This window comes from Marivirga tractuosa DSM 4126, from assembly GCF_000183425.1.
Taxonomy (GTDB): Bacteria; Bacteroidota; Bacteroidia; order Cytophagales; family Cyclobacteriaceae; genus Marivirga; species Marivirga tractuosa.
The window spans coordinates 922740-1038082 of the sequence record NC_014759.1; the positions used below are offsets into that span (position 1 = coordinate 922740).

The following is a 115343-nucleotide window of genomic DNA, read 5'->3' on the forward strand; positions in this document are numbered from 1 at the left end:
TAGATGAAGAATTGATAAATAAAAATTTCTACGAAGAAGAGCCAATTGTAGCTGATCAACAAAGATTTGAAGAGGTTAAAAATAAAGTAGAGGCAGGGTTAGTGGAACGCCCTTCAGGAACTGAATTACGAACCTACAGATTAGCTGTGGCTACTACCGGTGAATACACCCAATTTCACGGAGGAACAGTTGAGGATGCCATGTCGGCTATTGTAACCACCATGAACAGGGTAAATGGAATATATGAAAGAGATATAGCCGTTACCATGGTTTTGGTAGACAATAATGATCAATTAATTTATACTGATGCTTCTACTGATCCATTCACAAATGATGATGCTGGTTCTTTTATTGATGAAGTTCAAGCAGACATCACCAGTATAATTGGCAGTGCAAATTTTGATATCGGCCATGGATTTTCAACTGGTGCGGGTGGTCTGGCTTCCTTAGGTTCTGTTTGTGTTGACAGCAGAAAAGCAAGTGGAGTAACAGGACGTTCAAATCCAGTAGGAGATCCTTATGATGTAGACTATGTAGCTCATGAAATAGGCCATCAATTTGGCGCTCCTCATACTTTTAATGGAGTGGTAGGTTCTTGTGCGGGTAATAATAGAAGTGCTAGTTCTGCCTATGAACCTGGAAGTGGCACAACTATTATGGCTTATGCTGGCATTTGTGGTAGTGACAATATTCAAGAAAACAGTGATGCTTACTTTCATGCTGCCAGCTTAGATTATATGACCGCTTTTTCTCAACAAAATGACGGGAATAGCTGTGCGCAAATAAGTAGCACAGGAAATAACTTACCTATTGTTGAAGCGGGTCAAGGAGGATTTACTATCCCAATAAACACACCATTTCAGCTAAATGGAAGTGCAACTGACCCCGATGGTGATGGATTAAGTTATACATGGGAACAATTTGATCTTGGACCAGCAGGAAATCCAAACACTCCGGAAGAGAATGCTCCAATATTCAGATCATTTGAACCTACAGCCGATAGCTTCAGAATATTCCCTCAATTATCTGATATTTTGAATGGAACCCAGTCTAAAGGAGAAATACTACCCTCCTACGCTCGTGATTTAAATTTTAGATTAACCGTTCGAGATGATCAGCCGATAGGTGCTGTAGATTATGACGACCTTAGTTTAAGTGTAACAGATCAAGCAGGCCCTTTTGTAGTAGAAGAATTTACGGGTGATTATGTTGGCTACTCTTCAGCAACAGTAACTTGGCAGGTGAACGGCACTGATCTTGCACCAATCAATACCAATTTTGTGGATATTTATGTTTCCACTGACGGAGGAAATAGCTTTACAGAAAAAGTGGTAGAACAAACACCTAATGATGGATCGCAAGTTATAACAATGCCTAATGTCAATACATCGACAGCCAAAATCAAAGTAATGGCATCAAACAATGTTTTCTTTAACATCAGTACAGGTTCATTTTCAATTACCGAAACCACCGAACCTACTTTTACAATTAGCTTGAATAATGATTCTGAAAGCTATTGTCCATCAGAAGAGCTTGTATTTACCTTACAAAGTGAGTCCATTTTAGATTTTAATGAGTCAATTGAACTTAGTTTTGATCAAATAGCTGGTTTAAACGGCACTTTTGATAATTCAACAATTAGCCCTGGGGAATCTACCAAATTGAGATTCAGCAATGCAAATGGAATTTCGGGAGAATTTATGTTAGTATTGAACGCTAGCGCTGGTAGCACCGCTAGGTCAATCGAATTACCATTTACAATAACGAACAACCCAATTACTCCAACCATTACTTATCCTACAAATCAGCAATCTGATTTACCACTGAGACCAACATTTACTTGGGAGGATAACAATATCGAATCAGCATACTCTGTAGAGATAGCAACAGATCCAGATTTCTTAAATATTGTTTCTGCAGGGACCACATCTGAAAAAGAATATACTGTTCAAGAACAACTGCAAGGCAACACTATTCATTACATGAGAATTAAAACTACTAATAATTGTGGTGAAAGTAACTATGCTAGTGTTTCTTTCACAACCGCAGCTATTACCTGCAGAGCAATTTCCTCTACTGATTTGCCAAAGCCAATTGCAAGCAGCTCTCCAAATACCGTCCAATCGTCTCTTAATATTTGCTTAAGTGGGATAGTTGAAGAAATAAAAGTAACGAATGTCATTGGAACGCATTCTTATATAAGTGACTTAACCCTCACTTTAGTTAGTCCAAAAGGCACTGAAGTAGTTCTAATGGCGAATGAATGTGGTAGTGAAGATGACTTCAATTTGTCATTTAGTGATGATGCCGAAAGTTCCAATTTAATCTGTCCTCCGAATGATGGAGGAATTTTTCAACCACAATCTCCATTAAGTGCATTAATTGGAGAAGCAATTCAAGGCGAATGGATTTTGAAAATCGAAGATGCCGCAAGTGAAGATGGCGGAGAATTATTAAACTGGGATCTTGAGTTATGCATAGGTAATTTTCAAGATTTCGGAATAGACCAACCTACAGGATTAACTGCAGAAGAAAATGAAGATGATGGAAGTGTATTAATTGAATGGACAGATAATGCCGATAATGAAACAGGATATACTATCGAAAGATCAGATGATGACAGTTCAAATTTCATTGAGTTGGAAAGTGTGGGAGCTGGAGTATCATCCTATGTCGATAATGCCGTTAAACCTGAAAGTATTTACTTTTACAGAGTAAAACCATTTAATGACAATTGTGAAGGTGGTTATTCTGAAGCCGTGACAATTGAAACACTTCCTGGTGTACCAGAAACCCCTACCAGCTTAGTGGTGACGATTGAAAACGACTACACTGCAAAATTAAGCTGGATCGATAATGCTACAAATGAGACTGCCTATTTTGTTGAAAGGTCAGTGGGCACAGAAGCCTTTGAGAGAATTGCGGAATTAAATCCTGACACCAAGGCATTTGAAGAAGTTGTAGAAATAGGCCAATATACATATAGAGTCCAAGCTTCTAATGATAGAGGGGATTCAGAATACTCGAACGAAGTAACTATTGACGATACGGTTTTAAGTATGAATGATGAACTGCTGAAAAAAGTAATGATATTCCCTAATCCAGCAAAAGATGTTATTTATATCAAGAATGAAAGTACATTGTTATTCAACAAGGTTCAAATCAGAAATTCACTAGGTCAGTTGATCAAAAACGAAACAATTATAGACCAAAATCAACAAATTGAAATACCAGTGCATAACTTAGCAAAAGGATTGTACTTGATTCATATTAATGCCAAGGAAGGAGAAATAGTGAAGCAAATCATAATTGAGTAATATCATTCTAAATCAATTAAAAAGGGTTGTATAAAGTGAAATACAACCCTTTTTAGATAGTATAGTAAAAATATCAACCAATGGTCTCCACAACCAAATTGTGGTTGGTATAAATACAAATATCAGCTGCTATGTGTAAACTTTCCCTTACAATATCTTCAGCAGATAATTTATCACCTGCATGCTTTTTCAAAGCAGTTGCAGCAGATTGTGCATACATGCTCCCAGAACCAATAGTGGCAATTTGATTGTCGGGCTCCAATACATCTCCAGTACCAGAAATGATTAAAACTTCATCTTTGTCAGCCACAATCATCATAGCTTCTAGCTTTCGTAAATAGCGGTCTGTCCTCCACTCTTTCGCTAGTTCAATAGCCGAACGCTTCATATTGCCTCCAAAAGCATTCAGTTTTTCATCGAACTTTTCTAGTAAGTTGAAAGCATCAGCTGTTGAACCAGCAAAACCAGTAACGATTTTACCATCCTGAAGCTTTCTGATTTTTTTTACATTGCTTTTGGCAACAGTATTCCCCATGGTAGCTTGTCCATCTGCCCCAATGGCTACTTGACCTTTGTGTACAACCGCACATACGGTAGTTGATCTTATTTTTGACATATTAAAACTTCTTTATCTAAAATTGAATTTATTTTGAGGGAGATATTTAAAGAGATGTGACAATGATTTCTAAAATTATTAGACTCAAATTTATTTACCTTCTTTATTCTCTAATTTGATAATAGAAAATAAAGCATATATACCTGCTGCTAAAAAACTTAAGGCTGTAATAATTGCAAAAATTGATACAATATCCATTATCACTTTATTTGGTTAATTTTCTTAAATATACGGCTTACCAACCATATTGTTAATATAATCAATACGCATATAAAAGAAAATCCTACTATGGAGATAATGATTTCTTCCAAAGCAGGATTTCCTTTTAAATATAGTGCAAAGCTCCCAACAGATATAGTGATTAAAAGCGTTATAGATAAACCTAATGACTGCCTCAATAAAGCTATTTCTTCCTATAGCTTCTGCGGGATCATTATACTTTAAATCAATATTCTCACTGGGTCTTCCAACAATCCTTTTAAGGTTTGTAAGAATGCAGAACCCACTGCTCCATCTACCACTCTATGATCGCAAGAAAGCGTTACTTTCATCACATTTCCAGGCACCAATTCACCATCTTTCACCACAGCAGTTTGTTTGATCCCTCCCACTGCCAAAATACAAGCATCAGGTGGATTAATAATTGCTGTAAATTCTTCTACTCCAAACATTCCTAAATTGGAAACAGTAAAGGTATTGCCTTCCCAATCTTTTGGCTCTAATTCTTTACTTTTCGCCTTTTTAGCAAAATCTTTTGCTTCAGTTGCTATATGCGATAATGATTTATTATCAGCAAAGCGGATAACAGGCACTAATAGACCTTCCTCTACTGCCACTGCCATTCCCACATGAACGTGATTATTTCTTCTTATTTTATCGCCCATCCATGAGCTGTTCACCTTTGGATGCTGACGTAGTGAAGCGGCCACTGCTTTAATCACCATGTCATTGAAAGATATCTTAATTGGACTCACCTCATTAATGCTCTTTCTTGCTTCCATGGCTTTATCCATATTGATTTCCATGGTCACGTAGAAGTGCGGAGCGGTAAACTTACTTTCAGAAAGTCTTTTGGCAACCGCTTTTCTCATCTGAGAGACTTTCACCTCTTCATAGCTTTCTTCTCCCACAACTTGTGGAATACTCATAGCCTGTTCTGAAGACTCTTGTTTTGCAGCTTCCGTAGATTTCTGCTTAGGAGTGAAGTTTTCAACATCTGATTTAATGATTCTGCCATTACCACCAGAGCCTTCTACTTCTGATAAATCAATCCCTTTATCCTTAGCGATTTTCTTAGCCAATGGGCTGGCAAAAATTCTGCCTTTACCTTCACCACTCTTCTCTTTATTTGCAGCATCAACAGGTGGGGTTGGCTTAGGACTACCTGAATCAGATTTGCTTTCAGATGATTTTTTATCTTCAGACTTCTCTTTCTTTTCTTCTTTAGCTTCATTTTTGCTTTCTCCACCACCTGAAGATTTTTGCTCATGAGCTTTTAACAATTTTTTATAATCAGCACCTTCTTCACCGATTACGGCAATGACTCCGTCAATTGGAGCCGCATCACCTTCTTTTATTCCGATGTATAGCAAAGTACCATCTTCATAAGCTTCCAATTCCATGGTTGCCTTATCAGTTTCCACCTCAGCTAAAATATCACCGGCTTCTACTTTATCACCTTCCTTCTTTAACCATGAGGCAATCACTCCCTCTTCCATGGTATCACTCATTTTCGGCATAGTGATTAGGCTTGCATTCACATCCGAAGCGTCAATTTCTTCTTCACTTCCCTGTTCTGATTTCTTATCTTCTTTTTCAGAACTGCTTTCTTCAGCTTTCGCAGAGCTTCCACCATTTTCGACTTCTTTTAACAAACCGTCAATATCTTCTCCTTTTTCACCTATGATGGCAATTACACCATCAACTGGCACTGCATCCCCTTCTTTTATTCCGATGTGTAAAATTACTCCGTCTTCATAAGACTCTAATTCCATTGTGGCTTTATCGGTTTCAACCTCAGCCAATATATCTCCTGATGATACTTCATCGCCCTCTTTTACCAACCATGAGGCAATTACACCTTCTTCCATGGTGTCACTCATTTTGGGCATTTTTATTACTTCAGCCATATATGTCGATTTCTATTAAACTTGTCAAAAATAATGGGAATTCAACCTTAATTCAAATTAATTGAAGTAAAGTATTAAGAATACTCTAAAACTTTCCTAATGTTTTAAATTTAGGCAAAATATAAAAAGCCCGCACCATTTAAGGAACGGGCTAAACTATAAAATTAAAATCTTTTATTCAGAAGCTTCTGTATCAGCTTTTTCATTATATGCTTTATTTAAACCTTCAATTACCTCATTAGTAATTTCCAATCCTTCATTAGCATATAAAACATCACTTCCTCTAGAATAAGTTAAAACCAGTTGAAGATTGTTCTGATTACCATATTCATTCAAATAATCGCTGATCGTTTTATATAATTCGTTATTCAACTCTGCCTCTTTCTGACGCAATTTTCTTGATAAATCTTCCTGGTATACTCTTAAATTCTGTTGCTTTTTCATCAGATTCTCTTCCAATGCTTTTCCTTGCGCCACAGTCAAATTTTGAGCCGTTCTTTGAAAATCACTGATTTCATTTTGCAAACCTTGTGCTCTATTTTGATATTCTTTTTCATATTTCTGAGAAAGTTCGCCTAACTCCGCTTCTATGTCCTTCATAAAATCATAGTTGGCTAATAATGAATCAGAATGAACATATGCGATGGCTACATTTTGATATATTTTATCATCTTTTTGTTCAGTTGATGTATTCTCATCTTCTTTTCCCCCGCCACTAAATTTGTCTACAAATAAATAGGCAACCGCTACAATTAAAATGATATTAAGTATTAATGATAAGTTCTTCACGTGTATTAAGTTTAAAATTAGGTTTTACAAACGCCTGCAAAGTTAATCAAACAAATTAAAGTGCAAAGCTTTAAAAAAACAGAATCAACCTAATTTATCATCTTTATGCTTATCCTCCTTTTCAGTTTCTTTATATTCATATAAGAATTGATGATCAGGATTAGTGAAATTATAATGTTCTCCATCATCCTCAAACTCTTCCTCTTCCCAATCTTTCTCAAAATACAATTTCAATTCAGCTTGTCCTGCAAATTCATTTTTCATCCATAAAGCAACCAAAAGGCCGCTTAATAAGCCCATCAAATGAGATTCCCATGAAATATGACCGTCCTGAGGTAGTACCCCATAAAACATCCCGCCATATAACAATAACACTACAAATGATAAGGCCAAAGAAGATTGATTTTTTCGTAGAAGTCCGCTAAACAATATAAATGAGGCGATGCCATATATCACACCGCTAGCACCAATATGATAAGCTTCTCGTGCTATTATCCATACGAAAACACCAGTTATTATATATATGTAGAGCAACGCCTTCAAGGCAATTTTATCATAAAAGAAAAAGAGAATGATTATCAGAAGCATCAGGGAAAAGCTATTGGAGAGCAAATGCAAAAAATCACCATGAATAAATGGCGAAGTAAATATCCCTATAGTTCCCAATAAATGTCTCGGCATAATGCCAAAATGAGCAAAATTAGTAGCAAAGCCCCATTCAGCAGCTTTTACAAGCCAAAGGATTAAGATAATGTAGCTACCAAAAACTACACTTTGCCGAAAAAGTGATTTTTCTTTAGACATACATTAAATATACGAAATTCCTAAAAAAAGATCGAGCTTTTTTAGAAGTAGATATCTTGGGCAAGGCGATATGTATTGGCATGAGCCTCAATAATGTGCGCTATTTTCTCAGAATAACCTCCACCCATACTGGCAACCACCGGAATCTCATTTAAATGGCAATGCTCAAAAACAATCTTATCTCTTTCCTTGCAACCATTTATTGTCATTCCCAGCCGACCCAGCTTATCTGTTGCTAAAACATCAACTCCAGATTGAAAAAAGATAAAATCGGGCTGTTCATCATCAATCAGTTTAGGGAGATTTTCTCTCAAAACTGTCAGATATGTTTTATCATCTGTTTTATCTTCCATTTCAATATCTAAATCAGAGCGTTCTTTATGCATGGGGTAATTCCCTTTTCCATGCATACTAAATGTAAAAACATCAGGATTATCACGAAAAATCTCAGCTGTTCCGTTTCCTTGATGCACATCCAAGTCAACAACCAATATTTTACTGACTTTGGCATTTTTCAACAAGTACTGAGCTGCAATCGCAATATCATTCAACAAACAAAATCCCTCTCCACGGTCGGTAAAGGCATGATGTGTTCCACCAGCAATATTCATAGCCACTCCATATTCTAAAGCAAAATTAGCAGCATCAATTGTACCTTGATTAATGATTCTTTCCCGCTCAATCAATGCAGCAGATAATGGGAATCCAGTCCTCCTCTCCTCTTTTCTACTTAAAGTTAAATTCTTAAGTTTCTGCCAATATTCGTTCGTATGCACCGCTAAAATGTCTTCTTCTGACAAAAGATTGGGAGAAAAGAAACTACTTTCCGTTACAGTTCCTTCATAAATTAACTGCTCTGGCAGTAACTCGTATTTTATCATTGGAAAGCGATGATTTTCAGGAAGTGGGTGAGCGTATTCTTTTCTGTAGGCGATTTTGAGCATAAAAAAAGTGTTATTCCTAAAATAACACTGGAATTAAAAGCTTGTTATAAAATAATTGAAAGTTTAATTCTCATCATATTCCTCCTCATCAGAAACAAATGAGTATAAGGTATCATCAAGTTTCAGATTATCCTCATTGAAGTCATGGACAAACTTGTTCATCACCATATCATCGACCTCTTCTACATTCAACCCAATATCTAATCCTATTCCATATTCACCGCCATTGTCCATATCTACATGTTCCTGAACTTTCACTAACTCCTCATCTTCAATATCATCGATCATCTCAGCTATGTAAAGTCCGATCTCCTCCTCCACGTTATCCAAAGTCCTTAAATCACCGTTTTCATCCTCTTGAAATTTAATAGGCTTGAAATTAGGGAATTTTTGTGCGGCTTTATGTTCTGCCAATTCGTACACTTCACTGGCATGATGTAAACGTAGTGTATAAATCACTGCGTCATAAATTACTTCCTTCCCTTCGTACATTCCGGTAAAGCGAAAATGCTTATACTCATCATTATTATCATCGGTATCAACCAAGACAAAATCATTTTTCTGTTGAGCAATTTTCTGCTTCAATTTATCGATTTCTGCGGCATCGAAGCCTGGGTTTTGAGCACTCATAATTTACTGGTTTGCATTAAGAGAAATAAATTACAATATTTTTTCAGAAAACGCAATATTAAAATTTTTATTCATCTTTTTTACTTACACTTTCAAAAACACTATTCACAATTGCTAGGATTATTCCAAACAAAAGCGCCCACCAGAAACCATCTACATAAAAGCCATCTACAACATAATCTGCAAGCATTATCATTAGTGCATTGATAACTAGAAGAAAAAACCCCAAAGTAAAGACCGTAACTGGAATAGTCAGTATTATTAATAAGGGCTTGAGTGTAGCACTGAACAAAGCTAAAAATAATGAAACTACAAGTGCATCAAAAAAACCTTCAACATGAGCTCCAGGCAGTATATAAGATGAAACTATTACCGCTAATGAGGATAAAAGTAATTTGATTAAGAAATTCATCGGCAAAAATTTAACTTAAAAATATCTTTCCTTCAACACCTTTTGATGATGCTTCCAATGACCAGCGATGATATACCATAAGCTTGAAATTGAAATTGCATGACCATCAGCTTCCCCTTCTTTTTTGAGAATCTTCTCAGGCATTGACTGGAATAAAGATAAGTGACTTTTTCTTAAATGATAAAATTCTTCCGCCATTTTTGCTTTATCCTGACGGGAATATTCTGAGGCTGCAGCATAATCGTTTTCAGAAAAACCTGGAAGAGCAGCACTTTCTCCCCTAGCCAGAGAAAGCGCTCGAAAAGCCATGATACGCTCAGTATCAATGCAATGTTGCATTACCTGAGCCACGCTCCATTTTCCTTTTTCATATCTATTGTTCCATTTTTCCTCTGGAATATTATTAATTAAGACTGATATTTCGCTGATTTGATGTTTGAGTTCTTCTTCAAGATCGCCTTTTACTAAATCAACATATCCTTGATAAAAAGGAGCGTGTACTAAGTTCATATAATTTTATTTATTCATTAATAGCATCCATTTTTTTGGCTACCTCTTCTGCTTCTGCCATTTTCTGATCTGCCTTTTTTCGATCAATAGTGCTCAACTTATGATATTCTGCAAGTAGTTTCTTGTATTGATCGTTTAACTTTTCTTTTTCCGATTTCTTCTTAAATAATCCAAACATAATTTTTGTTTTGTTTTGAAAGTTGAAAACTACCTCTTTCTTAATTTGTTCGAATTACTTTCAATCCATCTATCATAAAACTAACCAAATCTTGCTTTCTTTCCGGCATTTCTTCCACAGGAAATTTAATACTGAGCTTGATGAAATCCGTACTTTGTAGATGTTCTTTGATTTCATCCGCACTAATCTCTTTTAGAAGTACGTAATTATTGGCCTTGTAATCGTATTCCCATGGAGAATTATTCACGCAAAAGTAAATTCTATCTGATTTTCTAAATTTTTTAATCAAATCCAATCCGTAATCTGTAGCATAGTTTCCCTGTAAATGAAAAGTAGAAGAAATAAAATTGCCCCAATAAAACATGGTACGAAATGCCAGCATATTATCTTTAGTGAAAAAGGCGGGGAAATCAAGCATCATATAGGGCAAGCGCTTATAATTTTCACCTTTGGATATTTTCCCATGAATTAGATTTAATTCTTTTGGCAATTTACCTGTGAAAGGCTCCAGTTCTTTGCGGATTTCCCCTTGCATTTCTTCTAGAAAATCCCATACTTTTTCCATCATCCTATATTTAATCAACAGGATCGTGGGGTCAGAAGCTAAATCTAATTCTTGTGTAGTGAATTTTGACATAAATAAAAAGGGTAGATTTTTCAAACTACCCTGTAAAATGTTAGGTCTAATTTCTAAACCTGATCAGGCTTTTGAATAATTTTCAACACCACTTCATGCTGATCATTATCATTATCGGTTAACTTGACTCTAACCATAGGATTATCAGCCTTAATATTATCTTCCACTCCTATTATCTTAAACTGACTCAACTTCCCTTCAATTTCAGGAGCTAATTCTTTAATAGCCTTTGCAAATTCTACTTCAAGCTGACTAGGATTATATTGCTTTGTGATCATAGTTCTTTCTTTTGTTCTTAAATCTAACAATTTAATTAGAAAATCAATACTAGTAAGCTAATTACCATCGTATGAGCGCTGACCCCCAAGTAAATCCACTGCCAAAAGCAGCCAAGCAAACCAAATCACCATCTTTGACTTTTCCTTCATGCCATGCCTCACTTAAGGCTATGGGAATAGACGCAGCTGTAGTATTTCCATATTTTTGTATATTATTGTAGACCTTATCATCAGAAAGCCCCATTTTGGATTGAATGAATTTAGAGATACGAAGATTAGCCTGATGAGGCACCAACATATCAATATCCGAAGGTTTCAAATTATTGGCTTCTAATGCTTCATTTATGACTTCCTGAAAGCGCACCACTGCGTGTTTAAAAACCATGTTTCCATTCATATATACTTTGTAACCTGAAGTATCCAAAATCTGCTCTGGTTGCCTTTCTTCTCTTGGTCGGCTACTACCAGGATCTTTCACATATAATTCTTCAGCATAAGTTCCCTCGGCATGCAAATGAGTGGATAAAACCCCTTGTTCATCAGTTGCACTCATAATAGCAACTCCTACTCCATCACCAAAAATAACGGCTGTGGATCTGCCTCTATCGGACATATCAATAGCTGTCGATTGTATTTCGCCACCCACAACCATAATATTTTTATACATTCCTGTTTTAATAAATTGGTCTGCTACGGACAAACTATACACAAAACCTGAACATGCATTTCGGATATCTAAACATCCAATTGTCCCCATTCCCATTTCTCGTTGGAGCAAAACACTTGAACCTGGAAAGAAATAGTCTGGCGTAATACTGGCAAAAATGATAAAATCAATATCCTCATTTTTCATTTTAGCATTTTCTAACGCCATATCAGCCGCTTTTTTAGCCATCTTAGCTAAAGACTCTTCAATTTCAGGATCAAAAAATCGCCTCTCTTTTATACCAGTCCTTTCAGTAATCCACTCATCAGTTGTATCAATCCACTTGGCTATGTCATTATTGGTCACTACTGTTTGAGGGACAGCATGTCCTAGACCTACTATTTTTGAATTTTTCATCTTTAATTTACACTATTATGGTTTCCAGTCACATTTGAAATACCAGTTGTTTTCAAAATGTGTCCCAATATAGAGTAATCTCAGAATCTAATCAAAAATAGTAGTCATGCAGAGTATTTTATATTCCTTCTTATTTCTCAGCTCAACTATTCTTCAAACCAGGTTTTATAAAGCGTGTAATTCTTGGCAGTTCTTTCGAAGATTTCTGCGAAATCACCTTCTATTTTCTTCACTTTCTTTGCCGGTACTCCAGCGTAAATATAACCAGACTCCACTACCGTATTTTCCAAGACCACTGCACCTGCAGCTACCATAGCTCCTGATTGAACAACTGCATTATCCATCACAATTGCTCCCATCCCTACTAATGCAGAATCCTCAATGGTACAACCATGAACAATGGCTTTATGACCTATCGATACTTTATTACCAATAGTAGTAGAAGCCTTCTGATAAGTGCAATGAATTACTGCACCATCTTGAATATTAGTTTTATCACCAATACTAATGCTATTCACATCTCCTCTTACCACCGCACTCCACCAAATACTGCATTCTTCACCGATTGTGACATCACCCACAATCACAGCATTATCAGCTATATAAGTATCTTTTCCTATCTGAGGTGTTTTCCCTTTGCAACCTTTAATTATTCCCATAATATTTTGTTTAAAAAATTATATATGTATCGACATTTTATAATATAGTATATTTTTAAATGCTTATTTTAAACTTTCTAAAAGTTCAATCGTTATTCGAGTAAATCAATAAAACCACTAATCTATGAAAATTTTAAAAACAACAAGCGCATTGGCCTTTGCCATTATTTTGGCAGTTGCATGTACATCCAATCCGAAAAGCGATGAAGCCAAAGTGAGCGAAGCTGAAGAAGTTACTGAAGCTCAAGGAATGGAAATAAATGTATCATCTGATGAAGCTGAAATGGAATTTGTGGGTACAAAACCTACAGGAAGACATTATGGTAATATTGCTCTTTCAGACGGTTCTATCAAAGTTAAAGACGGGAAAATTACTGGTGGAAAATTTGTTTTTGATTTAAACCAGATTACTATAACCGATTTAAAAGATGATCAAGAAAATCACAAAAAATTAGTTGGCCATTTGCAGTCAGACGATTTCTTTGATGCTAAAAATCATCCTAAAGTTACTTTTGAATTAGTATCTGTAAAAGCATTAAAAACCACCAAATCAGCAGACTCTTATGATTCCTATCAAGACGATATGGAGCAGCCTGCTGAAGATGAAAAAATCATGGAATTACCAAAATATGAGCTTGAAGGTGCTACTCATGAAGTAACAGGTAATTTAACAATGCGAGGTAAAACCTTAGCCATAACAGTTCCTGCAAAAATTGAAGTTGCAGATAATGGCGTTAAAGCATTTACTAATTTCAGCATTGATAGAACTAAATGGGGATTAATGTATGGTGATGAATCAAAAGCTGTAGATAAAGCAAAAGACAAATTCATTTACAATACGGTCGGCATCGGTTTTAACATTGATGCAAAGGCAAAAAACATGTAATCCAGTCGATAATAAAGTTAAACTGAAGGTTGCTAAAATTTTTTAGCAACCTTTTTTTATGCAATTTTGCCCGAAATTAAGTTTTATTGAAATCAACTAAAATTAAAATATCACAGCCCTCGTATTGGGATGCATTATTGAAATGGAGCAATCAATTTGAAAATATTGCTATTTTCTATCCACAGCAAATAGAGCAATATCCTTTTGGAGCATTTCCAAAATGCATTGCTGTTGGGAACAAGAAGCTTAAGCTCAATCCACCCTATTTTCAATCTCTTAAATCTCATTTAAAAGAAAATCCAACCCAAAAGCTATTTGGATATTTAGGGTATGATTTGAAAAACGAACTTGAAAAATTAGAAAGTAAAAATGCCTCCGTTATCAGTTGGGAACCCATGAACTTCTTTGTTCCAGATTGCATCATTTCATGTGAAGAAAACCAGCTTTCCATCCAGAGTGCAGATTTAAAATATTTTCTGAATCAAATAGAAAAAGTGCTTACAGAAAGCAAAAGAGAACATGAAGTGAAATCAAATATTAAGAGTTTAAAAAGCTGGACAAGTAAATCAGAATATATTAATACAGTAAAAAAGCTTAGAAACCACATTGAGGAAGGAGATATTTATGAAATTAATTACTGCATCAATTTTTCAGCTGTTGCAGATCAATTAAATCCTATAAAAGTTTTTGAACAGTTATGCGAAAACTCCCCCGCCCCCTTTGCTTCCTTCTTAAAAATGGATAATAAATACATCATTTCAGCATCTCCAGAACGTTTCATCAAACTAAAAGACAATAAAATTATAAGTCAGCCTATCAAAGGGACTGCTAGCAGAGGCAAAACGGAAGCAGAAGATAAAGAAAATAAAAAGCAACTATCTGAAAGCGAAAAAGAACGTGCTGAAAACATGATGATTGTTGATTTAGTGAGAAACGATCTAGCTAAATCCTCAAGAAGTGGAAGTGTGAAAGTGGAAGAGATATTCGGCATCTACAGCTTTCAGCAAGTACATCAAATGATAAGTACTATCTCAGCTCATAAAAGAAAGGAAACTCATCCTATTGACGTTATAAAAAATGCATTTCCTATGGGGAGTATGACGGGTGCACCAAAAATCCGTGCTATGAAACTTATTGAGCGCTATGAGAACAGTAAAAGGAATGTGTTTTCCGGAAGCATAGGCTATTTCAATGGTGAAAACGAATTTGATTTTAATGTCCTTATCCGCAGTATTTATTTTGATAAAGAATCCAAAAATCTAAACTATCAGGTTGGAAGTGCCATTACTTATGATTCGGATGCTGAGGCTGAATATGAAGAGTGCCTCTTAAAAGCCAAAGCAATTGAAAAAACGCTAGGTTTCATCTAATATAGTAATACTCAAATTTCCCAGTGAAAAACCACTGCCATAATGTCATTTTCCAGAATTATTGGCTACCTTTGCCTGTTAATAATTAATACAATACCAAGCACTTTATAAATACCAAATATGAGTGAATTGATCAAAGATTTGGACATCATTGCTGAAGAAACCAAAACGGAAGAATCTTGCGCTGTTCAGGTTTCAAAAGAAGAAAATACTGGCAAAAGCCGAAAATTGTATATAGAAAGCTACGGCTGTCAAATGAATTTCTCTGATAGCGAAATCGTCACTTCCATCATGAAAGAAAATGGTTTTGATACCACCAATGATTTCAATAATGCCGATGTCATTTTCCTAAACACCTGCTCTATTAGAGAAAAAGCAGAGCTGACTGTCCGAAAAAGATTGACAGACTTCAATAAAGTAAAAGCCCGCAAGCCTGAAATGCAAATTGGTGTCTTAGGATGCATGGCCGAACGCTTGAAAACCAAACTTTTAGAAGAAGAGAAAATAGTTGACATTGTGGCTGGACCTGATTCCTACCGTGATTTACCGAATTTGGTAAAAACTGTAGACGATGGTGAAAAGGCAGTAAATACTTTCTTAAGCAGGGAAGAAACTTATGCTGATATCAGCCCAGTAAGGTTAAATTCCAATGGCGTAACGGCATTTATTTCCATCATGCGTGGATGTGATAATATGTGTTCTTTCTGTGTAGTGCCATTCACCAGAGGACGAGAAAGAAGCCGTGATCCTTTTTCAATCGTACAAGAAGCTCAGGATTTATTCGACAAGGGCTACAGAGAAGTAACGCTTCTAGGTCAAAATGTAGACTCTTATAAATGGTCTGAGGAAATTAATAATAAAGCTAGATTAGAGAAAATTGAGAAAAAGGAAGAAGTTGAAGTTATCAATTTCGCCAATTTAATTGAAATGGTAGCCAATGTTTCACCTGATTTAAGAGTAAGATTCTCAACCTCTCACCCGAAAGATATTACAGATGAAGTATTGCATACTATGAAAAAGTATGAAAATATCTGTAAATACATTCACCTGCCAGCACAAAGCGGTAATTCACGTATTCTAAAAATGATGAACCGAACTTACGACAGAGATTGGTACATCAATAGAGTGGATGCTATCCGTAATATATTAGGAGAAGAATGCGGTATTTCATCCGATATGATAGCTGGTTTCTGTTCTGAAACTGAAGAAGAACATCAAGATACTTTGACCTTGATGGATTATGTGAAATATGATTTCTCCTATATGTTCTTTTATTCTGAAAGACCTGGGACTTTAGCTGAAAAACGATATGAAGACGATATTCCGTTGGAAACGAAGAAGAAAAGGCTTCAGGAAATTATCAATAAGCAAAGAGAGTATTCTCTCGAAAGAAATCAATTGGATTTAAATAAAGTTCATAAGGTATTGGTCGAGGGTACTTCCAAGAGATCTGAAGAGCAATTGCAAGGAAGAAACACAGCCAACAAGGTGGTGATATTCCCGAAAGAAAATTATAAAAAAGGCGATTATGTTGACGTATTTGTAGAAGAGTGTACAGGTGCAACATTAATTGGTAAAGCGGTCTAAATATTTTTTGCTTTGGATATACAAACTATAAAAAATAGATTTGGCATAATCGGAAATTCCGATCATTTAAACTTTGCCATCAAAGTAGCCATGCAGGTTGCCCCTACCGACATGACCGTCCTTATAACGGGTGAAAGTGGTGTAGGTAAAGAATCATTCTCTAAAATCATTCACCAACTTAGCGCCAGAAAACATGGCCAGTTTATAGCTGTAAACTGCGGTGCTATTCCAGAAGGCACTATTGACTCAGAACTTTTCGGACATGAAAAAGGATCGTTTACCGGTGCCTACGATGCCAGAAAAGGCTATTTTGAAGTAACAGATGGAGGAACAATCTTTTTGGATGAAATAGGTGAAATGCCACTTCCTACACAGTCGCGATTGTTGAGGGTGTTGGAAAATGGAGAATTCATCAGAGTTGGTTCTTCTAAAGTGATGAAAACCGATGTTCGTGTAGTTGCTGCTACCAATGTTAACTTGATCCAGGCAGTGGAGAAAGGGAAATTCAGAGAGGATTTATACTACCGATTAAATACCGTCCCCATTTTTGTTCCACCTTTAAGGGATAGAGGGCAAGACATCGAATTGCTCTTTAGAAAATTTACATCGGATTTTGCTGAAAAACATCATGTCAACCCAATAAAGCTTACAGAAGGTGCTAAGCAAGCTTTAATGGCCTATCGTTACCCTGGAAACATTCGCCAGTTAAAAAATTTAGCTGAACAAATTTCTCTATTAGAAATGGAGCGTGAAGTTGACAAAGATATTCTACTAAAATATCTCCCTCAGGAAGGTAATATGATGCCTGCAATTTACAAAAGCCAGGATAACACTGGCGGTGGAGATAAAAGCAATTTTTCAGAAAGAGATATATTGTATAAAATTCTTTTTGACATGCGAAATGATGTGGAAGAGCTGAAAAAGTTAGTTCACAACGTGTTGAAGAATGAAAACTACGGAGAAGAAATCATTAAGGATAATGAAGACTTGTTTGAAGTTAAGCAAAATGAATTCAAAGAAAATGCAGATGGAATTAGAACGCCCTATTTACTAGACAGCCGAAAAGAAGAGGAAGATGATGCTAATGAGAGCTTCAATATAGAGGATTACCAAGATGCCGATCATGAAATAGAGGAAGAATCTTTATCCTTGGAAAAGAAAGAAAAAGAAATGATTGAACGGGCTCTTTCCAAAAATCAGAATAAAAGAAAATATGCGGCACGGGATTTGGGTATTTCAGAGCGTACATTATATAGAAAAATCAAACAGTATGACCTTTAAAAGTATTTTAAGCTTTTTATTCTTAGCAATATTCACCAGTTCTTGTGGCGTTTACAGCTTTACGGGAGCTTCTATTTCTCCTGATATAAAAACCATGTCCATCCAATATTTTTACAATGATTCAGGAAATGGTCCACCCAATTTACAACAAACTTTCACGGAAGAAATTAGAGATTACTATCAACAAAATACTAGTTTGGAGTTAGTTGACAATAACGGTGATCTGCAGTTGGAAGGCTCCATTACTGGCTATAGAGTGCAACCTATTGCTGTTACAGCTTCTGGGAATCCAAATTTAGCAGATGCCGCTGGTGCGCAAAGATTGACCATAACGGTAAAGGTTAGTTATGTAAATACAAAGGATGAAGTTTTCAATTTTGACAATAAATCTTTTTCATTTTATGCAGATTTTGACGCTACATCCAATACCTTAACCGCAGTAGAAGACCAATTGATAGAAACCATTACAGATCAGATTATTTTAGATATATTTAATGCATCAGTAGCAAATTGGTAAAATTTTGTAACTTTAATTCTTTAAATTAGAACCAAGTGGACAAACAAAGGCTTACAACCCTTATTAATCAACCAGATAAACTAGAAGAGACAGACTTCAGAGATTTAAAAAATCTGAAGAACGACCACCCCTATTTTCAAGCTTTATCGACTTTAATTACGATTGGGTCTAAAAAATATAAGCCAGAAAGTGAAAAAAAGCATTTACAATCAGCTGCTATTTATGCTTTAGACAGAAAGCACCTTAAGGAAATATTATCAAGGGATTATGATTCGAACACTACCGCTGAAGTGGTGGAAAAAAATCCTCAACAGACAAATGAAACTACAGTAGCCAAAAATAAAGTAGTTTCTGAACATCCCGAGACCTATAGAAAGCCAGAAAGAGAAACGAAACCTAAAAGGGATTCCAAAATAGAGAGCACCCCACTTGCAGACTCAACTCATTTGCCAGACTCCTTTTTTGAAGATTTGTTTAAGGAAATGGAGGCCTTAAAAGCTGAAAAGGAAAATTATCAGAAAACTTTAGAAAAATTCGAGGCAAATAAATCGGAAGACGTAAAACCGAAAACCAGAGCTAAAACAGCAAGAAAAACAACTGCAAGAACTGCAAGTAGAAAAACCACTACTGCGAAACCATCCGCAGCTAAGAAAACCGCCACAAAACCTAAAACCACAACTGCTAAAAAGACTAGCACAACAAAAAAAGCAAGCACGGCTAAAACTACAGCTAAAAAAACAGCTACTGCAAAGCCTAAAGAAAGCACTAAAAAAACTTCAAGTACTAAGGCTAAGAAAACAACAAAAACTGCAGAAAAGAAGCCAAGAAAAGATGAACATGATATAATTGAAGAAATAACTTCAAGAAAAGAATTAAAAATCAGTGATGCTCACAAAAAGGAACAATTAAATATCATCAACAACTTTATTGAGAAAGAGCCTGTTCTTACAAAAAGAATAAACCCTGATAATCAGTCGAATAAGCAAGAAGCTGAAGATCTTTCGGCTAGCAGCACCAATCTTTCTGACGATGTAGTTTCTGAAACTTTGGCAAAATTGATGATAAAACAAGGAAGAAAGCAAAAAGCCATTGATATTTACAAGAAATTAATTTGGAAATTTCCACAAAAAAAGACGTACTTTGTCGAAATTATAGATGAGTTAAAAAAAGAATCATAAATACATGTTAACATTATTAATTACTTTAATCATTTTAGTTGCCATTTTGTTGGTGTTGGTAGTATTAGCTCAAAATTCTAAAGGCGGTGGTTTATCCAGCCAATTTGGAGGTTCTGGAGCTAGTCAGGTGGTGGGCGTAAAAAGAACAGGCGATATCTTGGAGAAAATCACTTGGGTATTGGCGATTAGTCTAGTGGTATTAAGCTTAGCTTCTTCTTTTGTAATCAAAACTACAACTGTTGATACAGGCTTTACTAGTCCTAACATTGAAAAAGCTCAAGACGAAACTTTACTTCCTGGAATGGAAAGTGGCGGTGAAGAAGGCTTATTGCCTCCAGCTGAGGAAGAAGGAAATACAGAAGGTGCAAGCCAAGATGGTGGAAATCAGGAATTGATTGAAGGACTTCAAGACTCTGAAGAAGGCAATTCAGAAGAATAAACTTTAAGTATAGAAATTATATTAGAAGGGAATCCGAAAGGCTTCCCTTTTTTTGTTTATAATTATTTGAATTCAAGTATTATTATGAATAAAATGATATAAAATTTAACTTTTCACTTAAATAAATTTTGAAAATAAAAATATACTACTAACTTTATAATAATAATTTAAACTAAACCTTAAAGTTATGACCAAAATATTACCTATCCTTTTATTTATTTTAATAATATTTTCTTCATGTGAAGAAGAACCTGATCCATGTAATACGCAATCTTCAAATTTTAGGACAGAGATTGCAACTACTGATACTCACTTAAATAACACATTGTACTTTAGTTCTCCAGAGCAAATGCAAACCACTATTGCTAATCTTAAAAACATGAATCGTGAAGAAAGACGGAAATGGGAGAAAAAAAATAATTTTACTTCCTATAAGACAGTGCTAGAAGATATCTATTCAAAAATTGCAAAACTAGATGAAGACTCCTACGAAGATGAGATTGAATTTTATGATATCATAGAAAATAACAGTGATGTACTTGAAATAAGAGATGAAGCAATCGTAGAAAAAATAGAGAATGAAACGTACCAGTTAATAAGCAATAGATTAGGTATATTTCAGAATTCAACTCTCATTAACAAAGTCGAACATAACTTGCACAACATATATTCAATTGAACATTATATAAAGAATTCCAATTTCAAAGAATTACTTCCAGTTAAATCTAATGAAATCAAACCAAATATTTCAAATAGAAATTCAAGACCAACTTTTTTAACGGACACGTATACAAATGATAATTCAGGTTGTAAGAGCGATAGACGATTAATTGCAAAAGTACAATATTTTTACCAAAACGCAAGCTGGGTTGTTCGTAAAACGTGTGCTAGTGGATACTCTTATGATGTTATTTATAACATTGATGCTCCACAGTTATTGCACAGTGTTAAGGCGGAAAGAAAAAGGTTTTGTACATGGTCAACAGTTGATAGATTTTATGAAACAGACATTCAGATTATTGAACATGAATATACAGTTTATACTTTTAATAATAATGAGAATATGAAGTTCGGAGAAGCCTTATCTAGGGTACAGCAGCCAGACATAGGTTTAAATTATAGCACGGGTCCTTCAACAATTGTTCTTACGGATGCATATGGGCCTACAGGTAATTATAACGATGTTGTATTATTAAGAGGCGAAATGAATTTAAGAGATGCAATTGTTAATGAACCTTCGGTAGGATCAAATTTTACACAAAACTATATTGGTTTTGAAAAAGTACAATTTAAAGCTTCTAGTACTGGAATAGGAAATAACTTTGTCGAAATATCACTCTAACATGAAAATTATTGCAATAACAGTACTTCTAGCGGTAGGCTTCAACTACCAATATTTATTTTCTCAAAACCAAAGTGAAAATAAAGACAACTACTCTAATTTTCAAAATTACATTGATTTTAATATGAAATTAGTTGATTTTGAAAATAGTCTTTATGTCAGTGATTTTAAAACCACTGAGTTTCAAATAGAAAATGGTTTTCATTATCATATAAATAAACTCATTGATGTTTCTTTTGGTATCAATGGAGGCGTTATTTTAGGAATTCCATACGAAAATCGATTGCAAGCTTACTTTAATAGTGGTAATGTTTCGGGTTTAGACACCTTTCTTAAATATTACGATGAAATCGATTACCTAGATCAAACCTTGGCTAAAACCAGATTTTATATTGGGCTGCACCCTCAAATTGGCTTTAATATTGCTGATAAATGGAAGCTTAAACTTGGAACTGAAATACGATATTTCTTTAAACCTTTTTTTGAAGAGAGGTCATATTTTGGAAACACCTATAGAGAGGATGGAGTAGATTACATCTTATTGGGAAATGTAGGACTAAATTATATTTTAAATGAGAATATTTCGATAGGTATTAATTATGATAGAGGAATTTCATACTTACGCAGAATACTAATAATAGATTCGGATGGGAATGAACCCTATACAAGTTCTGTTACCTACCATAGTTTAGGATTAAACATTTCATATTCATTTTAATCTGTTATGTAAAAGCAAAAAAAGGAAATCCAACTAATTTCCTTTTTTTTGCATCCTTTTTGATATGAATCTATGATTACATCAGTAATTCATTTTCACCATATATTTTAATCTGTCATCTTTTAGCAATCATAAAGTCACCTAAATACTTCACTTTTTCACCTCAAAATCTAAACACTTCATCACTTTACCCCCTTTTCCCCAATTCAATCACCTCCAACTTCTCTACTTTACCATTATTAATCTCAAATCGCATCATCGTCCTGATTTTATGAAAGCCTTGATTACCTGCAGCACCCGGATTTAGATAGAGTAAATTATGAGGCTTTTTATCGGGCATAGCTCTTAAAATATGAGAATGTCCGCAAATAAAAACATCAGGCTTTTCGGATTCAATTAATTTCCTGACTCTAGGATTGTAAGAAGGCGGCTTCCCTCCTATGTGAGTCATGAATATTTTCACTCTTTCTCTCTCAATAAATAAATCTTCTGGATAAGTCCTTTGAAATTCAGGAGTATCAATATTTCCATAAACTACCAAAGTCGGTGCAATCTGATTTAGCTTCTCCAGTATCTGACCTGCTTCCCCCACATCACCTGCATGCCATATTTCATCGCAGTCTTTGAAATAGTTTGGGATTGTGTCATCCCAATAGCTGTGTGTATCAGATATTAAGCCTATTTTCATTTTTGGAGGTTGTATTGTGGTAGATTAAGAAGCGAACGGATATTTTAATCAGAGATTAAAATGGATAGAACCCTTTCTTCAAAGGGATGACGCACGGAATTTAATGAGTAGGTTAAGATATTTATTACCATTCAAACTACAATCAGTGCGTCACCCCAGCGTAACCAGTCCCGCACTGAAAGTCGGGAGGCAGGGGCCTTACCTATTGAAACTAAGTTTCAATAACTCCTACAAATCCAGCCCATCCAAATAAGATTTTATAATATCACCCAGTTCAGAGAAATCTGCTTCAAAACTCTCTTTACTTCTTAATTTTCCTTTCACACTTACATAGAACTTAATTTTAGGCTCCGTACCAGAAGGTCTGGCAGAAATCTTACTTCCATCTTCCAAAAAGAATTGAAGCACATTAGAAGAAGGAAAATCCAATCGGCTCTTCTTACCACTTTCCATATCCAAAATAGTGGATTTCTGATAATCTCTTACTTCCACTACTTTGGTTCCTGCTAATTTTTTTGGAGGTTCTTCTCTAAACCTAGTCATCATGGCTTTTATTTCTTCGCTACCTGATTTTCCTTTTTTAGTAATGGAAACCAAATCTTCACGATAAAAACCAAATTTCAAATACATCTCAATCAAGTATTCATAAAGCGTTTTCCCTTGAGATTTCACATAAGCCGTCATTTCAGCAATCATGGCCACGGAAGCTATTGCATCTTTATCGCGCACATAATCGCTTATCATGTAGCCGTAGCTTTCTTCTCCACCACCAATAAAAGTTTTCTTTCCTTCAAGCTCACGGATAACTGCTGCTATATTTTTGAAACCTGTTAAAGTATCATAACTCTCCACTTGGTATGCATCCGCTATATTTTTGAAAAGTTCTGTGGTTACAATAGTCTTTACTATGTATTGATTGCCATCCAACTTTCCTAACTCACTCCATCTGCTCAATAAATAATAGATTAATAATGAACCTGTTTGATTTCCATTGAGTAGCTCGAACTCATTTCTTGCATTTTTAATGGCAATCCCTACACGGTCAGCATCTGGGTCAGTAGCCATAACAATATCTGCATCAACTTCTTTCCCTTTAGCCAAAGCCATCGACATCGCTTCTTTTTCCTCTGGATTAGGATAAACTACAGTTGGAAAATTACCGTTTGGTTCAGCTTGATCTTCAACAATATGCACATTCTTAAAACCATACATCTCTAAAGCCTTAGGCACCAATGTGATACCTGTTCCATGAATAGAGGAGAAAACAATATTAATGGATTTATCAGCTTCAGTTGCATCAGGAAAAAGCGATATTTTCTTCACCTCGTCCAAATAAGCTTCATCTATATCTTCACCTATACTTTCAATTAATGTCTCTTTTCCTTCAAAATGTACTTCATCAATAGATGTTATGGACTGCACTTCATTCATCACATTCAAATCATGTGGAGCAACCATTTGTGCACCATCTGTCCAATAAGCTTTGTATCCATTATATTCTTTAGGGTTATGCGATGCTGTTAAAACCACTCCACTTTTACAGCCCAAATGACGAATGGCGAAAGATAATTCTGGTGTTGGACGCAAGCTATCAAAAAAGAATACTTTTATATTATTGGCAGTAAAAACATCAGCTACCACTCTAGCAAATTCTTCAGCATTATTTCGACAATCATGTGCAATAGCAACAGAAACCCCCTGCTCTTTAAAGGTTTTGTTCAAATAATTGCTCAAGCCTTGAGTAGCCATTCCTAAAGTATATTTGTTCATTCGGTTACTCCCAACACCCATAATTCCACGTAAACCACCCGTTCCAAATTCCAAGTCCTTATAAAATGATTCCTCAAATTCTTCTTTATTATTCTCCTGCAGTTCTTTAATCTGCTGTTTGGTAGCTTCATCTACTGATTTACTTTCTAACCATTGTTGGGCTTTTTCCTGACTTGTCATATTGGTCCTATATTTTAATGATTTAAGATCTAATTTTCAAAAGCTTAGTGCTTCAATATATGATTCTGTAATGTATTATAAGGCTTAAATTACAGAATAATCAATTAGCAAAAAATAAATACTATTCGAAAAATCCTGAAAAAGAAAAAACCATAGAAAATGATTCCTATGGTTTTAAATTTTTTCAATAAGTTTTTATAGAGCAAGTGTACTTTTGTGCTGATTCGGTCTAAGCGGACGCTTGAACCAGTTGGAGCACACAGCTTCTATAGCGCAAGTGTCCGCTTGTGCTTAGTTTGCAAACAGACGAAAGTTGGGGCACGCGTGACACGAGTGCCTAGTGAAGTTCAAACACTTAGGCTTTTGAAATCAAATAATTAATTTACAAATTCCCTCTCAACTCCTGCTCTCTCTCAATAGCCTCAAATAAAGCTTTAAAGTTTCCTTTACCGAAAGATTTAGCTCCTTTTCTCTGAATGATTTCATAAAAAACAGTTGGTCTATCCTGAACAGGCTTTGTAAAAATCTGAAGTAAATAACCTTCATCATCTCGATCCACCAAAATATTATTCTCCCGGATTGGTTCAATATCCTCTTCTATTTCACCTACTCTTTCCCATAAACTCTCATAATAGGTATCAGGAACTCTTAAAAATTCTACTCCTCTTCTGCGCATTTCAGATACTGTATCTACAATATCATCAGTAGCAATGGCAATATGCTGAACACCAGCCCCTTTATAGAAATCTATATATTCTTCAATTTGAGATTTCTTTTTACCTTCTGCCGGCTCATTGATTGGGAACTTAATAAAACCATTTCCATTAGAAACTACCTTGGACATTAATGCGGTATAATCCGTAGCGATGTCTTTATCATCAAAGGTTATTAATAGATTGAAGCCCATTACATCTCGGTAGAAATCAACCCAAGTATTCATTTCACCCCATCCAACATTGCCTACACAATGGTCAACATATTTCAAACCAATAGGTTTCACTGGCAATTCACTTGTTTTTTCTACGAAGCCTGGCAAGAAAACACCCTTATAATCATGTCTATTCACAAAAGTATGAATGGTGTCTCCATAAGTATGAATAGAAGCTACCGTTACCTCACCATGTTCATCTTTAATGGTTTTTGGTGGAGTATGGGATTTCGCTCCTCTTTTAGTAGTTTCATTATAAGACAATTCAGCATCATCCACCCAAAGCGCTAATACTTTTACGCCATCTCCATGCAAATTCACATGTTTAGACACTTCCGTATCAGGTGCTAAAGAAGAGGTCAAAACCAAACGGATTTTCCCTTGCTGCAACATATACGAAGCCCTGTCTTTGATGCCTGTTTCTGGTCCGGCATAGGCTTTCAACTCAAATCCAAAAGCTGTTTGGTAATACATAGCTGATTGCTTTGCATTTCCAACATAAAATTCGATGTAATCGGTGCCATTAATAGGCAAAAAATCCTGTTCCATAGTAGTTTAAATCGATTGCATTATTATTTCCAGTTCAAAATTATGTTTTTTAGGCGGTATTTGAAATATTTCTCAAACTATTCCTAAATAGTCTCCCGTTTACTTGGAAGTTATTGGCAATCTAAAGAATTTTACGTTCTGAAAATAACAGCACTTAAGCATGATAGATATTAAAAAGTTAGACGAGGATTTGACAGCACTAGTAAAAGCAAAAATTGCTTTAAGTAAACTAACATACGCTGATAAAGACTACGATAAAATTGAAGAGGAGCTCCATGATATGGAAGACGACTTTCAAGAAAATTACGGAGAATATTTAGAAGAAGCATTGGCAGATGTTCACGATGAATTTTGTCCTGACAATGATGTCTTGCTTCCGATAGCCTACTTGGCTGATGAGTATGTTGTCAAAGAAGACACAATAGATGTAGCCCCAGGACAAGGAGTTTTAGTTGAAGCAGATGATTTTGCAAGCTCAAAGGTAACTTTGGCTTTAGCTCCACAGCCTACTAGAATTGTCCTTCAAGCTGGAAATGATCATAAAGAAGTGGTTTGGAGAGCTGAATAAAAAAAGTTTTTTGGATTATGATATTCAGGTCACATGCGACACCCGTGTGCAGGCCAGCCATATAATTTTATTGAAATAAAAATATCTTAAGAAATCCTTTTCTACTGCAGAGAAGGATTTTTTTATACAAGCTAACAGACTTTTTTCGAAAGTTAGGTAAGGCTGGAAGTCTGGCTCAAAGCTGGCGCGCGCATATCGCTTGTGCCGTTATGAATTTCATAACCTGTCAAATCTTCAACCTTTAATTAAAATCCTTCCTTAACCAATTCATCATTTACCCAAATCAAATATCGCAAATGGTCAATTAATCAAATCAACATTTTCTTTTATTAATTATTTCCATTTACCAATCATCCCTCTATATTTGCAGCGTTTCAAAAAATAAATAAAACTTATGAGCAATATTATCTGGATTGTCCCGATTCTCGGGATTGTGGGACTGATTGTTATGGCTATAAAATCCGCATGGGTTTCTAAGCAAGATGCTGGAGATGAAAGGATGACGGAATTAGCCGGCTATATAGCCAAGGGCGCAATGGCTTTTTTAAGAGCTGAGTGGAAAGTGATGTTCTACTTTGTAATAATCGCTGGTATTTTACTGGCTTATTCCGGAACGCTAGTGGAAACTTCTTCCCCTGTCATTGCAATTTCATTTATAATAGGTGCAGTATTCTCTGCATTTGCGGGATATGTGGGTATGAATATTGCAACAAAAGCAAATGTGAGAACCACACAAGCTGCCAAAACCAGTTTAGCAAAAGCCTTGAGGGTTTCTTTTTCTGGCGGTACTGTAATGGGATTAGGTGTTGCAGGTCTTGCCGTTTTCGGAATGGGTATATTGTTTATTTTCTTCTATAACATGTATGTGATCCAAACAGGTGGCGATGTTAACGGTCTGGAAATGGAAAAAGCATTAGAAGTATTGGCTGGTTTCTCATTGGGAGCTGAGTCCATTGCCCTTTTTGCCCGTGTTGGTGGTGGTATATATACCAAAGCTGCTGATGTTGGAGCTGATTTAGTTGGAAAGGTGGAAGCTGGAATTCCAGAAGATGATCCAAGAAACCCTGCGACTATCGCAGATAATGTTGGAGATAACGTAGGTGATGTTGCGGGTATGGGTGCTGATTTATTTGGTTCATATGTTGCAACCATCTTGGCTTCTATGGTTTTAGGTAGAGAAATTATCTCTGAAGACCAATTTGGTGGTATCGCTCCTATCTTACTTCCAATGATTATTGCAGGTTTAGGTTTAGTGTTTTCTATAATCGGAACTTTATTTGTAAGAATCTCAAAAGAGACTGATAGTGTTCAAAAAGCTCTTAACTGGGGAAACTGGTCTTCCATCATTTTGACAGTAGTAGCTTCATTCTTCTTAGTAGAATATATGCTTCCTGAAACTATGATCATCAGAGATTTCTCATTTACAAGTATGGATGTTTTCTGGGCAATCTTTACTGGTTTGATAGTTGGGGCCTTAATGAGTATCATTACTGAATACTATACTGCCATGGGCAGAAAGCCTGTTTTATCCATTGTAAAACAATCTAGCACAGGAGCTGCAACAAATATCATTGGCGGATTAGCGGTAGGTATGCAATCTACTGTAATGCCAATATTGGTATTAGCAGTAGGTATTGTGGTTTCATATGAATTTGCTGGACTTTATGGTGTTGCGATCGCTGCAGCAGGTATGATGGCAACTACTGCTATGCAATTAGCAATTGATGCATTCGGACCAATTGCTGATAATGCAGGTGGTATTGCTGAAATGAGTGGATTACCAGAAGAAGTAAGAGACAGAACAGATAATTTAGATGCAGTAGGAAACACAACTGCTGCAACAGGTAAAGGATTTGCCATTGCTTCAGCTGCATTAACTGCATTAGCACTTTTTGCCGCTTTCGTTGGTATTTCTGGTATTGACTCAATCGATATTTATAAAGCACCAGTTTTAGCTGCCTTATTTGTAGGTGGCATGATTCCATTTATCTTCTCTTCACTAGCTATTGCAGCTGTTGGTAGAGCCGCTATGGACATGGTTCAGGAAGTAAGAAGACAATTCAAAGAAATGCCTGGCATTATGGAAGGCACTACTAAGCCTGAATATGAAAAATGTGTGGATATTTCTACTAAAGCTTCTATCAGAGAAATGATTTTACCTGGTGCGATTGCATTGATCACTCCATTGTTAGTAGGATTTGGCTTGAAAGGTGTTTTCGCTGATACTTCATCAGCTGAAATCTTAGGTGGTTTATTAGCTGGTGTTACGGTTTCAGGTGTTTTGATGGGTATTTTCCAAAACAATGCCGGTGGTGCTTGGGATAACGCTAAGAAGTCATTTGAAAAAGGTGTAGAAATAAATGGAAAGATGGAGTATAAAGGTTCTGAAGCGCATAAAGCTTCCGTAACTGGAGATACTGTCGGGGATCCATTTAAGGATACTTCAGGCCCGTCAATGAATATCTTGATTAAATTAATGTCTATTGTAGCATTAGTTATTGCTCCTCATATTTCTGTTAAAGATCACAACACTGCAGAAGTGAAGAAAGAATCAAAAGAAATAGTGGTTGAAAAAAGTGAAGTAATCAAAGCTGAGAAATAAGCTTAATTTTAGATATTTTAGGAAAGGTTAGTCAAAATTTTGACTAACCTTTTTATTTTTATAAGGTCTTGAAATATTTGAACACCAATTCACACAGCTTTTATTGTATTTACAGCAAATCATTTATATTTTGCTGATACTTTTTAGAAGTAATACAAATTCAAATCCAATGGCAGAAAAAAATTCTCAAGAAAATAGAAGTAGACAAAAGAAGTCATTCTCCCTTAAGAAATATATTCGTGTAGATTTTAAAACCCTTCAAGGAAGAATCACCATTGGATTCTTATTAATGGGTGCTTTTGCTATTATCATGCTGATTAGCAGCAATTACTCATGGAACAAACAAATAAACAAAGGAAAAGACTTAATTGCCCTCAATAAAAATAGTAGTAGGCTTGCTGCTGAAATCCAGCAATTGGTTGACTTAACTACCATTCTTTCTTTTAGATATATCAGCACCGAAGATGAATTTTTCAAAAACGACATAGAAAATCGCTGGTTTAATGACATTTATCCAAAAGTAGATGAATTAGATAGTTTGGTTAGAGAATTTGGAGATCAAGATGTGATTGCATTTACGGAAGAACTCAATGCTCATTTACCCAATATTAAAAGCAAGCAAAAAGAAGCCATTTCTGAACTAAGCTATGAAAGCTTAAATAGTGAAGAAGTCATTGATGATATTATGCATTTGACATTTCTTACAAATAACATCAAAGATGAGCTAGCACGAGCAGAAGAGCAATCAATTAAAAGCATTGAAGAAGCCGAAAATAATATCCCAATAATTCTTACAATTGAATTTATTATTGCCTTTATTATAAGTACGATTATTGCACTTTATATTATACGATCTGTATTGTTGAGGATTAAATATCTGAAAGTTAACATTCGAGAATTAGCTCATGGTAACTTACCAGAAGAAATGAAAGAATCAGAAGATGAATTGAATTCTATCATTAGAGCTATTAATGAATTAACCACTAACCTAAAAGGCATCACAAGATTTGCAGATGAGGTTGGAAAAGGAGATTTCAGTACAGATATTACCGTTTTTGATAATCAAGGGCACTTGGGAGAATCTTTAGCTGAAATGCGCAATAAACTTCAAAATGTAGCGGAGCAAGATAAAAGAAGAGTATGGTTTAATGAAGGTGTCGCTAAGTTTGGCGACATACTCCGTAAAAATGATGATAATATTGAGGATTTGTCTGCTAAACTTATTTCTGAGTTGGTTGAATATACAGAATCTATTCAAGGATCACTATTTATAGTTAACAAAGAAGATGAGCAAAATATAAAAATAGTACTAAAAGGAGCTTATGCTTATCACAGACAAAAATTCCTTCAAAAAGAAATAAATCCTGGACAAGGACTGGTAGGACAATGCTATTTAGAAAAAGAATTCATCTACTTATCTGAAATCCCAGAGGACTATGTTTCTATTCGTTCAGGCTTAGGCGAAGCAAATCCTACATACATTTTAATCAGCCCAATGAAATTGAATGAGGAAGTATTCGGAATTATTGAACTAGCCTCGTTTCAACCTTATGAAGAATATCATAAAGAATTTATTGAAAAAGTAGGGGAAAGCATAGCTTCTACTATCCAAGGACTACAAGTTTCAATGGAAACCAAAAAGCTCTTGGAAGAATCCCAAATGAAAGCAGAGCAACTGCAAGCGCAAGAAGAAGAAATGCGTCAAAATGCGGAAGAATTAGAAGCCACACAAGAGGAAATGGAAAGACAAAGCCGCGAAATGGGGGCTTTCAACCAAGCAGTGAGTATATCCACTATGGTGGCTGAGTTTGATAAAGAAGGTAAAATTTTAGAAATCAACAGCCAATTAGAACTACAAACTGGTTGGGATAATGAAGATTTAATTAATTTGGATAGAAAAAAACTATTCTTAGATGAGGATGATGTAGATTGGAATCAGACTTGGGTTAATATTACGGATAATATGTCGATGAGTAAATCAGCTAAATTGATTAACAAAAAGGGTCAAGAAATGCCAGTTATTGCTCATTGTATGCCTGTTTCTGATGAAAATGGGAATCCAGTGAAAATTGCATGCATATTTATTAGGAAAGAGAATTTTTAAGAACATAATAAATTTAAGTCTGTTATAGAATTTCTAAACCTTCAGACTTGAAAGAATTTGCACAACTTATAACATCTCTCGACCAAAGCAATAAAACCAATGACAAGGTTAATGCTTTAAAAAATTATTTTTTATCAGCCAACGATCAAGATAAAATCTGGACCTTGGCTCTATTCACTCATCGTAAACCAAAAAGAACGGTCAATACTAATTTACTTAAAGACTGGGTCACCGAGTGGACAGGTATTCCTGAATGGCTTTTTCAGGAATCCTATCAAGTAGTGGGGGATTTAGCTGAAACTATTTCACTTTTGGTAGCTTCCACTGATGAAGGCTATAAGGAAGTTGACAATCTTCTCTCCTACTATATAAAGACTTTAATTAGCCTTAGAGATAAAAGTATAGAAGAGAAAAAAAAGCGACTTCAAAGTATCTATAAAGAATTAGATCCACAAGAAAGATTCGTTTTTACTAAAATTATGACAGGTGGATGGCGAGTGGGTGTCTCACAAAACCTTATTACCAAAGCTTTAAGTGAAGCATTTGACATAGATAAATCGATAATTGCACATCGATTAATGGGCAATTGGTCACCAGAGAATTTCACTTTTCAAGAACTGATTCTGGAAGAAAGTAAAAATGACTTAGCTTCACGCCCTTACCCTTTTTATTTAGCTCATCCAATAGAAACTCAGGAAATCCAAGAGGAGCTAAATCCTGCAGAGTGGCAAGCGGAATGGAAATGGGATGGAATCCGGGGGCAAATCATTAAAAGAAATGATGAAGTCTTCATCTGGAGCAGAGGAGAAGAATTAGTGACGGAAAAATTCCCTGAACTTGTCGAAATGGCCGAAAAACTACCCAATGGAGCAGTTCTGGATGGTGAAATTACAGCTTATCGTAATGGAGAGCCATTATCCTTTGGCGTACTGCAAACTAGAATTGGAAGGAAAAACATTACCAAAAACCTAATAAAAAAAGCTCCTGTAGTTTTCATCTGCTATGATATAATTGAACATAAAGGAAAAGACATAAGGACTAAGGCCTTATCATATAGAACCCAACTTTTAAATCAGCTTCTATTAGAAATAGATCATCCAATTCTCTTAGCTTCACAAAGCATTGAATTTTCTGACTGGGTAGAATTAATTGAAATTCGAAAAAAATCCAGAAGCCTGAAAACAGAAGGCCTAATGCTCAAGAAAAAAAACTCCATTTATGAAGCGGGTAGAAAAAGAGGAAGTTGGTGGAAATGGAAAATTGCCCCGCTAACGATTGATGGCGTTATGATTTACGCCCAAAAAGGACACGGGAGAAGGGCTGATTTGTATTCTGATTACACACTGGCGGTATGGAATGAGGATGAATTAATACCCTTTGCAAAAGCCTATTCAGGTCTGACAGATGCTGAAATGAAAAAAGTGGATGCGTTCGTTAAGAAAAATACAAAAGAGAAATTTGGTCCTGTTAGAACTGTAAAACCCGAACTAGTATTTGAAATCGCATTTGAAGGTATTCAAGTCTCTAATCGGCATAAATCAGGTATCGCTCTTCGCTTTCCACGAATAAAAAGATGGCGTCAAGACAAACCGATTTCGGAAGCCAATAAATTAACCGATCTGCAACATCTCTTGGAAAAATATGGATAAGCGAATAAAGGCAGGAATAAACTGGTTCCAAAATAAAAATTGGGAGCCATTTCCATTTCAAATTGAGACATGGGAAAGTATAGTTGCAGGCCATTCTGGTCTACTGAATGCGCCTACCGGTAGCGGGAAAACTTATGCCCTTTGGGTTGGCTATTTGATTTCCAAACTCGATGAAAAACCTACAAAGGGTTTAAAGTTCATATGGATATTACCCTTGAGAGCTTTATCTAAAGATATTCAATTGGCAATGCAAGAGGCTGCTCAAGATTTTGGCTTTGATTGGAAAATTGAAATTAGAACAGGAGATACTTCCATCAAAGACCGTCAAAGACAAAAGAAAACACCACCTGACTGCTTAATCACAACACCGGAAAGTTTACACTTGCTGCTAAGTCAAAAAAATTCGACAGAGTATTTTAAAAACCTGGAAGCAATAGTGGTCGATGAATGGCATGAATTGCTTGGTAGCAAAAGAGGAGTTCAGGTGGAGTTAGCACTCTCCTCTTTCAAGAAATTAAGCAAGAATAAATTAAAAATATGGGGCATTTCAGCTACCATTGGAAATTTGTCTGAAGCCCAAAAAGTACTTCTGGGTCAAAATGATAAAGAAGGTAAGTTTATCAGTGCCAACTTGGATAAAGAAATCAAAATTGAATCTATTTTACCAGATGAAGTAGAAAAATATCCTTGGGCTGGGCATTTGGGAATAAAGCTCATTGATAAGGTCTTACCTATCATCCATAAAAACAAAACAACTTTAATCTTTACCAATACTCGCTCACAAACAGAAATTTGGTATCAGCAATTGTTAAATAAAGACCCTGAATTAGCAGGAGCAATTGCCATGCATCATGGGTCATTAAACAATCAAATTAGAGTCTGGGTGGAAGAAGCACTTCATAGCGGACAAATTAAAGTGGTGGTTTGCACATCGAGTTTGGACTTAGGAGTTGATTTTCGTCCCGTGGATACCATTATTCAAGTAGGTGGCCCCAAAGGTGTAGCGCGTTTTGCGCAAAGAGCTGGAAGAAGTGGACACCGACCTGGCGAAATAAGTAAAATATATTTTCTACCCACACATTCTTTGGAGTTAATTGAAGGTGCAGCCTTGCGAACTGCCATTAAAAACAAGGAATTTGAAGCCAGAATTCCTATTCAAATGGCTTTGGATGTACTTTTACAATTTATGATAACGCTAGCTGTAGGTGATGGATTCGATCCTGAAAAACTCTACTTGGAAATCAAAACTACTTTTTGTTATCAAAATTTGAACAAAAAAGATTGGAATTGGCTTTTAAACTTTCTTAAAACGGGAGGTGAAAGCTTATCGGCCTATGATGAATACCAAAAAACCATTACCGAAAATGGTTTAATAAAAGTAGTCAATAAAAGAATGGCAATGCGGCACCGGCTTTCTATTGGCACCATTGTAGGTGATCAAGTATTGAATGTTAAATATGTGAAAGGTGGACATCTTGGAACCATTGAAGAATATTTCATCAGCAAATTGAAACCAGGCGATGTGTTTTGGTTTAGCGGAAAGCCATTAGAATACATTCGCTTAAAAGATATGACCGTTCAAGTCAGAAAAAGCAAAAGAACAACTGGTCAAATCCCGCAGTGGATGGGTGGAAGAATGCCCTTATCGTCTCAATTATCATACTATATCAAACAAAAATTAGAAAAAATTAGAAAGAATGAGTTGGATGAGATTGAACTTCTAAAAATTCACCCGTTGATCAAAAGACAAATGGAGCTTTCGACCGTACCTAAAGCAAATGAACTATTGATCGAATCTACCATTTCAAAAGAAGGTTTTCACATTTTCATATTTCCTTTTGAAGGTCGCTTTATCCATGAAGTATTAGCAGGTTTAATTGCTTATAGAATAAGCGTATCGCAACCCATCACCTTTTCAATAGCCATTAATGATTATGGCTTAGAATTGCTAACAGATGAACAATTTGATTTCGAAGAAATGCTTTCTCTTGATCTCTTCTCAATGGAAAATATAAAAGAAGATGTTCTATTAGGTATTAATGAAACTGAAATGGCAAAACGAAAATTTCGAGACATCGCTTCCATTTCAGGATTGATTTTCAGGGGATTTCCTGGGAAAAACATTAAAGAGAAGCATATTCAAGCTTCCTCATCTATACTATTTGATGTTTTTACAGAGTATGAACCCAAGAATTTATTACTTCTTCAGGCTCACAGAGAGGTCATCGAGCAACAATTGGAACAAGAACGACTAATGAAATCCATGCAAAAAATCAATCAACAAAAAATCATATATATCAAAACAAGTAAACCCACTCCCTTTGCGTTCCCTATTATGGTGGATAGGCTAAGGGAAAAATTTTCAACCGAAACTATAGAAGAAAGAGTGGCAAAAATGCAACTACAATTAGAAAATATATAAAATTATTTTACATTTGACATTAAAACATTTTATAAAGGATGAGAAAAATAAGTTTATTAGTATTATTTATCGGAATTAGTTTTGGCGCCTTTGCCCAGTCAGATGTAACAGGTAAATGGAAAACGATTGATGACGAAACCGGAAAGGAAAAAAGCATAGTAGAGATTTTCGAAAAAGACGGAAAGGTTTACGGGAAAATAACCAAGCTTTTTAGGGGACCAGATGAAGAGCAAGATCCAATTTGTGATGTTTGCCCTGGCGATAGAAAAAATGAAAAAATCATCGGAATGGAAATTATTAGAGGAATGGAATGGGATGCAGGAGATGAGGAATATGATGATGGAACTATAATGGACCCTAAAGATGGGAAAGTTTATGATTGTGTTTTATGGAGAGACGGAGAAGAATTGAAAGTAAGGGGCTATGTTGCCTTTTTCTACAGAACCCAAACTTGGAAAAAAGTAAATTAATCAATTGGAAATTGAACTAGCAGGAGAGAATTTACTGCTTTCAGAGCATAAAATTATTTATTGGTCACGACAGCAAACAGCTTTTATTGCTGATTTACATTTCGGAAAAACTACTCATTTCAGAAAATCTGGAATTGCCGTTCCTATGGCTATTGTGACAGCTGAAATTGACAGAATCGAAAATATTATCTCAAAATTTCGCCCAAAAAGAGTATTCTTCTTGGGCGATTTATTTCATAGTGACATAAATAATGAATGGACTATATTCAATGATTTCTTGGCACAGCATCCAACAATAGAATTTGTCCTAATTAAAGGAAATCACGACATATTAAACGAATCAGTTTATAAACTCAGTCATCTTAAAATTGAGGAAGAACCTTATCCCTTCTCTCCGTTTATCTTAACTCATCATCCTTTGAAAAAAGAGGTGCTAAAAGAAGGACAAGTAAATTTTTGCGGACATATTCATCCAGGCATCAGTATAAAAGGAAAAGGAAAATCCTATTTAACACTCCCTTGCTTCTATTTGCAGGAAACTCAAATGACTTTACCAGCCTTTGGAAGCTTTACTGGATTGGCAAAGATAAAGCCTAAAAAGGGCTGCAAGGCTTTTGCTATTTTAACTGAATCAGTAACAATAGTGGAATAATGTAGAAAGTACTTTTCCATCAATTGAACAGTCCCGTGTAAGAAAACAAAGCCTTTTGCATTCGAATATTTATAAAAATTTACTTATAATTATAATAAATTTGCTCAGAGGGGTTACCAAACACCTCTGAGCAGTATTAACAAATGAAATTAACGGACAGTCAAATCATACAACGCATCAAATTAGGTGATGAATCTGCTTTGGATTATCTCTATGAGCAACACTATAAAATGATGTTGAGAATGATTCTGAGAAATAACGGTACAGAGCAAGAGGCTTTGGATGTTTTTCAAGATGCTTTGATTGTCTTTTGGCAAAAAGCCATGGATGTTAATTTTGAACTTACTTCAAAAATCAGCACTTATCTCTATAGTGTTTGTAAAAACCTATGGAGAAAGGAATTAGATAGAAAAAGGAAATTTGAAGATAGTGACAAAGAAGAAAGCGAATACAACCAATTAGAAAATCAGGAGATGATTAAAATCATCCATGATTGCATCAGTGAATTGGGCGATTCATGTAAGCAAATTTTAAGTTATCATTATTTTGACGGTCTTTCGATGGATCAGATTGCTAAAAAAATGGGGCTAGCAAATAGCGATACCGCTAAAACGAAAAGATATAAATGTAAAAAAAGGCTGGATGATTTGATCCGTTCAAGGTACAAAGCCAGCGACTTTTTAGACTAACAATTATGAGTGAAACCAATTATTTTCGCTTAATAGAAGCATATTTTGAGGGGAACATCTCCCCCGCTGAAAAAGCTATGCTTGATGCCAAAATCAAATCAGACCCTTTAGTTAAGGCCGAATTTGATTTGCAGCAAAATATTGTAAAAGGTATTTCCAATGCCAGAAAATTAGAGTTAAAATCTAGGTTGGCTTCCATTGATCTCCCTGCAAACACAGGATTATTTGCTGGTAGTGGTGTCAAATGGCTAGCTGGCACAATTGCAGGTGTTACAATTTTCGGAAGTGTATTATATTGGTCTTTGACTTCGTTTGACAATAAAATCAAACCCATTGATCTTAAAGCATATCAAGAAATTGCATTCAACAATTATTCTACAGCTGATTTCCCAGATTTAGCTGAAGATAGATCCATGGCAAGTAAAGCAGAAGTTTTCTCCACCAAAGTTCAAAAAACTACTACTGTTCAAGAAGATAAGAACAAGCAATTAGCGAAAGAAGAAACAAATACTACTGCTAAAGTTCAACCTCAAGCTTTGATGTCATATGAAGATGATCAACTTTTCACAAATCATAGTGAAGGGGAAGAATTGGCAAATATTGAGAGTCGAGAAGTAGCACTCAATCGGGCTGACAAAACTGAAATAGAATTTCATAAGGCTTTGGACGATACTGATAATTTTCATTATCAATACTATAATTCGAAGCTGTATCTATACGGTAACTTTAAGAAAACGCCATACCAAATTATTGAATTAAATGACAAGGGTAAAAAGCAATTATTTTTAAGTCATAATAATGAGGTGTATGTCATAAAAGACAATACTACAGAGGTAACAGAATTACGAAAGATTCAAGATGAAATGCTGAAAATGGAAATTCAGCTCATTGTGCAAGAATAATCTCATACTTTTTAATAATTAATAGAAAAGCTTTTCATGAAAATGGGAAGCTTTTTTTGGTTTTTTACGGATTTAATAAGCTAAGCATAAATAAATTCTTATTTTTGAGCTTTCAAATATGAGCAAAGAGAAAAAATATAGAAAGAAGAAGAAGTTAGGGCATTACCCCTTTATCAGTGTCATATTAAGCATGACATTAGCGCTTTTTATATTAGGTTTATTTGCACTGTTAATTTCCACCACAACTTCTTTAACCAAAGTCATTCAACAAAATGTTGAAATGCAGGTTTATCTCAAATCCAACCTTTCTGAACCTCAGCAATTGAGGGTGAGCAAATCACTAGCATCAAGGAATTATGTGCTCAATGAAGAGAATATCGAACCAATCCGTTTTATATCTAAAAAAGAGGCAGCAGAAAAATTTATAGAAGAGACTGGTGAAGATTTCATGCAGTTTTTAGGTGATAATCCCCTGAAAGATGCATACATAGTAAAAATTTCTCCTGAGTATCATTCGTCTGAAAAAATGGCAACTGTACAAAAAGATATTGAAAATATTAATGGCGTTTTTGAGGTCATTTATACTGATAATATGGTTCAAAGCATAAACGAAAATATTACTAAAATCAGCCTTGTCTTATTAAGTATCTCAGTCTTACTTTTTATTGTAATAGGAATTCTAATTAACAATACCATTAAATTAGCATTATTTTCGCAAAGATTCTTGATAAGAAGCATGCAATTAGTTGGAGCTACTAACGGGTTTATCAGAAAACCATTTATCTACCGTTCCATTTGGCATGGAATAATTTCTGCTTTAATAGCAGGCGGATTACTATTTGCCTTATTAACGTATGGAAGCCAAAAACTTGAAGGCTTGGCTGAATTACAAAATCATGAAATGTTGTTAATTATTTTAGGTGGACTTTTAATTACAGGGATCATTATTGCAAGTTTTAGCACCTATAGAGCAATACAGAAGTATATGTCAATGTCGTTAGATGAACTATACTGAATTATATCAGAAATAACTTTGTAAGGAATTGACTTAAACATGTCATAATCTTTACTGAAACATAAAATATCGTTTAAATAAATTTTTGATACCATATAAATAGCTTTATGTCAGAAAAAAAGAAATTAGCATTTGGAAAAAGCAATTATATCTTGATGATTGCTGGAGTTTTAACCCTTATCATTGGTTTTATTATTATGACTTTAGATACTGAGCAGTATGGCTTTGGATTTTTAGGATTGACATTAGGACCTATTATCGTTTTCATAGGTTTCATCATTGAAATATTTGCTATCCTAAAGAAGCCTAAGCACTAAAAAATGGGATTATTAGAAGCTATTATCCTTGGTATTATACAAGGACTATCAGAATTTTTACCTGTAAGTAGTAGTGGACATCTTGAAATTGGTGCTGTCTTATTAAATGCACATACTGCCGAAAGTTTATTGTTTTCCGTGCTGGTGCATGCCGCTACTGCGCTATCCACTATTATTGTTTTTCGTAAAGATATAGCCAATATTTTCAAAGGCATTTTTACCTTCCAATGGAATGAATCTTATGATTTTACAGTAAAAATTGTGCTGTCAATGATTCCCATTGCGATCATCGGAATATTCTTTGAAGAACAAGTAGAAAGTTTTTTTACAGGGAATTTAATTCTAGTTGGCAGCATGTTGCTTGTAACTGCTATTTTATTAGCATTTACCCAAGTAGTAAGAAATAAACAAGGTGGACCTGTAAAATATTGGCAAGCCATTATCATAGGGATAGCTCAATCCATTGCCATTCTGCCAGGCATATCTCGATCAGGAGCTACCATTGCAACCGCACTGCTAATAGGAGTAAATAAAGAAAAAGCTGCTAGATTCTCCTTCTTAATGGTATTAATACCAATCTTAGGTGCTTCTCTGTTAAAACTATTGGATTATTTGGAAAAGCCAGCAGTAGCCCATCAAACCGGTGGATTCGTTCTTTTCATGGGCTTCTTAATGGCATTTTTAGCAGGCCTATTTGCTTGCAAGGCCATGATCAAAATAGTTAAAGAAGGTAAACTTATTTATTTCGCAATCTATTGCGCTATCGTAGGTAGTATCGCAATTATAAGTCAGTTAATATGAGTGAAAACATAAATAGCTATAATGAAGGAAAAGTCCTATTGATTGACAAACCACTTAACTGGACTTCCTTTGATGTAGTAAAGAAACTAAAATTCACTTTAAAAGTAAAGAAGATTGGTCATGCTGGTACTCTCGATCCCTTAGCTACAGGCTTATTAATTTTATGTACAGGGAAAATGACCAAGTCAATAGAAAAATACCAGGCACAGGAAAAGGAATACACAGGAGAATTTACCTTGGGTTACACCACTCCTTCATATGATTTGGAAACAGAGCCTGAATTCCAAAAAGAGACTAGTCATCTAACATTAGAAGATTTAAAATCTAACACCGCCTATTTTACAGGAGAAATAGAACAAACTCCACCTATATTTTCAGCTGTCAAAACAGGTGGGAAAAGGGCATATTCCTTGGCCAGAGAAGGTAAAGAGGTTAAATTAAAATCAAGAGTCGTAACTATTAGCGAATTTGAAATCACTGATTTCAAAGAAAACAAAGTTTCTTTCAGAGTGCGTTGCTCAAAAGGGACATATATTCGGAGTTTAGCGCATGATTTTGGAGAAAAGCTAGGTGTCGGAGCCTACTTATCAGCATTAAGAAGAACAAAAATAGGTGATTTTTCCGTTGAAGATGCTGACAACTTAAATGAATTTGTGAAAAATAATAAAGTCGACACAAATGATCGTCCATGACGGATATGAAAATTTAGAAGGCATTAAAAATGCAGTGGTGACCATTGGAACTTTCGATGGTATTCATCTTGGGCATCAGGAAATAATCAGTAGGATAATAGAATTAGCCAAATCAGTGGAAGGGGAGACAGCCTTAGTCACTTTCTGGCCTCATCCTCGCTATGTATTAGGTAATAATCAAGATGATTTGAAATTACTAACCACTTTCGATGAAAAAGCAGCAATTCTTGACCAATTAGGCTTAGATCATATCGTGAGAGTACATTTCACCAAAGAGTTTTCTCAGTGGACTTCAGAGCAATTCATTCAGCGGATTATTATTTCAGCTTTACACACCAAAAGATTAGTAATTGGTTATGATCACCGTTTCGGGAAGGATAGAGAGGGTGGTTTCGAGCATTTAAAAAAACATTCTAATAGATATGGTTTTGAAGTTGAAGAGATTCCAAAGCAAACTATTGATGACGTAGGAATCAGTTCTACTAAAATTAGAAATGCAATTGAGGATGGCAAAGTAGAATTAGCTCATGATTTTTTAGGTAGATATTATGAAATCAATGGCGAAATAGTTGGCGGTGATAAAATTGGCAAAACACTAGGTTTTGCGACAGCCAATATTCAGGTTGAGGAACCCTATAAATTAGTTCCTGCTGATGGAGTTTATGCAGTTACAGCCGAGCTAAAAGGACAGCAATATAAAGCAATGCTAAATATTGGCTATAGACCCACTGTGGATGGTAAAACCAAGAAGATTGAAGCCAATATCTTTGATTTTAATGATGATATTTATGGCGAAAAAATTAAAATCAACTTTATCAAAAGATTAAGAGAAGAAATAAAATTTGATTCTAAAGCAGCATTAAGCAAACAGTTACAAAAAGATAAAGAAAAAGCTATACAAATACTGAATCAACATCTTAAGAATCATTCAAAATAGTTAACTTTAAATAAGATTATATTTTATAAGCTTAGTATTAAACATAAAAATATGATTAATAAAGTAGTAAAAAATGCTAGTGAGGCAGTCAAAGACATACCGGATAATGCAGTCTTAATGTTAGGCGGATTTGGATTATGCGGAATCCCTGAAAACAGCATACAAGCACTTTTGGATACCAAAGTAAAAGGTCTGACTTGTATTTCAAATAATGCAGGAGTAGATGATTTTGGAATAGGGTTAATGCTCAAAACCCATCAGGTAAAAAAAATGATTTCATCCTACGTTGGTGAAAATGCGGAGTTCGAAAGGCAATTATTATCAGGTGAATTAGATGTAGAACTCATTCCGCAAGGTACTTTGGCAGAAAGAGTAAGAGCTGGAGGAGCAGGAATCCCTGCGTTTTATACACCTGCAGGTTTTGGAACTGAAGTTGCAGAAGGAAAAGAAACTCGTGAGTTTGATGGAAAAATGTATTTATTGGAAAAGGGGCTGGTTGCAGATTTTTCTTTAGTAAAGGCTTGGAAAGGTGATACAGCAGGGAATTTGATATTCAAAGGCACTGCACGAAATTTCAATCCTATGATGGCAGCTGCTGGAAAAATCACTATTGCAGAGGTTGAAGAGTTAGTTCCAGCTGGCCAACTTAATCCAAACGAAATTCATACTCCCGGCATCTACGTTCAGCGTATTTTTGAAGGAAAAAATTATGAAAAAAGAATTGAACAAAGAACTGTAAGATCTTAATATATGGCACTTGATAAAATTGGAATAGCAAAAAGAATAGCTCAGGAAGTTCAAGATGGAATGTATATCAATTTAGGTATTGGAATCCCTACCCTTGTGGCGAATTATATTCCTGATGCACTAGATGTTGTCTTACAATCCGAAAATGGTCTCCTTGGAATTGGACAATTCCCAACTGAAGATGAGGTAGATGCCGATCTGATCAATGCAGGAAAACAAACAATTACTATGAGAGATGGTTCAGTATTGTTTGACTCATCAGAAAGTTTTGCCATGATTAGAGGCGGACACGTTGATTTAACCATTTTAGGAGCAATGGAAGTATCTGAAAACGGTGATATAGCCAATTGGAAAATTCCAGGCAAAATGGTTAAAGGAATGGGAGGCGCAATGGATTTAGTGGCGTCTGCTAAAAATATTATTGTAGCCATGCAGCACACTAGCAGAAGTGGTGATTCTAAACTATTAAAAGAATGTAGTTTACCCATCACTGGCTTGCAATGTGTAAAAAAAATAGTAACCAACTTGGCTGTCTTGGAAGTGCAAGAAGGTGGTGGCTTTAGATTATTGGAAAGAGCGCCTGGAGTATCAGTGGAGGAAATAAAAGATGCAACTGCGGGGAAATTAATAGTTGAAGGTGACGTTCCAGAAATGAAAATTAGTTAGTTATGAAAAAAATGAAGCAAATCAATATCGTACTAATTGCAGGAATTTTAATATTTAATTCCTGCAAGGACAAAAATGATAACTTCGTATTCCCATCAATTGAAGAGGACGTTGAATTAGGTGCTCAGGTAGCAGAAGAAATCGAAAATGACCCAGATCAATTTCCTATTTTAGACGAAGCAGAATATTCAGAAGCTTACGCCTATCTGAATAATTTACTTGATTATATATTAACTTCAGGTGAAGTACAATACAAAGATGAATTTGTATGGGATATTCATATCATTGAAAATGACTCCGTTTTGAATGCTTTTGCGACACCAGGAGGATATTTGTATGTTTATACTGGCTTGATCAAATACTTGGATCAGGAAGATGATTTAATGGGCGTGTTAGGCCATGAAGTAGCTCATTCTGATTTAAGACACACCACGAGAAATATTCAAAGACAATACGGTATAAATATTTTACTACAATTGATCACAGGAGAAGACCCAAGTCAACTTGAGCAAATTGCAGGTCAAATTGCTGGCACTGCTGCAGGTTTAAGTTTCTCAAGAGAATTTGAAGAAGAAGCTGATGAAAGATCAGTTGAATATTTAGCCAATACACCTTATGCTTGTAATGGTGCCTATTCATTTTTCCAAAAATTATTGGATGAAGGTCAAGCTGGTGGTACTCCAGCCTTCTTAAGTACACATCCTGATCCTGAAGACCGAGTTGAAGATATTAATACAAAAGCAGAGGAAATCGATTGTGACACCACTCCTCTTGCACCAGCAACTTATGAGGATTTCAAGAATATGTTACCTCAATAATTTATAGATAAACAAATAACTGATTGAAATAGTAAGAATGAAAAAATCGAACATAAATTTCGAAATTGATTTAGACAAAGATAACGTACCTGAAAAAATTCAATGGAGTGCTACTGATGCAGGTGAAGAATTAACAGAAACAAAAAGTATAAGCATCTCGCTTTGGGATCATGTACAGAAAAACTCAATGAGAATTGACTTATGGACTAATGAAATGCCAGTAGATGAGATGAAGAGGTTTTACATAGATTGCTTGGGCGGTATGGCACAGAGTGTCCTAAATTCTACAGGAGATGAGTTCATGGCAGAAGAAATGAATCTGCTCTGTGAAAAATTGGTGAAGCATCTAGAAAAAGAGATGAGAGAACAAAAATAATTAGAAGGTGGCTGAGGTCACCTTTTTTATTTTAATACATGATCAGCTAATATCTTCTGCACTTCATAAATATCTACCGACTTATTAAATTCTTTCTCGATAGTTGGATCTTGCTGTCCTTTCATCCAGATTTTCAGGCTAGCTTTTGGATCAAAAGAAATTTGGGATTCTATACTAAAACAACCAATTTGAGGATATGGTAACGATAAAGTAGTCACTTTTTTACCTTCCGCACTTTGTTTGCTTTCTACAATCAACCTTTTATTGGTAAAAATAAAGGTGTCGTCATTGAGCTTGAAACCCACTTCTACTTCTTCATTATCGAGAAAAAAATGACCATAGTCTTCTTTGATCTTGGAGTTCTCCAAAACACCAGAATTATTTAAGAAATTTGAAAAAAAATTCATAGAAGTAAAATTTAAAATATGACACCAAACTCCACCTTAAACTGATGATAATTAAGAAATTTCTCACCATTCTGAATGCGATCTTCTTCTATTAAATAGTTAGAGACCTGATATCTTACCTTATTGAATAATGTAATTCTATTTAAGAAACGGTAATTCAACCCAAGCGATGCACTTAAGCCTATATTATTTACGCTCTCCCAATCATTTTCAAAATCAGCAAGCATAGAATGACTGTCCTCACTTTCGGATGCAGGGCCACGCCTAATAGAATAATTGTAAGTACCTTTCCATAAGCGACTTAAAACAAAGCTTGCATTCACAAAAGGCTGCACCTTTCTATTGTTCAATGTAAAACCTATTCCAATTGGTAAATCAATCTGATTAAATTGATATTTCAAATCATAATTATATAACCAGTAAGCATTAGCTATCCTTGAATTATTGTAAGCGTATTGATTGTTAAACGAAAAATGAGGTGAAAATATTAGATAAGATTTACTTGACTTTTGAAAACGAAAATAAAAATCAGCACCAAACATTAAATTCTGGTCACTTAATCCTTTTACTTCACTACTTTTATACAACAATAGTCTTTGTGAAGATAATGTTGTAAAGCCGCCAAAATATAATCCTAAATTATATTCTATTTCAAATTGCGACTCATCTCTAAGAAGTGCGTAACCGCTTCCCGTACATTCATGATACCTTTTTAAAAGGGATATTAAACTTTTATAATTCATTTTTGAATCCATGATTTCATCATATAAAAGATAACAATCAGAAAAAAGGACGCTTAAAATTGCTAGATATTCTTTATTATGTTTTAATACCAAACTTCCCTTGTCATTTCTAATCTCAGAATCTGTATCTTTTAATTGATATAATTTGTTACCCTTTTCGATATAAAAAACCGAATTGAACTGATAAAGACTTGCCTCTCCGATTAATAGTACCTCTAAAAATTTAAAAATGGAATCCCTGCCTTGATTAGGAATCAGCTTCTTGTGGTGGAGTCTCCCTATTTCATCTTTATAAGCCACTATCTGATTCATCCGATATAATTTCTCAGGAGTATTTTTGTCAGGTTTAAAGTACAAGCCTTGTTCAATATGTATAACTTCAGAAGTCGGACGAACAAAACCAATTAAAGTGTCTTGCGATTCTGTCACTAGATATTCATTTAAATCTTTTTCTTGGGGATATAAAGGTAGTACGTAACCAATTGACAGAAATAAAAGCAAGAAATAATATCTCATAAAGGAGCTAATAATGTTTTCGTTTTTATTTAGAATGTAACTTAGAAAATTTCAATACCATAAAACAACTATTCATACTCTATTTTAAATAACCATAGTTGCGTCTCCTGTTCAGCATTAAAATTATCATCCGATATGAAAATTAAGCTTTTGCTACCATCAGGGAAATCTGGACCGAATGTCATCCCTTCAATATTGTCAATTCTCTGATTAAAAGCAGAAAAGTCCAGTATCAAGCTCTTTTCTACTGAAGTATACTCTTGTCCAATTAAAGAATTAATTTTCTGTATGTCAGTAGCATTTGTTATATCAACTTCAAATAATTTCACAAAGTTACCTACCCCTGTTGTATAAGATCTTTCCAATACCCACAACCTATTTTCATCTATATACATAATTTCAGGTACTGAATTTATAAAAAAACCTGTTTCAGGATTAGGTTTAGTCTTTAAAGAACTAATCTGATAAGCATATTGATCAAGAACAACACCATTTTTGATGTCTTGCCTCACTAACCTAATCGGATATGTATCACCACCAAACCCTGGCACTTCCCCGTCTTCCTTCAATGGCAATTCATTGGCATACCAAATAATGCTATCATTTTCAAAACTTAAACTTTCAAATCCACCGTTTTCTCGAACTCCTTTCTTGCTACTAAACCTAAAAAGATCGGGTACTGTAATGGTATTTATCACCTCTCCCCTTCTATTAATTTCCCAAATGTAGGGATGTAACCATTCGTTCGTCCTTCCTCCTTCACTAGTATAAAAGTATGAATCGCTAGAAGCCCTAAATCGAATAGACTCAGGATCAAGTTCATTTGTTTCGAATAAATCACCCTCTTCGTTTTTCAATAGAATAGTTTTATTGAATTTATGACTTTTGAAGCTGTCCTGACTTATTATTATCTCCATTTCATAAAACCTTGCCGGGGAATACTCAGAGCGGTCATCTGATATCACCACGAACGTATTATTAGATATATAATCAATAGAGGATAGTCCACCTACAATGGTGCTGTCTACCATCCTATTACACTTAACAGTTGTTTTATCTAGAAATTTGATTGAAACCTTGTCCTCTGATTTATTTGAATCAGTTTCTTTACATGAACTCAATGCTACTACCAGAAATAAATAATAAGAAAAGTACTTAAACATAAAATTGAATGACAAGAAAAAAGTTTATGTAAAATTAATATAAAATAAATGGCTGTAAGCTTTTAAATGCACTTTTTAAGTCCAACTCCCAATATTAATACTTATATCTTCAAAATTAAACTTGCAAAGTCATAGGTATTGTCAAAAAAGAAGTAACTTTGTGAAAATTAAAATTATTATAATGAATAAAGGAACAGTAAAATTCTTTAATGATTCAAAAGGATTTGGATTTATTATTGACGAAAGCACACAACAAGATTATTTCGTACATGTATCAGGTCTAATTGACGACATTAGAGAAAATGATGAAGTTGTTTACGAACTTCAAGACGGAAAAAAAGGTTTAAATGCAGTGAATGTGAAATTAGCTTAATTGATAAATATACATTTTAAGATCATTTAATTGAATGAAGGTTTCTCAGGTTTGAGAAACCTTTTTTTATGTCTAATAATTGAGTAGTTTGAAATAATCAGCTTCTTGCATAAACATAGATTACAATTATTAGTTAAAAATCAATAAAAAACACTACATATGAACTGGAACGATGTAATCAAATTTGCTAATAACGGGAGCCCTGAACCACCAAAAAGAGTTAAAAAAACCGATCTTGAATGGAAATCAATTTTATCGCCAGAAGAATATCGGGTTACTAGGAAGAAAGGTACTGAGAGTGCATTCAGCGGTGAGTACTGTGAAGCGCATGAAGCAGGACTATATGCCTGTAGATGCTGTGAGACTACATTATTTGATTCTACTCTAAAATTCGAATCCAATTCGGGTTGGCCAAGTTTCACCGAGCCATTCGAAAACAATGTGATTAAATATGAAAAGGATGTCAGTTTTGGAATGATCCGAGTGGAAGTTCTATGTAATGTCTGCGATGCCCATCTTGGGCATGTATTTCCAGATGGCCCAAAACCAACTGGATTACGCTATTGTATTAATTCAGCATCTATAAAATTAATGAATGCTTAACGGATCAGATTCACAAAAGACGTTCCTAAATTATCAGCTATAATCTTTTTATATTTAACGCTTTCTTTAAAAGAAGGCGTTAAAAATTCTGCCCATACAGCATCCCAATCACTGCCTTTTGGAAAAATAAACCCCAATTGATCTTCTAATTCATTCAAAGGTACTGGATGTCGAGTTACATCCATTCGCTTTCGTACAGCATCAAAATATTCTGTAAAATCAATTAATGTGAAATAGTTTGAGTTACTCCTTAAATTAGCATTAACCTCAGTCCCAGAATTTACATACTCAATTTCAATAGTTGGGAAATACTGATCAGAAATCTTTTTTAAGTATTTTTCGTGGGTTGAACCCTTGATGATTACGGCCTTATAATTTTCAAAATTGGAAGACATTTTTGATAAATCCTTTATAACTGGAGCGTCTCCATTTGAAAGTAATACAGACGGATTATTCATATAGGCAGGACTGAAATCTAAATATGCTTTTCGTTCTTTTGTAATACTGGTATTGCATACCCCCATTACATTTTCACCGTTCTTCACAGTATTAATGAATTCTGTAAAAACAGGCACTTTTCTCACAAAACTAAAATCTAATTGAACGCTATATTTATCTTTTACATATGATTTAAACTCCTTCATTATATCAATACAAACACCTTGCATTTCTCCATTCTCCTCAAAAACAAGACCTGGTGTTTGATAATATATACAAGTAACTTCACCCTTACCTACCCTTTTAATTTCGGACCAGCTTTTGCCATTTATTTGACTAAATGAGATTGATGAATATAAAATAAGAAGAACAGTAATAAAAAAGGTATATGGTTTCATGCTATTTAAGGTTATTAAAACTCTAAATATAATTAAACCTTTGACTAATATCAAAATTTAATTTATGCATGACGTATCCCCATCAAATCCAATTCGGGGATGTACTGCAAATTTTCATCTTTGATTGAGTCTGGTACAAAAACAAACTTCTTATCAAAAACCTGATCTAGAATATAATAACTAACCCAATATTCATTGTTAAGTTGAAATAATTCGGGCTGAATGGGTTCTATTCTTGCATAGCTCTGTTCCTCCACCTTTTCAATCATGTGACGCAAAACGGATGTCTCCTTTTCTTCACTCCCTATTCTTCCGTAACCTCTTGAAGTTATCATTACAGTTTCCAACTCTATTAAATTTTTATTGATTAGATACACATCCCATTGTGTTTCTCCTGCTTTTTCAGATTGAGTTATTACCAATTCTACACCGGTCACTGGTGAAAAATCAATATCCTTTTTCATATTTCTTCCAATAATTTCATTTCAAACAAATCTGCTATATGCTGTTTCAATTTAATGCTAACCTCCTGCATATCTAGCTTTTCACCTAATTCCGCTTCCATTGAGGTGACAGCCTTATCATCAATTCCACATGGAATAATATTCTTAAAATAATTTAAATCAGTATTCACATTAAATGCAAAACCATGCATGGTTACCCATCTGCTTGACTTCACTCCCAAAGCACATATTTTTCTAGGATTTTGTGCATCTTCTTCATAATCAATCCACACTCCTGTTAAGCCTTTAATTCTTCCCGATTCAATTCCATAATCCATCAAAGTAAGGATTACAGCCTCTTCTAGTAATCTTAAATATTTATGGATATCCGTAAAGAAATTATCTAAATCAATAATAGGGTAACCTACGATTTGTCCAGGTCCATGATAAGTAATATCTCCTCCCCGATTAATTTTATAATAAGTTGCCTGTTTTTCTTTCAATCCATTTTCATCAAGCAGTAGATTGTCTTCAGATCCACTTTTACCTAATGTATAAACATGTGGATGCTCCAAAAAAATAAGGTAATTCGGTGTTATCTTTTGATCTTTCTCCTCAATTTTCCTATTAGCCGTCTTAATTTCGATCGTTTTAAAGAATAATTCTTCCTGATAATCCCAAGCTTCCTTGTAATCCATCAAGCCTAAAGAAAGGAATTGAGTCTCTTTATTTATTCTATAGTTCACGACTTCTCTGCTAATTTATTTTTTAAATAATCAATATTTTCAACAGGAAATGGATCAACTTGGTTTTCTTCAGCTAAATAAAAACTGATCCAGTCTACTAAATGAATAAAATAGTATAATTGTTGCGTAAAGCTCTTGCCCTTTGCTTTTAACTCAATAATTTCTGCATGTTGCAAAATAATTGACTTACTAGCTTCCATCCTTTTCTGATTTTGGGGGTGATCAAAATCAGACCTCAATAAAATAGCTTTGCTTCTCGAAATATGATCCTCAGGAAACCTCCAACCAACTATTTCATTATGATTCAACTCAGGAAATACATGCGTATGAGATAGTTGCTTACTGTTTTCTGCTAATTGTTGCTGAAATCTTAAAACAGCTGGATAGAACTTTTGATCAGCATAAAGCAATGCATAGAAACTATGAATATTCTTGGCTAGTGTTTTAGCTTCAATTTGAATCTCTTCTTGAAATTCCATTAAGAGCTTACTACTATGTCCTATTTCTTCTTTAATATCAATACCTGGACATAGGCCAAGTTTTTGCAGCAACATTAAAATAGCAACAGAAGGATAAGCTAGACCCGCACGAGGACATTCTGCTTTTCCTGAAAAATTAAACTGAGGGAAATTTTCTTTATCTGATATTGCCTTTAATTTCCCACCAGTTGTGACCGAAAATATATGATCAGTCTGCTTTTTGGCTATTTCTAAAACTGTTAAAGTTTCTTCTGTATTTCCACTGTAAGAGCAAGCAATAAATAAGGTTTTCTCATTTACCCAAAGTGGCAAATTATAACCTTGAATCAAGGTTATTGGAATTTTACAGTAATCTTCCAGAATACTTTTCACAAGGTGAGCGCCAATACCTGAGCCTCCCATTCCGCTTATGGCAACATGGTGGATTTGATCTTTTGGAAAGTCAGTAGCGTTAATTTGTTTTGTTAAATCCAACGCTTCTTTCAATTGCTCAGGAAAAGTTTTTATTAAATTTATCACAGTGAGGTTTAAATTCATTTTATTAATTTACAAATATACTATCAGATTGATACCAAAAGAATGAATACAAAAAAAATAGGCGACAAAGGCGAACATTTAGCCAATAAAATTATAGAATCTAAAGGCTATGAAATTTTGGAACGAAATTATCGATTTAAAAGATGTGAAATTGACATTATTGCTTTACATAATAACTTGTTAATTTTTATTGAAGTTAAATCATTACATTCTTTTACTCATGGTTACCCTGAAGAACGAGTAAATCAGGCAAAAATAGCTAAAATAATGGAAGCTGCCGAAAACTATATCTATTCAATTAACTGGCAAAAAGATATTCGTTTTGATATTCTCAGTATCAATTTGAATGAACCCGAAAAACACCTTCATATTGAAGATGCATTTTATTAGTCTAGGGCAACCAAAAATCAAAAATTATCTTATTCATACAATTGAAATGACCTTTAGGGCACTTCTGATAACCAATTTTTGAACAAGGTCTGCAGTTAACTTTTGTATTCTCCAGAATTGTAAATTTGGTTTTGTAAGGATACATCCCAAACATTGGAATTGTATTACCCCAAATGCAAAATATATTCTTTTTGAAAGCAGCTGCAATATGCATCAAACCTGTGTCATGAGTAAAAACATAAGTAGCGTTTTTCACTAATGAAGCAGATTGATTCAAGTTAAATTTTCCGCAAGCATTGAATATTTTAGCCTTTTTACCCATTTCAGATAGCTTTTCTTCATATGGAGCAGAATTTTCTGTCTGCTGAAAAAACTTTTCTACCTTCTCTCCCATTTCAGTATCTTCTGGCCCTCCTACTAAAACAATCGGTTTATTGATCTTGTCACACAGCTCAACCATTCTTTTGAAAGGTAGCTTCTTAGTATTGTGCTGAGCACCAATCACATAAGCCACATATTCTTTTTGATGAGTCTCCGGTAACCAATCGTTTTCTACTTCATCCTTTTCAGGAATAAAATAATCAAGTCCAAACTGATCTTTCTTCACACCTAATGCTGAAGCAGCAGCCATGTAACGATCCACTATATGCTGATTAGGCAACTTATTAACTTTCATGTTTACCATCAGCCACTTTTCCCAGTTCAATTTATCAAATGAATTTGAAGGTACATTCAATCTTAATTTGATGATCTTAGTGCGTAAATTATTGTGAAGATCAACTATGTAGTCAAAATTTTCAACTTTCAAAGCAGAAACCAACTCGTTTAAGCTATCATCCAACTTATGGACTTTATCCACGTAAGGATTGTTTTCAACTATATTAGCATAGGCCTTTTTTGTACCGTAATGCACTTCAACATCAGAAAGTTGTAATTTAATTGCCCTGATTACTGGAGTAGTCAAAACAATATCTCCAATTGAGGAAAATCTTAAGATGAGGACTTTTTTAACTTTTTTCAAATTCTATATTTTTGATAATGCTGACTTCTTACGGTCTTCAAAATATTGTGATATTTCATCTAAGCTTTTGGCGTTAAGTGTTTCTTGAGCAGTTAGTCCTGCTTTTCGGCCAATGCAGAGGCCATAATACATGTCGTGATAGCCAATTGTTTCGTGGGCATCAGGATTTATTGAAATTTGCACTCCTTGATCGAGCGCATACCTTACATATCTCCAGTCTAAATCCAACCGCCAAGGGTGAGCATTAATTTCGATCACCACACCGTATTCTGCACAAGCATCTATTACAGCTTTATGATTTATAGGATAGCCTTTTCTCTGTAACAATAACCTGCCAGTGGGATGTCCTAAAATGGTAGTAAATGGATTGGCAATTGCATTTAGCAATCGATTGGTGGCTGTTTTTTCATCCATATTTAATGGAGAATGAATGGATGACACCACAAAATCAAAGCTTTCCATTACCTCATTGGCATAATCTAATGAACCATCATTCAAAATATCAGATTCAATTCCTTTGAAGATTTTAAAAGGCGCTAATTTTTCATTTAGTACATCTATTTCCTCATGCTGCTTTTTAATCCTGAATTCCTGCAATCCATTAGCATAAGAAGCTGTTTTACTATGATCACTTATTCCTAAATATTCATAGCCCAAATCCTTACAATACTGAGCCATTTCCTCCAAAGAATTTTTACCATCACTGTAAGTACTATGATTATGTAAAATTCCTTTTAAATCATCCATTTCAAGCAGTTTTGGAATTGCATTTTCCTTAGCCCAATCTAGTTCCCATAAGCCTTCCCTAAGCTCAGGCACTATATAGGGAAAGCCAGCTGCTTCATAAATTTCTTCCTCAGAACCAAATTGCTTTTGCTTTAAGATATGACTAAATGACTCGTCTTTTCGTAATTCAGCATTAAGATGATTAGGATGTGCAGTAGTCTTAAACAATTCATTAACAAATTGTTCCGTTGAGGTGAAGATGATGTTGATCTCAGCCTTCAAGGCTTTATAATTGAATTTCAAACTAAGGGGGCCAGAATTTTTCTTATCGAGTACAAAACCTTCATTTTTGGATATGTACTGAATGATTTTTGCTTTATTTTCAGTTGCAACCAATATTTCTACTGGTTTTATAACTTCCAGTTTTCTCCTGGTATCAGAAGTTATAGAGACTTTATTTACTCCGTCTATAGATCTTAAATCCTTAATAATCTTATCAGCTAATTTTTCTGCCTCTCTATAATGAATAAAGCCTCGCATACTCAATTTAAACTCAACTGCTTCTTGCAGTTTAACTTGCGTTTTATCGCCAAATCCCTTCAATGCCGCTATTTTATTTTCTTTGCAGGCAATTAGTAGATCTTCCAAACTTTCAATTCCTAACTTTTCCCAGATGAGTTTAATTTTCTTTGGACCGAAACCGCTCAACTGCATCATTTCCAAAATTCCTTCAGGTGTTTTGGCGCTTAAATCATCAAAAAACTCGAATGAACCTTGCTCATTTATTTGATAAATAGACTGAGCCAAACTTTTCCCTACTCCCTCAATTTCTTGAAGTTCATTTAGATCCATTACAGCCAAGCTTTGATTATATCTTTCAAGACTGTTAACTGCGCTCTGATAAGATTTTACTTTAAAATCATTCTCACCATGCAACTCCATAAGCTTGGCAGTGCTCTTTAAAATTCTTATTATTTGTTTATTTTCCAAAGCTTCTTGATTTTTCGTAAAATTAAAGGATATATTGAGAAGGATAATGGATTGATTATGTATTTTTTTTGTTTAACAATTGAGTTGAACTTATGTTATACGTACACTAGTGAAAATAAAACGATCTTGACGAATTTTTTTTTGAAGAGCAATAAGCATTTAAGAAATAAGATTAAAAGAACCATAAAAACTGTTACAACCAATATGAACTTGAAATTTCTCTTAAGCTTTTTAATACTTTTAGTGACCTGGCCAGCTCTAGCACAAATTTCACAACCATTAAGGTATGAAATTGAAATTGATAATTCTTATGACGAGTACAATATCGTTTCGGCAGAAGAAAATGGACTTTTTCTATTTAAAGAATTGCAAGAAAAATCAACCTTTAAAGAACTACATTGGCAGATTATAAGACTGGATACCTCTTTACAAGAAACTAGCAGAAGGGAAGTCATAATTGATAGTAAATTTACATTTAAAGGCTACAGTTATGCAGACGATCAGTTAGTGTTGCTTTTCCAAGAAGGTTACGAATTTGCAAAAGACTTGTTATTCATTACGTTTTCAATAAGAGGAAATTCTTTCCAATCTTATTTGTATGAGAATTTAGTTCCTATTCAGTTAACTGAATTTGAAGCCAAAAATGATGCAGTCATCTTTGGTGGTAATGTCAATATGCGAACAGTTGTTATGGTGTATAACTTCACTGCTAGAAAAGGAGTGGTTCTGCCTGGTTTTTACAATGACAGAAGTAGTTTATTACAAATTTCCACTGATACTAAAGACGATTACTTCAGGGTAATAACTTCTGATAGAATGCCTAATAAGAGGTTTGGAATTTCAGTGAGAGCCTATAGCACTATGGGCGAACAAATTTTCACCGACCAACTGATTGCAAAAGAAGATCTAAGTTTGACTGATGGTAGGATCGTAAATAGTAGCGAAGGAGGTAATTTACTAGCTGGCACTTATTCGGCTAATAAAAGAATAGAGACATCAAGAGGGATTTTCGTAGCGGATTTCAATAAAGTAAGTCAAAACCAAATCAACTATTACAATTATGGTGAGCTGGAAAATTTTTTCAATTACATGAGGGAAAGAAAAAAAGAAAGAATACTTAAAAGAATTGCCAGAAAAAAAGTAAAAGGAAGAAAACTCAGGTTTAGCTACCGCTTATTTGTGCAAGACATTATCAAGCAGAACAATGAAAATATATTGATTGGTGAAGCTTATTACCCTACTTATACCAATCGACAAAGAGGCTTCGATCCATACACTATGAGTGCCTCTTATTCCCATGGTGGAAGTTCAGTGCAAGCTTTTGACGGGTATAAATATACTCATGCGGTTATCATGGCTTTTGATAATAATGGAAAACTACTGTGGGACAACAGCTTCGAAATCAACGATCTTAAAAGTTTCAATTTAGAAGAACATGTTCATTTAGCCTTTTTAGAAAATGAAATTGTGATGTTGTATTTATATAATCAACACTTAAAAATAAAGGTCATTAAAAACAATGAAATTGTAGAGGGAAAATACACGGAAGAATTAAGACTAATGTATGAAAATGATGAAATAAGAGCTAATGATGAGGATTTAGAAGGTTTAGAACATTGGTATGGAAATAATTTTTATGCACATGGAGTAAATAGGGTCAAAAATCTAAGGGATGCAAATATTAAATTGAACAGAAAAGTATTTTTTATCAATAAAATCGTGGTCAAATAAATAGCTAGTTTACTATCTTTGCCCCAGCGCCATGGAAAAACGTTTAATTTTAGATACCGACCTCTTGCAAATTACCATTAACAGGTTAGTGGAAGAATTGATTGAAAACCACAAAGATTTTCAAAACACGGTTTTAATTGGGCTGCAACCTAGGGGAGTTTTCTTAGCACAAAGAATACAAAAAAGATTAAACGAGCGCTTAAATAAAGAACTTCCTCTCGGATTGTTAGACACCACCTTCTACCGTGATGATTTCAGGAGAAGAGACACTCCGATTAAAGCAAATGCCACCGATATCCCCTTCATAATTGAAGACAAAAAAGTTATTTTGATTGATGATGTGCTATTCACTGGTAGAACAGTAAGAGCCGCTCTAGATGCAATGATTGCATTCGGAAGACCCAAACTAGTTGAACTTCTAACCTTCATCGATCGGAAATACACGAGAGATTTACCTATTCAACCCGATTATGTTGGACAAAGAGTGAATACCATAAAAACTCAGCGAGTACTTGTAGAATGGACAGACCAAGGTGCTGAAAATGATAAAATCTGGTTAGTGACAAAAGAAGAATAATGACAAATTTAAGTGTAAATCATTTATTGGGTATCAAAGACTTAACAGAAGAAGATATTCAATTGATTTTTCAAACTGCCGACCACTTCAAAGAAGTTATTAATAGACCCATTAAAAAAGTCCCATCGCTAAGAGATATAACCATAGCCAATATATTCTTTGAAAATTCAACTAGAACAAAATTATCGTTCGAATTGGCTGAAAAAAGACTATCGGCAGATGTCGTAAATTTCTCTTCTTCTAATAGCTCTGTTAAAAAAGGAGAAACTTTATTAGATACAGTCAACAATATTCTTTCCATGAAAGTGGATATGGTAGTCATGCGACATTCAAGCCCAGGAGCTGCGCATTTCCTTTCAAGACACATTAATGCGAATATAGTAAACGCAGGCGATGGCACTCATGAACATCCAACTCAGGCTCTTTTAGATACTTACTCCATAAGAGAGCAAATTCAGGAAATCAAAGGAAAAAAAGTTGCAATCATCGGGGACATCTTACACTCAAGAGTCGCATTATCAAATATTTACGCCTTAAAAAAGCTGGGTGCCGAGGTTATGGTTTGCGGTCCAGCAACCCTATTACCAAAGTATATTTCAGATTTAGGAGTCAAAACTAGCTGGGATGTGAAAGAAGCTTTAGAATGGTGTGATGTTGCCAATATTCTACGAATTCAATTAGAAAGACAGCAATTAAAATACTTCCCTTCTTTAAGAGAATATTCGCTCTATTATGGTGTTGACAGGAAGTTATTAGACAGTATCGGTAAAGAAATTATCGTAATGCATCCAGGACCGATCAATAGAGGGGTGGAAATTAGTAGTGATGTGGCAGATTCTAAGCAATCAATTATTCTAAATCAAGTAGAAAATGGAGTGGCTATTAGAATGGCTGTACTTTATTTATTGGCACAAAAAAGACAGAATTAAGATTCTGCCTGAAGTATAAATTCCGTTAACTCTTGGTTTGCACTTGGACCAAAGCCATCAGCAATTGTTCCTTTTTTACCAGATGAGGTTGTAATTTGATATAATATTGATAAATCGTCAGGATTTGATTTCCCTTCAAATCTGTATTCTTTTATTTCAGTTATATCTTCTTTTTCAAATGAGTCATTTTCAGTCTTTAATTTCCCACCTTCAAAGAAAAAATCTTCTGTAAATCCTTTATTTTTTAATTCCTCTATCTTTTCAGCTATTGTGTTCATTGAATCCATAAACTATATTTTTGTTTATAGTTATCAACGGAACGAATTAAAGATTGTTAAACAAACTCAATCCTCTAAAGCTTCAAAATAATTGATCAATGGAAATTCACCAGTTGCATCCATAGTGTCAATGGCATAACCCAATTCACCATCATTAGTCATAAAAGTGATTACTGCAGAGCCTTTATCTTCATATAAATATTCCGCTTCCACGGATACCTGCTCTGCAACATAGTGTTTCTCAATTTTAAGATCGTCTTCTTCTCTCCTTAAAACTAACTCACCATTTTCAAAAAGAAAATTATTGTTGTATCCATAATCAGATAACTCATTAATTTTAAAGGCGATTTGTGGATTAAGATTTTGCATTGCTTTCTTATTTAATTACAATACAAATAACGCCACTACATATCTTACAGTTCTTCTTAAAAGAATATGAATATTACATACGTCACTTTTCAATGATGATTATAATTAACTAACTTTGCGGAAAGCAAATAGATAAAAAATGTATTACAACTCTATTATAGAGACCATTGGTAACACGCCATTGGTGAAACTAAACAAAGTCAACAGAGGAATACCAGGGACAATACTGGTAAAAGTTGAATATTTCAACCCTGGAAACTCCATGAAAGATCGAATGGCGATCAAAATGGTTGAAGATGCTGAAAAAGAAGGTAAGCTAAAACCAGGAGGTACAATCATTGAGGGGACGTCTGGAAATACTGGTATGGGATTAGCTCTTGCGGCTATTTCAAAAGGTTATAAATGCGTATTTACCTTAGCAGACAAGCAATCAAAAGAAAAAATGGACATTCTTCGTGCCATGGGTGCTGAAGTAATTGTTTGCCCAACCAATGTTAGTCCTGATGATCCACGCTCATACTACTCAGTAGCAAAAAAAATACACGAGGATACTCCTAATTCTATTTACCCTAATCAGTATGATAATATGTCAAACACAAAGGCACATTATGAAACTACCGGTCCTGAGATTTGGGAACAAACAGAAGGTAAAATAACCCATTGGGCTGCAGGAGTTGGAACAGGAGGTTCTATGTGCGGTACTTCAAGGTATTTAAAAGAACAAAACCCTGAAATAAGAAGCATTGGAATTGATTCTTATGGTTCTGTTTTCAAAAAATATAAAGAAACAGGTGTTTTTGATGAAAAAGAAATCTATCCTTATTTAACAGAAGGGATTGGAGAAGACATTTTACCAAAAAATGTTGATTTCGCCATGATTGATCATTTCGTGAAAGTAACGGATAAAGATGGAGCCATCATGACAAGAAGGTTAGCCAGAGAAGAAGGTCTATTCTGCGGATGGTCTTGTGGTTCCGCTGTACATGGTGCTCTTGAATATGCAGAAGAGCATTTAAAAGAAGATGATGTAATGGTGATTATCCTCCCTGATCATGGTACTCGTTATTTAGGCAAAATCTATAACGATGACTGGATGAAAGATCACGGATTCATTGAAAACAATGATTATGCTACTGCTAAAAATATTGTTAAGAAAAGAAGTAGTAGTTACAAATTAATCAGTATTGATAGCGACCAAAAAATTGGTGAGGTAGTGAAATTATTAGATGAGTTATCTATTTCTCAATTACCAGTTACGAAAGCTGGTGAATTTGTTGGAAGTATATCAGATACGCAGTTATTAAATAGATTAGTGGAAAATCCTGAACTGAAGTCTAAACCAATTTCAGAGATAATGGACAACCCATTTAAGTTTATTGCCTTAAATACTACTGTTGATACTATTTCCTCTATGATGAATCATGGAGATAAAGCATTGATGGTGTTAGATGAAAAAAATGAAGCACATATTATCACCAAGCAAGATTTATTGATGGCATTTGCTGACTAGAATATATCCTCTTTAAAGCAAAAAAAGGCTGTGAATTTAGATTCACAGCCTTTTTTATTTGTGCGCACGAGAAGATTCGAACTTCCACACCAGTTAAGGCACCACCCCCTCAAGGTGGCGTGTCTACCAATTTCACCACGTGCGCATTTTCGCATAGCAAATATACATGCTAAAACTAAAAAACCTATCCATTTTTCACCAGATAGGTTTGTAAGTGTGACCTGCTTGGGGTTCTGCCATTGGCATCCCTATGGGGGAACCCAAGACCCTCCCGGCTTAATAAGTCGGGATGCTCAACCAGCGAATCATTTAATTTCTGCTCTTGTCTTAAACTTTCAAAACCTAATTTATAATAGATTTCTCTAATCAGGAAATCAATCCAATAACTAACAAAAAAAGCTCCAATTCATTTAATCGGAGCTTTCAATTTAATGTGACCCGCTTGGGGTTCGAACCCAAGACCCCATCCTTAAAAGGGATGTGCTCTACCAGCTGAGCTAGCGAGTCAATTTTACAGAAAAAAAATGCCCTAGTTCAGTTAACCAGAGCTTCACAAAGAATTTGTTGTTCAAAATTGTTTTCACAATTTTGAAAAAGTGACCCGCTTGGGGTTCGAACCCAAGACCCCATCCTTAAAAGGGATGTGCTCTACCAGCTGAGCTAGCGAGTCAATTATAATAAAAATTAACTCCTTCTAATTCGTTTAATTAGCAAACTCAAATTGAATGAGTTCCGAGTCTTTTTATTGCTTTTAAGGAGTCGTTTTCCTTAATTGCGTTGCAAAGGTAAGTACTAATTAATAAAATGCAAATGCTAAAGTTCAAATTTCTGATTTCTTCGCTTTTTCTTCTTCTTGTTATCACCACTTGTGGATTTACGCAGTCCCTTGAAAAGGAATTAGTTAAGGCTGATTCACTATATGAAAATAAGCAATATATAAGTGCCATAAAAATTTACAAGAAAATTTATAATGATGGAAATTCAAGTCCAGCTATGCTCTTAAAATTAGCCAGAATAGAAGAGGGAATGGGAAATATTGGTCAGTCTATGTTCTATTTAGAAAAATATCATCAATTCACTAAAGACGAAAAAGTAATTGATTATCTAAAAGAAACTGCAGAAAGCAAAAAAGCTATTGGCTTTGATTATGGATTTACTTATCATGCCAATTTGTTCTATAAGGAATGGAAAATATACTTCCAATTATTATTTTCCATTATCATATTCTTTAGTCTTGGAATGATAATAAAGCATCAAAATTCTCTTCACAAAAAGAAAACTTACTTTGCTATTGCCTTAATTCCAATTCTAATTGTAGCCTGTTTAAATAATTACAATGGAAAATCAGAAGCCATAATAATAAGTAGTCCCAGCTTCTTATTGGAAGGCCCTTCTGCTGGATCTAATTTAGTTGAACAAATAAGTGTTCCAGCAAAAATTCAAGTAAAAGATCAAGTAGATGTTTGGAGTGAAGTTATTATTAATGAAAAAGAAGCTTACATAAAAACCTCCAGCATTAAAAAGCTTTGATTTTAACCAACTGAATTGACCAACTGAATTGCACTGAGATATTCAAGCAGCCCTGGTTTCAAATTATTAATTCTGTATTCAAGCTTTTTGCTTCAAAAATATTAGTCTAATTTTGCAGGCTATGGGAAGAAAACCACATCCAATTATAGAGGAATTAGAGATTGAAAAGATAGCTTCAGAAGGCAAAGCTTTGGGCTATTATAAGGATAAAGTAGTATTTGTAGCAGGAACTGCCCCTGGGGATATTATTGACGTTAGAGTTCACAAAAAAAAGAAAAGTTTCCTTGAAGGGAGCGCTATAAAATTTCACAGAAAATCTAACTTAAGAATAGAGCCTTTTTGTAGTCATTACGGTGTTTGTGGTGGATGTAAATGGCAACATTTGAGCTATGACGATCAATTAGGCTTTAAATCCGAACAAGTGAAAGATGCTTTAGAGCGAATTGCTAAAGTAGATTTACCAGAAATAAAGGCGATTCTAGGTTCCAAAAACACCACTTTCTATAGAAATAAAATGGAGTACACTTTCTCCAATAATCGGTGGTTAACTACTGAAGAAATAGAATCTGGAAAAGAATTTGAGTCTGATGCCCTAGGTTTTCATATCCCAAAAAGATTTGATAAAATAGTACAAATTGAGAAATGCTATTTACAAGCAGATCCATCGAATGCAATTCGTAATTCTGTTGATAGGTTTGCGAAGGACAACAACATCACCTATTTCAATTTAATTAAGCAAGTAGGCTTTCTTAGGAATTTAATCATACGGACTTCTTCTACAGGGCAGACTATGGTCATTTTGCAAGTTGCCGAAGATAATGAAGAATGGTTAAGCATGATGTTGAATCATATAAAAGAAAACTTCCCTGAGCTTACTTCATTACTCTACATTTTAAATCAAAAAGGAAATGAAACTTTCCATGATTTGGATGTAAATGTATTTTATGGAAAAGACCATATCATTGAAGAAATGGAAGGTTTGCAATTTAAGATAGGGCCAAAATCCTTTTATCAAACAAATTCAGACCAAGCTTATGAATTATATAAAGTAGCCAGAGACTTTGCAAATTTGAAAGGAGAAGAAACGGTTTATGACCTTTATACTGGCACTGGTACGATTGCCAATTTTTTAGCCAAAAGCGCTAAGAAAGTTATAGGTGTTGAATATGTAACAGAAGCTATTGAAGATGCTAAAGTAAATTCAAAGTTGAATGAGATTGAAAATACTGAGTTCTTTTCAGGTGATATGAAAGATGTATTCAACGATGAGTTTTTAGTCGAGCATGGCAAAGCGGATGTCATTATTACCGATCCTCCAAGAGCTGGTATGCATCCTGATGTAATTAAGACTCTACTGAATATAGGAGCAGAAAAAATCGTGTATGTTAGCTGTAATCCTGCTACACAAGCACGGGACTTAGCCTTATTGGATGAAAAATATAAAGTAACAAAAGTTCAACCAGTGGACATGTTTCCACAAACGCATCATGTTGAAAATGTGGTCTTGCTAGAATTAAAGTAATCATTCATTTTTAGGACGGTAGATTTCAAACTCTACCCTCCTATTCAACCTTCTATCATCATCCGTTATTTCTTCTTCCACTACTGGCTGACTATTTCCATAGCCTTCCGCCACTACTCTTTCTTCTTCAATTGGATGAAGGATAATTATGTAGTCTCGAATTGCATCTGCCCTTTCTTGCGATAATGATTTATTTCTTAACTCATCGCCAGATGAATCCGTATGACCAGAAATTTTCAACTTAAACTCGGGATAATCAAGTAAAAAATCTACCACTTTATCTAAGTCACTGTACATGTCAGGCCGGAGTTTTGCAGAATTTTCCTCAAATTCAATTGATTTAAATCTGATTTTACTAGAAACCGGATCAATATTTCTATTCATGACTGTATCTCCAGAAAGGAAAAACATTTCTTCTATTCTGAAAAGTTTATCAGACTGAACCACCATTACATAATTGGCATTATTAATCAAGTTAAATTCAAAACTACCATCTTCTCTAGTAAATTTTGGTGCTATTTCAATACCATTTTCAATATCTACAATAGAAACTATACCTCTAAATGGCTTACCTTTTACGGTATCTGTCACCACTCCAGAAACTTTGGTATTAGCACCAGGCTGCGCCTCCATGGGCAATGGAAAGGAGAATAAATCGAGATTATGACTTCTCATTGACGATGAGCCCGCATAAAACAGATCTTCTGATTCAGAATCTATGGTGAAATAGTATTCATCTCCATCCGTATTAATTAAAGGGCCTATGTTTTGAGGTTCGTCCCATAAAAAGGATTTAGCATTGGATTTATAAATATCAAATCCTCCAAAATTCAATAGATGGCCATTAGAACTAAAATATAAAATTTCATAACGTGGATGAATGAATGGACTTACCTCATTGCCTCTAGTATTGACTACTGGCCCTAGGTTTCTAGCCCTTGTCCAATTTCCCTCTTCATCTTTCACTGAAAAATAAATATCCGACAACCCAAAACCACCAATCCTATCAGATGCAAAGAAAAGAGAATCTCCAGTAACGGATAAAGCCGGATGAGAATCCCAAGCTTTGGAATTTAAATTGGCACCTAAATTCACTGCTTTGGACCAGGTGCTGTCTTCTTGCAAATGTGTTTCATATAAATCGCAGTTCCCAAATCCCTCTGGAGAACCACATCTTGCAAAAATAATTTGATTACCTTCCGCATTTAATGCAGCTGAGCCCTCATTATGTCTACTATTTACACCACGAAGTTGAACTGCATCTTGCCACATGCCATCCTCTTGCACTGCTATATATAAATCTTCGTTGGAATTATTTGACAAAATGCTACCACTTAAACTTCGCTTTGAAGTAAAAATCATGGTCTTATTATCCAATGTTAAAGCTGGTGCATAGTCGGCCATATTGGAATTGATTTGTTTCCCCATGCTCAATAAAATACCTCTAGGAGGAACCAAAGTGTCAATTGACTTTCGAAAATCCACTAATTCATAGTAGTAATCTATAGGAACATAATCATCTGTTTGCTCTAACTGGACAGAATCCATGAAAATTTCCATTTGCCTTAAATCTATTTTGCTTTGATGGTGCTTCAATGCCAACCTGTATAGACTTTTAGCTTTTTCAAAATCCCCGTATAATTCCTCCATTTTAGCTAATTGCCAAATTAGTCGAGTATCCTTGTAAAAATTTTCTGTAGCGAATTTTTTCACATAATCCTCCAAAAGTTCTTTAAAGCGCTCCCAGCTTTTAGCAGCTTGAGCTTTGTTGATTTTATTCAGTTCATTTTCATCATTGTAATAATTAATCTGATTAACATTAGGAAAGTAAAAGGGAAATAATTCTTCCGATTCTTTTTTCGATAAATCCACTTGAGGATTGTATTGCCCTATAAGATCTGATGAAATACTAATAAACAATATTAAAAAGCAATATTTAAATGTGTGCTTCAAGACAATTTGATAGTTTTACGGTAAATATGTCAGTATATTAAACTATAATATCCGAAAAATGTCGGAATTACATTTAATTTAATTCTAAAATTAGTCAATATTTTATTGGCATAACAATTGAATTAGGCTAGCACCCAATTTTATGGGATAAAAATGAGATTTCAAATGCCAAATTGGCTGAAATATTAAAAATATATATGGATTCAATATTTAAGCATCAACAAGTTTTTTCAGATATAAATGATGACGAGACAGGTGAGCTGATACAGCTCATATCAACAGACGAAGAAAACAGCATGCGCGAGGAAGAACTACCTGATGAACTTCCCATCTTACCCATTAGAAATACTGTTCTTTTCCCTGGCGTAGTAATTCCTATTACTGTCGGACGTCAGAAATCAATTAAATTGGTTAAGAAAGCATACAAGGGCGATAGAATTATTGGCGTGGTTGCACAATCAAATAGCAAAGTAGAGGATCCAGGTAAAGATGATATCTACAGTATCGGTACCGTTGCTCGTATTTTGAAAATGATAGTCCTTCCAGATGGTAATACAACTATCATCATTCAAGGGAAACAGAAATTTGAAGTAAAAGAGATTGTTCAGGAAGATCCCTTTTTGGTTTCTACATATCAAGAACTAGATGACGAAGAACTTGACCCAAAATTAAAATCGAATAAAGCTGTTATACAGTCTCTAAAGGATGCTGCAAGTAAAATCCTGAAATTAAATCCTGAAATTCCTCAGGAGGCTCAAGTGGCACTTGATAACATAGAAAACCCGAATTTCTTAACACATTTTCTTTCTTCCAACATCAATTCTGAAGTTGCCGATAAACAAAAATTATTGGAAAAAACCAATGCTAAAGAACGGGCGACTTTGCTATTGGAATTTATGTTGAAAGACATTCAAATGTTGGAATTAAAGAATGAAATCCATAAAAAGGTTCATACTGATATTGACCAGCAGCAAAGAGACTATTTTCTAAGGCAACAGATCAGAGTTTTGCAAGATGAGTTAGGACAGGATAGTCCCGACCAAGAATTGGATAACTTAAGACTTAAAGCTCAGGAAAAAAACTGGCCCGAGAATGTTCAAAAACATTTCGACAAAGAAATCGATAAGCTATCCCGGATCAATCCGCAAGCAGCAGAATACCCTGTTGCAATGAATTATGTGGAATTACTTCTAGAATTACCTTGGAGAGAACTTACCAAGGATAATTTCGACTTAAAAAGAGCTAAAAAAATATTGGATCGTGATCATTACGGTTTAGAAAAAGTAAAGGAAAGAATTATAGAATATCTGGCGGTATTGAAGCTTAAGCAGGATATGAAAGCTCCCATTTTATGTCTTTACGGACCTCCCGGTGTAGGTAAAACCTCTCTGGGTAAATCCATTTCTGATGCTTTAGGTAGAAAGTATGTCCGTATGTCATTAGGCGGTGTTCATGACGAAGCAGAGATCCGTGGGCATAGAAAAACATATGTAGGCGCAATGCCAGGGAAAATTGTTCAGAATATGAAAAAAGCAGGTAAATCAAATCCTGTCTATATTTTGGATGAAATAGATAAGGTAAACTCTGATTTTAGAGGAGATCCTTCTTCTGCTTTATTAGAAGTTTTAGATCCTGAGCAAAATGAGACGTTTCAAGATAATTATCTGGAGGTAGAATACGATCTATCTAATGTATTATTCATTGCCACTGCCAACTCTTTGGATACTATTCATCCTGCATTGAGAGATAGAATGGAAATTATTGAGGTTACAGGTTACACTCTAGAAGAAAAAGTGGAAATCGCTAAAAAGCATTTAATTCCAAAGCAGAAAAAAGAGCATGGCTTAAAAGCAAAGGATGTTACATTCAGCAGAAAAGCAATTGCCAAGATTATTGAGGACTACACTCGCGAATCAGGCGTTAGAGGATTGGAAAGAACAATCGGGAAAGTCGTAAGAAACATCGCTAAATCTATTGCTATGGAAGAAGAGTTCAATAGCAAAATTGAGATTGAGGATGTAATCAGAATATTAGGAGCGGAAGCATTCGAGAAAGAAATCTACCAAGACAATGAAACTGCTGGCTTAGTGACCGGATTGGCTTGGACGTCCGTTGGCGGTGAAATCTTATTTATAGAATCAAGCTTAAGTAGAGGAAAGGGTAAGCTAACACTTTCTGGTCAGCTAGGAGATGTAATGAAAGAATCTGCTATGACAGCCCTCTCCTATTTACGTTCTCATGCTGAGGAATTGGGAATTCATCATAAGGTTTTTGATCATTATGATTTACATATTCACGTACCGGCAGGAGCAGTTCCTAAAGATGGACCTTCAGCAGGTATAGCCATGATTACTTCTTTGGCCTCGATTTTCACTCAAAGAAAAGTGAAATCTAGATTAGCCATGACGGGTGAAATTACTTTAAGAGGTAAAGTATTACCAATTGGTGGATTAAAAGAAAAAATATTAGCTGCAAGAAGAGCAGGAATAAAAGATGTGATACTATGTCAGCGTAATAAGAAAGATATAGATGAAATCGATTCACGCTACATTAAAGGTTTAAATATTCATTTTGTAGATCAAGTGGATGAGGTCTTAGAGATTGCGCTTTTAAAGGAAAAAATCAAAAACCCAATTGATTTTGTAATTCCTGAGGATGACAATAAAAAAACAGTATCCGCAACTATTATATGATTTGGCAAAAGGTCATAGCAAGCCTGTTTATCTTCTGTTTGACAATTGCAGCAGCTTTTGGTCAAATAGGTGGCTTGCGTGCCTTTGAATTTCTAGAAATACCCAATCATGCTAGAGTAGCAGGTTTAGGAACTGTGAATGTAAGTTCAAATGCAGGAGACGTCAATATGGTTTGGCAAAATCCTGCTTTGTTAGATTCTGGGATGGATGGAAATATTTCATTTAGCCTAAATCCCTATTACGCAGATATTTACAACAGTAAAATCACTTATGCTCAAGATTTTGAAAAGCTAGGCATTTTCAGTTTTGGCTTAAGCTATTTTCATTATGGGCAATTTGAAGGATTTGACAATACTGGAAGTACGACAGAAGATTTTAGTGCTTCCGACTATGCCATACAAATTAGTCATTCCAGAGAAGATGGAGTATTTCGTTATGGAGCAAGTTTAAAGTTTGTTGGGAACCAAATAAGTGGCTTTAATCAAACTGCTGTTTTGACTGACTTAGGAGGTGTTTTTGTTCATCCAGACAAAACCCTAAGTCTAGGCTTGGTAATAAAAAATTTGGGCTTTTTCACCTCAAAATTTGCAGCAGAAGACAGGGATTTACCATTTGATGTACAATTGGGTGGAACTTATAAACCTGAATTCATGCCATTCCGTTTCTCTCTGACACTGAACCGTCTCTATCAATATGATTTAAGTTATTTTGATGAAAGTTTGCTGAGTAATGATGATAATGTGGTCTTTACGGATGTGAACAATAATCCACCCACTACTTTTGACAAAATATTTCACCATTTCACCATTGGAACCGAAGTTATACTAGGGAAAAATGTGAATTTAAGAGCCGGCTATAATCATCTACTTAGACAATCCTTAAGAGCGGAACAAGTTGGCGGAGCAGGTGGTTTTACATTTGGAGTATATTTCCAAACAAAGAAATTTAATTTAGCATATTCAAATGCCATTTACCAGGCGGGCGGGTTTGCCCATTTTATAACCTTGGGAAGTAATTTGAAAGAATTTGTAAAGAAGAAATCATGAACAATAATTTATTTTTAACACCGAAAGAGATCGTTGCAGAACTCGATAAATATATAATAGGACAAAATGACGCTAAACGAAATGTAGCTATTGCCTTGAGAAATAGATGGAGGCGTATGAATACACCAATGGACATCCAAGGTGAAATAGTGCCCAATAATATTCTAATGATTGGGGCAACTGGTGTTGGTAAAACTGAAATTGCAAGACGATTAGCTAAAATAGCGGATGCACCATTCACGAAAGTGGAAGCTTCTAAATTTACTGAAGTGGGATATGTAGGGCGTGATGTGGAAAGCATGGTGCGTGATTTGGTTGAACAATCTGTGAACTTGGTTAAAGCTGCCAAAAAGGAAGAAGTAAAAGAGAAGGCTTCTCAAGCTGTGGAAGATATCATTTTGGATGCCTTAATCCCACCTATGAAATCGACTAACCAACGCCCAGTAAGCACAACTGCTGACAATCAGGTGCCTGACAATGATTATGAATTAAACCAAAAGACCCGTGAGCGATTCAGAGAGAAATTGCGTAATGGAGAATTGGAAGATCGTAAGATTGATATCAATGTGAAAACGCCAGCCAACAATGGTATGGGCATGGTAGGTGGAGGAATGATGGATGAAGCTTCCATGATTAACCTGCAGGACATGTTGAGTAATATGATGCCTAAGAAAAATAAGAAACGTAAGGTCACCATTGAAGAAGCTAGAAAAATCTTAATTGATGAAGAGGTTTCAAAACTTATCGACATGGATGAAGTGAAAGAAGAAGCCATCAAAAAAGCAGAAAACACAGGCATGATCTTTATTGATGAGATCGATAAAATTGCAAAAGGCAGTGGCAATTCAAGCGGTGGAGATGTAAGCCGTGAAGGAGTGCAAAGAGATTTATTGCCCATTGTAGAAGGAAGTGCAGTAAATACCAAATATGGTATAATTCATACTGACCACATTCTTTTCGTGGCAGCAGGTGCTTTCCATGTAAGCAAGCCATCTGATTTAATTCCTGAATTGCAGGGTCGTTTTCCAATCAGAGTGGAACTGGACAGCTTAACTAAAGCAGATTTCTTAAGAATCTTGAAGGAGCCTAAAAATGCACTTACCAAGCAGTATACTGCATTACTAAAAGCTGAGGAAGTAGATTTACAATTTGATGATGATGCGCTGGAGGAATTAGCTGAAATTGCTTATCAAGTCAATTCGGAAGTAGAAAACATCGGAGCCAGAAGACTACAAACTGTGATGAGCAAATTGCTGAATGAATTATTATTTGATATTCCTGATAAAATCGGTCCTAATGCCAAAGTGGTTATTACCAAACAAATGGTAGGCGAAAAACTAGATGGATTGGTAAAAGATAAAGATTTGAGTCAGTATATACTTTAATCTATAATTAACTATAAATTTAAGCCCGAAATTTTCGTTAAGATTTCGGGCTTTTGTTTTAGTTGCAAATTCATAAAACTTATAATTTTCTCATTCGATTAAATAGATAAAATTCAAATTTAAACCATGACAAAATCATTATTCATCATTACCGGAGCAAGCAAAGGCATAGGAAAAGGATTAGCTGTAAAAGCACTAGAAACAGGTGCTAAGGTGTGGGGAATTAACAGAACCCATTCAATTGAGCATGAAAATTACGAAGCTCTGACTTTTGACTTAGCTAATATCCCCAATCTTCTAAGAGAGTCTCCTCAATTGTTTTCAAAAGCTGCACACTATGAGAAAATTGTTCTCATCAATAATGCCGGAACTTTGGGCGATATCGGACATTTAGGAAATATTGAAAATGATAGCATCCCCAATTTGTTTGATTTGAATGTTAGTGCCCCTATCCTATTGATGAATCAGTTTATGAAGGATTTTAAAGATTTTGCAGGAGAAAAAATCATCATTAATATAAGTTCAGGAGCAGGCAAAAATGCAGTGGATGGATGGTCTGGTTACTGCGCTTCAAAAGCGGCTTTGGATATGGCTTCAAAAGTAGCAGCTAAAGAAGCTGAAATGGATGGTAATGGGTTTATCATAAAAGCCATTGCCCCAGGTGTTGTGGATACAGAAATGCAAACTCAAATCCGTAGCACGGATAAAAAGTCCTTCAGTGGAGTAGAGAAATTCAAAAACCTAAAAGCCGAAAACCAACTGAGCAGCGAGCAAGAAGTAGCTGAAAAATACTTTCACTTTATTGATAATTTAGAAAGGTATCCTGATGTAATTTTGGATGTGAGGGATGTTTGACACAAAAAGGAGAGGCACTTGCCTTACTTTAATACAGATAATACATTTTATAACCACGTTGATAAGTTACTATTTCTAGTTTTTAAGAATTTTGAAAACATCCCTTTCATCATCCAACCTAATATAATAAACACCTGAAGGCTTATTTTTCAGATTAATTTCCACTGATCCATTCGGTACAATATATGTAGATATTACTTTTCCTTCGTCATTGAAAACAGTGACGCTCTTCTCGGAATGTAGAGTATGGAGATAAACGACATCTTGAGTAGGATTGGGATATAATTTCATTTTAGAAGATTTTAAGTCATTTAATGCTGTAATTTCCCCATCCAGCACCACCAATTTTCTTCTAATGCTTTCAGCAGATTCATAATATTCATTACCTGGCTGACTAGCAATAACATCCGTTGTTCCAGCGCTAATTAAACTCACAGTATCTCCGTTGACCGATGCTATGTTTTGATTTACGATTGAAAAATAGACTGGTAGACCCGAATTTGCAATAGCATTTAACGTGAAGTCTTCATCGCCATATGTTTTAATTCCCAGCGCTTCAAATTTGATAGTTTGGCTGCAATCTTTGCTGTCCCCATATATAGACCAACCATAATTATTAATTAAAATACTTCGTGCATTTTCACTTTCACAGTACTTCACATTACTGGCTCCCAAATTGACATTATCTTGTAATGATGGTAATGCTGACCAGGCCATTAAGGCTCCATCATAATTTTTTCGCGATAGACCCTTAGCTTCAGAGAACATGTAATCCATATTTATAACACTTCCTATGTCCCATTTACTTAAATCACCATCAAAGAATTCAGTTCTATAAAACATATTATTCATACTGGTTACATTGCTAACCTCCCAATTACTTATATCAACATTAAAAAATTTCGCATATGAAAACATCGATGTCATATTAGTAACACTACTTACATCCCAATTTCCTATATCAGCCTCAAATGATAAAACCCCTTGAAACATGGATATCATTGTGGTCACCGAGCTAACATCCCAGTTACTGATATCACTGTTAAATGATGTAGCAAACGAAAACATTTCTCGCATATTAGTTACATTACTAACGTCCCATGTTGATAAATCCCCGTTAAAATTATTGCCATGTGAAGAATAATAAGAAAACATGCCTTGCATATTGGTGACATTACTAACATCCCAATTACTTAAGTCTCCATCGAATAAATCCGAATTTGCAAACATATAACTCATATCCGTTACATTTGATAGGTCTGGAGCATCAGTTGCGGCATAAGTAAGGTTACTACAACCATCAAATGCCCGTCTCATGGTTGACCATTGAATATCTCCCCAATGCTCAATGCTTTGTATTTTCTCACGGTCGTCATGTGAAAAAAAATATATCCTATTAAAATCACCTGATATACTTACTGTGTATATACCAGCTGTATCATATTCATGAGTTGCATCACCACTTAAATTTGAATCAGTATTACCATCCCCCCAGGCAACTGTATAATCAACTCCGCCACCACCAGTGGGAATAACTATGCTTTCATTATCCATGGTAGTTTTCCATGTAGTAACAAATGGATTTTGTGCTAACAAACTAGTATTTACAATAAATAGAAATATTAAGAAGTAAAGCTTTTTCAACAAATTATACCCCATAGTTAATCACATTGTAAGGATTAGATTATACTTAAATAAATAAATTGATTGCTAAACTAAGTGCAATTTGAAGATTTATAAAATTTCTTGAATTTTAATTCAAGAGCTACAAATTTTAATCATGCAAATAATATCCTTTAAAAAGAACCATTTATTAAAATATACTTGAAATTTTATATCAGCAGGAATTTTTTTACAAGAATAATTATTTGCTTCCATTTATTTAGACAGAATGCCTTATCTTAAGCTTTTAGATATTATATGAACCGAAATAGAAAAAGAATATACCGCACTATCGGCTTTGCCATTTTTATTTTTGCCGTTGGTTATATCGTAAATGATCAGTTAAGAAAGGCAGGGAATCGAATTTCAGGAGAATATTTACAAGAATTAATCACCAAAGAAAGTAAAGGACTATACCAATTAAATTTTGAAGAAATTGATTTAAATATTCTCAGGAAATCTGTATCTATTCGAAATATCGAATTATACGCCACACCAGAAAACCGTGAGGATACCATCAATGCAAAAAATATTTATGAAGCAAAAGTTGGAGAGGTTAACATCTCTTTAGAGTCTGTAATAAGGATCTATACAGACAAAGAATTAGTAGTTGATGGAATTGAGGTCATTGACCCATTATTGTATATGACCAAAATTAATCCTGAAAAGAAACCATTGAAATTTGGTCGTGAAACAGGTGAGCTTTATGATGTTATTTCTCAATATTTGGAGCTACTGCAAATTAACTATCTAAAAGTAAGAAGTGGAACTGTTGATCACTCTCCTAGTAATTTCAGATTAAAAGCCATTGATTTTGAAGTTGAAAACTTTGAAGTATCTGAGAGAACAAAAAGAAAAAAAATATTTTACTCTGAAGCTATAAATCTTGGAGTCAACCAACAATCCATTTTATTGCCAGACAGCATTCATGAATTAAGTTTTGACGGCTTTGAATTATCAACTAAAGATTCTATCCTTAATTTCAAAAACTTTAAAATCAAAGCAAGAGATGATATTGACGCAAATAGCGTATTCCAGAAGGAAAACCAAAATGTATACGATATTGATGTGCCAACCTTAGAACTAAAGGGAATAAATTACCTTAAGGCTTATGAGGATAATTTTTTGGTGGTAAACCAAGTGAATATCCCTAAACCAAGAATTAAAATACAATCAGTATTAAAATCAAATAAGCAAAATACTGAACAAGCAGAAAATAGTATAGGAGCTTCTCTATTGGCACTTTTCGACTTAATAAAAATAAAGGATTTTAAAATTCATGAAGGAGGTTTGAACTTGACACTTAAGGGCGATAACCAGCAAAGATTTTTATCTGACAATATCAGCATTGATCTATTCAATATTGAATTGGATTCAACTCAACGTGACATTCAAAATATAATTCATTATTTTCAACATGCCTCAGTTGAAATCAATGACTACGATTATTTACTACCAGACAATCTGCACACTATCAAATTTAAGAAACTAAATTTCAATACCTTAGATTCTACACTATTGGTACAAAATCTAGAAATAAAACCATCACGAAATTTAGAGGACAGTTCTTTAATACAATTTAATCTTAATTTGCCTTTGCTGGAAATGGAAGGTATTGCTCATAGAGATATTTACGATAACGATCGAATCAACTTAAAATCTCTTGTTTTAAGAAACTCAAGTATTACCATCACACCTCCCTATCTAAAAAAATCAAGCGAGTCAAGAGCTATGGTTAGCCCTCAAAAATTATCTGAAATTGTGGGTAACTACTTCAATGAAATAAAACTTCAAAACTTTTCAGTGCTCAATACTGATGTAAAAGTCGGCTCAATACTCACTGGTAAATCACTGAACATACAATCACATTTTTTAAAAATTGATTCAAGTTTTACTTCGTGGCACACCATTGCAGACAGCACACTAATCAACGGGCAAGAATTACTATATAAATTGAAAAACGGACAATTGACGGTTAGCACTTTTCATTCGGAAAACAACTTGCATTCCCTAGCTGTAAGTGATTTTAATTATATCTATAATAATATAAGCGAACAAGTCAAAGTTGATTATCTAAGCATTAAAGGTCTTCAGCTTGACAGCATTCTGAACAGAAAAAAAATTGCTATAGATAGTATAGCACTTTTTAAGCCAATGATAAATTTGAGCTACACAGATTTAAAGCAACAATCGAAAGAACAAAATCAATGGGAATTTCCTGCAAAGCCTATCAATCTTTTTCTCCAACAAGGAAACCTGAAGTATCAATTAGATAAATTTAGAAATGTACAAATAGAAGAATTTGATCTGGAATTGAACTATAATAATGAATTGAAACTCTTTCAGATAGTGGCCAAAGACTTAAGACTAGAAGATGATAAACTCAAGCATCAGTTGCTCCTTGCCGAAATAGAGCTGCCTAAAAATCAATCTCAAATAACCCTTACAAATCTCCAAGTAAAACCCTACAAGCTAAATGATAGTGTATCAATCGCTATTCAAGTACCAGAAATTAAGTTTATAGGCGTCAATAAAGATGCTTTAATTAAAAACAAAAGTTTTGAAGCGGACAGTATGTTGAGCCGCATCACACAACTTAATTACAAAGGTTTGAGTGATGTAAGCAAGTATTTTGGCTTTAAGAGTGACTCTAAAAGTGAATACAGTTTCAATGTTAAAAATGCTAAGATTGACTTAGTAGGATCAAGTATTATTTTGGTAGGTAATGAAAACAGAAGAAGGCAAATTAGAACTTCAAATACTAAAGTATCCGTCCGTAATTTAAGTTTCCCAAAAAATGATAAACAAGCCTTACAATTTGTTGATAATTTCACCTTGGAAAATGAACGCTTTGATTTCTACTCGTCCGAGAATGACACTATTTCACTCGAAAATTTGTCTTATAATGGCTTTACAAGTTCTAGTCAGCTAGAGAAATTTTCATTTATCGGAGCCGATCGCACAACTTCGCTGACAATTGGTGGTATACAAATGAAGAATGCTGAGATGAAAAGCTATATCAAAAATAATGAAATAAATATTCATGAGCTTAATAGTGCCTCAACCTCAATTAGTCTAAAAATAAAGGAAGAAGGAAATAAAAAAATACCTCAAAGAATTGAGATGCCTTTTCAATCTTTAAAAATTCAGAAATTGCAATCTAATGACATTAATATTAAGCTCTTTTACGAAGAAAAGAAAAGAAATTATTTCGTAAGGAATGCAGATTTAAAGATTAACGGTCTCACGCTTGATTCTACCTTAAGTCCTAAAGAGATTCATCGTCATGTCAATTCATTAGTATTCAGCGGAAAAAACTATAGGGAAAATTTCGGAAAACACTATACCGTTACAGCAGACGATTACACTTTCCGCTATCCTGAATCCAAGTTTGAAGCCAATAACATTAAAATGAGATCAAAATATGATAGGTTTGAATATAGTAATTACATAGATTTTCAAAACGATTGGTTTAAACTTGATATCGCTGCACTGACGATAAAAAGAATCGATCTTGATAGTATTTTTACAAAAGAAAGATTCATCATAGATAAATTAGAATTAAAAGATGGTGATTTTACAGTTTTTCGTGACTTGAATGTGCCACATGATGATGACAAAAAAGTGTTGATGCCTCAAGAATTATTGTCTAAGCTCGATTTTGCTTTTAGTGTAGATACCGTTTTTGTGAATTCCGACATCCATATTCATATAATACCTAAGGAAGCTTCTGGAATTGGAACCATGACGCTAAATATTGATACCGGATACCTTTTTAATATGCGAACACATCATTTTAATGATAATAAATCCATGGTGCTGCAAGCAAAAGGAAAACTGAATGAAAAAGCAAATTTTTCAACTAAGGTTGATTTCCCAAGTCCTTCCGAGAATAGCGAATTTCATTTTATGGGTAAGGTAGGTGATTTAGACCTCACTGCATTAAATGAAATGCTTATACCATTAGGAGCCATTGAAGTACGATCAGGGCACAATGAGGAAGTAAACATCAATTTTAAGGGCAATGATAATTATGCTGAAGGTTCAATGGAATTTCGGTATAATAATCTAAAAATCGATATTTTGGATAGGGAAACCTATCAATCCAAAGGTTTCGGAAATAACTTAAAAACAATCTTTGCCAATAGCTTTGTAGTGAGCTCTAAAAACCCTAGATGGTTCAAATTACAAGAAGGAAACATATTTTTTGAACGTATAAAAAGTAGGTCTATTTTCAATTTCTGGGCTAAGTCGTTGCTAAGTGGCGCGGTTAGTAGCATCGGAATCAACAAAAGTAAAGAAGAAGCCAAAGCCTACTACAAGGAAAATAAAGATGTAGTTGAGGAGATTGAAGACTGAAGCATCGATCATTTTCTTCCCAAGTTTTAACTTTTTTGAAATCCTTATTAACTTGGATTCAAAATTATCAACCAATGCAATTAACCAAAGAACAATCGTCCATCATTGAATCAGATGGAAATATCAAAATCAATGCAGTTGCAGGCTCAGGAAAAACCACTACATTGATTGCTTATGCTGAAAGCAGACCCAAAAACAGCAGAATTCTCTATCTGGCTTTTAATAAATCTGTAAAACTTGAAGCTACAAAAAAATTTAAATCTAAGAAGCTTTTTAATGTTGATGTACAAACGGCTCATTCCCTAGCTTTTAAACATATAGTAATTCGAAACAACTTAGAGATCAACAGTAATGGATACAAAAACCATGAGTTGGCTGATATCTTAGATATTCAAATTACAAGTGAACCCTTAGCAGAAATGATCATGGCTAATCATGTGAATAAATTCACTTCATATTTCTGCAATAGCAGTGCTTTAAAGGTAGAAGAGTTAAACTATGCCGACTCTATTTCCGACAAAAAAGCCGTAGCTTTTGTAAAGGGTAATTATTCCTATATCAAAAAGAAAACCCGTGAGTTTTTGGCTAAAATGAACACAGGGGAAATTGCCATCACTCATGATTTTTACTTGAAAAAATTTCAACTTCAAAACCCTCAGCTTAATTACGATTACATCCTGTTTGATGAGGGACAAGATGCCTCCCCTGCTATGCTAGATGTATTTCTCAATCAAAACGCTGTAAAAGTAATCGTGGGAGATACACATCAGCAAATTTATTCTTGGCGATATGCCGTAAATTCGCTTGAAATGGTGAATTTCAAATCTTTCAATTTATCGAGAAGCTTTAGGTTTAATGATAAAATTGCCCTGCTGGCTCAAGCCATTGTCGATAGAAAAAAGCATCTTCAACCCGAATTGAAATTCCAAATAAAGGGGGAAGGTAAACCTTCAAAAGGAGAACAAAAAGCAGTTTTAGCACGCACCAATCTGGGACTTTTAACTAAAGCCATTGATTACATATCCGAAAAGAAAAATTTAGATGGAATCTATTTTGAAGGCAATATTAACTCCTATACTTATGCTGATGATGGTACTTCACTTTATGATGTATTGAATCTTTACAACGGTAAAAGAAAATTTATACGAGACCCATTGATTAAAAAGATGAGTTCTCTAGAAGATTTGGAAGAGTATATCGACAAAACTGAAGATATGCAATTAGGCATGATGGTTGAATTGGTAAGAGAATACGGCAATGAAATCCCTAACTATATCAAGCAACTTAAAGAAAAACATGTAGAAAATGAAGATCGAGAAAAAGCTCATATTATTTTCTCTACCGTCCATCGATGTAAAGGAATGGAATATGATTCTGTCCAGCTAGTCAACGATTTCTTAACGGAAGAAAAATTAAAAAAAGTAGCACAGCAAAAAGACTTACCTGACCTTATAAAACAAAAGCTCAATGAAGAAATCAATCTACTGTATGTAGCCATAACTAGAACTCAAAATAAACTTTACATAGAAAATGAATTGCTTCCAGAAAATTGGGGTGAAAATGAGCAAATTGTCTTATTAAAACGAAAGGAAAGAGAAAGTGAAGATTCAATAAAAGATTTACAGTTAAACAAGTTTGAGGAAAAAGCTTATGACATAGAAGCGATCAGAAAAAAGCATAAATCAGCCTATGCTCCATGGAATGATGAATTGGATAGAGAATTAAAATTCATGTTTGATGAAGGATTAAGCATTAAAGATCTAGCCAATCATTTCGGAAGAACAAAAGGTGCCATCAGGGCAAGAATTCAAAAGCTATATGCTTTTGAAGATTTGTAAAATGCATCAAAATATTACAGACCAATAGATATTATTTGTCGATGAATAGCTATTATTCTTCTTTTTAATAATCTTTAGGGTAAATTTTTAAAGATGAAAAAGCTATTTCTATTTCTATTTCTTATTCCATTTTTTGTATTTGGTCAAAATGAGGAAGTTTTATATCAATTGGTAAAATTAAACAAAGAGGTAAATTCAAGATACCATGAAAGTGCTCCTCTAGTTACTCCAGATAATCAAAGATTATACTTTACCATCTCAAACCACCCAGAGAACAATGAAGGAAGGGAAAATTCTCAAGACATCTGGTATTCTGATAAGCAAGCCGATGGCGCATGGGGAACGGCCATCCACATGGGATCTCCATTTAATAAAAGACAATTTAATCAAGTATTCACAATACTTGATGGAGGAAATTCACTTTTTATCAGAGGTGGTAGTAATAAAAGAAAAAAAGGTTTTTCTATAGTTACTAAAGATGGAAATGGATGGAACCGACCTGATGAACTAGAAATAGAAGGATATGAAGAGATGAACAAAGGAATATTTTCAGGAGCCACAATCAGTCAAGATCGAAGTGCTATAATCATTTATATGAATGAGAGATCCAAAAAGCCTTTTAGTGACCTGTATTTAAGTAAACGACAGAGCGATGGTTCTTACAGTAAACCTATCATGATAGAATCATTAAGCACATATAAAGATGAATTTGGGCCTTATTTAGCAGAAAATGATCAAGTCATGTATTTTGCCAGCAATCGTGAAGGAACTTTGGGAGATGCGGATGTTTGGAAAGTCAAACGATTAGATGACAGTTGGCTCAAGTGGAGCGAGCCTGAAAACATTGGTTCCCCTATAAATACTGATGGTTTTGACTCCTATTTTTCAGTGGATGAAACTGGAAATAACGCATTTACTACTAGAACCTATGTATCCCCAGATGGTAGTAATATGAATATATATGGTTTAATTCCTAAAGCGAAAATCACCATTAAAGGAAAAGTATTAGATTCAAACAGTAAAAAACCACTATCTCTTTACTTAACTGCACAACCTAGGGAGGGTAAACCCATAAATTACGAGGTAGATTCTGATGGAAATTATCAATTCATAACCTATAAGAACAAGCTCTTCAATTTTATAGCAGCAAAAATTGGCTACGAACAGTTAAATGAAGCTTTAGATTTAAGTTCGATTATGGAAGATACTATTATTCATAAAAATTTTCTATTGAGCCCTATAAAAACCAAAGTGAATCTGGTTGGATTAGTCACAGATGCTAAAACAATGCAAGCTGTTAATGCAGCAGTGTATGTAAAAAAAATTGATTTCAAGGATTCAAGCAAAACTAGATTTGAAGATGGAGGTTATGACTTGACTTTAGAAGGCGGAGGTGAATATCAAATTGAAATTGTGTCTCAAGATTATCAAGATATTCAGGAAAAATTCATAGTCAATGTTCCTCAAGGAACTTATGAATACGAAATCCGAAAAGATTATGAACTTAACAAAGCTTTTAAGCCCTATGTCATTTCCGGTATAGTATTAGATGAGAAATCACAAAAAGCTTTAGCAGCTGAATTGATATTTGAAATGCAAGATACTGTCCTTCTAAAAACCGAAAGCAATAGTGATGGAACCTTTGAAGTCACGATACCCAAAGCTGGCGAACTTATTATCAGAGGAAAGAAAATTAATTATCTTAATCTAGAAGAGGATATCTTAATTGCAGATAATCAAGATTTTACTCAATATAACAAACAGCTACTAATGGCTCCAATAGAGGTTGGGAAAACTGTTATTATTGATAATATCTATTTCAATTTTGACAAAACAACTCTAAAAGAAGCTTCATTTCCGGAGTTAGATCGACTGACAGATCTTATGAGCCAAAACCCAGGAATTAAAATCGAGATTATAGGGCACACTGATAGTAAAGGAAGTGATGATTATAATCTTATCTTAAGTGAAGGAAGAGCTCAAGCAGTAATGGAATACCTGCTTGAAAAAGGAATAGCACAAAACAGAATGACCTTCAAAGGATTAGGGGAAACTGCACCGATAAGCAGCAATAATACAGACGAAGGCAGAGCTGAAAATAGAAGAGTGGAATTCACAATAGTTGCAAAATAACTACTTAAAACTGCTAAATACCTTTGAAATCATTTGATAAAAATTTCCCTGATGAAATTTATAGTGCTTTTCAGTATCTACCCTGTGAATCAAGACCATATTCTTACTAGGATAAACTCCTAGCATGTGAACACCAGTACCAGTATGGTAAAAAGATTTAGTAGCCCTGTTTTCGTTCGGATATAGAACGTACCACAGCATTCCATAAGCAATTCCATATTTTGAATTAGTTATGCTATGGGGTTTAGTGCTGATTTCGATCCATGTTTCAGGTATTATTTCTTTACCATTCCATTTACCCTTCTGCAAATATAGCTGACCATATCGAGCCATATCTCTTGACGAAAGGCGAAAATGATAAGCTGGATACTTAGATATTAATGCTTCTTTCTGATAAAAGCCATCTGTCTGCGGAATTTTAGCTTCAGGGTTTTCCCCATCTATTTCGGTAAATTCCCCCTCATAATCTTGCATTCCAATTGGTAAAGCAATCTTCTCTTCAAAAAGTTGATAAACTGATTTATTTGTAGCTTGTTCTAAAATGTAACCCAATACATTGAAATCCCAATTATTATAGTAAAAATGCTCTCCTGGTGCGTACTGTCCTCTCTCTGGCATATCACGCAACATCCCTTTTGAAACAGCTCCCGAAGCATGATAAACACCAGAACGAGACTTTAAAAGATCGGCAATAGTTGCTTGCCTTTCTTTCTTCGTTAAGCCATCAATATCATCAATTCCTAAATCCTCAAGTGTTGCAGTAGTATCTATTAATCCATCTTCAATCGCAATTCCGTACAAGCTATTAATTAATGACTTCCTAATAGAATGGACCGTATGCTTTTTCGTAACATCACCGTATCGATGTGCTATTTTACCATCTATAAGGATCATTAAAGATGAAGAACCAGCAGACCTTAAAAATGCATTTAAGCTATCAAGCTTATTGGAATCCAAACCACTATTTTCAACAGAAACTTGTTCTAATTCTTGCTTCTTAGTACTACAAGAGATAGTAGCGATAACTATAAAAAATAATATGAGTTTTTTCAAAGTTTAAAAAATTAAATGTATAAATCTGAAATGTAGATGCTGTTCCATTTAAATAGGTTGCATAAAAAAAGGGAAGAAATCTTCCCTTTTTAATAAATTTCTATAAATCAGCTCTTAAGCTAAATTATATTCTTTGATTTTACTTCCTATTCGATTCGATAATCCTTCAGTAGCGGGCAATAAAGGCATCCTAACATAATTTTCACAAATTCCTTGCTGCCGCAAAGCTTCTTTTGCTCCTACAGGATTGCTTTCTTCATACATTAAAGGATTGACAGCTAACAATTTAAACAAGCTTTCATTTGACTTAGAAAAATCACCTTTTAGAGCATTGTTCACCATATCAGAAAATACTTTTGGAAAAGGATTGGCCATGACAGAAATGACACCTACAGCTCCCAAAGTAATCATAGAATTGGTCAACAAATCATCACCTGATATCAATAAGAATTCCTCAGGCTTGTTGGCCATAATTTCCATACATTGCCCTAAATCACCTGATGCTTCTTTTATACCAATGATATTTTCATGATGAGCCAATCTTAAAGTAGTTTCAGCTTTTATATTGGAAGCAGTTCTTCCTGGAACATTATATAAAATCACAGGAACTGGTGAAGCATCCGCTATTTTCACAAAATGTTTGTAAATGCCCTCCTGAGAAGGTTTGTTATAGTGAGGAGATGCTGATAAAATCGCATCAACTCCTGAAAGGTCAATCTCTCCCAGAAGATCTATTACAGCTTGTGTGTTATTCCCTCCAGCGCCAAAAACAATCGGTAATTTTTTAGGATTATGCGTTTTTACCAGCGCTAAAATCTCTTGTTTTTCTTTTAAGGTGGTAGTGGCTGATTCACCTGTAGTTCCTTGTACTACAAAGTAATCCGCCCCTTTGGCAGTATGGACCAATAGCTTTTCTAAAGCTTCCCTATCTACTGTTAAATCTTCTTTGAATGGGGTTATTAATGCGGGCCCCACTCCCGTAAATTTCTTAGTTATTTCCTGAAATTTTTCTGACATAATGAATAATCTCTTCTGTTAAAATATTGGTATCTCCACTTTCTTTAGGCTTTATCATCAATTCAAAAAATGAGGCTTCTGCTTCCGTTGGTTGATAGGCTCCGATTCTTGCATCGCTTTTTGAATGCACTAACAAATATTGCATGTACAAATTTAGGGTATCATCTAAACAAAATAAATATTCCAGTTTCTGGTTCAAAAAACTGATGAAATACGGATTTTCAATCTTACCAAAAAACCCAATATCCTTATCTTCAAAAAAGTCAAAATAGAATTCAAAATTTTGTGTGTCTTTGGGTTTATAGGCAAGGGTAACTACCTCAATCCCATCAGCTTTTAGGGTTTTAATAAATTTTTTGACCGCCTCGTGCTTTTTCAAATCATCGAAGGAAAAAATAACCCCTACCTTCTTAAGCTTATTGTAAGGATAAGCCTGATGTAAAAAATCAATTTTCTTCTGTCCTCTTCTTACTTTATATGATAAAATCTTATGTTTAATCACTGCTTTAGTTTTCTTTTATCAGGCTACGAAATTCAACTTCATCGATAATCTTGACTCCCAATTTTTCAGCTTTTTGTAGTTTAGCAGGCCCCATATTCTCTCCAGCCACTAATATATCTACTTTTCCTGAAATAGCCGAAACTACTTTGCCGCCATATTGCTTAATCACTTCTTTGATTTCGTCTCTACCGTAGTGTTCAAATACGCCTGAGACCACCAAAGACTTATTTTCCAATACATTACCTTTTTGCTCAATCACAGTTTCCTGAATTTCAAATTGCAATCCAGCCGATTTCAAACGTTCAATTAGTTTAATATTATCTTCATCATGAAAGTATTCTACAACACTTTGCGCAATTCGCTCGCCAATTTCAGGAACTTCTATCAATTCATCAAAGGAAGCCTTCGCTAAATTGTCAATATTTTTGAAATGAGCTCCAAGTTTTTCGGCCACGGTTTTCCCAACAAAGCGAATGCCTAGTCCAAACAGTATATTCTCAAATGGGATTTGCTTAGATTCCTCAATTCCCTTTAGTAGGTTTTGGGTACTTAAATCCTTAAAGCCTTCTAATTCAAAAACATCCTCATATTTCAAATCATAAAGATCAGCTACATTCTTAACCAATCCTTTTTCATACAATAAATGAATAGTGCGCTCGCCCATAGAATCAATATCAGCAGCTTTTCGCTGAATATAATGTTCGATTGAGCCTTTGATTTGTGGTGGACAGCCCTTTTTATTAGGACAATAATGAACCGCTTCTCCTTCAGCTCTTACCAATTCAGTTCCACATTCTGGGCATTCCTGAATATATTCAACTTCATTACTTCCTAAATCTCTTTTGGTCAAATCCACTCCGGTGATTTTCGGAATAATTTCTCCGCCTTTTTCAACATGCACAGTATCCCCAACTCTTAAATCCAGTCGAGCAATTTCATTGGCGTTATGAAGAGAAGCTCTTTTTACGGTTGTTCCAGCCAAAGAAACGGGTTCCAGATTGGCAACAGGAGTTACTGCTCCTGTTCTTCCTACCTGATAAGTAATCTCCTTTAAAATTGTTGTAGAACTTTCTGCTTTGTATTTGTAAGCAATTGCCCAGCGTGGACTTTTAGCAGTGAATCCTAATTGTTCCTGTTGTCCCAGACTATTGACTTTTATGACGATTCCATCCGTATCCACTGGCAATGAATGTCTTTTTTCTTCCCATTCATTAATGAAATTGAATACTTCATTTATATTTTTGCATTTTTTATAGGTCTGAGAGACATTAAAGCCAAATTTCTCCAATTGCTTAATGCCTTCTTCATGGGAATCTATAGGCAAATCTTCACCAGCATAAGAATATAAAAAGCAATCCAATTTCCTTTTGGCAACAACTCCAGAATCCTGCATTTTCAAGGTTCCGGAAGCCGCATTTCTTGGGTTTGCCAATAAGGCTTCTCCATTTTCTTCTCTTTCTCTATTGATTTCATTGAAAGCTTCGCGGGGTAAAAAGACTTCTCCACGAGCTTCAAAATACTCAGGGAATTGCTCACCTCTCACTTTCAGGGGAATAGTTCGGATGGTTTTGGCATTATTGGTAATATCATCTCCTTTACTTCCATCTCCACGGGTTACTCCTCGAATTAATTTACCGTTTTCATAATGCAAACTTATAGCTACACCATCAAATTTCAATTCACAAAAATACTCATAACTTTCTTCACCTAAACCTCTTTTTACCCTACCGTCAAAATCATCCAATTCCTCTTTGGAGTATGTATTACCTAATGAAAGCATTGGAATTTTATGCTCTACCGTTTCGAAATTTTTGGTGATATCACCTCCTACTCGCTGGCTTGGAGAATCGGAAGTTTTCAAATCAGGAAACTTCTCCTCCAATTCGATGAGCTCCTTTAACATCATATCAAACTCATAATCAGAAATTTCAGAAACACTTTCCTGATAGTATTTATAGTTATAATAATGAAGCTTTTCACTTAACTCCTGAATCTTTTGTTCGGCTGCTTTCTTTTCCATTTTTCGCTTAAAGGCTTAAATCACAAATCTAATGATTTGCCTATTTGTTTGGCTAAAAAAGATGAAAATTATGTATCGAGTATTAAGTATCTGGTATCTAGAATAAATTAAAGCATACAGCAAAGCAAACATTCAAAAAAACTTCTTATTTCGAGCTTCTAATTTCCAACTAAAATAGATAGTTAAAATTAACTTCAACACCTAAACACTCCAACACCTAAAAACCTCCACACTTGAACTACCACTCAACCCCTCCACTCCCCTTTAAATCCATTTCATCCTTTTCATTTGCAAAAAGCTTACTATTTTTGATTTTAAATCAATTTCTAAAATATGAAAAACCTATTATTTATACTTATTTTTCTAAGTACGAGCATTGTTTTTGCTCAAAAAGAAATTACCGTTTCCGATATTTATGAAAAAGGCACTTTCAGACAAGAATCGGTTTACAATGTAAATTGGATGAATGACGGAAAGTATTATTCTGCTCTGGATGACAATAAAGTCCAGAAAATTGATGTAGAAAACGGGAAGGTTGTAGAGACATTAGTAGATGGAGATAAACTAGATCCTGTACTAGACATTAAAAGCTATTCTTTCAGTAAGGATGAGCAAAAACTTTTATTGGCGACTGATGTAAATTATATCTATAGACGATCGTTCACGGCTCAGTATTATGTTTATAATTTAGAAGATGAAAGTTTAAAACCACTATCTGATGATCCTCAAATGTTCGCTACTTTCTCACCTGATGCCCAAAAAGTAGCTTATGTATTTGAAAACAATATCTACATTTTTGATTTGCAATCTGGCAGGACAACTCAAGTTACTTCAGATGGAAAAATCAATGAAAATATTAATGGAGGTTCGGATTGGGTTTATGAAGAAGAGTTTTATGTCACCAGAACTTTCTATTGGTCACCTAACAGCAAAAAATTGGCATATTACACTATGGATGAAAGCCATGTGAAAGAATACACATTACAGAAATGGAATGACGGACAGCTGTATCCTGAGAACTATGTTTACAAATACCCAAAAGCGGGAGAAGAAAATTCTCATGTCTGGATTTCAGTTTACGATTTAGCGTCTGAAGACACAAAAAAAATGGATATTGGCGAGGAAAAAGATCAATACATCCCTCGTGTTCAATGGACAAAAGATTCCAATCTATTGAGCATTATCAGAATGAACAGAAGACAGAATATTCTGGAAATTTTACATGCTAATGCCACTACCGGTGAAAGCAAAGTGGTTTTAAAAGAGGAATCAGATACATATGTAGCGCTGAATTATTGTGATGATTTGACTTATACCAATGATGGTAAATACTTCATTCAATCAAGTGAACAAGATGGCTACAAGCACCTTTACCTTTACACTTTGGACGGTAAATTAGTCAGACAAATCACGAAAGGTGAATGGGAAGTAGTAAGCATGGTGGGCATTGACCAAAAAGACAGCAAAATCTATTATATCAGTACTGAAAATTCACCTCTAGACCGCACTTTTTATTCGATCGGAATGAATGGGAAAAATAAAAAATTGTTAGGTGAAGAAACGGGAATAACTCGTATCAATATGAGTAATGATTTCCAGTATTATCTGAAATATTATAGCAACCCAACTACTCCAAACCAAGTAAGCTTGCACCAAACCAAAGGCAATGAAAAATTGGCTACTTTAAAGGATAATAAAAGATATAAATCCATCACTGAAAAATTCGGATTTGTAGATAAAGAATACTTCCAATTTGAGACTTCTGAAAATGTGAGTTTAAATGGCTATTTCTTAAAACCTGCAGACTTTGATGAGTCCAAAGAATATCCTGTGATTGTTTATCAATATAGTGGTCCTGGAAGCCAGCAAGTGCAAAATAGTTGGGGTGGTAGTCAGTTCAATTGGCATCAAATGATGACTCAAAAAGGCTATATTGTAGCAGTGGTTGACCCAAGAGGAACTGGCGGAAGAGGAGAAGCATTTAAGAAAATGACTTACGGTAAATTAGGTAAATACGAAACCCTCGATATGATTGAAACTGCCAAATATTTAGGCGATTTAGATTATGTGGATGCTGAAAGAATCGGAATTTGGGGTTGGTCATACGGTGGTTATATGGCTGGAAATGCTATTTTAGATGGCGCAGATGTTTTCAATGCTGCAGTTTCAGTAGCTATGGTTTCCAACTGGCGATATTATGACACGATTTATACTGAACGCTATATGGGCTTACCACAAGATAATGCTGACGGCTATGATGATAATTCACCATTAAGCAAAATCGAAAAATTAGAAGACCCATATCTGGTAGTTCATGGAACGGGTGATGATAATGTGCATGTTCAGCATTCCATTGTTTATTCCGATGCTTTACTTGAAGCAGGGAAACAATTTGACTTGTTCTACTATCCAGATAGGACACACTGCATAGGCGAACAAGGCGCAAGACCTCACTTATTCAGGATGATGACCAAATGGTGGTTAGAAAATTTATAAAACTGAAAAGCCCGATTTTCATCGGGCTTTTCTTTTCCATACCAAGTAGAGAAAACAAAATCTCAAACCAATCTACTCTAGAACAGTATATCAATATATTTCAACCTTGTTTCTAAATTTATCCTAAAAATCTTATGAACTGGTTAATGACTCACCTAGCCAAAAATCATTTCAAAAATATATTTCAATTTAATTTCCATATACTTCTACTTCCGGTCTGACCTGCGGTACTGACCTAAGTGCTCATTGAACATACTTCGAGCTTCCTACTCCTAACTTCTAACAACCTCCCCTTTTCCCCTTTCAACAAATTTTCAGATATTAGCATTTCAAAATTTAAGACTACTAAAACGACTTTTTGATATGACTTATAAAGCTAACGATCCAGGATTAAAAAGCTGGGTAGAAGTACCTCAAAACTCAGATTTCCCTATTCAAAACCTTCCATATGGTATTTTTTCAACCAGCAAGAAATCGCCAAGAGCAGGAGTTGCTATAGGAGATTACATATTGGATTTAACTGAAGTACAATCCGGCAAATTGTTTAAGGAGCTTGAACTACCTGAAAGAATCTTTGACCGTCCAGTGTTAAACGATTTCATGGATTTAGGGAAGGAAGTTACCGTACCGGTAAGAGAACGTATATCTGAACTTTTACAAGCAGATAATCAAGAATTGCAAGGTAATGATCAGTTGAAAGAAAAGGCCTTAGTTCCTATGGATAAAGCTACTATGCACTTGCCTATCCGCATAGGCGATTATACTGATTTTTACTCTTCTGAATCACATGCTACAAATGTGGGCACCATGTTCCGTGATCCTGATAATGCCTTATTGCCTAATTGGAAACATATTCCCGTAGGTTATCACGGAAGGGCTTCTTCTATTGTAATATCAGGAACACCCTTGCATCGTCCAAAAGGTCAAACTATTGCACCTGATGCCAAGAAACCTGATTTTGGTCCAGCTAAACTGGTGGATTTCGAATTGGAGATGGCGTTCATCACTTGTGGTGGAAATACCTTAGGAGATGCCATCCCGACCAAAGAAGCTGAAAATCACATCTTCGGTTTCACTTTATTTAATGATTGGTCTGCCAGAGATATTCAAAAATGGGAATATGTCCCCTTAGGCCCATTCTTAGCCAAGAATTTTGGTTCCTCGATGTCGCCTTGGATTGTAACCATGGAAGCTTTAGAACCTTTCAGAATCCCTGGTCCAAAGCAAGAACCCGAAGTATTACCTTATTTGAAATTCGCTGGTGATTACCATTTTGACATTGATTTACAAGTCGGAATCCAACCAAAAGATTCAGAAGAAAAGGTAGTGACCAATTCTAATTTCAAGTATATGTATTGGAATGTGATACAGCAATTAGCCCATCAAACTGTCAATGGTTGTAACATCAATACAGGAGATGTTTATGCTTCTGGCACCATCAGTGGAAATGATCCTTCTGCTTATGGCTCCATGTTGGAATTAAGTTGGAAAGGAACAAAACCTATCCAAATGCCAGATGGAACTGAAAGAAAATTTATCAATGACCATGATACGGTCATTATGCGTGGTCATGGTGAAAAAGACGGGGTTAGAATAGGTTTCGGTGAGGTGATAACTGAGCTTCTACCAACTAAATAACAGCCAGTTTAACCACAAAGTTGCACGGAGACTTACACTAAGAAAACAGAGAAAAGCCTCAGGCTTTGGGTTAACCGCGAAGGTGCCAAGACGCAATGAATTTTTAATTGGAAAATGATTTTATTTAGCCATGACTTAACAATGCTTTTTATGAATCATTTTTCAATTATTTAGTAAGTTTTGAAAAGCTGGAACAATCTAAATGAAAAAATTTACTTTCTTTCATTTAGATTGTTATTGGCTGTTTACATAAATCAACTTGCATATTTTTCTTAGCGTCTCCGCATCTTAGCGGTTAGTTAAATTTCAGCTTTAGTTGAATACCTTTGTGTTTCTTTGTGCCTTTGTGGTTAATAATCTTCAGCTTTAGCTGAAACCCATTTCCTTTTTGCGGTTAGTTTCAGCTTTTTTATTTCTTTTTGCTACCATAAAAAGCCTTGAATTACTTAATTTTGCGAGCAAATATCATTTTGAATAAATTTTAATCACATATATGTCACTGGCAACAAAATATAATCCTTCGGATCTTGAAGATAAATGGTACAAACATTGGATGGAGCAGAAGTTCTTTGCTTCCAAACCTGATCCAAAAAAAGAGCCTTATACCATCGTAATCCCTCCTCCCAATGTAACGGGCGTCTTGCACATGGGGCATATGATGAATAATACCATTCAAGATGTATTAATCCGTAGAGCGAGAATGCAAGGAAAAGAAGCTTGTTGGGTACCAGGAATGGACCACGCTTCCATCGCTACTGAAGCTAAAGTGGTGAACATGCTAAAGGAAAAAGGCATCAATAAAAATGAAATCAGTCGCGATGAGTTCATGAAGCATGCCTGGGAATGGAAAGAAAAATACGGTGGCATCATTTTGCAGCAGTTGAAAAAACTAGGAGCTTCTTGCGATTGGGACAGAGAGCGTTTCACCATGGAGGAGGATATGTCAGCTGCTGTTATTGAAGTTTTTGTGGATTTATACAAAAAAGGCTATATCTACAGAGGAACCCGCATGGTGAACTGGGATCCGGAAGGTAAAACTGCCTTAGCCGATGATGAGGTAAATTTCAAAGAGGTGCAGGGAAAAATGTATCACATTCGATATCAAATTGAAGGAAGTGACGATCATTTAATAATTGCTACAACCAGACCTGAAACCATCATGGCAGATGCAGCAATCTGTATCAATCCTAATGATGAGCGCTTTACTCATTTGAAAGGCAAAAGAGCCATTATTCCATTGATTGACAAAGCCATTCCGATTATTGAAGATGACTATGTAGATATGGAATTTGGAACAGGTTGCCTGAAAGTAACTCCTGCTCATGATATCAATGACCATGAAATAGGACTGCGCCATAATCTGGAAGTAATTGATATTATTGCTGATAATGGACAATTGAATGAGAAAGCGCAGATTTTAGTTGGAGAGGATAGATTTGTTGCCAGAAAGAAAATCGCCAAACTACTTAAGGAAAAAGATCAATTAGAAAAGGAGGAAGACTATACCAATAATGTTGGTCACTCCGAAAGGACTAATGCAGTGATTGAGCCAAAGCTATCTACACAGTGGTTCGTGAAGATGGAAGAATTAGTGAAACCAGCTTATGAGAATGTGATGAACGACAACATCAAGCTGATTCCACCAAAATTCAAGAATACTTACAAACATTGGATGGAAAATGTGCGGGATTGGTGTATTTCCCGTCAGTTGTGGTGGGGACAAAGAATCCCAGCTTATTTTATGCCAAATGGAGATTTTGTGGTGGCTCAAAATGCTGAAGAGGCATTAAAATTAGCTAAAGAAAAAACTGGGAATCAGGATTTAAAGGCTGAAGACTTAAATCAAGATGAAGATGTTTTGGATACATGGTTTAGCTCTTGGTTGTGGCCAATCTCTGTTTTTGATGGTTTCAAAGACCCGGATAATGAAGATTTTAATTACTACTACCCTACCAATGATTTGGTAACGGGTCCTGATATTCTATTCTTCTGGGTAGCCAGAATGATCATTGCCGGTTACGAATTCAAAGGAGAGCTTCCATTTAAGAATGTATATTTGACCGGAATCGTTCGTGACGATAAAGGCAGAAAAATGTCCAAGCAATTAGGTAATTCACCTGATGCTTTAGGCTTAATTGATAAGCATGGTGCTGATGGAGTGAGAGTTGGTTTATTGCTTTCAGCTGCTGCAGGAAATGATTTATTATTCGAAGAGAAACTTTGTGAGCAAGGTTGGAATTTCGGTAATAAAATCTGGAATGCTTATCGATTAGTGGAAGGACTGGAAGTGAAAGAAAAGGATACTCCAATCGAGGCCATGAAAGCGAGAGATTGGTTTGAGGCTCGTTTTCAAGATGCCTTGAGGGAAATTAATGACCATTTTAGCAAATTCAGAATTTCTGATGCTTTAATGGCTACCTATAAGTTGATTTGGGATGATTTCTGTTCTTATTATTTAGAATTGGTAAAACCACCATATGGAGAAGCCATCGACAAAGAAACTTATGAGGCAACTATCACATTCTTTGAGGATATTCTGACGATTTTACATCCATTTATACCATTCTTAACAGAAGAAATTTGGCATCAAATTACGGAAAGAGATGATAAAGATTGTGTAATCGTGAATCATTGGCCAATTGAAAAGGATTATGACCGAGCCATCTTACATGATGCCAAAACAGCCTTTGAACTGGTTTCACAGATAAGAAACATCAGGGCTTCCAAAGGAATTTCGCCTAAAGAGGCACTTACCTTGCATGTGAAAACCAACAGTGAAATGATCTATCAGGAATATATTTCCGTGATAGATAAATTGGCTAATATAGATGAACTGGCGTTTACCAATGATAAAATTGACCAGGCGGTTAGCTTTTTCATTGGTTCAGATGAGTGTTTCATTCCAATGGAGGGCACTATAGATGTAGAGAAAGAAAAAGAGGAGATCCAAAAAGAATTGGAGTACAATAAAGGCTTCTTAAAAAGTGTGAAAAAGAAATTGGAGAATGAGCGTTTTGTAAGCAATGCACCTGCACAAGTTGTAGAAATGGAGAAGAAAAAGCAGGCGGATGCTGAAGCTAAGATTAAGACTTTGGAGGAAAGTTTGGAAAATTTGAAGTGAGATTTTAAGATTTAGGATTCAAGACCTGATGTAGTTGTCTTGAATCTTAATTCTTGACTCTTATATCTATTTTTTCAGATGTAATACTTATCACTTTAACAATCAATTTTTCTTCTTACCTTTGTCTCAAATGAAAAGATCTTTCGGCATATCGCTCATCACGTTATCAATAAGCATATTACTGCTTCATAGCTTTGTGCCGCATCATCATAGCGAAAATGGGTTTAATCTTGATGAAATTCTCAGAAATGAGCCAGTAAAATCACCACTTGATTTACTTAAAGTTGGCTTTCACATTAATCTAGGAGCTAATCATCTTGAGAATTTTCAGAAAAGTAAATCTGTAATTGCAGAGAAAAAAGCGGTAGCTAAAGAACAACTTAAAGCACAGGGTTTAATCCCAAATAGTTTAAAACTTAATTTAGCTAAAACAACAGAAAATCAATCACTTTTTCCACCAAGAACCATTGGTGCAATTCAAATTCAATTCAATAATTCCTTTACTTACAGAGGACCTCCCCTATTTGCTTAAGAAATCGATTAATCTATTTCAAAATCTTAAGTAAATGACATCTTCATGTTTCAAAAAATTATTTCTTTCTCCATAAAGAACAAATTGATAGTGTTCTTTGGAGTAATCGCTTTAATTGGTGGCGGTATTTATTCAATGGGGCAGCTCTCCATCAATGCTGTTCCTGACATTACTAATAATCAAGTACAGGTAGTGACGGTAAGTCCATCTTTATCCGCACAGGAAGTGGAGCAATTTATCACCTACCCCATCGAAATTTCCATGGCCAATATTCCCATGGTGGAAGAAATACGCTCGATTTCAAAATATGGACTTTCGGTAGTTACCATTGTTTTTAAAGAAAGCGTTCCTGTTCTGGATACTCGTCAATATGTGCAAGAGCAAATCACTATTGTGAGTGATGAAATACCATCTAAATTGGGTGCTCCAGAATTGATGCCGATCACCACAGGATTGGGTGAAATCTACCAATACACTTTAGAAGTGGATGAAGAACATGAAGGAGAATTTTCAGCCATGGAACTCCGAACTATTCAGGATTGGATAGTGAAAAGACAGCTATCTGGTATAAAAGGGATAGTAGAAGTCAGTTCTTTTGGTGGCTATCTAAAGCAATATGAGGTAGCAGTGAATCCAACACTAATGGCGCAACATAAAGTGAGTTTTCAAGAAATTATTGAAGCATTAAATGCCAATAATGAAAATTCCGGAGGTAGTTATATTGAGAAAAATCAAAATGCCTACTACGTAAGAACGGAAGGCATGATGGTCGATTTAGATGACATCCGAAACACCTTATTAAAGCATGATGAAAAAGCACCTGTTTTAATAAAGGACATTGGTACTGTGCAGTTTGGCAATGCCAAAAGGTTTGGCGCCATGACCAAAGATGGAAAAGGAGAAGCAGTTGGAGGTATCACTTTAATGCTAAAAGGAGCTAATTCATCGGAAACGCTGGAATTAGTCAACGAAAGAGTGGCTGAAGTGCAGAAATCTTTGCCTGAAGGCGTAAAAATTAAGCCATATCTAGACAGATCTGATTTAGTAGGCAGAGCAATCAATACCGTAAAAACCAATTTATTGGAAGGCGGTGTAATTGTAATTTTGGTACTTATTCTCCTTTTGGGAAATTTCAGAGCAGGTTTGATTGTGGCTTCCATTATTCCCCTATCCTTGCTATTTGCTTTCATCATGATGAATATTTTTGATGTGTCTGCTAACTTGATGTCGTTGGGGGCTATCGATTTCGGAATAGTAGTAGATGGAGCGGTGATTATTGTAGAAAGCATTCTACATATTCTCTTTACTGTCCATATTGGAAAGCAATTGAGCCAATCAGAAATGGATGATATTGTCATTGATGCTTCACAAAAAATCTACAAATCTGCTGCTTTTGGGGTATTGATTATTTTGGTGGTATTTCTACCGATATTATCCCTTACAGGAATAGAAGGTAAAACTTTCCGACCTATGGCACAGACTGTTAGCTTTGCCATATTAGGTGCCATGATTCTTTCTATGACTTATGTGCCTATGATGACGGCTCTATTTCTCAAGAAAAACATAAAAGAAAGAGTCACTTTCGCTGATAAAGTGATGAACAAATTAAAAGCAGCTTATAAACCGGTTTTAAATTCTTCCCTACGGCATCCCAAGGTCACTATTTCTTTATCAGTAATTTTATTAGCTGCAGCTCTATTTATTTTTAGTAGAATGGGATCTGAATTTATACCACAGCTAGAAGAAGGAGATTTAGCTATGCAGATGACACTTCCTCCAGGTTCTTCATTGGAACAAAGTATAGCCACCAGCACAAAAGCAGAACGCATTTTACTGGATAATTTCCCGGAAGTAGAATCTGTGGTATCAAAAATTGGTACTGCTGAAGTACCGACAGATCCTATGTCGATTGAATTGGCAGATATCATGATCATTCTAAAACCAAAAGATGAATGGACAACTGCTGAAGATCGATTTGATTTAATTGAAAAAATGGAGGAGAAATTGGCAGTTATCCCAACGGCAATTTTTGAATTTACCCAGCCTATTCAATTAAGGTTTAACGAATTGATTACAGGAGCTAAATCAGATATAGCAGTTAAAATATACGGTGAAGACTTAGCCAAGCTTGCAGACTATGGAAATCAGGCAGCAGAAATTATAAAAGATGTGCCAGGTGCTGCTGATGTGAAGGTAGAACAGACAGAAGGTTTAGCGCAGTGGGTCATAAGCTATAATAGAAAAAAAGCAGCTCAATATGGTGTTTCTATAGAAGAATTAAACAGCATCATTAGAGCAGCTTATGCTGGTGAAAATGCAGGGTTCATATTTGAAGGTGAGCGTAAATTTGAACTGGTGGTCAGATTAAAGGAAGCCTTTAGAAATTCTATTGATTTGGATAAGCTCACCATCAAAAGCCAAAGTGGTCAATTGATTCCTTTATCAGAAGTCGCTAAATGGGAATATCAAGAAGGTCCTTTGCAGATTTCGAGAGATGATACGCGCAGAAGAGTGGTGGTTGGAACCAATGTAAGAGATCGCGATATAGCAGGACTTGTGGCAGAAATCGAATCCAATCTGGATAGCAAATTAAAAATGGAGCCTGGTTATTCTATTAAATACGGTGGGCAGTTTGAAACCTTAGAAAAAGCAAGGAATAGATTAGCTATAGCAGTGCCAGTTGCCCTATTATTGATTTTCATCTTGCTCTATTTTGCTTTCGGAAAAGTAAAATATGCTTTATTAATCTATTCAGCTGTACCGCTTTCCGCAATAGGCGGGGTCTTAGCTTTATGGATAAGAGATATGCCATTTAGTATTTCTGCCGGAGTTGGCTTTATCGCTCTTTTTGGTGTGGCCGTACTGAATGGAATTGTGCTTATCAGTCATTTAAATGATTTGAAAAATGAAAAAGACATGGATTTACTGCAACTTATAAAAACGGGAAGTACGGATAGATTAAGACCTGTTATCATGACTGCTTTAGTGGCTTCTTTAGGATTTCTACCAATGGCGCTATCTACTTCAAGTGGTGCTGAAGTACAGAAACCTTTAGCTTCCGTAGTGATTGGCGGTTTGATCACTGCTACTTTCTTGACCTTAGTTGTATTGCCTTCTTTGTATTATCTCATGAATAAAAATAAAGGGAAATCATCTTCTAAACTGATTCCAATTGCATTGCTGATGCTTTTTAGTTTCTTAGGATTCAATCACAATGCCAATGCTCAAGATCAAAATAAGGAGCCAGAAGCATTGAGTTTGATGATACAAAATGCAATGGAGCAAAATCCTCAAATCCGGAATGCTAAATTGAGAATTGAGCAAGCTGAAAGTTTTAAAACTCAATCTTTTGAAATACCCTCAACTAATATCAATTACCAAAGAGGACAGTTAGATGGGCCTGAGATTGATTACAGCTGGAATGTTCAACAGTCATTTGGAAACATCCCAGCAAATTTCAGAAGGCAAAAAATGGCAAGTGCTCAGATTGAATTAGCTCAACAGGAATATCATTTAACCAAAAAGGAAATTTCAAGTGAGATTAGAAAAGCTTGGAATGAATGGAATTTCAGTTTGAAACAAGTTGATTTTTTAGAAGAACAAGCTAAACTCTTAAAGAAAAGCATGGAGCAGGCTGAGGAAATGGTTGTAAAAGGTGAAAGTGGGAAATTGGAAACCTTAAGCTTATCCGGACAATTAATAAGTATTGAAAATGAATTAATTAAAAGCCGGAAAATGCTCAATGATAACATTCAAGCACTAAAGCAATTATGCTTTTGCGATCAATTGCCTGATTCTCCTACGGACTACAGTCGTTACGATTGGACTAATTCATTGGATTCTTTGACTTTAGATCCTGCTTTTACGCAAAGGAACGAGCAACAGCTTTTAGCTGCAGAGACCAATATCAAAGTGGGCAAAGCTCAGTATTTTCCAAATGCTTATATCGGTTATGTGAACCAAAGTTTACAAAATGTAACAGGTTATCAGAGCTTACAAGTAGGCATTAGCATTCCCATTGTTTACAATGGAGTAAAAGGAAAGATTGAGGAATTAAAAATCGAAAAGGACATTCAAGAATCCACTTTGGACTGGGAAAATAACGAAAGGAATCAAAGGCTGATCAGCGCTAAAAATGACTATGAAAATTATAATGCGCTCATTGATAAAAGCACTTCCATGATGGAGGAACTGGATAAATTAGAATCATCATCGGCTGAAGCACTCCAAATTGGAGAACTGAACTTTTATGAATTTGTGCAGAATTTAACAGCACTTTACAACATTCAAAAAACCAATTTAGAGCTTCAAAAAGAGATCGCCAACATTTCAATTGAATTACAATATTTAACAGAAAGAAAATGAAACTTATAAATATAATTATCCTATCATCCTTACTAGCTTTTGTGGCTTGTAGTGGAAAAGAAGAAACTATTGCTGAAGAACAGCAAGAGAATAAAAGTGAAATATCTTTAACGGAAGATCAGGTAAAGAACACCAATTTGAAAGTAGGGAAATTAGAAAAGGCACCCTTAGATAAAAAACTAACAACCATAGGTGAATTAGCCGTTGCTCCTAAAGATATAGCGGAATTACATCTGGTTCATCATGCTTTTATAGAAGGGACTGAGATTTTGCCTGGTGAAAAAGTGAAAAAAGGACAGGTCTTGGCTACTTTCTCCCACCCTGATATTCTCACTCTGCAAAGTAATTATCTCGCATCAGTCAATAACCTTAAGAGATTGGAGGCAGATTATAATAGGAAAAAAAGTCTGGTAGAGAATCAATCTATCTCTCTAAAAAGCTTTCAGGAAGCTGAGGCTAATTATTTTGAAGCTAAAGTGAATACAGATAGCAAAAAAAGTATGCTTCAAAAGTTAGGGATAAATGCTGTAAACTTGCAAAAAGGAAATTTACAGAATGTTTTAAGTCTAAGAGCACCTTTTAGCGGTGTAATCACAGAAGTGAATATTAGCAAAGGCATGCTGGTTGAGCCTAGTCAAAGCCTGTTTGAATTGGTGAATTTGGATGAAATGCATTTGGAATTTAATGTGTTTCCGAAAGATGTAGATCAACTAAAAGAAGGACAAAGAGTAAGCTTTAAACTTCCTGAAGGGAAAATTTGGTATGAAAGCACGCTCCATTTCATTAATAAAAAAGTGAGTGATAATAGTGTTTTGGCTCATGCGGATTTACCCAAAACTGTAAATCTTCCTTTAGGCGCACAATTGGAAGTTCAGGTCCATATAAAAACAGATAGCTTATTACTAATGCCAAAAAAGGGAATCCTAAAGCAAGGAGACCAAATTTTTATTTTTGAGGAAATATCTAAAGGCAACTATAAAAAAATGGAAGTAAAATCTTTAGATGAAAATGAGAATTTTCTTGGGATTAATCCTGAAGATTTGGATCAAAGTAAAAAGTATGTGGTGGATGGTGCTTATTATTTGAATGAATGAATATTTAAAAAAGACCAGTATGATTTTTAACCCAAGAATTGAACTTAATTTTTGGGTTAAAAATTCTACTTTATTTATTGAGAATCTCTTGTAGTTTTCCCAAGTCAGGGATTAACAATAGAGAATAACTTCCGCCTGCCTCCGGCTGGTGGAAACTACTGACGCCTCAGGCGGTTTTTAGCTATGAAATACCTCCTTTTGCTCCTAATGCAAGCTGTTCTATTCCGTGCCAGAGGCACAAAGTAAGCATCACCAGCAAGATGCTGGCGATAGATTTATAGAGTTTAAAGCAAATTTATAAACTTCCGTCAGCCTTTGCCTAGTGGAAACTATTCTCCTTCTGGGGAATAGTATCAAAAACTTATTTTTGATTATTAAGCGGATGCAAAAAAGTCCAAGCCACTATCCTACTCGTTTTATTTCCATGATTCATTTCAATGGTTTCAATCTCTTTAGCACCAGCCTGTTTAATAGCATCGTAAATCCGTTTTAGATTAGAGGATTTGGAAACCAAAGTGGTAAACCAGCGCACAGAATGAGAATGGTATTTACTCTGCACAGCCATATTGGTAATGAATTTTAACTCTCCTCCTTCTGTCCACAATTCGTTGCTTTTTCCCCCGAAGTTTAGGGTTGGCTTCTTGTCTTTTCTAAATTTCTTAAGATTTTTCAGCTTCCTTGTGGTTCCTTTTTCTGCTTCTTCGGCTGAGCTATGAAAAGGCGGATTGCAAATACTCACATCATAGTATTCATGCTTTTTGACAATGCCTTTAAATATATCTGAAGATTTGTACTGCTTTCTAATTTCAACTTTCCCTTCCAGCTTAGGATTCTCAGTAATGATTTTTTCTGCTGAAGCAGCCGCTTTAGGATCAATTTCTGAAGCTACAAAATTCCAACCAAATTGCTGTGAACCTAAAATCGGATAAATACAACTGGCTCCTGTTCCGATATCCAGGCATCTTATTAAGTCGCCTTTTACCTCCACTCCTTTCCTTTTTTTAGTTAGGAATTCATCTATTTGAAATAAGTAATCTGCCCTACCGGGAATAGGCGGACATAAATAGCCTTCCGGAATATCCCAATACTTTAAGTCATAATGCTGCAATAATAGTGCTTTATTCAATGCCTTCACCGCTTTTGGATCAGCAAAATCAATCGTCTGACTATCATATTGATTGGTAAAAACAAAAGCTTCTAATTCCGGAAGCGTTTTGGCTAAACTTTCCAGGTCATAGCGTTTATTAAAAGGACTATTGGGGTGCAAGCTGGACTTTTGTGGAGTGGGCATTTGTGATTGTTAATGAATTTATGACAAAGATAGGGTTAATTGTGGGCAGATTTAAAGTATAAGACTTTTAATGCTAAGTCTTTAATTTCCAAATAAAATATGCCAGAGACATAGAGTAATTAGCACTCGCGAGACGCGAGCGCTAGCTGAGATAAGGTAAGGGTAAAAAGTCGAGATTCTAGATTAAAATCAAAACAAGTGAAAATTGAATTATTCAACCTATTTAAAGAAAACATTATAATTTCTTTCCTAACACAATCATATGTTTACACTGGATTCCATTTTCAATAATAATTTCATCATAATTCCTAAGGAAAAAGTCCTTCTTAATACTTTCAATTTCAAAACCCTCTTTTTGATAAAGTGCAAGTTGTCCGATACTTGAATTCCCTGTTCCGATTATTAACTTTTTATTCCCTGATTTACGAATTATATCCTCTGCATATCTTAAAAGAAGCTTTCCAATACCTTTTCCTTGTTCAGATTCTTTAACTGCAATATTTTTTATTTCAGTAGTATTTGAATTAATGTTACCCAAAACTATCACTCCAACTATTTCAGATTTCACTTTAGCTATATAACAACTTCCTGATCGCAAATTAGAATTGATATGTACCTTTGAAGGGTCAGACAAGTATAGTAATTCCAAAACAGTTTCTGAAGGATTTACTACAAGTTCAATTTGTAGGTTCAAATTTTTCAATGATAATAATTTAACGGTATTTGTTAAGTACTAATAGTAAAAATAAGTATAAATAAAAAAAAGCATGGTTCTCACCGTGCTTTTCTTTTATCTTTAATCTAGGCTCTAGACTCTAGAATCTAATCCTACATATTCCTACGGTATTGGCCTCCGACCTCAAACATCGCATTGGTAATCTGACCTAATGAACAGAACTTAGTGGCTTCCATCAATTCCGCAAAAAGGTTTTCATTTTTGATGGCTGCTTTTTGCAATCTGTCTAAGCTTTCTTTGGCTTCTTTCTCAAATCTATCATTTAATAAATTAAGCGTTTCAATTTGATACTCTTTCTCCTCTTTAGTCGCTCTGATTACCTCACCTGGTGTAACTGTTGGCGAACCTTTAGAATTCAAGAAAGTGTTTACGCCAATAATTGGAAATTCACCAGTATGCTTCAGCATTTCGTAGTGCAAGCTTTCTTCCTGTATTTTTCCACGCTGATACATGGTTTCCATAGCGCCTAAAACTCCTCCACGTTCTGTAATTCTATCAAATTCAGTCAATACTGCTTCTTCTACTAAATCAGTCAATTCTTCGATTATAAAAGAACCTTGAATCGGATTTTCATTTTTCGCTAAACCTAGCTCTTTATTGATGATCAACTGTATCGCCATCGCCCTTCTCACTGAATTCTCAGTTGGAGTAGTAATCGCCTCATCATAAGCATTGGTATGCAAAGAGTTACAGTTATCATAAATCGCATACAATGCTTGCAAAGTAGTTCTGATATCGTTGAAATCAATTTCCTGTGCGTGCAATGAACGCCCTGAAGTCTGAATGTGATATTTCAACATCTGAGCACGAGAGTTCGCTCCATACTTTTGCTTTAGTGCTTTAGACCAGATTCTTCTGGCTACTCTACCAATCACTGCATATTCCGGATCAATTCCGTTTGAGAAGAAGAATGATAAGTTTGGACCAAATTTATTGATGTCCATTCCACGGCTTAAGTAGTATTCTACATAAGTAAATCCGTTCGCTAAGGTAAAGGCCAGCTGTGTAATTGGATTCGCTCCAGCCTCTGCGATGTGATAACCTGAAATAGAAACTGAATAGAAGTTACGAACCTGATTTTCAATGAAATATTCCTGAACATCTCCCATCAATCGCAAAGCAAATTCTGTAGAGAAAATACAAGTGTTCTGTGCCTGGTCTTCTTTTAGGATATCTGCTTGTACAGTACCACGGACAACCGCCATAGTCTCAAACTTGATTTTTTCATAGACATCCTTAGGCAATACCTGATCTCCAGTTACTCCCAAAAGCATCAATCCTAATCCATTATGACCTTCTGGCAAATCACCTCTATATTGTGGTCTATCCGCTCCTCTATCTTTGAAAATCTTGTCGATTTTCTTATTTACTTCGGTTTCTAAGCCATTTTCTTTAATGTATTTTTCACATTGCTGGTCAACCGCTGCATTCATGAAAAAGCCTAACAACATTGGAGCTGGGCCATTAATAGTCATGGAAACCGAAGTCATGGCATGCGCTAGATCGAAACCAGAATACAGTTTCTTCGCATCATCCAAACAGCAAATACTTACACCTGAATTACCGATTTTACCGTAAATATCCGGTCTGTAATCCGGATCATTACCATACAAGGTTACTGAATCAAATGCAGTGGATAAACGCTTAGCCGGCATATCCATACTCACATAGTGGAAACGCTTGTTGGTACGCTCTGGACCGCCTTCTCCAGCAAACATTCTTGTAGGATCTTCCCCCTCTCTTTTGAAAGGATAAATTCCAGCTGTATAAGGAAATTCGCCTGGAACGTTTTCCTGCAAATTCCATCTAAGCAAATCTCCCCAGCTTTTATATTTAGGAAGCGAAACTTTCGGAATCTGAGAGTGAGATAAAGATTCTGTATGCGTTTGAATCTTAATCTCTTTATCCCTCACTTTAAATGAATAAACGGGATCTTGATATTTTTGAACCTTATCTTTCCATTCCTCAATTAATAATTTATTCTTCGGATCAAAATTAAGCTCTTCATTGGCATAAGCTTCCTCTAGGCCTTTGATCAAGCGATCTTTATCCTCTATATCAGAGTCCTGTAAAGTCTCAATCGATTTTCTGTAACCGTAAAGCTTATCTGCTACTTCTGCTTGCTGCTCTACCCACTCATCATAACCTCTATTGTTTTCTGAAATTTCAGACAAATAGCGCGTTCTCTTTGGCGGGATAATGAAAACCTTTTCCGACATCTCATCGGTAATTTCAAAAGTAGATTTTAAATCTGCTCCTGACTTTTCGGCCACTTTTCCCATCAACTCCTTGTAGAGAGAATTCATTCCCGGATCGTTGAACTGGGAAGCAATAGTACCATAAACCGGCATATCATCAACTTTTGATTCCCACAATCCGTGGTTACGCTGATATTGCTTTTTCACATCTCTCAATGCATCTAAAGCACCTCGCTTATCAAATTTATTCAGAGCAATAATATCGGCAAAATCCAACATATCGATTTTCTCTAGCTGAGTAGCCGCACCATATTCAGGCGTCATCACATAAAGAGAAGCATCAGAATAATCTAAGATTTGAGTATCGGACTGACCAATTCCTGAAGTTTCTAAAATGATCAGATCAAAGTTTGCCGCTTTCAAAATTGAAACCGCATCCTTTACATATTTAGAGATCGATAAATTACTTTGACGAGTAGCTAATGAGCGCATATACACACGGTCATTGTTTATGGCATTCATTCTAATTCTATCTCCTAAAAGTGCTCCTCCTGTTTTTCTTTTGGACGGATCAACTGAGATGATTCCTATATTTTTATCTTTGAAATCAATTAAAAATCTACGAACTAATTCATCCACCAAAGAAGATTTACCGGCTCCACCAGTTCCTGTAATTCCTAAAACAGGTACTGACAAATCTTTAGCTTTTTCTCTAATCTTATCTAATTCAGCACTACTGTCTTCTGGGAAATTTTCTGCTGCAGAAATTAATCTCGCAATTGCTTTTACATCTTGCTTGTCAACTCGTCCAACTTCACCATTCAAATTCTGACCAGTAGGATAATCACTTTGCTTAACCAAATCATTGATCATACCTTGCAAGCCCATTTCTCTTCCATCATCTGGCGAGTAAATTCTGGAAATGCCGTAATCATGCAATTCTTTGATTTCTTCCGGAAGAATTACTCCCCCTCCTCCACCAAAGATTTTGATATGACCAGCGCCTTTTTCCTTCAGTAAATCGTGCATGTATTTGAAGTATTCTGTATGACCTCCTTGATAGGAAGTCATGGCAATGGCTTGTGCATCTTCTTGAATGGCAGTATTGACTACTTCTTCAACAGCGCGATCATGCCCAAGGTGAATTACTTCACACCCTGTCGATTGAATAATTCTTCTCATCACATTGATAGCTGCATCATGCCCATCGAAAAGGGAGGCAGCGGTTACTATGCGAACGTTATTTTTAGGTTTATAAGGAGCTACAGTTTGATGTGCAGACATATTTTTTAGTCGTTTAATTCCAATTACGAAATTACAACAATAAAGCTAAAGATTAAAGTCATTGCCAAACATTCGTTAGGATGAGATATTGTAAAAATTATATTTTATGATGTAGGGAATTAGGTTGTGGTTTTGTGGTGGTTTATATGATATTACGGTGTTTTGTTTGGTGTTTGGATTGAGATAAGGTCGCCCCTACGGGGCTTAGGGGTTCTGTTTTTGTTGATTTGTTACCGTAATTTAGCCCCAATGGGGCTATAGTTTGCAGTAAATTTACTTCTGTGACACTTACAAAAGGCTTTTGCTAACTAAAAACGACTTTGTAGTAGCTACTCTTTTAAGTCCCAGAGGGACGAACTTATGGTAAAGTAGTCCCTGCCAATGTACCTAAGCCCCGTAGGGGCGAACTTATAAATCCACTCGGAATAATAGAATTTGCAAATCCCATTCAAAATCGATCCTCTGCGAAAATTTCCATCCCTCCTATTTTTCTAGAAAACCCATTTTCCCTACATTTACAATCAAACTAGAAACCAAAACCCACACAAACTATGTCCCAACACAAACTAACTGAGGTTGCCAAGATTGCTGTTCGATACGTCAACACCACTAACCGACTGATTTTTCTAACTGGTAAAGCAGGAAGTGGCAAAACAACTCTTTTAAGATATATCATTAACAATACTTATAAAAATGTAGCGGTTGCTGCTCCTACTGGAATTGCTGCTATCAATGCAAAGGGTGTTACCCTTCACTCACTGTTACAGCTTCCTTTTGGTACTTTCATTCCTGAGGATAATGCAGTTGATTTCTCTCGAACCAGTGAGCAAATCAATACACCAAAAACCTTTCTTCAGCAATTCAAAATGTATGGCAATAAGCGTCAGATTATTCGCAATCTGGAATTATTGATTATAGACGAGGTCAGTATGTTGCGAGCCGACATACTGGATTGCATGGATCTGATTTTAAGAATGGTCAGAAAGAATCCTGAACCCTTTGGAGGCTTACAAATTATGTTCATTGGAGACTTGAACCAGCTCCCACCCGTAATTCGGCAGCATGAGTGGCAATATTTAAACAGGTACTATAAAACCGGATATTTCTTTGAGGCATTAGCCTTGCAGAAAACCGACATGGTTTATATAGAACTTGATAAAATCTTCCGCCAATCTGATCCTGAATTTACTTCTATACTCAATCGATTACGAGATAATCATTTATCTGAAACCGATATCGAAAAGCTTAACCAGCATTATGAAGAAGGTGTGGAAGAATCACCAAAAGAAGGCTACATCAATATCACTACTCATAATCGAAAAGCGGATTTAATTAACGAAAAAGCATTGAAATCGCTTGAAGCAGAAGAGAGAGGCTACAAAGCGGAAATCGAAGGCGACTTCCCTGAAAACATGTTCCCTATTCCTGAAAAACTGAATTTCAAGATTGGCGCTCAGGTAATGTTTATCAAAAATGACAATAGCGGAGAGGCAAGATATTTCAATGGGAAAATTGGTGAAATATCAGAGATGAATGAAGACACCATCAAGGTGAAACTCAAAAATCCGAAGGATGAGGTAATAGTCGAACGCTATGAATGGATGAACCAGCGCTACAGTTTGGATAAGTCCACTAATGAACTTCAGGAAAAATGGTTAGGAACTTTTAAACAGTTTCCATTGAAATTAGCTTGGGCCATTACAGTTCATAAATCTCAAGGCTTAACTTTTGAAAAAGCTATCCTAGATCTATCAGACAGTTTTGCCCCAGGACAAATGTATGTAGCGCTGTCAAGGCTGACAGGCTTGGAAGGCTTAATATTATCAAAACCCATTAGCAATATTCCTTTTGAATTGGACAAAAGCTTAAGGCAATTTGAGGATAATAAAAAGGATAACGATACTTTAAATCAAAAACTGGAATCAGATAGAAAGGCATTTGTTTTTAATACCATTCGGGAAACTTTTGATTTCCAAAGTTTAATGAAAGAGCTCAATATTCATTTAGGCAGTTTCAATAAGGCGGAAAATAGATCACTTAAACAGAAATATGCTGATTGGACTAGAGAGAAAAAAGAGCAATTAGAAGAAATCAATAAAGTTGGGCTTAAGTTTCAAAGTTCATTAGCCCATTACGAAGCCAAGGAAGAGTATTTGAGTGATTTAGCAGAGAGGGTCAACAGTGCGGAAGAATATTTCAAACCCAAGGTAAAGGATTTATATGATGCTTTTAAAGCACATTTGATCGACACTTCCAATCAAAGTAAAGTAAAGGCCTATCTAAAAGAACTGGAGAGCATTACGGAGCAATTGAAGTCAAAGCTTTTGCAAATTAGTAAAACGGCAATGTTAGTAACTGCAGCATCAGAAAACAGGATATTGTCTAAAAAAGACCTATATAAATCTTCTACCTTTGAAGAAGCCAAAATAGATTCTAAGGAAAAGAAAAAGAAAGTCAAAAAAGACAAAACACCCACTGCTGAAATTTCTTTCAAGCACTACAAAGAAGGTTTAAATATTGAAGAAATTGCCACTAAAAGAGAGCTAGTGCCTGGAACCATCCTGGGTCATCTGGCAAAGTACATAGAAAGTGGTGATATTGATGCTACCGATTTAATTGATGCTACCAAGCTTGATCAAATCTGTCAAGTGATGGCTCTGGCTGAAGTAAAAGGCAGTGCTGATGTAAAAGCCCGATTGGGTGACGAATTTACTTACAATGAAATTAAGATTGCCTGGGGCCATTTTAGACGGGAAAACCTAAAAGAAGCCACCTAAACACCCCAAAAGAGGACTTTAGAGCGTGCTTTTTATAGATAGAATTGATGGATATAGGGTGATGGTTGGGAATTGTCCGTAAAGCCATGTCAGTACCGAAGGTCGGACATTGATTCAAGCGATGGAAGTTAGAAGTATGAAGCTAGAATATAAAAAAAGAAATAAGGTCGTAATAAATGCAAATAAACTGTCGGGTAAATTGTTTACACCTAAAAAACGACAACTTGTAAACTTGCCAACATGTCAACTCAGCCAATCTTACTTTCTAAATAATCAATAACTTTACTTTTGTCCTCAGCTGAAAACCATCTGAATTCCGAATCTCTTTTAAACCAAGTCATTTGACGTTTGGCATATCTTCGACTATTTCTTTTGAGTAAGCGAACTGCCTCTTCCCTATCATATTTACCATCTAAAAATCCAAATATTTCAGAGTAGCCAACAGTTTGCAGCGCATTCAAATCTTTGTACTGATGCAGATTTTCTGCTTCTTCGAATAGACCTTCTGCAATCATCTGATCCATTCTCAAATTTATTCGACCATACAATTCTTCCCTGGGACGCTCCAGTCCTATCTTGATGATATTAAATGGACGCTCAACTTGCTTTTTTTGAGCTCTATAATAACTCATATTTTTCCCTGTGGATCGGTAAAGTTCCATTGCTCGAATAAGTCGCTGAGGGTTTTGCTTATCTACAATTCGAAAATATTCTGGATCAGATTCAAACACTTGCTTCTGCAAATATTCAATTCCATTATTTTCAAACTCAGCATTTAGGTTTTTTCTAATATCAGCTGGAATACTTGGCATGTCATCAATTCCTTCGCAAAGTGCTTTTACGTACAGACCAGAACCGCCCACAACCAAAACCACATCGTGCTTTTGAAATAAATCATCTAGAAGATTTAAAGCATCTTTCTCAAATTGACCTACATTGTATTCATCCTCAATACTATGGGAATTAATGAAATGATGTGGAACTCCATTCATCTCTGCACTAGTTGGCTTGGCAGTCCCAATTTTCATTTCTTTATAGAATTGTCGGGAGTCAGCTGAAATTATTTCAGTTTGAAACCGTTTTGCTAATTGAATGGACAATGAGGTTTTACCTACGGCAGTTGGGCCTGCCAAAATCACTATGGTTTTAGATATTTTACTCAAATTTGATATATAATTCAATCTTAAAAGCTTAAATTGAGCTGTAAATTTAAATATTTTGGAGTTACAAAATTACGATAAAGAAGAACTTATTAAAGAGGTAGAGAAATTGAGGCTTGCGCTCTACCAGAACAAATATTTGCTCAAAAATTCTAGAAATTTTGAAAACAGTAAATTTCCAGAAGAAGGGATAGATTTGAGCATGGAATATACGGCTAACGGGCAAATACTAAAAACTAACAAAAATTGGCGCAAAGCATTAGGGTATTCTAGCCAAGACCTGAAGCACATCTTTATTAGAGATATTATTTTTCCTGAAGATTGGCATAAATTTCAAAATGTCACCGATCAGGTTGTCAAGAATAAATCGCAGGAATTGCTGGAAGTTCGTTTAAGTTCCAAAAACAACGATAAGATTCATGTCACAGGCATTTTGTTAATCAGCATGAGCAATAAAAATATCGTTGCAAATTTTCAAGATATCACGCACCAAATTCATGCCCAAAAAGCCCAAAACCTCTTTTATGAAATAACCAATTTGACACTTAAAAGTACAGATCTAGACAGTCTATTTAGAGGGATACATGAAAAGTTAAAAGAAGCAATGGAAGCCAAAAACTTCTTCATTGCTCAATTCAAATTTGAAAAACAAGAGCTATTCTTCCCATATATCCATGATGAGTTTGTGGAAGATTCCCCAAAATCCATAACAGTAGAATACAAAAAAGGATTGTGCGAATACATATATCACCAAAGAAAATCCATGTTACTAAAGGAGTCAGACATTATGGATTTGATATTGGAAGGTAAAATCAATCAATATGGCACAATTCCGAAGGTTTTCCTAGGTGTTCCATTTCAGACAGAAAAAGGAACTCCTGGTGTAATTGGAGTACAAAGCTATAGAGATGAATATGCCTTTCATAACAGGGATTTAAAACTGTTAAATTTTATTTCTAATCAGGTGTTATTGTCAGTTGAAAGGAAGTTTATCGAAGAAAAAATCAGTACTCAGGCAGGCCGACTTCAGTCCATATTTAATAGTAGTAATCACATTATCTGGTCAATTAATAAAGATTATAAACTGACGTCCTTTAATCAAAATTTTGAATATGAATTTTTAAAATATTTCAATTTCAAACCACAAGTCAATACTGATTTAAGAGGTAAATTAATAACATCAATATTTACTTCAGGAAGTTATAATTTTTGGGGGGATAAATTTGAAAGTTGCCTAAATGGTGAGGCTATAAATTTTGAAGTAGAATTTGAAAACCCTCTTGATAAGTCGGTAGTTTGGAAAGAGATATTTTTGAATCCAATATATACAGAAAGTGGAGATATTACGGGTCTTTCAGGCATTGCCCACGATATAACAGAAAGAAAGATCAATGCCCTTAATATTCAAAAAAGTGAGTTGAAATTCCGGAATATATTTGAATCTTTTCAAGATATCTATTTCAATTGTCGTTTTGATGGCGAAATCATCCTTATTAGTCCTTCAGTAAAGGAGAACATTGGGTATGAACAGGATGAGGTTACCGGGAATAATATTACGAACTATTACCTCTACACCAAAAAAACAAAGGATCTGTTAAAAAAGCTGGTATCGAGAAGAAAGGTGCAAAATTTTGAAGCTACTCTTATCACCAGAGATGGACGACTAGTGAATTGTATTTGCAATGTTCGTTTAGTTAGAGATAAAGACAGCCGAGAAGTCACAATAGAGGGTGTTGCTCGCGATATCACAAAATTAAAACAAGCCAACCGAGAACTATTGCATGCAAAAAACATGGCTGAGAATTCCTTGAAAGTAAAAGAACAATTTTTAGCTAATATGAGTCATGAAATCCGAACTCCTATGAATGGAGTTATTGGCATGGTGGATTTGTTGTCTCAAACTCAGCTCAATCCGGAGCAAATGAATTTTGTGCACACAATTAAGCGTTCATCAGAAACTTTATTAACAATCCTAAATGACATTTTAGATTTAAGCAAAATTGAAGCTGGTAAAATGAAAATCCAGCCGCATATAACGGAAGTAAAATCCGTTTTCGATAAAGTATTAAACTTATTCAGTCAACAAGCCAATCAAAAATCAATTGATTTAAGCTATAAAATTGATAGTGAAATCCCTAAATATCTAAAAATTGATGAGACCCGAATTATTCAAATCATCTCCAACCTTACCTCAAATGCCTTAAAATTTACAGAGAAAGAGGGTAAAGTGCTCCTGCATATTTCGAAAGAAATTAAAGACAATCTCTATAGAATTGCCGTTGAAGATACGGGAATTGGAATATCTGAAAATGATCAGCAGCAATTATTCAAATTATTCACTCAAGTAGACAATTCCAGTACCAAAGCCTTTAGTGGCACAGGACTAGGACTTGCCATTTCAAAACAATTGAGTAGCTTGATGGGAGGTCAAATTGGTGTCAGTTCTGAACCCGATGAGGGCAGTGTTTTCTGGTTTACTCTAGTTGGAGAACAAGCTTCCGAAGCAGAAATTGAAGCATTTAAGAGTCAAAAGCAAACAGTATCTAAAAGTCAAAAGCTCAACTTTAAAAGCGACAACGCACCTTTTATATTGATAGTGGATGACAATACGATAAATCGACAAGTAGCCAGTCAAATCTTAATGAAATCAGGATTCAAAACAGATTTAGCCTTTAGTGGGCCAGCAGCAATTGAAAAAGTTAAGAATCATGATTATGATTTGATCTTTATGGATATACAAATGCCGGTAATGGATGGTGTTACTGCCACTCGGGAAATTAAAAAGCTCCCAAAGAAAATACCCCCTATTGTGGCCATGACAGCATACTCAATGAAAGAAGATCGTCAACGGTTTTTAGATCTTGGAATGGACGACTACTTAGCAAAACCAATAGTCTCCAGCCTATTGCTAGAAGTCATCCAACAAAATTTACCTGTTTTCGAAACAAGCGACTTTTATCAACAAGAACCAGAATCAAAAGAAAGCAATGGATCGAAATTAGAATTAATCGATCAATCAACACTTAATCAACTTAGCAAATACGCAGACAAGCCCACAATCAAATCATTCTTTGAAGAATTTGAAATTGAGGCGAAAAGTTTGATATTGGAGAGTATAAATGCTGAAAAGACTTCGGACATAGATAAAATATTAAGTAATTTGCATACTCTTAAAGGAAATGCTGGTACACTTGGAATTCGTTCGTTAGAAGAACAAGCGAAAAAAATAGAAGCCGATTTAAAGAAAGAAAAAACCGAAAAGCTTATAAATGACTTAAACCATTTATTAGATAATTTTAATAAATTTACAGATAATTATCAGTCAATATTAAAGTAAGATGGCAGAAACAAAAAAAGTACTTATAGCAGAGGATAGCTCGGTAATCCAAAACCTTACCAAGAAAATCTTAATGATGCAAAATTACAGCATCCATTCAGCTAAAAACGGAGAGCAAGTTTTGAAGGCTTTGGAATCCGAATCATTCGATATAATCTTAATGGACATCAATATGCCGAAAATGGATGGTATGGAATGTACTAGAGCTATTAGGGCATTAGATGACAAAGAAAAGTCAGCTATTCCGATCATAGCAATCACTGGAAATGCTAAAAATTACAGTATAGAAGATTTTAAAGAAGCTGGTATCAATGAATATTTGCAAAAACCACTCAATTTCGATCAATTGGTGGAAACAGTAAAGAAATTAACACAGTAATATGCAGATAAAGTACACAAAATCATTCCTCAGCAAATTAGAAGATGTATTCGCTGAATCTGATTACGTCCTACGATACGAAAAAGGAAATTTTAAATCAGGTTATTGTGTATTAAAAGATCAAAGAATAGTCATCATCAATAAATTCTTTGACACTGAAGGAAAAATCAATTGCTTAGTGGACATCTTGAAAAATATTGAACTGGATAGCAAAACATTAAGTGATAAAAACAAAAATTTCTATTTAGAACTGCAACAAACAGAACTCGCACTTTGAAGGTAACATTTCTAGGAACAGGAACATCGCAAGGAGTTCCCGTAATTGCATGCGATTGTGAAGTATGTCGCTCTCTTGATTATCGGGATAAAAGAACAAGAACTAGCATCCATATTGAAATTGAAGGGAAAAGCATCGTCTTTGATACGGGCCCAGATTTCAGAGAACAAATGCTAAGGGAAAGAGTCAGTAATCTAGATGCTGTTGTCTATACCCATGAACATAAGGACCATACAGCTGGACTAGATGATGTTCGATCTTACAACTTTAAGCAGGATATGGACATGCCTGTTTATGGTAGAAAACAAGTCTTGGAGCAAATCCAGAGAGAATTCGCCTACATATTTGCTGCCAATAAATATCCAGGAATTCCAAAAGTCAAACTTCACGAAATAGAAAACAAACCCTTTCAAGTTGAAGGTATTGACATCTTACCTATTAATGTAATGCATTATAAACTCCCTGTCTTTGGCTATCGAATAAAAGACTTTACTTACATCACCGATGTAAATCATATTCCTGAGGAGGAGAAAGAAAAAATAAGAGGCAGTAAGATATTAGTATTAAGTGCATTACAGAAAAAATCACATCTTTCCCATTTTAATCTGGAACAAGCAATAGCTATGGTGGAGGAATTAGAAATCCCACAAGCATACTTCATCCATATGGGGCATAGAATGGGTTTGCATAGAAATATTGAGGAAGAATTGCCTGAAGGCATGGAATTAGCATACGATGGACTTCAAATAGAACTTTGAGATGCATAATAACTATTATGTATTCCGACAATTATCATCAGAACTAGAAGATAAAATTAGTGGAAGCGATCTACTTGCTTGCTTTAGCCAAAGCCGAGACGAACTTATTTTAGGTTTTAGTCAAGGGCAAGAAGATTTTTATATTAAAGCTTCATTAAAACCTGAATTTTCTTGTCTCAGCTTTCCCAATCAATTTGCCAGAACAAAAAGTAACAGCATTGATTTATTTACTGATTTTATCGGCAAAAAAGTAAATAGAATTCAGCAATTTGAAAATGAACGTTGCTTTGCCATTCAATTTGAAGAAGATTGGTCATTACTTTTCAAAATGCATGGAAACCGATCCAATATTATTGGTTTTCAGGCTGGTAACGCAATGGAGTTATTCCGAAATAGCTTCCCACAAGATATGGAGCTAGAATTGAAGGGACTAGACAGGCCAATCGATCAAAGTAAAGAGGCTTTTTTTGCATTTGACGGCAACTATCAGAAGCTTTTTCCCACCTTTGGCAAATTGATCAAGCAATATTTCCAAAGTATAAATTTGCAAGAAAAGTCGCTGGAGGAACAATGGGAAATCGTTTCACTACTTGAATCAGAAATAAAAAATCCTGACGGTTATTATACCATCTTATGGAATGATGAAATTCATTTTTCTCTCGTAAAAATAGGTGAGGTAATTAAAGAAGAAAAGAGTTGTATTGAAGGTATTACGCAATTTTTCTATACCTATTCGAAAGAGAATTTCATACGAAAGGAAAAGAAACGACTTTCAAAACAATTGGAAAAGCAGCGTAACCAGGCTATAAACTATATTAAAAAATCAAACCAAAAGCTTGAAGATGTATTAAACAAACCAGGCTATAATCAACTTGCTAACATTTTGATGGCGAATATGCATCAAATTCCACCTCATGCCAAAGAAGTAGAGCTATTCAATTTTTATACAAATAAGAATATTAAAATCCCACTAAAATCTCATTTGAGTCCACAAAAAAATGCTGAAAACCTCTACAGAAAATCAAAGAATCAGAAAATTGAATTAGAACAATTACAAGCATCCATCAAACAAAAAGAGCAGGAGCTGCAAGAAGCAGAAAGTAAATTAGGAGAAATAGAAGCTGCAGAAGATATTAAAGCAATAAAAAAACTGATTAAACAAAACCCGGTAAAAGAAAGAGCTCAGGTAGAATTAAAAGTACCCTATAGAAAATTTGAATATGCTGGTTTCACAATTTTAGTAGGAAAGGGAGCACGAGAAAATGATGAACTCACGTTAAAATTCGCTAAGAAAAATGACTTATGGTTGCATGCAAAAGATGTTACGGGCTCGCATGTGGTGCTGAAGCAGCAAAGCAGCAAGCCCTTCCCTCAAGAAGTGGTAGAAAAAGCCGCACAGGCAGCAGCCTTTTATTCCAAAAGAAAATCAGATAGCTTAAGCCCAGTAATTGTTACTCCTAAGAAATACGTTCGTAAACCCAAGGGACTGCCACCAGGCATGGTGCATGTTGATAAGGAAGATACAATTTTAGTGAAACCAGAAGCTTGGTGGACAAGCCAATAGTGCCTTACCCTTTTCAGGCATATCCTGTATTTAAACTCAAATATTGAACAGCAAAAAAGGCAATGCTATTGAAAACATTGCCTTAAACGACCTATTAAAACCTATCACTATAAAAACTATCAATATAAATTTACTGCTAATGCTTGATCTTTTTCATCAAAACCAAAATCCTGATAAATATTTTTGACATGGTGGTTATAATCTAAAAGCACCTTAGAATCGGCCATATCAGTCATTATTATCAAACTTTCAGCGCTAGGTCTTTGAAGGTGCAAATTACTATCGATCAATTCAAATACTTCTCTTATTTTTTGTAACTCCCACTCAGCCCCCATATAAAAATAGTATCCAGTTTTACCATCCGCAACATAAACCAGTTGATTAAATACAGCATCCGATATGGAATTCAATTCTTCAGTAGTTATTTTAGGAATGATAATATCATAATCATAATCTGCCAACTTTACAGTGATGGCATTATTGATTTTTTCAACATTATCAGTTAGTAATGTACTTTGCGCATTTGCTTTCAAGGTTAAACCAAATAGGGTGATCAAAACGATGATTCCAATTAG

General features: G+C 35.0%; 94 protein-coding genes and 3 tRNA genes (2 of these 97 cut by a window edge). 56 read left to right on the forward strand and 41 right to left on the reverse strand.

Features of this window, described 5'->3' with window-relative positions:
* On the forward strand, positions 1–3317 hold the 3' portion of the coding sequence (locus tag FTRAC_RS19135; protein WP_013452893.1) for a reprolysin-like metallopeptidase. Its footprint begins 460 nt before the window's first position; 3317 of the gene's 3777 nt are visible here — the last part of the coding sequence; the start codon falls outside the window, past its left edge; its stop codon occupies positions 3315–3317.
* Positions 3318–3390: 73 nt separating this feature from the next.
* On the opposite strand, the gene hslV is transcribed toward FTRAC_RS19135, so the two are convergent.
* The 13 genes from hslV to FTRAC_RS03785 all read right to left on the reverse strand — a co-directional run bounded on the left by hslV (position 3391) and on the right by FTRAC_RS03785 (position 12966).
* Positions 3391–3933 carry an ATP-dependent protease subunit HslV gene (hslV, locus tag FTRAC_RS03725; protein WP_013452894.1) on the reverse strand — a complete coding sequence of 181 codons (543 nt, stop codon included), beginning with the start codon at positions 3931–3933 and terminating at the stop codon, positions 3391–3393.
* A gap of 440 nt (positions 3934–4373) precedes the next feature.
* Positions 4374–6062, reverse strand: a complete 1689-nt coding sequence (locus FTRAC_RS03730; protein WP_013452896.1) for a pyruvate dehydrogenase complex dihydrolipoamide acetyltransferase — start codon at positions 6060–6062, stop codon at positions 4374–4376.
* 174 nt (positions 6063–6236) lie between these two features.
* Positions 6237–6851, reverse strand: coding sequence for an OmpH family outer membrane protein (locus FTRAC_RS03735; RefSeq protein WP_013452897.1), 615 nt, complete (start codon positions 6849–6851; stop codon positions 6237–6239).
* Between the two features lie 84 nt (positions 6852–6935).
* The gene (locus FTRAC_RS03740) at positions 6936–7655 is read right to left on the reverse strand and encodes a rhomboid family intramembrane serine protease (RefSeq protein ID WP_013452898.1); all 720 of its coding nucleotides are present in this window, start codon (positions 7653–7655) and stop codon (positions 6936–6938) included.
* Between the two features lie 41 nt (positions 7656–7696).
* The gene (locus FTRAC_RS03745) at positions 7697–8599 is read right to left on the reverse strand and encodes a histone deacetylase family protein (RefSeq protein ID WP_013452899.1); all 903 of its coding nucleotides are present in this window, start codon (positions 8597–8599) and stop codon (positions 7697–7699) included.
* Positions 8600–8662: 63 nt separating this feature from the next.
* On the reverse strand, positions 8663–9229 hold the full coding sequence (locus tag FTRAC_RS03750; RefSeq protein WP_013452900.1) for a hypothetical protein: 567 nt from the start codon (positions 9227–9229) through the stop codon (positions 8663–8665).
* A gap of 67 nt (positions 9230–9296) precedes the next feature.
* Entirely contained in the window at positions 9297–9641 is a 345-nt protein-coding gene (locus tag FTRAC_RS03755; protein WP_013452901.1) for a phage holin family protein, read from the reverse strand.
* 15 nt (positions 9642–9656) lie between these two features.
* The gene (locus FTRAC_RS03760; RefSeq protein ID WP_013452902.1) at positions 9657–10151 is read right to left on the reverse strand and encodes a DinB family protein; all 495 of its coding nucleotides are present in this window, start codon (positions 10149–10151) and stop codon (positions 9657–9659) included.
* A gap of 10 nt (positions 10152–10161) precedes the next feature.
* Positions 10162–10329 carry a Lacal_2735 family protein gene (locus tag FTRAC_RS19675; protein WP_013452903.1) on the reverse strand — a complete coding sequence of 56 codons (168 nt, stop codon included), beginning with the start codon at positions 10327–10329 and terminating at the stop codon, positions 10162–10164.
* Positions 10330–10369: 40 nt separating this feature from the next.
* Positions 10370–10966 carry a hypothetical protein gene (locus FTRAC_RS03770; protein WP_013452904.1) on the reverse strand — a complete coding sequence of 199 codons (597 nt, stop codon included), beginning with the start codon at positions 10964–10966 and terminating at the stop codon, positions 10370–10372.
* A 53-nt stretch (positions 10967–11019) separates the two neighbouring features.
* Complete coding sequence (locus FTRAC_RS03775) at positions 11020–11244, reverse strand: hypothetical protein (protein WP_013452905.1); 225 nt, start codon at positions 11242–11244, stop codon at positions 11020–11022.
* Positions 11245–11305: 61 nt separating this feature from the next.
* On the reverse strand, positions 11306–12307 hold the full coding sequence (locus tag FTRAC_RS03780) for a 3-oxoacyl-ACP synthase III family protein (RefSeq protein ID WP_013452906.1): 1002 nt from the start codon (positions 12305–12307) through the stop codon (positions 11306–11308).
* Positions 12308–12453: 146 nt separating this feature from the next.
* The gene (locus FTRAC_RS03785) at positions 12454–12966 is read right to left on the reverse strand and encodes a gamma carbonic anhydrase family protein (RefSeq protein ID WP_013452907.1); all 513 of its coding nucleotides are present in this window, start codon (positions 12964–12966) and stop codon (positions 12454–12456) included.
* 124 nt (positions 12967–13090) lie between these two features.
* Here FTRAC_RS03785 and FTRAC_RS03790 point away from each other — a divergent pair, with 124 nt between their 5' ends.
* The 9 genes from FTRAC_RS03790 to FTRAC_RS03830 all read left to right on the forward strand — a co-directional run bounded on the left by FTRAC_RS03790 (position 13091) and on the right by FTRAC_RS03830 (position 22284).
* Positions 13091–13852 carry a YceI family protein gene (locus tag FTRAC_RS03790; protein WP_013452908.1) on the forward strand — a complete coding sequence of 254 codons (762 nt, stop codon included), beginning with the start codon at positions 13091–13093 and terminating at the stop codon, positions 13850–13852.
* An 86-nt stretch (positions 13853–13938) separates the two neighbouring features.
* Positions 13939–15222 carry an aminodeoxychorismate synthase component I gene (pabB, locus tag FTRAC_RS03795; RefSeq protein ID WP_013452909.1) on the forward strand — a complete coding sequence of 428 codons (1284 nt, stop codon included), beginning with the start codon at positions 13939–13941 and terminating at the stop codon, positions 15220–15222.
* 120 nt (positions 15223–15342) lie between these two features.
* Positions 15343–16809: a tRNA (N6-isopentenyl adenosine(37)-C2)-methylthiotransferase MiaB gene (gene miaB / locus FTRAC_RS03800; RefSeq protein ID WP_013452910.1), complete on the forward strand. Its 1467-nt coding sequence runs from the start codon at positions 15343–15345 to the stop codon at positions 16807–16809.
* 12 nt (positions 16810–16821) lie between these two features.
* Positions 16822–18090, forward strand: a complete 1269-nt coding sequence (locus FTRAC_RS03805) for a sigma-54 interaction domain-containing protein (protein WP_013452911.1) — start codon at positions 16822–16824, stop codon at positions 18088–18090.
* Positions 18080–18607 carry an LptE family protein gene (locus FTRAC_RS03810; protein ID WP_013452912.1) on the forward strand — a complete coding sequence of 176 codons (528 nt, stop codon included), beginning with the start codon at positions 18080–18082 and terminating at the stop codon, positions 18605–18607. Before FTRAC_RS03805 ends, FTRAC_RS03810 begins: the two co-directional genes overlap by 11 nt.
* A gap of 35 nt (positions 18608–18642) precedes the next feature.
* A complete protein-coding gene (locus FTRAC_RS19140; RefSeq protein WP_013452913.1) occupies positions 18643–19785 on the forward strand; it encodes a tetratricopeptide repeat protein in 1143 nt (380 codons plus the stop codon).
* A 4-nt stretch (positions 19786–19789) separates the two neighbouring features.
* Positions 19790–20224 (forward strand): preprotein translocase subunit SecG, encoded by a 435-nt coding sequence (secG, locus tag FTRAC_RS03820; protein ID WP_013452914.1) that lies wholly within the window; start codon positions 19790–19792, stop codon positions 20222–20224.
* 187 nt (positions 20225–20411) lie between these two features.
* A complete protein-coding gene (locus tag FTRAC_RS03825) occupies positions 20412–21566 on the forward strand; it encodes a hypothetical protein (RefSeq protein ID WP_013452915.1) in 1155 nt (384 codons plus the stop codon).
* A 1-nt stretch (position 21567) separates the two neighbouring features.
* On the forward strand, positions 21568–22284 hold the full coding sequence (locus FTRAC_RS03830) for a TonB-dependent receptor (RefSeq protein ID WP_013452916.1): 717 nt from the start codon (positions 21568–21570) through the stop codon (positions 22282–22284).
* A gap of 187 nt (positions 22285–22471) precedes the next feature.
* Here the strand turns inward: FTRAC_RS03830 and FTRAC_RS03835 are convergent, their stop codons facing one another.
* From FTRAC_RS03835 to hppD, 3 genes are all read right to left on the reverse strand, one after another.
* Positions 22472–22972, reverse strand: coding sequence for a metallophosphoesterase family protein (locus tag FTRAC_RS03835; protein WP_013452917.1), 501 nt, complete (start codon positions 22970–22972; stop codon positions 22472–22474).
* A gap of 228 nt (positions 22973–23200) precedes the next feature.
* On the reverse strand, positions 23201–24922 hold the full coding sequence (locus tag FTRAC_RS03840; RefSeq protein ID WP_013452918.1) for a phospho-sugar mutase: 1722 nt from the start codon (positions 24920–24922) through the stop codon (positions 23201–23203).
* A gap of 382 nt (positions 24923–25304) precedes the next feature.
* Entirely contained in the window at positions 25305–26399 is a 1095-nt protein-coding gene (gene hppD / locus FTRAC_RS03845) for a 4-hydroxyphenylpyruvate dioxygenase (protein ID WP_013452919.1), read from the reverse strand.
* A gap of 160 nt (positions 26400–26559) precedes the next feature.
* Between hppD and FTRAC_RS03850 the strand changes: the two genes are divergently transcribed.
* From FTRAC_RS03850 to gldC, 18 genes are all read left to right on the forward strand, one after another.
* Entirely contained in the window at positions 26560–26967 is a 408-nt protein-coding gene (locus FTRAC_RS03850) for a hypothetical protein (protein WP_013452920.1), read from the forward strand.
* Positions 26968–27361: 394 nt separating this feature from the next.
* Entirely contained in the window at positions 27362–29569 is a 2208-nt protein-coding gene (locus FTRAC_RS03855) for a sodium-translocating pyrophosphatase (protein ID WP_013452921.1), read from the forward strand.
* Positions 29570–29738: 169 nt separating this feature from the next.
* The gene (locus FTRAC_RS19145) at positions 29739–31673 is read left to right on the forward strand and encodes a GAF domain-containing protein (RefSeq protein WP_013452922.1); all 1935 of its coding nucleotides are present in this window, start codon (positions 29739–29741) and stop codon (positions 31671–31673) included.
* A 47-nt stretch (positions 31674–31720) separates the two neighbouring features.
* On the forward strand, positions 31721–33322 hold the full coding sequence (locus FTRAC_RS03865; RefSeq protein WP_013452923.1) for an ATP-dependent DNA ligase: 1602 nt from the start codon (positions 31721–31723) through the stop codon (positions 33320–33322).
* Complete coding sequence (locus FTRAC_RS03870; protein WP_013452924.1) at positions 33315–35744, forward strand: ligase-associated DNA damage response DEXH box helicase; 2430 nt, start codon at positions 33315–33317, stop codon at positions 35742–35744. The genes FTRAC_RS03865 and FTRAC_RS03870 overlap by 8 nt, the downstream gene beginning before the upstream one ends.
* Before the next feature lie 38 nt (positions 35745–35782).
* Positions 35783–36214, forward strand: coding sequence for a DUF2147 domain-containing protein (locus tag FTRAC_RS03875; RefSeq protein WP_013452925.1), 432 nt, complete (start codon positions 35783–35785; stop codon positions 36212–36214).
* 4 nt (positions 36215–36218) lie between these two features.
* Positions 36219–36866: a ligase-associated DNA damage response endonuclease PdeM gene (pdeM, locus tag FTRAC_RS03880; protein WP_013452926.1), complete on the forward strand. Its 648-nt coding sequence runs from the start codon at positions 36219–36221 to the stop codon at positions 36864–36866.
* Positions 36867–37009: 143 nt separating this feature from the next.
* Positions 37010–37555 carry an RNA polymerase sigma factor gene (locus FTRAC_RS03885; protein ID WP_013452927.1) on the forward strand — a complete coding sequence of 182 codons (546 nt, stop codon included), beginning with the start codon at positions 37010–37012 and terminating at the stop codon, positions 37553–37555.
* 5 nt (positions 37556–37560) lie between these two features.
* Positions 37561–38457 (forward strand): hypothetical protein, encoded by an 897-nt coding sequence (locus FTRAC_RS03890; RefSeq protein ID WP_013452928.1) that lies wholly within the window; start codon positions 37561–37563, stop codon positions 38455–38457.
* A 118-nt stretch (positions 38458–38575) separates the two neighbouring features.
* Complete coding sequence (locus FTRAC_RS03895) at positions 38576–39472, forward strand: cell division protein FtsX (RefSeq protein ID WP_013452929.1); 897 nt, start codon at positions 38576–38578, stop codon at positions 39470–39472.
* A 107-nt stretch (positions 39473–39579) separates the two neighbouring features.
* Positions 39580–39789, forward strand: a complete 210-nt coding sequence (locus tag FTRAC_RS03900) for a DUF3098 domain-containing protein (RefSeq protein WP_013452931.1) — start codon at positions 39580–39582, stop codon at positions 39787–39789.
* A gap of 3 nt (positions 39790–39792) precedes the next feature.
* The gene (locus FTRAC_RS03905) at positions 39793–40590 is read left to right on the forward strand and encodes an undecaprenyl-diphosphate phosphatase (protein ID WP_013452932.1); all 798 of its coding nucleotides are present in this window, start codon (positions 39793–39795) and stop codon (positions 40588–40590) included.
* On the forward strand, positions 40587–41282 hold the full coding sequence (truB, locus tag FTRAC_RS03910) for a tRNA pseudouridine(55) synthase TruB (RefSeq protein WP_013452933.1): 696 nt from the start codon (positions 40587–40589) through the stop codon (positions 41280–41282). The genes FTRAC_RS03905 and truB overlap by 4 nt, the downstream gene beginning before the upstream one ends.
* Complete coding sequence (locus FTRAC_RS03915; RefSeq protein ID WP_013452934.1) at positions 41269–42219, forward strand: bifunctional riboflavin kinase/FAD synthetase; 951 nt, start codon at positions 41269–41271, stop codon at positions 42217–42219. Before truB ends, FTRAC_RS03915 begins: the two co-directional genes overlap by 14 nt.
* Before the next feature lie 51 nt (positions 42220–42270).
* Positions 42271–42966 (forward strand): CoA transferase subunit A, encoded by a 696-nt coding sequence (locus FTRAC_RS03920; RefSeq protein WP_013452935.1) that lies wholly within the window; start codon positions 42271–42273, stop codon positions 42964–42966.
* Positions 42967–42969: 3 nt separating this feature from the next.
* Positions 42970–43632, forward strand: a complete 663-nt coding sequence (locus FTRAC_RS03925; RefSeq protein ID WP_013452936.1) for a 3-oxoacid CoA-transferase subunit B — start codon at positions 42970–42972, stop codon at positions 43630–43632.
* Between the two features lie 2 nt (positions 43633–43634).
* Positions 43635–44450 carry a M48 family metalloprotease gene (locus FTRAC_RS03930; RefSeq protein WP_013452937.1) on the forward strand — a complete coding sequence of 272 codons (816 nt, stop codon included), beginning with the start codon at positions 43635–43637 and terminating at the stop codon, positions 44448–44450.
* Positions 44451–44487: 37 nt separating this feature from the next.
* Complete coding sequence (gene gldC, locus FTRAC_RS03935; RefSeq protein ID WP_013452938.1) at positions 44488–44826, forward strand: gliding motility protein GldC; 339 nt, start codon at positions 44488–44490, stop codon at positions 44824–44826.
* 26 nt (positions 44827–44852) lie between these two features.
* On the opposite strand, the gene FTRAC_RS03940 is transcribed toward gldC, so the two are convergent.
* The 3 genes from FTRAC_RS03940 to FTRAC_RS03950 all read right to left on the reverse strand — a co-directional run bounded on the left by FTRAC_RS03940 (position 44853) and on the right by FTRAC_RS03950 (position 47655).
* Positions 44853–45233 carry a PH domain-containing protein gene (locus FTRAC_RS03940; RefSeq protein WP_013452939.1) on the reverse strand — a complete coding sequence of 127 codons (381 nt, stop codon included), beginning with the start codon at positions 45231–45233 and terminating at the stop codon, positions 44853–44855.
* Between the two features lie 11 nt (positions 45234–45244).
* Positions 45245–46492 (reverse strand): hypothetical protein, encoded by a 1248-nt coding sequence (locus FTRAC_RS03945; protein WP_013452940.1) that lies wholly within the window; start codon positions 46490–46492, stop codon positions 45245–45247.
* Between the two features lie 68 nt (positions 46493–46560).
* Complete coding sequence (locus FTRAC_RS03950) at positions 46561–47655, reverse strand: esterase-like activity of phytase family protein (RefSeq protein ID WP_013452941.1); 1095 nt, start codon at positions 47653–47655, stop codon at positions 46561–46563.
* Positions 47656–47836: 181 nt separating this feature from the next.
* On the opposite strand from FTRAC_RS03950, the gene FTRAC_RS03955 reads away from it, so the two are divergent.
* A complete protein-coding gene (locus FTRAC_RS03955; RefSeq protein WP_013452942.1) occupies positions 47837–48028 on the forward strand; it encodes a cold-shock protein in 192 nt (63 codons plus the stop codon).
* Positions 48029–48187: 159 nt separating this feature from the next.
* Positions 48188–48631 carry a peptide-methionine (R)-S-oxide reductase MsrB gene (msrB, locus tag FTRAC_RS03960; protein ID WP_013452943.1) on the forward strand — a complete coding sequence of 148 codons (444 nt, stop codon included), beginning with the start codon at positions 48188–48190 and terminating at the stop codon, positions 48629–48631.
* Here msrB and FTRAC_RS03965 read toward each other — a convergent pair.
* The 4 genes from FTRAC_RS03965 to FTRAC_RS03980 all read right to left on the reverse strand — a co-directional run bounded on the left by FTRAC_RS03965 (position 48628) and on the right by FTRAC_RS03980 (position 51672).
* Entirely contained in the window at positions 48628–49467 is an 840-nt protein-coding gene (locus tag FTRAC_RS03965; protein ID WP_013452944.1) for a substrate-binding periplasmic protein, read from the reverse strand. The genes msrB and FTRAC_RS03965 overlap by 4 nt on opposite strands.
* Positions 49468–49529: 62 nt before the next feature.
* Complete coding sequence (locus tag FTRAC_RS03970) at positions 49530–49931, reverse strand: hypothetical protein (RefSeq protein ID WP_013452945.1); 402 nt, start codon at positions 49929–49931, stop codon at positions 49530–49532.
* Positions 49928–50656, reverse strand: coding sequence for a lipoyl(octanoyl) transferase LipB (gene lipB, locus FTRAC_RS03975; RefSeq protein ID WP_013452946.1), 729 nt, complete (start codon positions 50654–50656; stop codon positions 49928–49930). Before lipB ends, FTRAC_RS03970 begins: the two co-directional genes overlap by 4 nt.
* A complete protein-coding gene (locus FTRAC_RS03980) occupies positions 50653–51672 on the reverse strand; it encodes a bifunctional phosphoglucose/phosphomannose isomerase (RefSeq protein ID WP_013452947.1) in 1020 nt (339 codons plus the stop codon). Before FTRAC_RS03980 ends, lipB begins: the two co-directional genes overlap by 4 nt.
* Before the next feature lie 42 nt (positions 51673–51714).
* Between FTRAC_RS03980 and FTRAC_RS03985 the strand changes: the two genes are divergently transcribed.
* Positions 51715–52062, forward strand: a complete 348-nt coding sequence (locus tag FTRAC_RS03985) for a YraN family protein (RefSeq protein WP_013452948.1) — start codon at positions 51715–51717, stop codon at positions 52060–52062.
* Position 52063: 1 nt separating this feature from the next.
* On the opposite strand, the gene FTRAC_RS03990 is transcribed toward FTRAC_RS03985, so the two are convergent.
* The gene (locus tag FTRAC_RS03990; protein WP_013452949.1) at positions 52064–53083 is read right to left on the reverse strand and encodes a glycosyltransferase family 9 protein; all 1020 of its coding nucleotides are present in this window, start codon (positions 53081–53083) and stop codon (positions 52064–52066) included.
* A gap of 3 nt (positions 53084–53086) precedes the next feature.
* Entirely contained in the window at positions 53087–54799 is a 1713-nt protein-coding gene (gene polX / locus FTRAC_RS03995; RefSeq protein ID WP_013452950.1) for a DNA polymerase/3'-5' exonuclease PolX, read from the reverse strand.
* A 204-nt stretch (positions 54800–55003) separates the two neighbouring features.
* On the opposite strand from polX, the gene FTRAC_RS04000 reads away from it, so the two are divergent.
* The 3 genes from FTRAC_RS04000 to FTRAC_RS04010 are packed head-to-tail and all read left to right on the forward strand — an operon-like array spanning position 55004 to position 58036.
* Positions 55004–56530, forward strand: a complete 1527-nt coding sequence (locus FTRAC_RS04000; protein WP_148230036.1) for a hypothetical protein — start codon at positions 55004–55006, stop codon at positions 56528–56530.
* Positions 56531–56561: 31 nt separating this feature from the next.
* Positions 56562–57107: a bifunctional pyr operon transcriptional regulator/uracil phosphoribosyltransferase PyrR gene (gene pyrR / locus FTRAC_RS04005; RefSeq protein WP_013452952.1), complete on the forward strand. Its 546-nt coding sequence runs from the start codon at positions 56562–56564 to the stop codon at positions 57105–57107.
* On the forward strand, positions 57107–58036 hold the full coding sequence (locus FTRAC_RS04010) for an aspartate carbamoyltransferase catalytic subunit (protein ID WP_013452953.1): 930 nt from the start codon (positions 57107–57109) through the stop codon (positions 58034–58036). Before pyrR ends, FTRAC_RS04010 begins: the two co-directional genes overlap by 1 nt.
* Here FTRAC_RS04010 and FTRAC_RS04015 read toward each other — a convergent pair.
* Positions 58033–58323, reverse strand: a complete 291-nt coding sequence (locus FTRAC_RS04015; protein ID WP_013452954.1) for a hypothetical protein — start codon at positions 58321–58323, stop codon at positions 58033–58035. The genes FTRAC_RS04010 and FTRAC_RS04015 overlap by 4 nt on opposite strands.
* 57 nt (positions 58324–58380) lie before the next feature.
* On the reverse strand, positions 58381–58683 hold the full coding sequence (locus tag FTRAC_RS04020) for a hypothetical protein (protein ID WP_013452955.1): 303 nt from the start codon (positions 58681–58683) through the stop codon (positions 58381–58383).
* Positions 58684–58822: 139 nt separating this feature from the next.
* On the opposite strand from FTRAC_RS04020, the gene FTRAC_RS04025 reads away from it, so the two are divergent.
* Complete coding sequence (locus FTRAC_RS04025; RefSeq protein ID WP_013452956.1) at positions 58823–60193, forward strand: cystathionine beta-synthase; 1371 nt, start codon at positions 58823–58825, stop codon at positions 60191–60193.
* A 61-nt stretch (positions 60194–60254) separates the two neighbouring features.
* Here the strand turns inward: FTRAC_RS04025 and FTRAC_RS04030 are convergent.
* From FTRAC_RS04030 to FTRAC_RS04040, 3 genes are all read right to left on the reverse strand, one after another.
* Positions 60255–60338, reverse strand: a tRNA-Leu gene (locus FTRAC_RS04030).
* 289 nt (positions 60339–60627) lie between these two features.
* Positions 60628–60700: transfer RNA gene (locus tag FTRAC_RS04035), tRNA-Lys, on the reverse strand.
* A 90-nt stretch (positions 60701–60790) separates the two neighbouring features.
* Positions 60791–60863: transfer RNA gene (locus FTRAC_RS04040), tRNA-Lys, on the reverse strand.
* Positions 60864–61003: 140 nt separating this feature from the next.
* Between FTRAC_RS04040 and FTRAC_RS04045 the strand changes: the two genes are divergently transcribed.
* The gene (locus tag FTRAC_RS04045) at positions 61004–61723 is read left to right on the forward strand and encodes a tetratricopeptide repeat protein (protein WP_013452957.1); all 720 of its coding nucleotides are present in this window, start codon (positions 61004–61006) and stop codon (positions 61721–61723) included.
* A gap of 121 nt (positions 61724–61844) precedes the next feature.
* Complete coding sequence (rlmD, locus tag FTRAC_RS04050; RefSeq protein WP_013452958.1) at positions 61845–63245, forward strand: 23S rRNA (uracil(1939)-C(5))-methyltransferase RlmD; 1401 nt, start codon at positions 61845–61847, stop codon at positions 63243–63245.
* Here rlmD and FTRAC_RS04055 read toward each other — a convergent pair whose 3' ends face one another.
* Entirely contained in the window at positions 63246–65198 is a 1953-nt protein-coding gene (locus FTRAC_RS04055; RefSeq protein ID WP_148230037.1) for an OmpA family protein, read from the reverse strand.
* Positions 65199–65395: 197 nt separating this feature from the next.
* Between FTRAC_RS04055 and lon the strand changes: the two genes are divergently transcribed.
* The 4 genes from lon (at position 65396) to FTRAC_RS04075 (ending at position 71177) form a co-directional block, all read left to right on the forward strand.
* Positions 65396–67891 (forward strand): endopeptidase La, encoded by a 2496-nt coding sequence (gene lon / locus FTRAC_RS04060; protein WP_013452960.1) that lies wholly within the window; start codon positions 65396–65398, stop codon positions 67889–67891.
* Complete coding sequence (gene porQ / locus FTRAC_RS04065; RefSeq protein ID WP_013452961.1) at positions 67888–68937, forward strand: type IX secretion system protein PorQ; 1050 nt, start codon at positions 67888–67890, stop codon at positions 68935–68937. Before lon ends, porQ begins: the two co-directional genes overlap by 4 nt.
* Positions 68934–70322: an ATP-dependent protease ATPase subunit HslU gene (hslU, locus tag FTRAC_RS04070; RefSeq protein ID WP_013452962.1), complete on the forward strand. Its 1389-nt coding sequence runs from the start codon at positions 68934–68936 to the stop codon at positions 70320–70322. Before porQ ends, hslU begins: the two co-directional genes overlap by 4 nt.
* A gap of 126 nt (positions 70323–70448) precedes the next feature.
* On the forward strand, positions 70449–71177 hold the full coding sequence (locus FTRAC_RS04075; protein ID WP_013452963.1) for an SDR family NAD(P)-dependent oxidoreductase: 729 nt from the start codon (positions 70449–70451) through the stop codon (positions 71175–71177).
* Between the two features lie 75 nt (positions 71178–71252).
* Here FTRAC_RS04075 and FTRAC_RS19150 read toward each other — a convergent pair whose 3' ends face one another.
* Complete coding sequence (locus tag FTRAC_RS19150) at positions 71253–72836, reverse strand: BspA family leucine-rich repeat surface protein (protein WP_013452964.1); 1584 nt, start codon at positions 72834–72836, stop codon at positions 71253–71255.
* 261 nt (positions 72837–73097) lie between these two features.
* Between FTRAC_RS19150 and FTRAC_RS04085 the strand changes: the two genes are divergently transcribed.
* From FTRAC_RS04085 to FTRAC_RS19155, 3 genes are all read left to right on the forward strand, one after another.
* On the forward strand, positions 73098–77198 hold the full coding sequence (locus FTRAC_RS04085; RefSeq protein WP_013452965.1) for a hypothetical protein: 4101 nt from the start codon (positions 73098–73100) through the stop codon (positions 77196–77198).
* A 74-nt stretch (positions 77199–77272) separates the two neighbouring features.
* Positions 77273–79036 carry a UvrD-helicase domain-containing protein gene (locus FTRAC_RS04090; protein WP_013452966.1) on the forward strand — a complete coding sequence of 588 codons (1764 nt, stop codon included), beginning with the start codon at positions 77273–77275 and terminating at the stop codon, positions 79034–79036.
* A gap of 93 nt (positions 79037–79129) precedes the next feature.
* Positions 79130–81169: an OmpA family protein gene (locus FTRAC_RS19155; RefSeq protein ID WP_013452967.1), complete on the forward strand. Its 2040-nt coding sequence runs from the start codon at positions 79130–79132 to the stop codon at positions 81167–81169.
* Here the strand turns inward: FTRAC_RS19155 and FTRAC_RS04105 are convergent, their stop codons facing one another.
* The 4 genes from FTRAC_RS04105 to ligA all read right to left on the reverse strand — a co-directional run bounded on the left by FTRAC_RS04105 (position 81170) and on the right by ligA (position 85761).
* A complete protein-coding gene (locus FTRAC_RS04105) occupies positions 81170–82222 on the reverse strand; it encodes a serine hydrolase domain-containing protein (RefSeq protein ID WP_013452968.1) in 1053 nt (350 codons plus the stop codon).
* Between the two features lie 114 nt (positions 82223–82336).
* Positions 82337–83239: a 4-hydroxy-tetrahydrodipicolinate synthase gene (dapA, locus tag FTRAC_RS04110; protein ID WP_013452969.1), complete on the reverse strand. Its 903-nt coding sequence runs from the start codon at positions 83237–83239 to the stop codon at positions 82337–82339.
* Positions 83211–83741 carry a DUF6913 domain-containing protein gene (locus FTRAC_RS04115; RefSeq protein WP_013452970.1) on the reverse strand — a complete coding sequence of 177 codons (531 nt, stop codon included), beginning with the start codon at positions 83739–83741 and terminating at the stop codon, positions 83211–83213. Before FTRAC_RS04115 ends, dapA begins: the two co-directional genes overlap by 29 nt.
* Positions 83742–83745: 4 nt before the next feature.
* Entirely contained in the window at positions 83746–85761 is a 2016-nt protein-coding gene (gene ligA / locus FTRAC_RS04120) for an NAD-dependent DNA ligase LigA (protein ID WP_013452971.1), read from the reverse strand.
* Positions 85762–86094: 333 nt separating this feature from the next.
* On the opposite strand from ligA, the gene FTRAC_RS04125 reads away from it, so the two are divergent.
* The 6 genes from FTRAC_RS04125 to FTRAC_RS04150 all read left to right on the forward strand — a co-directional run bounded on the left by FTRAC_RS04125 (position 86095) and on the right by FTRAC_RS04150 (position 99007).
* Positions 86095–88257: a S9 family peptidase gene (locus FTRAC_RS04125; RefSeq protein ID WP_013452972.1), complete on the forward strand. Its 2163-nt coding sequence runs from the start codon at positions 86095–86097 to the stop codon at positions 88255–88257.
* A 363-nt stretch (positions 88258–88620) separates the two neighbouring features.
* Positions 88621–89895 carry a fumarylacetoacetase gene (gene fahA / locus FTRAC_RS04130; RefSeq protein ID WP_013452973.1) on the forward strand — a complete coding sequence of 425 codons (1275 nt, stop codon included), beginning with the start codon at positions 88621–88623 and terminating at the stop codon, positions 89893–89895.
* Between the two features lie 493 nt (positions 89896–90388).
* Positions 90389–93016, forward strand: a complete 2628-nt coding sequence (locus FTRAC_RS04135) for a valine--tRNA ligase (protein ID WP_013452974.1) — start codon at positions 90389–90391, stop codon at positions 93014–93016.
* A gap of 130 nt (positions 93017–93146) precedes the next feature.
* Positions 93147–93548: a hypothetical protein gene (locus tag FTRAC_RS04140; protein WP_013452975.1), complete on the forward strand. Its 402-nt coding sequence runs from the start codon at positions 93147–93149 to the stop codon at positions 93546–93548.
* A gap of 45 nt (positions 93549–93593) precedes the next feature.
* Complete coding sequence (locus tag FTRAC_RS04145) at positions 93594–97913, forward strand: CusA/CzcA family heavy metal efflux RND transporter (protein ID WP_013452976.1); 4320 nt, start codon at positions 93594–93596, stop codon at positions 97911–97913.
* A complete protein-coding gene (locus tag FTRAC_RS04150; protein ID WP_013452977.1) occupies positions 97910–99007 on the forward strand; it encodes an efflux RND transporter periplasmic adaptor subunit in 1098 nt (365 codons plus the stop codon). Before FTRAC_RS04145 ends, FTRAC_RS04150 begins: the two co-directional genes overlap by 4 nt.
* A gap of 361 nt (positions 99008–99368) precedes the next feature.
* Here the strand turns inward: FTRAC_RS04150 and rlmF are convergent, their stop codons facing one another.
* The 3 genes from rlmF to FTRAC_RS04165 form a co-directional block, all read right to left on the reverse strand.
* Positions 99369–100298: a 23S rRNA (adenine(1618)-N(6))-methyltransferase RlmF gene (gene rlmF / locus FTRAC_RS04155; protein WP_013452978.1), complete on the reverse strand. Its 930-nt coding sequence runs from the start codon at positions 100296–100298 to the stop codon at positions 99369–99371.
* 235 nt (positions 100299–100533) lie between these two features.
* The gene (locus FTRAC_RS04160; RefSeq protein ID WP_013452979.1) at positions 100534–101001 is read right to left on the reverse strand and encodes a GNAT family N-acetyltransferase; all 468 of its coding nucleotides are present in this window, start codon (positions 100999–101001) and stop codon (positions 100534–100536) included.
* A gap of 125 nt (positions 101002–101126) precedes the next feature.
* Positions 101127–104516 (reverse strand): methylmalonyl-CoA mutase family protein, encoded by a 3390-nt coding sequence (locus FTRAC_RS04165; RefSeq protein WP_013452980.1) that lies wholly within the window; start codon positions 104514–104516, stop codon positions 101127–101129.
* A gap of 551 nt (positions 104517–105067) precedes the next feature.
* On the opposite strand from FTRAC_RS04165, the gene FTRAC_RS04170 reads away from it, so the two are divergent.
* On the forward strand, positions 105068–107293 hold the full coding sequence (locus tag FTRAC_RS04170) for a helix-turn-helix domain-containing protein (protein ID WP_013452981.1): 2226 nt from the start codon (positions 105068–105070) through the stop codon (positions 107291–107293).
* Between the two features lie 248 nt (positions 107294–107541).
* Here FTRAC_RS04170 and miaA read toward each other — a convergent pair whose 3' ends face one another.
* On the reverse strand, positions 107542–108456 hold the full coding sequence (gene miaA / locus FTRAC_RS04175; RefSeq protein WP_013452982.1) for a tRNA (adenosine(37)-N6)-dimethylallyltransferase MiaA: 915 nt from the start codon (positions 108454–108456) through the stop codon (positions 107542–107544).
* A gap of 55 nt (positions 108457–108511) precedes the next feature.
* Between miaA and FTRAC_RS04180 the strand changes: the two genes are divergently transcribed.
* Genes FTRAC_RS04180 through FTRAC_RS04200 form a run of 5 tightly spaced genes read left to right on the forward strand, consistent with a single transcriptional unit; the run spans position 108512 to position 114768 of the window.
* Positions 108512–111790: a PAS domain S-box protein gene (locus tag FTRAC_RS04180; protein ID WP_013452983.1), complete on the forward strand. Its 3279-nt coding sequence runs from the start codon at positions 108512–108514 to the stop codon at positions 111788–111790.
* A 1-nt stretch (position 111791) separates the two neighbouring features.
* Entirely contained in the window at positions 111792–112169 is a 378-nt protein-coding gene (locus FTRAC_RS04185) for a response regulator (RefSeq protein WP_013452984.1), read from the forward strand.
* 1 nt (position 112170) lies between these two features.
* Complete coding sequence (locus tag FTRAC_RS04190; RefSeq protein WP_013452985.1) at positions 112171–112446, forward strand: hypothetical protein; 276 nt, start codon at positions 112171–112173, stop codon at positions 112444–112446.
* Complete coding sequence (locus FTRAC_RS04195; protein WP_013452986.1) at positions 112443–113204, forward strand: MBL fold metallo-hydrolase; 762 nt, start codon at positions 112443–112445, stop codon at positions 113202–113204. Before FTRAC_RS04190 ends, FTRAC_RS04195 begins: the two co-directional genes overlap by 4 nt.
* A gap of 1 nt (position 113205) precedes the next feature.
* Complete coding sequence (locus FTRAC_RS04200) at positions 113206–114768, forward strand: NFACT RNA binding domain-containing protein (RefSeq protein ID WP_013452987.1); 1563 nt, start codon at positions 113206–113208, stop codon at positions 114766–114768.
* 119 nt (positions 114769–114887) lie between these two features.
* Here the strand turns inward: FTRAC_RS04200 and FTRAC_RS04205 are convergent, their stop codons facing one another.
* Positions 114888–115343: the 3' portion of a hypothetical protein gene (locus tag FTRAC_RS04205; protein WP_013452988.1), read on the reverse strand. It continues 45 nt past the right edge of the window; only the last 456 of its 501 coding nucleotides appear in the window; the start codon falls outside the window, past its right edge — the gene reads right to left on this strand; its stop codon occupies positions 114888–114890.

Bases quoted from the DNA above. Each gene is read 5' to 3' on its own strand.
- FTRAC_RS03810 (WP_013452912.1), top strand. From the start codon at position 18,080: ATGACCTTTAAAAGTATTTTAAGCTTTTTATTCTTAGCAATATTCACC.
- FTRAC_RS03750 (WP_013452900.1), bottom strand. From the start codon at position 9,229: ATGAGTGCTCAAAACCCAGGCTTCGATGCCGCAGAAATCGATAAATTG.
- FTRAC_RS04135 (WP_013452974.1), top strand. From the start codon at position 90,389: ATGTCACTGGCAACAAAATATAATCCTTCGGATCTTGAAGATAAATGG.
- FTRAC_RS03825 (WP_013452915.1), top strand. From the start codon at position 20,412: ATGACCAAAATATTACCTATCCTTTTATTTATTTTAATAATATTTTCT.
- FTRAC_RS03830 (WP_013452916.1), top strand. From the start codon at position 21,568: ATGAAAATTATTGCAATAACAGTACTTCTAGCGGTAGGCTTCAACTAC.
- FTRAC_RS19150 (WP_013452964.1), bottom strand. From the start codon at position 72,836: ATGGGGTATAATTTGTTGAAAAAGCTTTACTTCTTAATATTTCTATTT.
- miaB (WP_013452910.1), top strand. From the start codon at position 15,343: ATGAGTGAATTGATCAAAGATTTGGACATCATTGCTGAAGAAACCAAA.
- FTRAC_RS19155 (WP_013452967.1), top strand. From the start codon at position 79,130: ATGAAAAAGCTATTTCTATTTCTATTTCTTATTCCATTTTTTGTATTT.
- FTRAC_RS03835 (WP_013452917.1), bottom strand. From the start codon at position 22,972: ATGAAAATAGGCTTAATATCTGATACACACAGCTATTGGGATGACACA.
- FTRAC_RS03745 (WP_013452899.1), bottom strand. From the start codon at position 8,599: ATGCTCAAAATCGCCTACAGAAAAGAATACGCTCACCCACTTCCTGAA.
- FTRAC_RS03980 (WP_013452947.1), bottom strand. From the start codon at position 51,672: ATGAATTTAAACCTCACTGTGATAAATTTAATAAAAACTTTTCCTGAG.
- hppD (WP_013452919.1), bottom strand. From the start codon at position 26,399: ATGGAACAGGATTTTTTGCCTATTAATGGCACCGATTACATCGAATTT.
- hslV (WP_013452894.1), bottom strand. From the start codon at position 3,933: ATGTCAAAAATAAGATCAACTACCGTATGTGCGGTTGTACACAAAGGT.
- FTRAC_RS03940 (WP_013452939.1), bottom strand. From the start codon at position 45,233: ATGAATTTTTTTTCAAATTTCTTAAATAATTCTGGTGTTTTGGAGAAC.
- FTRAC_RS03895 (WP_013452929.1), top strand. From the start codon at position 38,576: ATGAGCAAAGAGAAAAAATATAGAAAGAAGAAGAAGTTAGGGCATTAC.
- FTRAC_RS04150 (WP_013452977.1), top strand. From the start codon at position 97,910: ATGAAACTTATAAATATAATTATCCTATCATCCTTACTAGCTTTTGTG.
- FTRAC_RS03920 (WP_013452935.1), top strand. From the start codon at position 42,271: ATGATTAATAAAGTAGTAAAAAATGCTAGTGAGGCAGTCAAAGACATA.
- FTRAC_RS04020 (WP_013452955.1), bottom strand. From the start codon at position 58,683: ATGCAAAATCTTAATCCACAAATCGCCTTTAAAATTAATGAGTTATCT.
- fahA (WP_013452973.1), top strand. From the start codon at position 88,621: ATGACTTATAAAGCTAACGATCCAGGATTAAAAAGCTGGGTAGAAGTA.
- FTRAC_RS03925 (WP_013452936.1), top strand. From the start codon at position 42,970: ATGGCACTTGATAAAATTGGAATAGCAAAAAGAATAGCTCAGGAAGTT.
- FTRAC_RS04025 (WP_013452956.1), top strand. From the start codon at position 58,823: ATGTATTACAACTCTATTATAGAGACCATTGGTAACACGCCATTGGTG.
- FTRAC_RS03755 (WP_013452901.1), bottom strand. From the start codon at position 9,641: ATGAATTTCTTAATCAAATTACTTTTATCCTCATTAGCGGTAATAGTT.
- FTRAC_RS04090 (WP_013452966.1), top strand. From the start codon at position 77,273: ATGCAATTAACCAAAGAACAATCGTCCATCATTGAATCAGATGGAAAT.
- ligA (WP_013452971.1), bottom strand. From the start codon at position 85,761: ATGGAAAAGAAAGCAGCCGAACAAAAGATTCAGGAGTTAAGTGAAAAG.
- FTRAC_RS04000 (WP_148230036.1), top strand. From the start codon at position 55,004: ATGAACTTGAAATTTCTCTTAAGCTTTTTAATACTTTTAGTGACCTGG.
- FTRAC_RS03785 (WP_013452907.1), bottom strand. From the start codon at position 12,966: ATGGGAATAATTAAAGGTTGCAAAGGGAAAACACCTCAGATAGGAAAA.
- pyrR (WP_013452952.1), top strand. From the start codon at position 56,562: ATGGAAAAACGTTTAATTTTAGATACCGACCTCTTGCAAATTACCATT.
- rlmF (WP_013452978.1), bottom strand. From the start codon at position 100,298: ATGCCCACTCCACAAAAGTCCAGCTTGCACCCCAATAGTCCTTTTAAT.
- FTRAC_RS04145 (WP_013452976.1), top strand. From the start codon at position 93,594: ATGTTTCAAAAAATTATTTCTTTCTCCATAAAGAACAAATTGATAGTG.
- FTRAC_RS03740 (WP_013452898.1), bottom strand. From the start codon at position 7,655: ATGTCTAAAGAAAAATCACTTTTTCGGCAAAGTGTAGTTTTTGGTAGC.
- dapA (WP_013452969.1), bottom strand. From the start codon at position 83,239: ATGTCAGAAAAATTTCAGGAAATAACTAAGAAATTTACGGGAGTGGGG.
- FTRAC_RS03870 (WP_013452924.1), top strand. From the start codon at position 33,315: ATGGATAAGCGAATAAAGGCAGGAATAAACTGGTTCCAAAATAAAAAT.
- gldC (WP_013452938.1), top strand. From the start codon at position 44,488: ATGAAAAAATCGAACATAAATTTCGAAATTGATTTAGACAAAGATAAC.
- FTRAC_RS03875 (WP_013452925.1), top strand. From the start codon at position 35,783: ATGAGAAAAATAAGTTTATTAGTATTATTTATCGGAATTAGTTTTGGC.
- FTRAC_RS04010 (WP_013452953.1), top strand. From the start codon at position 57,107: ATGACAAATTTAAGTGTAAATCATTTATTGGGTATCAAAGACTTAACA.
- FTRAC_RS03915 (WP_013452934.1), top strand. From the start codon at position 41,269: ATGATCGTCCATGACGGATATGAAAATTTAGAAGGCATTAAAAATGCA.
- rlmD (WP_013452958.1), top strand. From the start codon at position 61,845: ATGGGAAGAAAACCACATCCAATTATAGAGGAATTAGAGATTGAAAAG.
- FTRAC_RS04190 (WP_013452985.1), top strand. From the start codon at position 112,171: ATGCAGATAAAGTACACAAAATCATTCCTCAGCAAATTAGAAGATGTA.
- FTRAC_RS03955 (WP_013452942.1), top strand. From the start codon at position 47,837: ATGAATAAAGGAACAGTAAAATTCTTTAATGATTCAAAAGGATTTGGA.
- FTRAC_RS03945 (WP_013452940.1), bottom strand. From the start codon at position 46,492: ATGAGATATTATTTCTTGCTTTTATTTCTGTCAATTGGTTACGTACTA.
- FTRAC_RS04185 (WP_013452984.1), top strand. From the start codon at position 111,792: ATGGCAGAAACAAAAAAAGTACTTATAGCAGAGGATAGCTCGGTAATC.
- FTRAC_RS04165 (WP_013452980.1), bottom strand. From the start codon at position 104,516: ATGTCTGCACATCAAACTGTAGCTCCTTATAAACCTAAAAATAACGTT.
- lon (WP_013452960.1), top strand. From the start codon at position 65,396: ATGGATTCAATATTTAAGCATCAACAAGTTTTTTCAGATATAAATGAT.
- FTRAC_RS03985 (WP_013452948.1), top strand. From the start codon at position 51,715: ATGAATACAAAAAAAATAGGCGACAAAGGCGAACATTTAGCCAATAAA.
- FTRAC_RS03770 (WP_013452904.1), bottom strand. From the start codon at position 10,966: ATGTCAAAATTCACTACACAAGAATTAGATTTAGCTTCTGACCCCACG.
- FTRAC_RS19675 (WP_013452903.1), bottom strand. From the start codon at position 10,329: ATGTTTGGATTATTTAAGAAGAAATCGGAAAAAGAAAAGTTAAACGAT.
- FTRAC_RS19145 (WP_013452922.1), top strand. From the start codon at position 29,739: ATGGCAGAAAAAAATTCTCAAGAAAATAGAAGTAGACAAAAGAAGTCA.
- FTRAC_RS03905 (WP_013452932.1), top strand. From the start codon at position 39,793: ATGGGATTATTAGAAGCTATTATCCTTGGTATTATACAAGGACTATCA.
- FTRAC_RS03965 (WP_013452944.1), bottom strand. From the start codon at position 49,467: ATGAAACCATATACCTTTTTTATTACTGTTCTTCTTATTTTATATTCA.
- FTRAC_RS03855 (WP_013452921.1), top strand. From the start codon at position 27,362: ATGAGCAATATTATCTGGATTGTCCCGATTCTCGGGATTGTGGGACTG.
- FTRAC_RS03790 (WP_013452908.1), top strand. From the start codon at position 13,091: ATGAAAATTTTAAAAACAACAAGCGCATTGGCCTTTGCCATTATTTTG.
- FTRAC_RS03900 (WP_013452931.1), top strand. From the start codon at position 39,580: ATGTCAGAAAAAAAGAAATTAGCATTTGGAAAAAGCAATTATATCTTG.
- FTRAC_RS03930 (WP_013452937.1), top strand. From the start codon at position 43,635: ATGAAAAAAATGAAGCAAATCAATATCGTACTAATTGCAGGAATTTTA.
- hslU (WP_013452962.1), top strand. From the start codon at position 68,934: ATGAACAATAATTTATTTTTAACACCGAAAGAGATCGTTGCAGAACTC.
- FTRAC_RS03840 (WP_013452918.1), bottom strand. From the start codon at position 24,922: ATGACAAGTCAGGAAAAAGCCCAACAATGGTTAGAAAGTAAATCAGTA.
- FTRAC_RS04170 (WP_013452981.1), top strand. From the start codon at position 105,068: ATGTCCCAACACAAACTAACTGAGGTTGCCAAGATTGCTGTTCGATAC.
- FTRAC_RS03850 (WP_013452920.1), top strand. From the start codon at position 26,560: ATGATAGATATTAAAAAGTTAGACGAGGATTTGACAGCACTAGTAAAA.
- porQ (WP_013452961.1), top strand. From the start codon at position 67,888: ATGATTTGGCAAAAGGTCATAGCAAGCCTGTTTATCTTCTGTTTGACA.
- secG (WP_013452914.1), top strand. From the start codon at position 19,790: ATGTTAACATTATTAATTACTTTAATCATTTTAGTTGCCATTTTGTTG.
- FTRAC_RS04045 (WP_013452957.1), top strand. From the start codon at position 61,004: ATGCTAAAGTTCAAATTTCTGATTTCTTCGCTTTTTCTTCTTCTTGTT.
- FTRAC_RS04140 (WP_013452975.1), top strand. From the start codon at position 93,147: ATGAAAAGATCTTTCGGCATATCGCTCATCACGTTATCAATAAGCATA.
- FTRAC_RS03890 (WP_013452928.1), top strand. From the start codon at position 37,561: ATGAGTGAAACCAATTATTTTCGCTTAATAGAAGCATATTTTGAGGGG.
- FTRAC_RS03760 (WP_013452902.1), bottom strand. From the start codon at position 10,151: ATGAACTTAGTACACGCTCCTTTTTATCAAGGATATGTTGATTTAGTA.
- FTRAC_RS04200 (WP_013452987.1), top strand. From the start codon at position 113,206: ATGCATAATAACTATTATGTATTCCGACAATTATCATCAGAACTAGAA.
- FTRAC_RS03885 (WP_013452927.1), top strand. From the start codon at position 37,010: ATGAAATTAACGGACAGTCAAATCATACAACGCATCAAATTAGGTGAT.
- FTRAC_RS04125 (WP_013452972.1), top strand. From the start codon at position 86,095: ATGAAAAACCTATTATTTATACTTATTTTTCTAAGTACGAGCATTGTT.
- FTRAC_RS03780 (WP_013452906.1), bottom strand. From the start codon at position 12,307: ATGAAAAATTCAAAAATAGTAGGTCTAGGACATGCTGTCCCTCAAACA.
- msrB (WP_013452943.1), top strand. From the start codon at position 48,188: ATGAACTGGAACGATGTAATCAAATTTGCTAATAACGGGAGCCCTGAA.
- FTRAC_RS03970 (WP_013452945.1), bottom strand. From the start codon at position 49,931: ATGAAAAAGGATATTGATTTTTCACCAGTGACCGGTGTAGAATTGGTA.
- FTRAC_RS03775 (WP_013452905.1), bottom strand. From the start codon at position 11,244: ATGATCACAAAGCAATATAATCCTAGTCAGCTTGAAGTAGAATTTGCA.
- FTRAC_RS03950 (WP_013452941.1), bottom strand. From the start codon at position 47,655: ATGTTTAAGTACTTTTCTTATTATTTATTTCTGGTAGTAGCATTGAGT.
- truB (WP_013452933.1), top strand. From the start codon at position 40,587: ATGAGTGAAAACATAAATAGCTATAATGAAGGAAAAGTCCTATTGATT.
- FTRAC_RS03730 (WP_013452896.1), bottom strand. From the start codon at position 6,062: ATGGCTGAAGTAATAAAAATGCCCAAAATGAGTGACACCATGGAAGAA.
- FTRAC_RS04075 (WP_013452963.1), top strand. From the start codon at position 70,449: ATGACAAAATCATTATTCATCATTACCGGAGCAAGCAAAGGCATAGGA.
- FTRAC_RS04015 (WP_013452954.1), bottom strand. From the start codon at position 58,323: ATGGATTCAATGAACACAATAGCTGAAAAGATAGAGGAATTAAAAAAT.
- FTRAC_RS04085 (WP_013452965.1), top strand. From the start codon at position 73,098: ATGAACCGAAATAGAAAAAGAATATACCGCACTATCGGCTTTGCCATT.